Origin of the sequence: Luteibacter yeojuensis (genome assembly GCF_000964085.1) — a bacterium.
Lineage (GTDB): Bacteria > Pseudomonadota > Gammaproteobacteria > Xanthomonadales > Rhodanobacteraceae > Luteibacter > Luteibacter yeojuensis_A.
Map to the genome: position 1 here is coordinate 1 of NZ_JZRB01000003.1, position 111,636 is coordinate 111,636.

Annotated in this window: 112 protein-coding genes, 2 tRNA genes, 1 other RNA gene and 2 pseudogenes (1 of these 117 only partly in view); 28 read left to right on the top strand and 89 right to left on the bottom strand. The window is 65.8% G+C overall.

What is annotated here, in order from left to right:
• Nucleotides 1-193: 193 nt before the first annotated feature.
• On the bottom strand, nucleotides 194-1,114 hold the full coding sequence (locus VI08_RS01380; RefSeq protein WP_045827756.1) for a DnaJ C-terminal domain-containing protein: 921 nt from the start codon (nucleotides 1,112-1,114) through the stop codon (nucleotides 194-196).
• 95 nt (nucleotides 1,115-1,209) lie between these two features.
• Entirely contained in the window at nucleotides 1,210-1,638 is a 429-nt protein-coding gene (locus VI08_RS01385; RefSeq protein WP_084621163.1) for an Hsp20/alpha crystallin family protein, read from the bottom strand.
• A gap of 129 nt (nucleotides 1,639-1,767) precedes the next feature.
• Between VI08_RS01385 and VI08_RS01390 the strand changes: the two genes are divergently transcribed.
• A complete protein-coding gene (locus VI08_RS01390; RefSeq protein ID WP_045827758.1) occupies nucleotides 1,768-2,250 on the top strand; it encodes a peroxiredoxin in 483 nt (160 codons plus the stop codon).
• 18 nt (nucleotides 2,251-2,268) lie between these two features.
• Here the strand turns inward: VI08_RS01390 and VI08_RS01395 are convergent, their stop codons facing one another.
• On the bottom strand, nucleotides 2,269-3,123 hold the full coding sequence (locus VI08_RS01395; protein WP_045827759.1) for a LysR substrate-binding domain-containing protein: 855 nt from the start codon (nucleotides 3,121-3,123) through the stop codon (nucleotides 2,269-2,271).
• Nucleotides 3,124-3,189: 66 nt separating this feature from the next.
• Between VI08_RS01395 and VI08_RS20665 the strand changes: the two genes are divergently transcribed.
• Both VI08_RS20665 and VI08_RS01405 read left to right on the top strand, forming a co-directional pair.
• The gene (locus VI08_RS20665) at nucleotides 3,190-3,735 is read left to right on the top strand and encodes a DUF4865 family protein (RefSeq protein WP_052697615.1); all 546 of its coding nucleotides are present in this window, start codon (nucleotides 3,190-3,192) and stop codon (nucleotides 3,733-3,735) included.
• A complete protein-coding gene (locus tag VI08_RS01405; RefSeq protein WP_045827760.1) occupies nucleotides 3,732-4,172 on the top strand; it encodes a nuclear transport factor 2 family protein in 441 nt (146 codons plus the stop codon). Before VI08_RS20665 ends, VI08_RS01405 begins: the two co-directional genes overlap by 4 nt.
• 70 nt (nucleotides 4,173-4,242) lie before the next feature.
• Here VI08_RS01405 and gyrA read toward each other — a convergent pair whose 3' ends face one another.
• The 5 genes from gyrA to VI08_RS01430 form a co-directional block, all read right to left on the bottom strand.
• Nucleotides 4,243-6,885 carry a DNA gyrase subunit A gene (gene gyrA, locus VI08_RS01410; RefSeq protein ID WP_045827761.1) on the bottom strand — a complete coding sequence of 881 codons (2,643 nt, stop codon included), beginning with the start codon at nucleotides 6,883-6,885 and terminating at the stop codon, nucleotides 4,243-4,245.
• Between the two features lie 161 nt (nucleotides 6,886-7,046).
• A complete protein-coding gene (mtnA, locus tag VI08_RS01415; protein WP_045827762.1) occupies nucleotides 7,047-8,060 on the bottom strand; it encodes an S-methyl-5-thioribose-1-phosphate isomerase in 1,014 nt (337 codons plus the stop codon).
• Nucleotides 8,061-8,180: 120 nt separating this feature from the next.
• Nucleotides 8,181-9,251, bottom strand: a complete 1,071-nt coding sequence (locus tag VI08_RS01420) for a class III poly(R)-hydroxyalkanoic acid synthase subunit PhaC (protein ID WP_045827763.1) — start codon at nucleotides 9,249-9,251, stop codon at nucleotides 8,181-8,183.
• Nucleotides 9,248-10,165, bottom strand: coding sequence for a poly(R)-hydroxyalkanoic acid synthase subunit PhaE (locus VI08_RS01425; protein ID WP_045827764.1), 918 nt, complete (start codon nucleotides 10,163-10,165; stop codon nucleotides 9,248-9,250). The genes VI08_RS01420 and VI08_RS01425 overlap by 4 nt, the downstream gene beginning before the upstream one ends.
• A 17-nt stretch (nucleotides 10,166-10,182) precedes the next feature.
• Nucleotides 10,183-10,755, bottom strand: a complete 573-nt coding sequence (locus VI08_RS01430) for a TetR/AcrR family transcriptional regulator (RefSeq protein ID WP_045827765.1) — start codon at nucleotides 10,753-10,755, stop codon at nucleotides 10,183-10,185.
• A gap of 76 nt (nucleotides 10,756-10,831) precedes the next feature.
• Here VI08_RS01430 and VI08_RS01435 point away from each other — a divergent pair, with 76 nt between their 5' ends.
• Nucleotides 10,832-11,581: an SDR family NAD(P)-dependent oxidoreductase gene (locus VI08_RS01435; RefSeq protein ID WP_045827766.1), complete on the top strand. Its 750-nt coding sequence runs from the start codon at nucleotides 10,832-10,834 to the stop codon at nucleotides 11,579-11,581.
• Between the two features lie 152 nt (nucleotides 11,582-11,733).
• Here the strand turns inward: VI08_RS01435 and pnp are convergent, their stop codons facing one another.
• The 8 genes and pseudogenes from pnp to rimP form a co-directional block, all read right to left on the bottom strand.
• Nucleotides 11,734-13,839, bottom strand: a complete 2,106-nt coding sequence (gene pnp, locus VI08_RS01440) for a polyribonucleotide nucleotidyltransferase (protein WP_045827767.1) — start codon at nucleotides 13,837-13,839, stop codon at nucleotides 11,734-11,736.
• A 30-nt stretch (nucleotides 13,840-13,869) separates the two neighbouring features.
• Complete coding sequence (gene rpsO, locus VI08_RS01445; RefSeq protein ID WP_045827768.1) at nucleotides 13,870-14,139, bottom strand: 30S ribosomal protein S15; 270 nt, start codon at nucleotides 14,137-14,139, stop codon at nucleotides 13,870-13,872.
• Nucleotides 14,140-14,282: 143 nt separating this feature from the next.
• Complete coding sequence (gene truB / locus VI08_RS01450; RefSeq protein WP_045827769.1) at nucleotides 14,283-15,200, bottom strand: tRNA pseudouridine(55) synthase TruB; 918 nt, start codon at nucleotides 15,198-15,200, stop codon at nucleotides 14,283-14,285.
• 75 nt (nucleotides 15,201-15,275) lie between these two features.
• Nucleotides 15,276-15,653 (bottom strand): 30S ribosome-binding factor RbfA, encoded by a 378-nt coding sequence (gene rbfA, locus VI08_RS01455; RefSeq protein WP_045827770.1) that lies wholly within the window; start codon nucleotides 15,651-15,653, stop codon nucleotides 15,276-15,278.
• Between the two features lie 168 nt (nucleotides 15,654-15,821).
• Nucleotides 15,822-17,636 (bottom strand): annotated as a pseudogene (gene infB / locus VI08_RS22470) (translation initiation factor IF-2); the annotation flags it as partial.
• Between the two features lie 801 nt (nucleotides 17,637-18,437).
• Nucleotides 18,438-18,713 (bottom strand): annotated as a pseudogene (locus VI08_RS22475) (translation initiation factor IF-2 N-terminal domain-containing protein); the annotation flags it as partial.
• 130 nt (nucleotides 18,714-18,843) lie between these two features.
• Nucleotides 18,844-20,343, bottom strand: coding sequence for a transcription termination factor NusA (nusA, locus tag VI08_RS01465; RefSeq protein ID WP_045827772.1), 1,500 nt, complete (start codon nucleotides 20,341-20,343; stop codon nucleotides 18,844-18,846).
• Nucleotides 20,344-20,389: 46 nt separating this feature from the next.
• On the bottom strand, nucleotides 20,390-20,926 hold the full coding sequence (gene rimP, locus VI08_RS01470) for a ribosome maturation factor RimP (RefSeq protein WP_045827773.1): 537 nt from the start codon (nucleotides 20,924-20,926) through the stop codon (nucleotides 20,390-20,392).
• Between the two features lie 400 nt (nucleotides 20,927-21,326).
• On the opposite strand from rimP, the gene VI08_RS01475 reads away from it, so the two are divergent.
• Nucleotides 21,327-22,520: a GGDEF domain-containing protein gene (locus VI08_RS01475; protein ID WP_232309411.1), complete on the top strand. Its 1,194-nt coding sequence runs from the start codon at nucleotides 21,327-21,329 to the stop codon at nucleotides 22,518-22,520.
• Nucleotides 22,521-22,522: 2 nt separating this feature from the next.
• On the opposite strand, the gene VI08_RS01480 is transcribed toward VI08_RS01475, so the two are convergent.
• The 38 genes from VI08_RS01480 to VI08_RS01660 form a co-directional block, all read right to left on the bottom strand.
• Nucleotides 22,523-22,816, bottom strand: coding sequence for a HigA family addiction module antitoxin (locus tag VI08_RS01480; RefSeq protein ID WP_045827774.1), 294 nt, complete (start codon nucleotides 22,814-22,816; stop codon nucleotides 22,523-22,525).
• A gap of 9 nt (nucleotides 22,817-22,825) precedes the next feature.
• Nucleotides 22,826-23,104, bottom strand: a complete 279-nt coding sequence (locus VI08_RS01485; RefSeq protein WP_045827775.1) for a type II toxin-antitoxin system RelE/ParE family toxin — start codon at nucleotides 23,102-23,104, stop codon at nucleotides 22,826-22,828.
• A gap of 86 nt (nucleotides 23,105-23,190) precedes the next feature.
• The gene (locus tag VI08_RS01490; RefSeq protein WP_052697616.1) at nucleotides 23,191-23,700 is read right to left on the bottom strand and encodes a prolyl oligopeptidase family serine peptidase; all 510 of its coding nucleotides are present in this window, start codon (nucleotides 23,698-23,700) and stop codon (nucleotides 23,191-23,193) included.
• 27 nt (nucleotides 23,701-23,727) lie between these two features.
• The gene (locus VI08_RS20670; protein WP_157006229.1) at nucleotides 23,728-23,955 is read right to left on the bottom strand and encodes a hypothetical protein; all 228 of its coding nucleotides are present in this window, start codon (nucleotides 23,953-23,955) and stop codon (nucleotides 23,728-23,730) included.
• 5 nt (nucleotides 23,956-23,960) lie between these two features.
• Nucleotides 23,961-24,491: a 2'-5' RNA ligase family protein gene (locus VI08_RS01495; protein WP_045827776.1), complete on the bottom strand. Its 531-nt coding sequence runs from the start codon at nucleotides 24,489-24,491 to the stop codon at nucleotides 23,961-23,963.
• Complete coding sequence (locus VI08_RS01500) at nucleotides 24,488-24,973, bottom strand: GFA family protein (protein WP_232309447.1); 486 nt, start codon at nucleotides 24,971-24,973, stop codon at nucleotides 24,488-24,490. Before VI08_RS01500 ends, VI08_RS01495 begins: the two co-directional genes overlap by 4 nt.
• On the bottom strand, nucleotides 24,949-26,061 hold the full coding sequence (locus VI08_RS01505; protein WP_045827965.1) for an AAA family ATPase: 1,113 nt from the start codon (nucleotides 26,059-26,061) through the stop codon (nucleotides 24,949-24,951). Before VI08_RS01505 ends, VI08_RS01500 begins: the two co-directional genes overlap by 25 nt.
• A gap of 172 nt (nucleotides 26,062-26,233) precedes the next feature.
• Nucleotides 26,234-28,501: a protease pro-enzyme activation domain-containing protein gene (locus VI08_RS01510; RefSeq protein ID WP_045827778.1), complete on the bottom strand. Its 2,268-nt coding sequence runs from the start codon at nucleotides 28,499-28,501 to the stop codon at nucleotides 26,234-26,236.
• 284 nt (nucleotides 28,502-28,785) lie between these two features.
• The gene (locus tag VI08_RS01515) at nucleotides 28,786-29,661 is read right to left on the bottom strand and encodes an AraC family transcriptional regulator (protein ID WP_045827779.1); all 876 of its coding nucleotides are present in this window, start codon (nucleotides 29,659-29,661) and stop codon (nucleotides 28,786-28,788) included.
• Nucleotides 29,662-29,720: 59 nt separating this feature from the next.
• Nucleotides 29,721-31,277 (bottom strand): transglutaminase-like domain-containing protein, encoded by a 1,557-nt coding sequence (locus VI08_RS01520; RefSeq protein ID WP_045827780.1) that lies wholly within the window; start codon nucleotides 31,275-31,277, stop codon nucleotides 29,721-29,723.
• 118 nt (nucleotides 31,278-31,395) lie between these two features.
• A tRNA-Met gene (locus VI08_RS01525) sits at nucleotides 31,396-31,472 on the bottom strand.
• Between the two features lie 61 nt (nucleotides 31,473-31,533).
• Nucleotides 31,534-32,994, bottom strand: a complete 1,461-nt coding sequence (nuoN, locus tag VI08_RS01530) for an NADH-quinone oxidoreductase subunit NuoN (protein WP_045827781.1) — start codon at nucleotides 32,992-32,994, stop codon at nucleotides 31,534-31,536.
• 14 nt (nucleotides 32,995-33,008) lie between these two features.
• Nucleotides 33,009-34,520 carry an NADH-quinone oxidoreductase subunit M gene (locus tag VI08_RS01535; protein WP_045827782.1) on the bottom strand — a complete coding sequence of 504 codons (1,512 nt, stop codon included), beginning with the start codon at nucleotides 34,518-34,520 and terminating at the stop codon, nucleotides 33,009-33,011.
• A gap of 14 nt (nucleotides 34,521-34,534) precedes the next feature.
• Nucleotides 34,535-36,592 carry an NADH-quinone oxidoreductase subunit L gene (nuoL, locus tag VI08_RS01540; RefSeq protein WP_045827783.1) on the bottom strand — a complete coding sequence of 686 codons (2,058 nt, stop codon included), beginning with the start codon at nucleotides 36,590-36,592 and terminating at the stop codon, nucleotides 34,535-34,537.
• Between the two features lie 4 nt (nucleotides 36,593-36,596).
• Entirely contained in the window at nucleotides 36,597-36,902 is a 306-nt protein-coding gene (nuoK, locus tag VI08_RS01545; RefSeq protein WP_045827784.1) for an NADH-quinone oxidoreductase subunit NuoK, read from the bottom strand.
• Nucleotides 36,899-37,561: an NADH-quinone oxidoreductase subunit J gene (locus VI08_RS01550; RefSeq protein WP_045827785.1), complete on the bottom strand. Its 663-nt coding sequence runs from the start codon at nucleotides 37,559-37,561 to the stop codon at nucleotides 36,899-36,901. The genes nuoK and VI08_RS01550 overlap by 4 nt, the downstream gene beginning before the upstream one ends.
• A gap of 18 nt (nucleotides 37,562-37,579) precedes the next feature.
• Nucleotides 37,580-38,071 carry an NADH-quinone oxidoreductase subunit NuoI gene (gene nuoI, locus VI08_RS01555; RefSeq protein WP_045827786.1) on the bottom strand — a complete coding sequence of 164 codons (492 nt, stop codon included), beginning with the start codon at nucleotides 38,069-38,071 and terminating at the stop codon, nucleotides 37,580-37,582.
• A gap of 6 nt (nucleotides 38,072-38,077) precedes the next feature.
• Nucleotides 38,078-39,100: an NADH-quinone oxidoreductase subunit NuoH gene (nuoH, locus tag VI08_RS01560; RefSeq protein WP_045827787.1), complete on the bottom strand. Its 1,023-nt coding sequence runs from the start codon at nucleotides 39,098-39,100 to the stop codon at nucleotides 38,078-38,080.
• Between the two features lie 3 nt (nucleotides 39,101-39,103).
• Nucleotides 39,104-41,419, bottom strand: coding sequence for an NADH-quinone oxidoreductase subunit NuoG (gene nuoG, locus VI08_RS01565; RefSeq protein ID WP_045827788.1), 2,316 nt, complete (start codon nucleotides 41,417-41,419; stop codon nucleotides 39,104-39,106).
• Complete coding sequence (gene nuoF / locus VI08_RS01570; RefSeq protein WP_045827789.1) at nucleotides 41,416-42,759, bottom strand: NADH-quinone oxidoreductase subunit NuoF; 1,344 nt, start codon at nucleotides 42,757-42,759, stop codon at nucleotides 41,416-41,418. Before nuoF ends, nuoG begins: the two co-directional genes overlap by 4 nt.
• Before the next feature lie 10 nt (nucleotides 42,760-42,769).
• Nucleotides 42,770-43,297, bottom strand: coding sequence for an NADH-quinone oxidoreductase subunit NuoE (gene nuoE, locus VI08_RS01575; protein WP_045827790.1), 528 nt, complete (start codon nucleotides 43,295-43,297; stop codon nucleotides 42,770-42,772).
• Nucleotides 43,298-43,318: 21 nt separating this feature from the next.
• Nucleotides 43,319-44,548 carry an NADH-quinone oxidoreductase subunit D gene (locus VI08_RS01580; protein ID WP_232309441.1) on the bottom strand — a complete coding sequence of 410 codons (1,230 nt, stop codon included), beginning with the start codon at nucleotides 44,546-44,548 and terminating at the stop codon, nucleotides 43,319-43,321.
• Nucleotides 44,549-44,575: 27 nt separating this feature from the next.
• Nucleotides 44,576-45,304 carry an NADH-quinone oxidoreductase subunit C gene (locus VI08_RS01585; RefSeq protein WP_045827792.1) on the bottom strand — a complete coding sequence of 243 codons (729 nt, stop codon included), beginning with the start codon at nucleotides 45,302-45,304 and terminating at the stop codon, nucleotides 44,576-44,578.
• 12 nt (nucleotides 45,305-45,316) lie between these two features.
• Complete coding sequence (locus VI08_RS01590) at nucleotides 45,317-45,871, bottom strand: NuoB/complex I 20 kDa subunit family protein (RefSeq protein WP_045827793.1); 555 nt, start codon at nucleotides 45,869-45,871, stop codon at nucleotides 45,317-45,319.
• Nucleotides 45,862-46,218, bottom strand: a complete 357-nt coding sequence (locus VI08_RS01595) for an NADH-quinone oxidoreductase subunit A (protein WP_045827794.1) — start codon at nucleotides 46,216-46,218, stop codon at nucleotides 45,862-45,864. The genes VI08_RS01590 and VI08_RS01595 overlap by 10 nt, the downstream gene beginning before the upstream one ends.
• A 270-nt stretch (nucleotides 46,219-46,488) precedes the next feature.
• The gene (locus VI08_RS01600; RefSeq protein WP_045827795.1) at nucleotides 46,489-46,848 is read right to left on the bottom strand and encodes a PilZ domain-containing protein; all 360 of its coding nucleotides are present in this window, start codon (nucleotides 46,846-46,848) and stop codon (nucleotides 46,489-46,491) included.
• Between the two features lie 37 nt (nucleotides 46,849-46,885).
• A complete protein-coding gene (locus VI08_RS01605; RefSeq protein WP_052697618.1) occupies nucleotides 46,886-47,848 on the bottom strand; it encodes a PIG-L deacetylase family protein in 963 nt (320 codons plus the stop codon).
• A 35-nt stretch (nucleotides 47,849-47,883) separates the two neighbouring features.
• Nucleotides 47,884-48,819 carry a DNA polymerase III subunit delta' gene (gene holB / locus VI08_RS01610; protein ID WP_045827796.1) on the bottom strand — a complete coding sequence of 312 codons (936 nt, stop codon included), beginning with the start codon at nucleotides 48,817-48,819 and terminating at the stop codon, nucleotides 47,884-47,886.
• Nucleotides 48,816-49,466, bottom strand: coding sequence for a dTMP kinase (gene tmk, locus VI08_RS01615; protein ID WP_045827797.1), 651 nt, complete (start codon nucleotides 49,464-49,466; stop codon nucleotides 48,816-48,818). The genes holB and tmk overlap by 4 nt, the downstream gene beginning before the upstream one ends.
• Entirely contained in the window at nucleotides 49,457-50,488 is a 1,032-nt protein-coding gene (mltG, locus tag VI08_RS01620) for an endolytic transglycosylase MltG (protein WP_045827798.1), read from the bottom strand. The genes tmk and mltG overlap by 10 nt, the downstream gene beginning before the upstream one ends.
• Nucleotides 50,485-51,321 carry an aminodeoxychorismate lyase gene (gene pabC, locus VI08_RS01625; RefSeq protein ID WP_052697619.1) on the bottom strand — a complete coding sequence of 279 codons (837 nt, stop codon included), beginning with the start codon at nucleotides 51,319-51,321 and terminating at the stop codon, nucleotides 50,485-50,487. The genes mltG and pabC overlap by 4 nt, the downstream gene beginning before the upstream one ends.
• Nucleotides 51,318-52,664: an aminodeoxychorismate synthase component I gene (locus VI08_RS01630; protein ID WP_045827799.1), complete on the bottom strand. Its 1,347-nt coding sequence runs from the start codon at nucleotides 52,662-52,664 to the stop codon at nucleotides 51,318-51,320. Before VI08_RS01630 ends, pabC begins: the two co-directional genes overlap by 4 nt.
• 7 nt (nucleotides 52,665-52,671) lie before the next feature.
• Nucleotides 52,672-53,961, bottom strand: a complete 1,290-nt coding sequence (gene fabF / locus VI08_RS01635; RefSeq protein WP_045827800.1) for a beta-ketoacyl-ACP synthase II — start codon at nucleotides 53,959-53,961, stop codon at nucleotides 52,672-52,674.
• A gap of 147 nt (nucleotides 53,962-54,108) precedes the next feature.
• Nucleotides 54,109-54,348, bottom strand: a complete 240-nt coding sequence (acpP, locus tag VI08_RS01640) for an acyl carrier protein (protein ID WP_045827801.1) — start codon at nucleotides 54,346-54,348, stop codon at nucleotides 54,109-54,111.
• A 163-nt stretch (nucleotides 54,349-54,511) separates the two neighbouring features.
• Nucleotides 54,512-55,255, bottom strand: a complete 744-nt coding sequence (gene fabG / locus VI08_RS01645) for a 3-oxoacyl-ACP reductase FabG (protein ID WP_045827802.1) — start codon at nucleotides 55,253-55,255, stop codon at nucleotides 54,512-54,514.
• Between the two features lie 29 nt (nucleotides 55,256-55,284).
• Nucleotides 55,285-56,226: an ACP S-malonyltransferase gene (gene fabD, locus VI08_RS01650; protein ID WP_045827803.1), complete on the bottom strand. Its 942-nt coding sequence runs from the start codon at nucleotides 56,224-56,226 to the stop codon at nucleotides 55,285-55,287.
• Between the two features lie 131 nt (nucleotides 56,227-56,357).
• Complete coding sequence (rpmF, locus tag VI08_RS01655) at nucleotides 56,358-56,552, bottom strand: 50S ribosomal protein L32 (protein ID WP_045827804.1); 195 nt, start codon at nucleotides 56,550-56,552, stop codon at nucleotides 56,358-56,360.
• Between the two features lie 18 nt (nucleotides 56,553-56,570).
• A complete protein-coding gene (locus VI08_RS01660; protein WP_332308605.1) occupies nucleotides 56,571-57,068 on the bottom strand; it encodes a YceD family protein in 498 nt (165 codons plus the stop codon).
• A 180-nt stretch (nucleotides 57,069-57,248) separates the two neighbouring features.
• On the opposite strand from VI08_RS01660, the gene VI08_RS01665 reads away from it, so the two are divergent.
• The gene (locus VI08_RS01665) at nucleotides 57,249-57,695 is read left to right on the top strand and encodes a hypothetical protein (protein ID WP_045827806.1); all 447 of its coding nucleotides are present in this window, start codon (nucleotides 57,249-57,251) and stop codon (nucleotides 57,693-57,695) included.
• A gap of 3 nt (nucleotides 57,696-57,698) precedes the next feature.
• Nucleotides 57,699-58,280 carry a Maf family protein gene (locus VI08_RS01670; RefSeq protein WP_045827807.1) on the top strand — a complete coding sequence of 194 codons (582 nt, stop codon included), beginning with the start codon at nucleotides 57,699-57,701 and terminating at the stop codon, nucleotides 58,278-58,280.
• Here VI08_RS01670 and VI08_RS01675 read toward each other — a convergent pair.
• A complete protein-coding gene (locus VI08_RS01675) occupies nucleotides 58,248-59,783 on the bottom strand; it encodes an ArnT family glycosyltransferase (protein WP_198148813.1) in 1,536 nt (511 codons plus the stop codon). The genes VI08_RS01670 and VI08_RS01675 overlap by 33 nt on opposite strands.
• A gap of 101 nt (nucleotides 59,784-59,884) precedes the next feature.
• Between VI08_RS01675 and VI08_RS01680 the strand changes: the two genes are divergently transcribed.
• From VI08_RS01680 to VI08_RS01695, 4 genes are read left to right on the top strand one after another with little or no spacing between them, the layout of a single operon-like run.
• Nucleotides 59,885-60,826: an AAA family ATPase gene (locus VI08_RS01680; protein ID WP_045827808.1), complete on the top strand. Its 942-nt coding sequence runs from the start codon at nucleotides 59,885-59,887 to the stop codon at nucleotides 60,824-60,826.
• The gene (locus VI08_RS01685; RefSeq protein ID WP_045827809.1) at nucleotides 60,826-61,785 is read left to right on the top strand and encodes a DUF58 domain-containing protein; all 960 of its coding nucleotides are present in this window, start codon (nucleotides 60,826-60,828) and stop codon (nucleotides 61,783-61,785) included. The genes VI08_RS01680 and VI08_RS01685 overlap by 1 nt, the downstream gene beginning before the upstream one ends.
• A complete protein-coding gene (locus tag VI08_RS01690; protein WP_045827810.1) occupies nucleotides 61,782-63,779 on the top strand; it encodes a transglutaminase TgpA family protein in 1,998 nt (665 codons plus the stop codon). Before VI08_RS01685 ends, VI08_RS01690 begins: the two co-directional genes overlap by 4 nt.
• Before the next feature lie 41 nt (nucleotides 63,780-63,820).
• A complete protein-coding gene (locus VI08_RS01695) occupies nucleotides 63,821-64,417 on the top strand; it encodes a Slp family lipoprotein (RefSeq protein WP_045827811.1) in 597 nt (198 codons plus the stop codon).
• A 57-nt stretch (nucleotides 64,418-64,474) separates the two neighbouring features.
• On the opposite strand, the gene VI08_RS01700 is transcribed toward VI08_RS01695, so the two are convergent.
• The 8 genes from VI08_RS01700 to VI08_RS01730 form a co-directional block, all read right to left on the bottom strand.
• Nucleotides 64,475-64,819 carry a histidine triad nucleotide-binding protein gene (locus VI08_RS01700; RefSeq protein WP_045827812.1) on the bottom strand — a complete coding sequence of 115 codons (345 nt, stop codon included), beginning with the start codon at nucleotides 64,817-64,819 and terminating at the stop codon, nucleotides 64,475-64,477.
• A gap of 20 nt (nucleotides 64,820-64,839) precedes the next feature.
• Nucleotides 64,840-65,442, bottom strand: coding sequence for a recombination mediator RecR (gene recR / locus VI08_RS01705; protein WP_045827813.1), 603 nt, complete (start codon nucleotides 65,440-65,442; stop codon nucleotides 64,840-64,842).
• A 2-nt stretch (nucleotides 65,443-65,444) separates the two neighbouring features.
• Nucleotides 65,445-65,768: a YbaB/EbfC family nucleoid-associated protein gene (locus tag VI08_RS01710; RefSeq protein ID WP_045827814.1), complete on the bottom strand. Its 324-nt coding sequence runs from the start codon at nucleotides 65,766-65,768 to the stop codon at nucleotides 65,445-65,447.
• Nucleotides 65,765-67,471 (bottom strand): DNA polymerase III subunit gamma/tau, encoded by a 1,707-nt coding sequence (gene dnaX, locus VI08_RS01715; protein WP_045827815.1) that lies wholly within the window; start codon nucleotides 67,469-67,471, stop codon nucleotides 65,765-65,767. Before dnaX ends, VI08_RS01710 begins: the two co-directional genes overlap by 4 nt.
• Before the next feature lie 77 nt (nucleotides 67,472-67,548).
• An RNA gene (gene ffs / locus VI08_RS21110) (signal recognition particle sRNA small type) lies at nucleotides 67,549-67,645 on the bottom strand.
• Between the two features lie 29 nt (nucleotides 67,646-67,674).
• Nucleotides 67,675-67,765, bottom strand: a tRNA-Ser gene (locus VI08_RS01720).
• 82 nt (nucleotides 67,766-67,847) lie between these two features.
• Nucleotides 67,848-68,606: an MBL fold metallo-hydrolase gene (locus tag VI08_RS01725; RefSeq protein WP_045827816.1), complete on the bottom strand. Its 759-nt coding sequence runs from the start codon at nucleotides 68,604-68,606 to the stop codon at nucleotides 67,848-67,850.
• Complete coding sequence (locus VI08_RS01730) at nucleotides 68,603-69,328, bottom strand: 3-deoxy-D-manno-octulosonic acid kinase (protein ID WP_045827817.1); 726 nt, start codon at nucleotides 69,326-69,328, stop codon at nucleotides 68,603-68,605. The genes VI08_RS01725 and VI08_RS01730 overlap by 4 nt, the downstream gene beginning before the upstream one ends.
• Before the next feature lie 45 nt (nucleotides 69,329-69,373).
• Between VI08_RS01730 and VI08_RS01735 the strand changes: the two genes are divergently transcribed.
• Complete coding sequence (locus tag VI08_RS01735) at nucleotides 69,374-70,453, top strand: glycosyltransferase family 9 protein (RefSeq protein ID WP_232309417.1); 1,080 nt, start codon at nucleotides 69,374-69,376, stop codon at nucleotides 70,451-70,453.
• On the opposite strand, the gene VI08_RS01740 is transcribed toward VI08_RS01735, so the two are convergent.
• Nucleotides 70,454-70,861, bottom strand: coding sequence for a DUF6165 family protein (locus tag VI08_RS01740; protein ID WP_045827818.1), 408 nt, complete (start codon nucleotides 70,859-70,861; stop codon nucleotides 70,454-70,456).
• A gap of 79 nt (nucleotides 70,862-70,940) precedes the next feature.
• Here VI08_RS01740 and VI08_RS01745 point away from each other — a divergent pair, with 79 nt between their 5' ends.
• The gene (locus tag VI08_RS01745; protein ID WP_052697620.1) at nucleotides 70,941-72,089 is read left to right on the top strand and encodes an FAD-dependent oxidoreductase; all 1,149 of its coding nucleotides are present in this window, start codon (nucleotides 70,941-70,943) and stop codon (nucleotides 72,087-72,089) included.
• Nucleotides 72,090-72,093: 4 nt separating this feature from the next.
• On the opposite strand, the gene VI08_RS01750 is transcribed toward VI08_RS01745, so the two are convergent.
• On the bottom strand, nucleotides 72,094-73,377 hold the full coding sequence (locus VI08_RS01750) for an Nramp family divalent metal transporter (RefSeq protein ID WP_198148814.1): 1,284 nt from the start codon (nucleotides 73,375-73,377) through the stop codon (nucleotides 72,094-72,096).
• A 142-nt stretch (nucleotides 73,378-73,519) separates the two neighbouring features.
• Between VI08_RS01750 and VI08_RS01755 the strand changes: the two genes are divergently transcribed.
• Nucleotides 73,520-73,927: a hypothetical protein gene (locus tag VI08_RS01755; protein WP_045827820.1), complete on the top strand. Its 408-nt coding sequence runs from the start codon at nucleotides 73,520-73,522 to the stop codon at nucleotides 73,925-73,927.
• A gap of 122 nt (nucleotides 73,928-74,049) precedes the next feature.
• Nucleotides 74,050-74,292: a hypothetical protein gene (locus VI08_RS01760; RefSeq protein ID WP_045827821.1), complete on the top strand. Its 243-nt coding sequence runs from the start codon at nucleotides 74,050-74,052 to the stop codon at nucleotides 74,290-74,292.
• Nucleotides 74,293-74,305: 13 nt separating this feature from the next.
• Here the strand turns inward: VI08_RS01760 and VI08_RS01765 are convergent, their stop codons facing one another.
• Complete coding sequence (locus VI08_RS01765; protein ID WP_157006235.1) at nucleotides 74,306-74,887, bottom strand: hypothetical protein; 582 nt, start codon at nucleotides 74,885-74,887, stop codon at nucleotides 74,306-74,308.
• 74 nt (nucleotides 74,888-74,961) lie between these two features.
• The gene (locus tag VI08_RS01770; RefSeq protein ID WP_045827823.1) at nucleotides 74,962-75,456 is read right to left on the bottom strand and encodes a hypothetical protein; all 495 of its coding nucleotides are present in this window, start codon (nucleotides 75,454-75,456) and stop codon (nucleotides 74,962-74,964) included.
• A gap of 363 nt (nucleotides 75,457-75,819) precedes the next feature.
• On the opposite strand from VI08_RS01770, the gene VI08_RS01775 reads away from it, so the two are divergent.
• On the top strand, nucleotides 75,820-76,494 hold the full coding sequence (locus tag VI08_RS01775) for a DUF3800 domain-containing protein (protein ID WP_045827824.1): 675 nt from the start codon (nucleotides 75,820-75,822) through the stop codon (nucleotides 76,492-76,494).
• Nucleotides 76,495-76,720: 226 nt separating this feature from the next.
• Here VI08_RS01775 and VI08_RS01780 read toward each other — a convergent pair whose 3' ends face one another.
• From VI08_RS01780 to VI08_RS01810, 7 genes are all read right to left on the bottom strand, one after another.
• Nucleotides 76,721-77,317: a hypothetical protein gene (locus tag VI08_RS01780; protein ID WP_052697621.1), complete on the bottom strand. Its 597-nt coding sequence runs from the start codon at nucleotides 77,315-77,317 to the stop codon at nucleotides 76,721-76,723.
• 236 nt (nucleotides 77,318-77,553) lie between these two features.
• Complete coding sequence (locus tag VI08_RS21115; RefSeq protein WP_084621169.1) at nucleotides 77,554-77,853, bottom strand: hypothetical protein; 300 nt, start codon at nucleotides 77,851-77,853, stop codon at nucleotides 77,554-77,556.
• 21 nt (nucleotides 77,854-77,874) lie between these two features.
• A complete protein-coding gene (locus VI08_RS01785) occupies nucleotides 77,875-78,822 on the bottom strand; it encodes a restriction endonuclease (protein WP_232309420.1) in 948 nt (315 codons plus the stop codon).
• Between the two features lie 691 nt (nucleotides 78,823-79,513).
• Nucleotides 79,514-80,860 (bottom strand): XVIPCD domain-containing protein, encoded by a 1,347-nt coding sequence (locus VI08_RS20675; RefSeq protein ID WP_052697622.1) that lies wholly within the window; start codon nucleotides 80,858-80,860, stop codon nucleotides 79,514-79,516.
• A gap of 23 nt (nucleotides 80,861-80,883) precedes the next feature.
• A complete protein-coding gene (locus tag VI08_RS01800; RefSeq protein ID WP_045827827.1) occupies nucleotides 80,884-81,237 on the bottom strand; it encodes a hypothetical protein in 354 nt (117 codons plus the stop codon).
• A gap of 477 nt (nucleotides 81,238-81,714) precedes the next feature.
• Entirely contained in the window at nucleotides 81,715-82,317 is a 603-nt protein-coding gene (locus VI08_RS01805) for a hypothetical protein (RefSeq protein ID WP_045827828.1), read from the bottom strand.
• A 121-nt stretch (nucleotides 82,318-82,438) separates the two neighbouring features.
• Nucleotides 82,439-83,587 carry a helix-turn-helix transcriptional regulator gene (locus tag VI08_RS01810; protein WP_045827829.1) on the bottom strand — a complete coding sequence of 383 codons (1,149 nt, stop codon included), beginning with the start codon at nucleotides 83,585-83,587 and terminating at the stop codon, nucleotides 82,439-82,441.
• Between the two features lie 114 nt (nucleotides 83,588-83,701).
• Between VI08_RS01810 and VI08_RS01815 the strand changes: the two genes are divergently transcribed.
• Nucleotides 83,702-84,064, top strand: a complete 363-nt coding sequence (locus tag VI08_RS01815) for a hypothetical protein (protein WP_157006238.1) — start codon at nucleotides 83,702-83,704, stop codon at nucleotides 84,062-84,064.
• Between the two features lie 3 nt (nucleotides 84,065-84,067).
• On the opposite strand, the gene VI08_RS01820 is transcribed toward VI08_RS01815, so the two are convergent.
• Nucleotides 84,068-84,334, bottom strand: a complete 267-nt coding sequence (locus tag VI08_RS01820; protein ID WP_045827831.1) for a helix-turn-helix transcriptional regulator — start codon at nucleotides 84,332-84,334, stop codon at nucleotides 84,068-84,070.
• A gap of 147 nt (nucleotides 84,335-84,481) precedes the next feature.
• Between VI08_RS01820 and VI08_RS20680 the strand changes: the two genes are divergently transcribed.
• Together VI08_RS20680 and VI08_RS01830 are read left to right on the top strand one after the other, a co-directional pair.
• Entirely contained in the window at nucleotides 84,482-85,210 is a 729-nt protein-coding gene (locus VI08_RS20680; RefSeq protein ID WP_052697623.1) for a hypothetical protein, read from the top strand.
• Nucleotides 85,211-85,228: 18 nt separating this feature from the next.
• Nucleotides 85,229-85,732 carry a hypothetical protein gene (locus tag VI08_RS01830; protein WP_045827832.1) on the top strand — a complete coding sequence of 168 codons (504 nt, stop codon included), beginning with the start codon at nucleotides 85,229-85,231 and terminating at the stop codon, nucleotides 85,730-85,732.
• 56 nt (nucleotides 85,733-85,788) lie between these two features.
• Here the strand turns inward: VI08_RS01830 and VI08_RS01835 are convergent, their stop codons facing one another.
• Both VI08_RS01835 and VI08_RS01845 read right to left on the bottom strand, forming a co-directional pair.
• A complete protein-coding gene (locus tag VI08_RS01835; protein ID WP_198148815.1) occupies nucleotides 85,789-86,829 on the bottom strand; it encodes a M35 family metallo-endopeptidase in 1,041 nt (346 codons plus the stop codon).
• 1,287 nt (nucleotides 86,830-88,116) lie between these two features.
• Nucleotides 88,117-90,714: an AAA family ATPase gene (locus VI08_RS01845; RefSeq protein ID WP_045827835.1), complete on the bottom strand. Its 2,598-nt coding sequence runs from the start codon at nucleotides 90,712-90,714 to the stop codon at nucleotides 88,117-88,119.
• 158 nt (nucleotides 90,715-90,872) lie between these two features.
• Here VI08_RS01845 and VI08_RS01850 point away from each other — a divergent pair, with 158 nt between their 5' ends.
• The 5 genes from VI08_RS01850 (at nucleotide 90,873) to VI08_RS01870 (ending at nucleotide 95,478) form a co-directional block, all read left to right on the top strand.
• Nucleotides 90,873-91,244: a TIR domain-containing protein gene (locus VI08_RS01850; RefSeq protein WP_045827836.1), complete on the top strand. Its 372-nt coding sequence runs from the start codon at nucleotides 90,873-90,875 to the stop codon at nucleotides 91,242-91,244.
• Nucleotides 91,245-91,254: 10 nt separating this feature from the next.
• Nucleotides 91,255-92,238: a caspase family protein gene (locus VI08_RS01855; protein ID WP_045827837.1), complete on the top strand. Its 984-nt coding sequence runs from the start codon at nucleotides 91,255-91,257 to the stop codon at nucleotides 92,236-92,238.
• 7 nt (nucleotides 92,239-92,245) lie between these two features.
• Entirely contained in the window at nucleotides 92,246-92,515 is a 270-nt protein-coding gene (locus VI08_RS01860; protein ID WP_045827838.1) for a hypothetical protein, read from the top strand.
• 643 nt (nucleotides 92,516-93,158) lie between these two features.
• Nucleotides 93,159-94,709: an IS21 family transposase gene (gene istA / locus VI08_RS20685; RefSeq protein WP_052697624.1), complete on the top strand. Its 1,551-nt coding sequence runs from the start codon at nucleotides 93,159-93,161 to the stop codon at nucleotides 94,707-94,709.
• Between the two features lie 16 nt (nucleotides 94,710-94,725).
• Nucleotides 94,726-95,478, top strand: coding sequence for an ATP-binding protein (locus VI08_RS01870; protein WP_045827839.1), 753 nt, complete (start codon nucleotides 94,726-94,728; stop codon nucleotides 95,476-95,478).
• Nucleotides 95,479-95,892: 414 nt separating this feature from the next.
• Here the strand turns inward: VI08_RS01870 and VI08_RS01875 are convergent, their stop codons facing one another.
• Entirely contained in the window at nucleotides 95,893-97,038 is a 1,146-nt protein-coding gene (locus tag VI08_RS01875) for an HNH endonuclease (RefSeq protein WP_052697625.1), read from the bottom strand.
• Nucleotides 97,039-97,606: 568 nt separating this feature from the next.
• Here VI08_RS01875 and VI08_RS21595 point away from each other — a divergent pair.
• Nucleotides 97,607-97,804, top strand: a complete 198-nt coding sequence (locus VI08_RS21595) for a hypothetical protein (protein ID WP_157006241.1) — start codon at nucleotides 97,607-97,609, stop codon at nucleotides 97,802-97,804.
• On the opposite strand, the gene VI08_RS01885 is transcribed toward VI08_RS21595, so the two are convergent.
• From VI08_RS01885 to VI08_RS01900, 4 genes are all read right to left on the bottom strand, one after another.
• Nucleotides 97,801-98,823 carry a hypothetical protein gene (locus VI08_RS01885; RefSeq protein WP_045827841.1) on the bottom strand — a complete coding sequence of 341 codons (1,023 nt, stop codon included), beginning with the start codon at nucleotides 98,821-98,823 and terminating at the stop codon, nucleotides 97,801-97,803. The genes VI08_RS21595 and VI08_RS01885 overlap by 4 nt on opposite strands.
• A 74-nt stretch (nucleotides 98,824-98,897) precedes the next feature.
• A complete protein-coding gene (locus VI08_RS01890) occupies nucleotides 98,898-99,248 on the bottom strand; it encodes a hypothetical protein (protein WP_045827842.1) in 351 nt (116 codons plus the stop codon).
• Nucleotides 99,248-100,843 (bottom strand): MobA/MobL family protein, encoded by a 1,596-nt coding sequence (locus VI08_RS01895; protein ID WP_045827843.1) that lies wholly within the window; start codon nucleotides 100,841-100,843, stop codon nucleotides 99,248-99,250. Before VI08_RS01895 ends, VI08_RS01890 begins: the two co-directional genes overlap by 1 nt.
• A gap of 211 nt (nucleotides 100,844-101,054) precedes the next feature.
• Nucleotides 101,055-101,408: a hypothetical protein gene (locus VI08_RS01900; protein WP_157006244.1), complete on the bottom strand. Its 354-nt coding sequence runs from the start codon at nucleotides 101,406-101,408 to the stop codon at nucleotides 101,055-101,057.
• A gap of 270 nt (nucleotides 101,409-101,678) precedes the next feature.
• On the opposite strand from VI08_RS01900, the gene VI08_RS01905 reads away from it, so the two are divergent.
• Nucleotides 101,679-103,460 carry a hypothetical protein gene (locus VI08_RS01905; protein ID WP_045827845.1) on the top strand — a complete coding sequence of 594 codons (1,782 nt, stop codon included), beginning with the start codon at nucleotides 101,679-101,681 and terminating at the stop codon, nucleotides 103,458-103,460.
• A gap of 221 nt (nucleotides 103,461-103,681) precedes the next feature.
• Here the strand turns inward: VI08_RS01905 and VI08_RS01910 are convergent, their stop codons facing one another.
• The 5 genes from VI08_RS01910 to VI08_RS22480 all read right to left on the bottom strand — a co-directional run bounded on the left by VI08_RS01910 (nucleotide 103,682) and on the right by VI08_RS22480 (nucleotide 107,117).
• Nucleotides 103,682-103,936, bottom strand: a complete 255-nt coding sequence (locus VI08_RS01910; protein WP_157006247.1) for a hypothetical protein — start codon at nucleotides 103,934-103,936, stop codon at nucleotides 103,682-103,684.
• Between the two features lie 246 nt (nucleotides 103,937-104,182).
• Nucleotides 104,183-104,707 carry a GNAT family N-acetyltransferase gene (locus tag VI08_RS01915; protein WP_045827847.1) on the bottom strand — a complete coding sequence of 175 codons (525 nt, stop codon included), beginning with the start codon at nucleotides 104,705-104,707 and terminating at the stop codon, nucleotides 104,183-104,185.
• A 151-nt stretch (nucleotides 104,708-104,858) separates the two neighbouring features.
• Nucleotides 104,859-105,314: a copper chaperone PCu(A)C gene (locus tag VI08_RS01920; protein ID WP_045827848.1), complete on the bottom strand. Its 456-nt coding sequence runs from the start codon at nucleotides 105,312-105,314 to the stop codon at nucleotides 104,859-104,861.
• Nucleotides 105,311-106,717 (bottom strand): PepSY-associated TM helix domain-containing protein, encoded by a 1,407-nt coding sequence (locus VI08_RS01925; protein WP_045827849.1) that lies wholly within the window; start codon nucleotides 106,715-106,717, stop codon nucleotides 105,311-105,313. Before VI08_RS01925 ends, VI08_RS01920 begins: the two co-directional genes overlap by 4 nt.
• A gap of 82 nt (nucleotides 106,718-106,799) precedes the next feature.
• On the bottom strand, nucleotides 106,800-107,117 hold the full coding sequence (locus tag VI08_RS22480) for a DUF2946 family protein (protein WP_045827850.1): 318 nt from the start codon (nucleotides 107,115-107,117) through the stop codon (nucleotides 106,800-106,802).
• Nucleotides 107,118-107,297: 180 nt separating this feature from the next.
• Between VI08_RS22480 and VI08_RS21940 the strand changes: the two genes are divergently transcribed.
• Both VI08_RS21940 and VI08_RS01940 read left to right on the top strand, forming a co-directional pair.
• Nucleotides 107,298-107,672, top strand: a complete 375-nt coding sequence (locus VI08_RS21940) for a DUF2946 domain-containing protein (RefSeq protein ID WP_198148816.1) — start codon at nucleotides 107,298-107,300, stop codon at nucleotides 107,670-107,672.
• Nucleotides 107,673-107,728: 56 nt separating this feature from the next.
• Nucleotides 107,729-109,867: a TonB-dependent copper receptor gene (locus tag VI08_RS01940; protein ID WP_084621175.1), complete on the top strand. Its 2,139-nt coding sequence runs from the start codon at nucleotides 107,729-107,731 to the stop codon at nucleotides 109,865-109,867.
• A gap of 80 nt (nucleotides 109,868-109,947) precedes the next feature.
• Here VI08_RS01940 and VI08_RS01945 read toward each other — a convergent pair whose 3' ends face one another.
• Both VI08_RS01945 and VI08_RS01950 read right to left on the bottom strand, forming a co-directional pair.
• Entirely contained in the window at nucleotides 109,948-110,691 is a 744-nt protein-coding gene (locus tag VI08_RS01945; RefSeq protein ID WP_045827851.1) for a hypothetical protein, read from the bottom strand.
• Nucleotides 110,688-111,636, bottom strand: partial view of a site-specific integrase gene (locus VI08_RS01950; protein WP_157006250.1) — the 3' portion only. 515 nt of this gene lie beyond the right edge of the window; only the last 949 of its 1,464 coding nucleotides appear in the window; its start codon lies off the right edge, out of view; its stop codon occupies nucleotides 110,688-110,690. The genes VI08_RS01945 and VI08_RS01950 overlap by 4 nt, the downstream gene beginning before the upstream one ends.

The window sequence follows — 111,636 nt, forward strand, 5'->3', positions numbered from 1 at the left end:
GGTGTGGGGCCTGCGCCAGGGCGCGAAGGATTACGTCGTCAAGCCGATCAAGGAAGAAGAGCTGGTCAAGGCGCTCCAGGCCCACCTGCCGGGCTGATCGGCGCAAAAAAACATGTGGGAGCGCGCTTGCGCGCGATGGGCGTTTCCGCAACCCCATCGCGCGCAAGCGCGCTCCCACAGTCATTGTTAGCCTTTAGCGGCGCGGGTCGAAGCCCTTGAAGGCATCCTTGAACTCGGCGTAGGCCGCCTGTTCCTCATGCGTTTCCGGCACGGGCACGCGGATCTCCAGCACCACGATCTGGTCGCCAGGCTCGCTGCCTGGCAGGCCGCGGCCCTTCAGGCGCAGCTTGCGGCCCGACTGCGAGCCGGCGGGGATGCGCAGGTCCACCGCGCCGCCCAGCGTCGGCACGGCCACGGTGGCGCCCAGCGCGGCCTCCCACGGCGTGATGGCCAGCGTGTGCGTCACGGTGCGGCCGTCGAGCCGGAACCGCGCGTCGTCGCGGATGTGGATTTCCAGCAGCAGATCGCCCGAGGGGCCGCCACCCGAGCCAGGGTGGCCCTGGCCGCCGAGGCGGATGGTCTGGCCCGTGGTGATGCCGGCCGGGATCTTCACCTCCAGCACCCGCTCGCCACCGGCGGTGTCGTTCAGCACCACGCGGGTCTTGCCGCCGTTGTAGGCGGTCTGCAGGTCGGTATCGATCTTCGCGTTGATGTCGCGCCCACGGCGCGCCTGCGCCTGTTGCGACCGCCGGCCCGCACCCGCGCCGCCGCCGAACAGGCTTTCGAAGAAGTCGCTGAAATCACCCCGGCCGGCGCCACCCATGTCGCCGAAATCGTAGGCGCCACCGCCGCCCTGCCCCCAGCCCGGCGGCGGCCGGAATTGCTCGCCCTGGCGGTAGCCGCCCGCCTTGAACTGATCGTAGGCGCGACGTTTTTCCGGGTCCTTCAGGGCCTCGTTGGCCTCGTTGACGGCCTTGAACTTCTCTTCCGCGCCCGGTTCCTTGTTCTTGTCCGGGTGGTACTTGCGCGCCAGCTTGCGATACGCCGCCTTGATCTCGGCGTCGGTCGCATCGGGTTTCACCCCGAGAATCTCGTAGTAATCCTTGAACTCCACAGGCTCTCCCCGCCGGGCATGTGTCTCGATAAAAAGGGAAAGGCCCGCGGTGGTCCGATACCCACCGCGGGCCAAGGCTTGTAGCTTAGTCCGAATCAGCCCGCGGCGTTGATCACGATGCGTCGCGGCGCGGCCTCGGCTTTCTTCGGAATGGCAATCTCAAGCACGCCATCGCGGCCCGAGGCGGTGATGCCAGCCGCATCCGCGCTTTCCGGCAGCGTGAAGCTGCGCGTGAATGTGCCGGCGGTGCGCTCGACGCGGGTAAAGGTGCCTTCCGCCTCGCTGGCGTACGCCTTGCGCTCGCCCTTGATGGACAGGACGTTCTTGTCCATCTGGATCTCGATGCCGTCGAGCGCCACGCCCGGCACGTCGGCCAGGATCAGGAAACGGCCGGCCTCTTCACGCACGTCGACGCGCGGCGACCAGCCATGCTCGGTGGCCGTGGCGGACTCGACGGCAGCGCTCGAGAAGAAGGGGTGGAACACCGGCGCACGACGAAACGCCACATGACGAACATGGTTCATCTGCTTGACTCCGTTAAGGTTTTGCGGCCCCGTGGCCGCCTGGGATCAAACATATGAGCGCCCTTCGCCGATTCAAGGGCCATGCCTTTCGTGGGACACTCGGGGAATCCAACCCACGAGGCAGGCCCCATGACCATCGCAGTCGGCGACCGCATCCCCGAATCCACCGTCACCTGGTTCAACGACGGCATCCAGACCGGCTCCACGCTCGAGCTCATGGGCACCGGCAAGGTGGTGCTGTTCGCCGTGCCGGGCGCGTTCACGCCCACGTGCTCCAACCGCCACCTGCCGGGCTATATCCAGCACATGGATGACTTCGACCAGCGCGGCGTGAAGGTGTTCTGTGTCTCGGTGAACGATGCCTTCGTCATGGATGCCTGGGGCAAGGAGCGCGGCATCCCCGCCAACCTGCACCTGCTCGCCGACGGCAATGCCGCGTTCACCAAGGCACTGGGCCTGGAGCTGGACGGCACGAAGAATGGCATGGGCATCCGCGCCAAGCGCTTCGCCATGTACCTCGAAGACGGCGTGGTGAAGGTGCTGAACATCGAAGCGCCGGGTGAGTTCAAGGTCTCGGCCGCCGAGGCCATGCTCGAGGCGATCGACGGCTGAGCCACCGCGGCGGCGGGCTCAGCCCGCCATGCCGGCCACGCCATTGGCCAGCAGCCCCGCCAGCGCGTCGGCGGCGGGGTTCGCCCGCTCCGCACGCAACAGGTACACCGAGGCCTCGCCCAGCCCGGGCAGGCCCTCCCCCGCGGCCACGCGGCGCACGCCCGGCGGCACATGGATCGCCGGCCGCGCCACCCAGCCCAGCCCCGCCCGGGCGGCCGCCCACAGGGCCGCTACACTGCGTGCCGTGACCGCGATGCGCCACGGGATGTGGGCGCCATCCAGCGCGGCAAGCATCTTCCGGCGGAACAGGCATGGCGCCTCGAGGGTCAGCAACGGCAACGGCCCCTCTCCCGGCCCCGGCACGCCCTCGGCCGCGTACCAGTACACGGGGAAAGCGCCCAGCACGGTGCCATCGAGGCCACCCTCGGTGTCGAAGGCCAGCGCCAGGTCCATGCCACCGTCGCGGATGCCCTGGACGAAGGCCGCGCTCTGGTCGACGCTTAGCTCCAGCGTGGTGCCGGGGTGGGCAGCGGCGAACGCCGCGAGCATCTCGGGCAGCCAGGCCTCGGCGAAGTCATGCGGTACGCCGAGGTGCACCTTGCCCGCCAGCTCGGTGCCGCGCACGGCGCCGATCGCATCCTCGTTCAGCGCCAGCATGTGGCGTGCATAGCCCAGCAGGCGCTCGCCCGCGTCGGTAAGCCCTTGCTTGCGGCCCGCGCGCTGGAAAATGGCCGTGCCCAGCCGTTCTTCGAGCGCGCGCAATTGCAGGCTCACCGCCGAAGGCGACAGGTGCAGTTTCTCCGCGGCACGGCCAAAGCCATCGAGGTCGACAGCGGTGACGAAGGTGCGCAGCGTGGCAAGGTCGAGGATCATGCTTTGGCGTGGCTCAACGATGGGTTTGGAAATCGTCGCTTTTATAGCACCTGCGGCACCGCGACCATGGGCGGCATCCAAAGCGCACAGGCCCTGCCCCCCATGCTGGCGATGCAATACCGTTTCGAACTCCCCGCTACCGTCGACCCGGACTCCGTCCGCGCGCGGGCACGTGCCCTGGGCCCTTCGTTCGAAGGCATGCCCGGCCTGCGGATGAAGGCGTTCCTGGTGGCATCGGCACCCCCCATCTACGCGCCCATCTATGTTTGGAACGACGACGCATCGATGGCGGCATTCCTGCGCTCCGACGCATTCGAGCGCGTTGTGTCGGCCTATGGCAAACCGTTGTTCCGGGCGCTGTCGCCGATCTACATGGCCCACGCCGCCTCGGATGCGCCGTACCGCTTCGCCACGCAGGAAATATCGCCTCTACCCGTGCCGGCGACGTTCGAGGGCAATGGTGGCACGGTACGCGGCGACGCCGACCTGCTGGTGGGGGCGGACCTTGGCCGTTGGGAATCCGTCCGGACCATGTTCTGGCGCCACCCGCCACCGCCACGGGAGGGGCAGGTCGTGTTCGATATCCCGTACCTGATAGGAGCACTGCCATGAAGCCCCTGCTCTACGCCCTTCTCCTGTTCGCCGCGCCCTGCTGCGCCCGGGCGGACGACGCCAGCGATGTCCGCGCCGTGGTCGACGCATACCCACGCTATGTCACGGCAGGCAACCGCGCAGGCTTTGAGTCCTTGTTGCTCGATACCGACATCACGTTCCGCGGCGTGTACGACGACCGCATAGCGTCCAGCCGGGAACTGCAGGACTACGCCCATTTCCGCCAGGGCGTGTTCGAAAGCGGCCACCGGTACACGCAGGCATTTTCCAACGTGGCCGTCGAGGTGCATGGCGATATAGCCGAGGCGTCGCTCGACTTCGTGACGACGGACCTGGCGCAACCGAGCCGGCCTACCAAGGGATGGAAGATATTGCAGCTGGTGAAGACGAAGGCGGGGTGGCGGATCGCGGCGGAGTTGTGGGGTGTCGCCCGGTGAAGGGCATCGCGCGCAAGCGCGCTCCCACATGGGGCCAAGAAAAAACCCGCCGGGAGGCGGGTTTTTTTTGTTACTCGGTTTCGCCGTCCACCGGGCCGGATTCGGTCGGGGGCATGTCGGCGGCAGCTTCGCCGGTGGGGGTTTCGCCCGCGCCGGGCAGCTCGCCCTCGCCTTCCACCTCCAGCTCTTCTTCCGCTTCGAGGCGGACGACACCGATGAGGGTCTCGTCCTTCGGCAGCTTGATGAGCGTGACGCCCTGCGTGTTGCGGCCCACCTGTGCCACTTCAGCCACGCGGGTGCGCACCAGGGTGCCCTGGTCGGAGATCAGCATGAGCTGCTGCGTCTCGGTGACCTGCGTGGCGGCCACGAGGTTGCCGTTGCGCTCGGAGCACTGGATGCCGATGACGCCCTGCGTGCCACGGCCCTTCTTCGGGAAATCCTCGAGCACGGTGCGCTTGCCGAAGCCACGCGCCGTGGCGGTGAGGATATCGCCGTCGCCGTGCGCGACGATGAGCGACACCACCGTGGCGTCATCGGCCAGCAGCATGCCGCGCACGCCGGTGGCGGTGCGGCCCATGGAGCGCACCTTGTTTTCGTCGAAGCGCACCACCTTGCCGTTCGATGCGAACAGCAGCACATCGCTCTCGCCGTTGGTCATGGCCACGTCGACCAGGGCGTCGCCCTCGTCGAGGTTGATGGCGGCCTTGCCCTTCTGCAGCTGGAACGCGAACTCGGTGAGCGGGGTCTTCTTGACCGTGCCGTTGCGCGTGGCGAAGAAGACGTAGCAGTTCGGGTCGTAGTCGCGGATAGGCAACACGGCCTGGACTTTTTCGCCCTCGCCCAGCGGCAGCAGGTTCACGATGGGCTTGCCACGCGCACCCGGGCCGGCTTCCGGCATCTGGTAGACCTTGAGCCAGTACACGCGGCCGGTGCTGGTGAAGGTGAGCAGCGTATCGTGCGTGTTGACCACCCACAGCTGCTGCACCACGTCCTCGTCCTTCAGCGCCGACGCCGAACGACCCTTGCCGCCGCGCTTCTGCGCGCGGTAGAGGCTGGCGGCCTGGCGCTTGACGTAGCCGGTGTGCGACAGCGTGACGACCACATCTTCGGGCGCGATGAGGTCGAGGACGTTGAGGTCTTCCTGCGAATGCTGGATCTCGGTGCGGCGTGCATCGCCGTAATCGTTGCGGATCTGTTCCAGCTCGCCGCGGATGACTTCGAGCAGGCGCGCCGGGTTTTCGAGGATCTCGATGAGGCCGCGGATGGTCTCGAGGATCTCGCGGTACTCGTCGCTGAGCTTGTCCTGCTCCAGCCCAGTGAGGCGGTGCAGGCGCATCTGCAGGATTTCGTTGGCCTGGGCGTCGGACAGCTGGTAGCCGTCGTCGCGCAGGCCGTCGCGCGGATCCATGTCTTCCGGGCGCGACGCCTCGGCGCCGGCGGCGGAGAGCAGCGCCTTGACCAGGCCCGGCTCCCACTTGCGCGCGACCATGCGCTCGCGGGCTTCCTGCGACGAGGCGGAGGTGCGGATGAGCTCGATCATCTCGTCGATGTTGGCGAGCGCGACGGTGAGGCCTTCGAGGATGTGCGCGCGCTGGCGTGCCTTGCGCAGTTCGAAGATGGTGCGGCGGGTGACGACCTCGCGGCGGTGGCGGATGAACGCCTCGAGGATGTCCTTGAGGTTCAGCAGCTTCGGCTGGCCGTCGAGCAGCGCCACCATGTTGATGCCGAAGGTGACCTGCAGCTGGGTCTGCTGGAACAGGTTGTTCAGCACCACGTCGGCCATGGCGTCGCGGCGGATCTCGATGACCACGCGCATGCCATCCTTGTCGGATTCGTCGCGCAGTTCGGAGATGCCTTCGAGCTTCTTCTCCTTCACCAGCTCGGCGATCTTCTCGATCAGGCGCGCCTTGTTGACCTGGTAGGGCAGCTCGTGGACCAGGATGGTCTCGCGGCCGTTGGCCTCGGTTTCGATCTCGGTGCGCGCGCGCACCAGGATGCGGCCGCGGCCGGTGCGGTAGGCCTCGATGATGCCCGACGAGCCGTTGATGATGCCGGCCGTGGGGAAATCGGGGCCCGGGATATGCGTCATCAGTTCATCGACGCCCAGCGAGGGCTCCTCGATGAGCGCCAGCGTGGCGTTGATGACTTCGGTCATGTTGTGCGGCGGGATGTTGGTGGCCATGCCCACCGCGATACCCGCGGAACCGTTGACGAGCAGGTTGGGCACCCGGGTGGGCAGCACCAGCGGCTCGCTTTCGCTTTCGTCGTAGTTGGGGCCGAAATCGACGGTTTCCTTGTCGATATCCGCCAGCAGCTCGTGGGTGAGCTTCGCCATGCGGACTTCGGTGTAACGCATGGCCGCGGCGTTGTCGCCGTCGACCGAACCGAAGTTACCCTGGCCGTCGACCAGCATGTAGCGCAGCGAGAACGGCTGGGCCATGCGGACGATGGTGTCGTACACCGAGGCATCGCCGTGCGGGTGGTACTTACCGATGACGTCACCCACGACGCGGGCGGACTTCTTGTAAGCCTTGTTCCACGAGTTGCCGAGCTCGTTCATGGCGAACAGCACGCGCCGGTGCACCGGCTTCAGGCCGTCGCGTACATCGGGCAGTGCGCGCCCGACGATGACGCTCATCGCGTAGTCGAGATAGCTCTGGCGCATCTCGTCTTCGATGTTGACGCGGATGACTTCTTTGGCGAGTTCTGCCATCAATCGGCTTCCTGGGTAACCATGGTTTTGCCCCCGCCGGCAACGCGCTCCCGCCCCATGGGCGGCACGGCCGGCTCAACCCGTCGATGATAACACAACGGGTGTTGAAATGACAGCTAAAAAAGCCGTGTATTCAATAACTTACAGGGGAGTTTTGCTGCTCACGGAAACATGCTCCGCATCTGCACTTCATCCGGCTTCAGGATCACGCCGCGCTCGGTCACGATGGCGTCGATAAGCTCCGCCGGCGTGACGTCGAAAACGGGGTTCCAGGCCTCGGCGCCCTCGATGACCGTGCGGGTGCCGCTGACAGAAAGCAGCTCGGTGGCGTCGCGCAATTCGATCTCGATGTCGTCGCCGCTGGCGGTGGCCATGTCCACCGTGGTGGATGGCGCCACCACCATGAACTTCACGCCGTGGTGGCGCGCGGCGATGGCCAGCTGGTAGGTGCCGATCTTGTTGGCGGTATCGCCATTCGCGGCGATACGGTCGGCGCCGACGATGACCCAGGTCACCTTGCCGTCTTTCATGAGGTGCGATGCGGCGGAATCGGCGATGAGGCGCGCCGGGATGCCGTCGCGCACCAGCTCCCACATGGTGAGGCGCGCGCCCTGCTGCCACGGGCGCGTTTCGCCCGCGAACACCTGCTCGATGCGGCCGGCCTCGACGCCCGCGCGGATGACGCCGAGCGCGGTGCCGTAGCCCGCCGTGGCGAGCGAACCGGTGTTGCAGTGGGTCATGACGTGCGAGCCGGGCGCGATGAGCGCGGCGCCCAGCTCACCCATGTGCCGGTTGGCGGCGAGGTCTTCGTCCTGGATGGCCTGGGCCTCGGCTTCGAGCGCCGCGGCATCGGCACCCGAATCCACGCGCGCCTTCATGCGGTCGAGCGCCCACATGAGGTTCACCGCCGTGGGCCGTGCCGCACGCAGCGTGGCCATGGCCGCGGGCAGGTCCTCTCCCGTCTTCGCAGCCAGCACCACGCCCCAGGCCGCGGCGATGCCAATGGCCGGCGCACCGCGCACGGCCAGGTCGCGGATGGCCTGCGTGACGTCACCCGACGTGGTGCTGTCGAACCAGATTTCTTCCGCCGGCAGGCGGCGCTGGTCGAGCAGGCGGAGGCGATCGCCGTGCCACTGCACGGCGCGGATGGTGTCGTGGGAAGCGGTCGTGTTCATGCCCGGATTATCGCACCCCCGCCCCCACTGTAGGAGCCCACGCCGTGGGCGACATCTTTTCGTAACAACGCAACAGGGCCCTGTGGTGGTCGCGAAAGGCGTCGCCCACGGAGTGGGCTCCTACGCGCGGTTCGCGAGCCACTCGTGGATGGCAGGGGGCACGAGCTTCTGGGCGCGGCCGGAGACGTAGATGCCGATGTGGCCGCCGCTGAACGGCAGCGCGGTGTAATCCTTGCTGCCCACCGCGTCCTTCAGCGGAATGGACGCCGCGGGCGGCACCAGGTGGTCCTGCTCGGCGTAGATGTTCAGCACCGGCTGGGTGATGGTGCCGAGGTCGATGACCTTGCCGCCGATGGTGGCCTTGCCCTGGATCAGCAGGTTCTTCTGGAAGAAATCGCGCGTGAACTGGCGAAAAGTTTCGCCGGCCTGGTCGGGTGAATCGAAGATCCACTTTTCCATGCGCAGGAAATTCTCCACTTCCTTGGGATTATCGAGGATGTCGACGAGGCCCACGTATTTCTGCTGGTTCAGCCGCAGGGGCTTCAGCGTGAGGTAGGCGAAGTTCATCAGGTCGGCGGGCACGTTGCCAATGGTGTCGACGAAAAGGTCGATATCCACGTTGCGCGCCCAGTGCGAGAGCATGTTGTCGGGCGTGTGGAAATCCACCGGCGTGACCATGGTGACAAGGTTCTTCACCTTGTCGCCGTGCAGCGCCGTGTAGCACAGCGAGAACACGCCGCCCTGGCAGATGCCCAGCAGGTTGATGGCATCGAGCCCGTGGCGGCGGCGGATGACGTCGACGCAGCGATCGAGGTAACCGTCGATGTAATCCTCGAGGGTAAGCCAGCGATCGGCGCCATCGGGGTAACCCCAGTCGATGAGGTAAACATCCTCGCCCTGCGCGAGCAGGTTGCGCACCATGGAGCGGTCTTCCTGCAGGTCGACCATCCACGGCGTATTGACCAGCGCGTAGCAGATCAGCAGCGGTACCTTGCCGGTGGGCTTTTCGCTGCCCTTGAAGTGCCACAGCGTGAGCTTGTCTTCGGTGTACACGGCCTCGCGCGGCGTGGTGCCGAACTCCACCGGGCCGATGTGCTTCAGCGTTTCCATGCCGGCTTCCACCTTGCGGCGGAACGCCTCCACTTCCTCGCGCGCACGCTCCGGGTCGATATGGAACGGATTCGCGCTCATCGCGCCGCACCCTTCTTACCCGTGGCTTTTTTTACAGCGGCCTTCTTCGCCGCGGGCTTCTTCGCCGGCGCCGTGCTCTTCGTGGGAGCGGCCTTGGCCGCGATGCCCCTCTTCAACGAGGCAACCTCGCCCTTCAGCGCCTCGACCTCGGCAGCAAGCCCCTGCATCTGCCGCAACTCCCGCCGCACCGCCTGCAACCGCTCGCCCAGGCTATCCACCTCGCGCCGCGTCGGCAGGCCCGCCTGCAGCGCGAAGCGCTCGACCTGCCGCTGCTGCAGCACCTTCAACCGCATCTGCGCGTTCACCAGCGAGGCGTACACCTCGCGGAACTCCGCCGACATGGCGGCGGCCGCGTAGCTGTCCTCCGAGAGGTTCACCCACCGGTCGTACACCGCGCGCAGGCTGTCGGCATCCGCGGGCATGCCCTGCGAGCGCAGCGTTTCGTTGGCGCGATCCTGCACGCCCTGCAGCAGCGACTGGTATCGCGCGTATTGCTCGGCGTAGTCGATCCATGCACGAAGCAACGCCTGTTGCTCTTCCTGCTGCTCGCGCGTGAGCCCGAATGCGGGCATCGACAGGGTTTCACGGGCGAGCTTCGCCCAGTCGTCAAAGCCTTCGGACCCTGGCTGGGCGCCCGGCGGTGGCCCATACCCGAACGGCCCCGCGGCGGCGGGCCCGGGCTGGCCAAACGGTGGCGTGCCGTGGGCGAACGGCGAAGCCGGTGGCTCGCCCGTGGTAAACGCGCGCATCCAATCGCCGTAGCCACCAAGGCCGGTGAACAGGCGCCCCATGATGTCGGGGGACGGGGCTTCGGCCGGCGCGGCCTTCGGGTCGAACTGCCGGGCCCAGGCCTCGACGCCCTCGCGGACGAACGCCTGGTACTGGTCGATGAAATCGTTGGGTTTGTCAGCCATGCGCGTATGTTACGGCACTACCCCGCACCGATGCCGTCGAGAAACAGCCCGACGCGATGATCCACGCGCGCCGCCGCGGCCGGGTCCTGTTCGATGGCAAGGGAAATGGCCGTCACCATGCACACGATGTCGTCGATATCGACGTCCTTGCGCACGATGCCTGCATCCTGTGCCCGCGCAAGCAGGCGCTGCCCCTCGCCACGGCTGGCATGGCAACCAGGGGTGCCGCTGTGGAGCACGGCGCCGAGCGACGCGGCCAGGCCGCGGTAGTGGGTGGCGTGCGTGACAAGGGCCGCGACATAGGCGCGGATGGCTTCATCCGGTGTTCGCGTCGCATCTGCGGCGCGGCTGGCGTCGACAAGCGCGATCAGCCGGTCGTCGCTGGTGGCGGCGAGGAGCGCTTCGCGGTTGGGGAACCGGCGATAGAGCGTGCCGATGCCCACCTTCGCTCGTTTCGCGATGTCTTCCAGCGACGCATCGGCCCCGCGTTCGATGAACACGGCTTCGGCGGCCGCGAGTATCCGCTCCCTGTTCCGGGCGGCATCCGCGCGCAGCGGGGCCTCGTCGGTGGTGGGGTTTGGCGTGGCCATGGGCGACCTCGGTTGAAAAGTGGATGGTGCCTCCATATAGTAAATGGAGCAATCCTCCACTTATTCAAGGAAACCCATGGCACAGCGCTTCGACAACAAGATCGTGGCTATCACCGGCGGCAGCGAAGGTATCGGCCTCGCCACGGCCAAGGCGTTCGCCGCCGAAGGCGCCCGCGTGTACATCACGGGTCGGCGGCAGGAGAAGCTGGACGAGGCGGTCGCCGCCATTGGCCATTGCGCCGTGGGTGTGCAGGGCGATGCTGCCAGCCTGGCCGATCTGGACCGGCTATACGCCCGCATCCAGGCCGACCACGGCCGGCTCGATGTGGTCTTTGCCAACGCCGGCGTGACAGAGGCCGAATCGCGGCCCCTGGGTGAGATCGACGAGGCCGGCTTTGACCACGTTTTCGGGGTGAACGTGCGCGGCCTGCTCTTCACCGCGCAAAAAGCCCTGCCCCTGCTCTCGGCCGGTGGCTCGGTGATCCTCAACGGTTCGGTGGCCGCCAGCAAGGGCTTCGCCGGGCAGTCGCTTTACAACGCGAGCAAGGCGGCGGTGCGCTCGTTCGCGCGTAGCTGGACCAATGACCTGAAGGATCGCGGCATCCGCGTGAACGTGGTGGCGCCCAGCGGTACCGAGACGAAGCTGATGCGCACGTGGCTGGATGAGCGCCCGGGCGTGGAAGACGCGCTGACGCAGATGGTGCCGCTGGGCCGCCTGGCGTTGCCGGAGGAAATCGCCGACGCGGTGCTGTTCCTGGCCTCGGACCAGGGGCGCTACATCGCCGGCGTGGAGCTGGTGCTGGACGGCGGTTTCACTGCGGTCTGAATGTAGGAGCGCGCTTGCGCGCGACATCTTTCGCCTCACCGCAACAGGGCCTGTGGCGGTATCGCGAAAGATGTCGCGCATAAAGTGCGCTCCTACAAAGAAAAAAGCCCGGCACGTGAGTGCCGGGCTTTTCTTTCAACCGTGGGCGATGATCAGCCCGCGGCGTTTTCTTCTTCGGTGACGGCTTTCATCGACAGGCGGATGCGGCCCTGCTTGTCGACTTCGAGGACCTTGACCTTGACGATGTCGCCTTCCTTCAGCTTGTCGGAGACCTTCTCGACGCGCTCGCTGGAGATCTGCGAGACGTGCACGAGGCCGTCCTTGCCCGGCATGATGGTGACGAACGCGCCGAAGTCCATCAGCTTGGCGACCTTGCCCTCGTAGATGCGGCCCGGCTCGACGTCGGACACGATCTGCTCGATGCGCTTGCGCGCGGCTTCGGCGGCTTCGCGGTTGACCGAGGCGATGACGACATTGCCATCGTCGGTGATGTCGATGGTGGTGCCGGTCTCTTCGGTGATCGAGCGGATGGTGGCGCCGCCCTTGCCGATGACTTCGCGGATCTTGTCGGGGTGGATCTTGATGGTGAGCAGGCGCGGGGCGAACTCGCTCATTTCCGAACGGGCTTCGGTGATGACCTTGGCCATCTCGCCGAGGATGTGCAGGCGGCCACGCTTGGCCTGGGCCAGCGCCGTGCGCATGATCTCTTCGGTGATGCCGTCGACCTTGATATCCATCTGCAGCGCGGAGACGCCATCGGCGGTACCGGCCACCTTGAAGTCCATGTCGCCGAGGTGGTCTTCGTCACCCAGGATGTCGGAGAGCACGACGAAATCGTTGCCTTCCTTCACCAGGCCCATGGCGATACCCGCCACCGGCGCCTTGAGCGGCACGCCGGCGTCCATCATGGCGAGCGAGGAACCGCACACCGAGGCCATGGACGAGGAGCCGTTCGACTCGGTGATTTCCGACACGACGCGGACGACGTACGGAAACTCTTCGATGGTGGGCTTGACGGCCTGCACGCCGCGCTTGGCGAGGCGGCCATGGCCGACTTCGCGACGCTTCGGGCTGCCGACGCGGCCGGTTTCGCCCACCGAGAACGGAGGGAAGTTGTAGTGGAACAGGAACGTGTCCTTCCACTCGCCTTCCGGCGCGTCGATGATCTGCGAATCACGCGTGGTGCCCAGCGTGGCCACGACCAGGGCCTGGGTTTCGCCGCGGGTGAACAGCGCCGAGCCGTGCGTGCGCGGCAGGACGCCGACGCGGACGGTGATCGGGCGCACGTCGTCGAGCTGGCGGCCGTCGATGCGGACCTTGGTGCTGAGCACGCCGTCGCGCAGGGTGCGGTACTCGACTTCGCCGAACGCGGCGCCGATGTCGCCATCGGTCCAGCCGTTGGCTTCGGCGTCGGCGGCGATGGCCGTCTTCACATCGCCCTTGAGGGCGCTGATGACGTCGCGGCGGGCCAGCTTGTCGCGGATCTGGAAGGCTTCGGCGAAGCGGTTGCCGACGGCGGCCTTGACCGCGTCGTACAGGGCCGTCTTGGCGGCCGGGGCTTCCCACTTGAACGACTTGGCGCCGGCTTCGGCGACGAAGGCGTTGATCGTATCGATGGCGACCTGCATCTGCTGGTGGCCGAAGACCACGGAGCCGAGCATGACGTCTTCGCTGAGCAGTTTGGCCTCGGACTCGACCATCATCACCGCGCTGGAGGTACCGGCCACGACGAGGTCGAGGTCGGAGGTCTTCAGCTGCGTGGCGGTCGGGTTGAGGATGTACTGGCCGTTGGCGTAGCCGACGCGCGCCGCACCGATCGGGCCCTTGAAGGGCACGCCGGCGAGCGACATGGCGGCCGAGGCGCCGATGAGCGCCGGGATGTCACCGTCGACTTCCGGGTTCAGCGACACGACCTGTGCGATGACCTGGATCTCGTTGCGGAACTCCTCCGGGAACAGCGGACGGAGCGGACGATCGATGAGGCGCGAGGTAAGCGTCTCCTTCTCGGTCGGGCGGCCTTCGCGCTTGAAGAAGCCACCCGGGATGCGACCCGCGGAGTAGAACTTCTCCATGTAGTCGACCGTGAGGGGGAAGAAGTCCTGGCCTTCGCGAGCCTTGGGGGCGGCCACCACGGTAACGAGGACGACGGTGCCGCCCATGCTGACCATGACCGCGCCGGACGCCTGGCGGGCGATTTCGCCCGTCTCCAGCGTGACTTCGTGACTACCGTACTGGAATGACTTGGTTACTTTCGCCACTTCGATCTCTCCTCGTCCTGTTCCGGTGGTTTAGCGGCGCAGGCCGAGGCGTTCGATCAGGGACTGGTAGCGAGCGAGGTCGCTCTTCTTCAGGTAGGCCAGCAGCGTCTTGCGCTTGTTGACCATCTTGAGCAGGCCGCGACGCGAGTGGTGGTCCTGCTTGTGCGCCTGGAAGTGTTCCTGCAGCGCGGTGATGTTCGCGGACAGCAGCGCGACCTGGACTTCGGTCGAGCCGGTGTCGTTTTCCTTGCGACCGTAGTCCTTGATGATCTGGCTGGTCTGTTCGACGGTGAGCGACATGTGTATCGATTCCTTAAAAAAGCGGATGCGAGACTTGCGCAACCTCAACGGGCACCGATGAAGTTGCGCAAGCCTCGCTTTGATGAAAGCTATTAAACGAGCACGTAATTGTAACGTCCTGCGCGTAGCGGCAACAAGCCCGGTCAGGGCGGGGGCAGGTTGAACCCCCGCAGGACGCGCAGCACCCCGTCCGTTCCCACCTCGCCAAGGGCCATCAGGCGCTGGTCGTCACCCCATACGCCGCAGCGGCCGGGGGTGGCGGTGGCGCCAAGCGGCACTGGCTGGCCGAACCCGAGCACCCGCGTCTGCGCGGCATCGAGTTCCACCCGGGGAATATGGGCCAGCCCGGCTTCCGTGGGCAGGAGGCAAGCGTCGAGCGGATCGGGCCCGGCCTCGGCGGCCGCGTGCAGCTCATCGAGCGTCACCATGGCCGGCGCCATGAAGGGCTCGACCCACAACCGGCGCAAACCGGTGAGATGGGCCCCGCAGCCGAGGGCCGCGCCAAGGTCCACGGCCAGGCTGCGGACATACGTGCCGGAGCCGCACTCCACGTGGAGGCGGAGCGTATCCCCTGCCCGCTCGAGGACGTCGAGCCGATAGACCTCGACCTGGCGGGACGGCACGTCGACGGCTTCGCCGCGGCGCGCGCGGATGTAGAGCGGCACCCCGTCCTGCTTGATCGCCGAATAGGCCGGCGGCACCTGCGTGATAAGCCCGCGCAGCGGCGCGAGGGCCGCCTCCACCGTCGCATCGTCGAGCCCGGGCACCGGGCGCGTCTCGACCACCTCGCCCTCGAGGTCGGCGGTGGTCGTGGTCACGCCAAGCTTCACCTCGGCCTCGTAAGCCTTGCGCGAGCCGAGCAGCCAGCCGGCGATCTTGGTGGCCTCGCCGAAGCACAGCGGCAGCAGGCCGGTGGCCAGCGGGTCGAGGCTGCCCGTGTGGCCGCCCTTTGCGGCGCCCACGAGCCGGCGCGCCGCCTGCAGCGCCTGGTTCGAACTCAGGCCCAGCGGCTTGTCGAGCAGCAGGATGCCGTGGATGTCACGGAAGGAACGACGGTTCATAGATAGGGAATGTGGGAGCGCGCTTGCGCGCGATCGCGCGCAAGCGCGCTCCCACCGGGTCAGGGTCCGCCTGGGTTATTCGTCTTCGCTCGAGGCCGGCGCCGGCGGCACCGGGTTTTCGCGCAGCAGCGTCTCGATGCGCTCGCCGCGGTCCACCGATTCGTCGTACTTGAAGCGCAGCTCCGGCACCCGGCGCAGGCGCATCGAGCGCGAGAGCTCGCGGCGGAATTCCTTGGCCAGCTCTTTCAGGGCCTTCACCGCCTCGGCCGATTTCTCCGGCATCAACGCGGTGACCCACACGGTGGCGACGTCGAGATCCTTCGTGGTCTCCACGTCGGAAACGCTGACCGACGGCAGCGCGTGGTCGCGCACGGCGGCATGCACGAGGAGGCCGATCTCGCGGCGCAGCTCGGCGGAGACGCGGTCGGTGCGTTTGAAGTCGCGAGAAGGCATGGGGTGGTACTCCGGTTGCGTTTAGCGGGGGCAAAAAGGAGATGGGAGGCGAGAAGTGGGGGCGCTGGTACGTGCGCCTGAGGGGCCGTGCAACGCCTTGCAGCGCAACCGGAACCCCTCACGACGCATCCATGCGCCCCCGCTTCCCACCTCCCACCCCCGCTTTTTTTACAGCGTGCGGGCGACTTCGATGCGCTCGAAGCACTCGATCTGGTCGCCGACCTTGACGTCGTTGTACTGCTTCACCGCGATGCCGCATTCGGTGCCGTTGCGGACTTCGTCCACCAGCTCCTTGAAGCGGCGCAGCGATTCCAGTTCGCCCTGGAACACCACGACGTTGTCGCGCAGGACGCGGATGGGCTTGGAACGCTTGACGATGCCCTCGATGACCATGCAACCGGCCACCGCGCCGAACTTCGACGAACGGAACACGTCGCGGACCTGGGCCACGCCGATGATCTCTTCGCGCACTTCCATGCCGAGGAGGCCCGACGCCGCCTGCTTCACCTGGTCGATGACGTCGTAGATGATCGAGAAGTAACGGACGTCGAGGCCCGCCGTGTCGATCACCTTGCGCGCCGACGCATCGGCGCGGACGTTGAAGCCGATGACCAGCGCCTTGGAGGCGGCGGCCAGCTGGGCCTCGGATTCGGTGATACCACCGACGCCCGACGAGATGACGTTGACCTTGACGCGTTCGTTGCCGATCTGGGTGAGCGAATCGCGCAGCGCTTCCACCGAGCCCTGCACATCGGCCTTGACCAGGATGTTGAGGGTTTGCTGGCCTTCACCCTGGCCCATCTGGGCCATGATGTCTTCCAGGCGGTTCGACTTGGTGACAAGGCGGGTCTCGCGACGCTTCTGCTGGCGCTCGGCAGCCACCTGGCGGGCCAGGCGCTCGTCCTCGACGGCCACGAAATCGTCGCCCGACTCCGGCACGCCGGAAAGGCCCAACACCTGCACGGGGATGGACGGGCCGGCTTCATTGACCTGCTTGCCGGTCTCGTCGATCAGCGCGCGCATGCGGCCGTATTCCACGCCGCAGACGACGAAGTCGCCCTTCTTCAGCGTGCCCTGCTGCACCAGCACCGTGGCGACCGGGCCGCGGCCGCGGTCGAGGCTGGATTCGATGACGACGCCCGAGGCACGGCCATCGGCCACGGCCTTGAGCTCCATCACTTCGGCCTGGATCGAGATCGCGTCGAGCAGGTCGTCGATGCCCATGCCCGTCTTGGCGGACACCGGCACGAACGGCGTATCGCCGCCCCACTCTTCCGGGATGACCTCGAGGTTGCCGAGGCCCTGCTTGACGTGGTCGACGTTGGTATCCGACTTGTCCATCTTGGTGAGCGCGACGATGAGCGGCACCTTGGCGGCGCGCGCATGCTTCACGGCTTCGATGGTCTGCGGCATGACGCCGTCGTCGCCCGCGACCACCAGCACCACGATATCGGTGGACTGGGCGCCGCGCGCACGCATGGCGGTGAACGCCGCGTGGCCCGGGGTGTCGAGGAACGTGATGACACCGCGGCTGGTTTCGACGTGGTAGGCGCCGATGTGCTGCGTGATGCCACCGGCCTCGCCCGACGCCACCTTGGTGCGGCGGATGTAATCGAGCAGCGAGGTCTTGCCGTGGTCGACGTGGCCCATGATGGTGACCACCGGCGGGCGCACGACCTTGTCGCCCTCGAGCTCCGCATTGGTGTGCGTGGCGAGCGCGGCTTCCGCATCGTTCTCGGTGGCGCGGACCGGGTTGTGGCCCAGTTCCTCGATGACGAGCGCGGCGGTGTCGTGGTCGATCGTCTGGTTGATCGTGGCCATGACGCCCATCTTGAACAGGGCCTTGACCACTTCGGCGCCCTTCACGGCCATCTTCTGGGCGAGGTCGGCGACGAGGTTGTTATCACCGATGACCACGTCGCGGACGACGGCGGCTGTCGGGCGGGTGAAGCCATGCGGGCCGCTGGACGCGCCAGCGCCGCGCGACGGCTCGGAGCGGCCGCCACGAGCCGGCTTGCCACGGCCACCCTTGCCGCTGGAACGGCGGGCGCGATCGGCATCGGAAAGATGCATTTCGCCCGAGGCGAAACGCTTGCCTTCACGCTCGCCACCGCGACCACCCGCACCGGGGCCGCTCTTCGGACGCGCGTTGCCACGCGTGTCGTTGGCGGCGGCGACGGCACCCGGCGACGGGCGCGCCGCGGGGGCGGCCGGCGTTGCCGGGCGTGCGGCCGGGGCAGCCGGGCGCGCCGCGGCGGGCGCGGGGGCCGGTGCCGGCGGCGGCGTGGGCTTGGAAACAATGCGCTCGCGCTTACGCGGCTCGTGGATGCGCGGCAGGATCATGCCGAGCGAACGCGTATCGAGCTTGGCGGTCTGGTGCGCGGCGTCGTCGGCCCCCGCGGCGGCCGCGGGGGCCTCCGGCGTGGCGGCGGCAGGCGCCGGTGCCTCGGTGGCGGCGGGCTGCTCGGCGGCGGCGCGCGAGGCTTCCTCGGCGCGTGCGCGGTCGGCCGCGGCCTGGGCCTCGGCTTCGCGGCGCGCCTCGGCGGCGGCTTCTTCCTGGCGGCGCGCTTCGGCCTCGGCCTCGACGCGTGCGGCCTCGGCCTGCTCGCGGCGCTCGGCTTCCTCGCGGCGCTGGCTTTCCTCGTGCTCGCGCTGGGCCTGCGACTCGGCCAGCTTGCGGGCGGCCTCTTCGCGCTCGTTATCCACCGGTGCGTCGTCGCCGATGGCGCCGCGCTTGACGTAGGTGCGCTTGGCGCGCACTTCCACGTTCACCGTCTTGGCCGGGCCGGCGCCACGGCCGGAGCCGCTGCTGACCTTCAGCTCGCCGACGGTGCGGCGCTTCAGGGTGATCTGGCGCGGCGCCGCGTCGTCCGCTTCGGGAGCGGCCTCGTTCTTGCCGTGCGTACGGCGCAGGAAGCCAAGCAGCTTCACTTTTTCGGTGCTGCTGATGACCTGCTCCGAGTTGGAGAAATTCATTCCGGCTTCGCCAAGCTGCGAGAGCAGCTTGTCGACCGGCATACCCAGTACCTGGGCGAGTTGTTTGATCGTGACGTCCGACATCGTTCTTTATTCTCCGCCGTTCCCGCGCGTTACCCGTGCCGTCGATGCGATCGCCGGCTGCCTCCGTCCCTGGCGGGAGGCCTGGTGGCCTCCCTCGGGGCGCCCCTCCGGGGCGCTTCCGGTGGCGCGCTTAGCCGCCCTTCTCCAGTCGGGCGATCATCGGAGCGCGCGCAGCCATGATCAGCTGCGAGGCGCGCTCCTCGGTCATGCCTTCGATATCGATGAGCTCGTCGACGGCCAGGTCGCCCAGGTCGTCGAGCGTACGGATGCTGCGCTCGAGGAGCGCGTAAGCCGTGTTCTCATCCATGCCGTCGAGCTCCAGCAGCTCCTGCGACGGGCCTTCGACGTTTTCTTCGACAGCCAGCGCCTCGGTGAGCAGCGCGTCGCGGGCGCGGGCGCGGAGCTCCTCGACGATGTCTTCGTCGAAGCCGTCGATGGCCAGCAGCTCGGCGCTGGGCACATAGGCGATTTCTTCCACCGACGAGAAGCCCTCCTGCACGAGGATGCCGGCGATTTCCTGGTCGACTTCGAGGCGATCCATGAACAGCGCCAGCGCGGCCTGCTGCTCGGCCTCGCTCTTGGCCGTGACCTGGTCCTGCGTCATGACGTTGAGCTGCCAGCCGGTGAGCTTGCTGGCGAGGCGCACGTTCTGGCCGCCGCGGCCGATGGCCTGCGAGAGCTTGTCCTCGGCCACCGCGATATCCATCGAGTGCTTTTCCTCGTCCATGATGATGGACTGCACTTCGGCGGGCGCCATGGCGTTGATGACGTACTGGGCCTGGTTCTCGTGCCACAGGATGATGTCGACGCGCTCGCCGTTGAGCTCGTTGGACACCGCCTGCACGCGCGAGCCGCGCATGCCGATGCACGCGCCGATGGGGTCGGTGCGGCTATCGTGCGCCACCACGGCGATCTTGGCGCGGTCGCCCGGGTCGCGGGCGCAGCCCTTGATCTCGACCAGACCCTGGCCCACTTCCGGCACTTCGAGCTTGAACAGCTCCATCATGAATTCCGGCGCGCTGCGCGACACGAACAGCTGCGGGCCACGGATTTCCGACTTCACCTCGTACAGGTAGCCGCGGACGCGGTCGCCCACGCGGTGCGATTCGCGGGGGATCGTCTTGTCGCGGGGGATGAACGCCTCGGCGTTGCTGCCCAGGTCGAGGTAGACGTTGCCGCGCTCGACGCGCTTGACGATGCCGGTGACGAGTTCGCCCACGCGGTCGATGAAGGCATCGACCACCTGCTGGCGCTCGGCCTCGCGGACGCGCTGCACGATGACCTGCTTGGCGGCCTGCGCGGCGATGCGACCGAACTCGGCGTTCTCGATCTGTTCCTCGAGGTAATCGCCCACCTGCGCGTTCTCGTCGTCGTCCAGCGCATCCATGAGGCGCATCTGGAAGAACGGCGACTCCATCTCGCCGTCGTCGGCGATGACTTCGTAGCGACGGAAGGTTTCGTAATCGCCGCTGTTACGGTCGATCTCGACGCGGATATCCGGATCCTCGTCGGGGTAGCGCTTCTTGGCGGCAGAGGCCAGCGCCGCTTCCATGGCTTCGAAAATAACTTCGCGCGGCACGCCCTTTTCGTTGGCGACCGCGTCGACTACCAGCAAAAGTTCTTTGCTCATTGCCGCTACTCCCAATGAGGATGCCCCGCGGCATCCCGTCGTTTCGTTATTTGGATTTCTTCTCGCCCGGCTTGGGCTTCGGCTGCGGGGCATAACCCAGCGCCACCCAATCAGGCACCACGCGGGCGCTTTCGACGTCCGCGTGCTCGAATTCGAACCGGCCCGCCTCGCCTTCCACCACAAGGTGCTCGCCATTGACGTCGACGACGTTGCCCTTGAGGCGGCGGCGACCCTCGATGGGGGCCTTCAGCAGCACCTTCACTTCCTGGCCCATGACGCGCGCGAACTGCGCGGCGGTGAACAGGGGCCGGTCGATGCCGGGGGAGGAGACCTCCAGTACATAGTTGCCCGGGATCGGGTCTTCAACATCGAGCCATGCCGAGAACTCGCGGCTGGCGGCCTCGCAGTCGTCGACCGTGACTTCGGGCGACTCGCGGCCTTCCTGCGCGCCTTCGGGCACGTCGAGGTAAACGCGCAGCGTGCTCTGCCCGCCGCCGGCCGGGGAAAATTCGATGCCCAGGACCTCGAGGCCGAGGTCGGCGACGATATCCGAGAAGCGCTGTGATAGTGCGTTGGTATCCAAGGTTACCTGCGGTTTCCTGGTGGCCAGAAACAAAAAAAGGGCGCGACGGCCCATTCCTTTCGTCGCCGATGTATCCGACACTTTCCTTCCGGCCAAGCCCATAAAGCGTTGATTTCGCTCATAAGCGTGGCGCGACGCACTCCTTGCGCCCAACAAAAAAGCCTCACGAGGAGGCTTTCTTGTAAAAAGAAAGGTCCTTGAAGCGGGCGCTGGTCATCAATGTGTCATCGATGCACAACGGCGCTTAAGATTCAGCAATTCTATCGCAAAAGCGCGCGTTCGCGCAAGGTCGCGGGCGTGGGACGAAACGTGTAACCCAGCGCCCCGCCGTGCGTTAATGGCCCTAGAATGGCCCATCGGGCCATGGGGGGATACCGGGCGGATGGATGGGGTCACGGGCTTGGACACCCACACGCTGGGCATCATTGGCCTGGCCGTGGGCATCGCTATCGCGTTGAGCTTTTCGCTGACGAGCGTCGTGCTCCGTGGCATGGCGGCGCTTTACGTCTGGGCGGCCGCCTTCTGGCTCCTTACCGGCGCAGGCCTCGCCCAGGGCTACGACGAGAACGGCAGCTTCCTCTCCGTCATCGTCGGCAGCGCCCTCATCGCGCTCGCCAATGCCGCGATGCTGGTCGGCATCGCCATGCACCTGGGCCAGCCCCTTCGCCTGCGCTGGCCCGTCATCGTCATCGGCGTGTTCCTCGCCATCCAGGTGGCCTTCCTGCTGTGGCCGCCCAGCCAGGTCGTGGAGACCATGGTCTTCGGCCTGAAAAGCATCCTGTGGGACAGCTGGATGGTGTACCTCCTGCTGGTCCGCGCGCCACGCGAACTGCGGATGGGCAGCTTGTTCACGGCCACCGTGTTCATCATCGACATCTTCTTCTACCTATCGCGGGGTTTCATCTCGCTGCACCCTGAGATCGAATCCCCTGAACTGGCGTCGCTGCTCACCACGTCGAACTACCTGTTCGGCATCCTCTGCACCTTCCTGCTGAGCACGGGGTTCACCCTGCTGCTGTCGCAGCGGCTGGTGCACGACTTGCGCCAGGCGGCCGAGGTCGACGGGCTCACTGGCTTGCTCAACCGTACGGCGCTCATCAACGCCGCGCTGCCCATCCTGCACGCAAACCGCGGGCACACGCATGCCGTGCTGCTGTTCGACCTCGACCATTTCAAGGCGATCAACGACCGCTGGGGCCACGCGGGTGGCGATGCCGTCCTGAAGCACTTCACCCGCACCCTGCGCGAGGGCCGCCTGCCCGCCCGCGCCCTCGTCTCGCGCTATGGCGGCGAGGAGTTCATGATCCTCGTGCCCTGCACCAGCGCCAACGTAGCGGCCGCCCTGGCGGAGTCGCTGCGCGCCCTGGTCGAGCGCTCGCCCGCCGCCTACGGCGGCGACGAGATCCGCTTCACCACCAGCGTGGGCGTGGCCACGGGCGAGAACGCGCACCTGCAGCGCCTGATCGACACGGCGGACGACGCCCTCTACCAGGCCAAGCGCGCGGGCCGCGACCGCGTAGCCGTGATGGTATCGGGCGAGGAAGCCGCCCCGGCGGAAGGCGATGCGCCCGAGGCGGCTGGGTTGGCGATGTAGCGTTAGGCTGCGCGTGGGCGGATGCGTTCGAGCGCATCGCCAATGCGCCGCTCAGCCATTTCAAGTTCGTAGTTCAACTGCAGGTTCATCCAGCTTCGCGGGTCGGTGCCGAAGTAACGGGCAAGCCTCAATGCGGTGTCGGCCGTGATGCCACGCTTGCCGGTGACGAGCTCGTTGACGCGCGCCGCGGTGACGCCGATCGCGATGGCGAGGGAGTTTGCGGACAGCGCATAGGGCCGCATGAAGTCCTCTCGAAGCACTTCGCCGGGATGCACAGGTGGGAGCCGCTCGGTCATGGCAAGCCTCTAGTGGTAGTCGACGATTTCGACAGCATGGACATCGCCATCGACCCAACGAAAACAGATGCGGAACTGATCGTTGATCCGGATGCTGAACTGCCCCGCCCTGTCCCCCTTCAAGAGTTCCAGCCGGTTTCCGGGTGGACTGCACAAAAAGGCAAGCGAGGCGGCTGCGTTGATCTGGGCGAGTTTTCGACGTGCAACCGTAGCTACCGCCGACCACCTCGGCACCCGATAACCGCGAGTCAGCGTTTCCGTGTCCTTGTCCGCGAACGAGAGGATCATCCCACATCACTTATCGATTGTCGATAAGTGATCATGTCACCAGGGCTGCGCCGCGCATGTAGGCGGCCGCTTAGATCGCCGTAGGCTTATCGCTTGCCGTAGAACGGCCAAATACCCGGCGTCGCGTAGGCTTTTTCCCACGAGCCATGCCCGACGCCAGGAAACTCCGTGTACTGCACCGGCGAGCCGATGCGCTTCAGCGCGGCTGCCATCTGGCGGGACTGCTCGGGCGGCACGGTGCCGTCGTCGGCGCCGTGGAAGAGTTGTACCGGCGTGCCGCGCACCTTGCTCGCGACCCAGGCGAAGACCGCCTCGCGCCCCTCTTCCACCGGCGCGCCCCAGATGCCGCTCGCTAGCGTGCCGTCCCGCGTGCTGAACACGCCGCCACACACGATGAGCAAGCCCGTGAATTCGCCAGGGTGTTCAGCGGCAAGCTTCCACGTGCCGAAGCCACCATCGGACAAGCCGGTGACGAACACCTGCTTTGGGTCAGCATGGAACTCCGCCATCGAGATGCGCAGCATCGTGCGCGCCGCTTCCGCCACCGAGTGATCGCGCCAGCTCTGCCCCATGTGCGCCTGCGGAATGACGACCACTGCGGGGAAGTCGGTGTGTGCCTTCAGTTAGGGCGGCAGGCCCTGGCTCATCTGGGCCTGGTTGTCGCCACCCTTCTCGCCGCTACCGTGCAGGAACAGCACGATAGGCGGGTTTCGCGATGCCTTGAGGTCGCCGGGGATGTAGAGCTGGTAGCGATAGTCGACACCTTCGATTTTCGCCGCGCGTTGCTCGAAATGGCCGGGCGTTGACGCAGCGACAGGAAACGCCAGTAGGAGAAGAAGCAGCAAAGCCATGCGGATCATCCCGTTGCACCCTTCAATGGAAACCGGCCTATCGAATGCCAGCCCGACTCGAGCCGCGCCATGATGTCGATCGCCTCGCAGTGGCACACGGCGTGGCGATGCGACAGGCGTTCTTCCAGGGTATGGGAAATCGCATCGCGATCATCCGCATGCCGAACATTCCGCGCCACCGACAGATGCGGCGTGAAGTGATCAAACTGCCGGCCCGTGCGTGGACGATCGGGAAACGCGGCCTCCAGCGCATGCGCCAGCGCGATGATGCCTGCATCGTTCGACGGGGCCACCCACACCGTGGACGGAAACGTACCCACCCTGTCGAGCCTGAACGTCATCGCCGCGTGTCGGGATGCCACCTCGCCCAGCGCATCGCGATGCGCCTGCGTGATGGCCTGGGAATCATGGAACGGGTAAACGAGCGTGAAATGCGGCCCCAGCCCCAGCTTCGCGGATGGATCGAGCCGCGCCCGCAAGTCGCCCACGAGCGGTTCCGCATCCGGCACCTGCAGCGCCAGCAGCGTGCGGCTCATTCGTCGTGCACCGCCACGCGGCTAATCCAGTTTCGCGCACGGCGGGCGAGGCGGTCACCCTCCTCTTCGCCGTCGAAATCGACCGCGGCAGGTTCGGCAAGCGCCACGTCACCTTCGAACAGCCGCACGTTGACAACGGCGTATGTCTTCCCATCGACGAGGCTGGTGCATACAGGCACCGCGCCGCATTGCGCGCAGACATGAAAATCGGCCGTGCGCGTGCCAAAGCGATAGCGCGACACGCTGGCGTCGTCGCCCACGCGTACATCGACGGCCGCATCGGGATGCCCTGTCCACGCGGCCCCGTGTTTGCGACAGAAGGCACACGCGCACTCGCGCGGCGTGACGGCGACGCCGCCCGGCCAGGCCAGGTCGAACGCGATGTTCCCGCAATGGCAGGCACCATGGATGCGCATGATCACTCCTTCGTCCGCGAGCCCCCGATGGTAGCGCGCCTTCAGCGTTCTTCCAGCCAGTGCCACGGCGGCTCGTCCAGCATGCCCTGCCCGGCGATGGCCGTCTGGCTCATGGCCTTCTCCAGTCGCACGGAATGGCAGGCCTCTGCCGCCTCCAGCGTGGCGATGAGCCGCGAGGCGTGCGACACCACCCACACCTGGCTGCGCTCGGATGCCGCCAGGATGAGGCGCCCCAGGGCCGGGAGCAGGTCGGGGTGCAGGCTGGTCTCCGGCTCGTTCAGCACCATCAGGGGCGGCGGCCGCGGGGTATGCAACGCCGCGATCCACAGCAGGTAGCGCAAGGTACCGTCCGAGAGTTCGGCGGCGGACAACGGCCGCAGCAGCCCCGGCTGGTGGAACCACAGCGTGAGGCGGCCACCTTCAGGGGCGATGCTGACGCTGGCACCGGGGAAGGCATCGTCCACGGCGGCCTCCAGTGAGGGAACGTTGCCGATTTCGCGGATCGTTTGCCAGGCCGCGGCAAGGTCGCGGCCATCGTGGCTGAGCACGGGCGTGCGCGTGGCCAGTTGGGGCAGGCGCGCCGGCGCGTCGAAGTCCGAGCGGAAATGGTCGTAGAACCGCCACGCGCGGATCGTCTCGCGCAGCAGCATGACCTCGGGCGCGCGTTCCGGGTCGGCCACCTGCGTGAAGATGGATTCGAAGGGTGCGATCCCTTGTGCGATGGCCCGCCAGCTGCGCCCCTCGCGCGAGCGCACGGCCCCGCCCTTCCTCTCGACCAGCGCATTGGCACCACGCAGGAAAGGCCCCTTGAAGATCACCTCGGACTTGATGACCGGATCGAAGTCGAACATGGACAGCGACGGAATGGGGTAACCAAGGTCGACGGCATAGCCAAACGCATCGCTGGCGAACCCAAGCCGCAGTGCTACGGCGTTCACGCGCACCGTCCCCTGCACAGGCTCAGTACCCGCCCGCATGCCCTTCGAGAGTTTCTCTGGCCCCGCCCACAACGTGGACCCGAGCCCACCCTCGCGCGAGAGCGCGCCGACGATGCCGCCCTGCGCCGCCTCGGCGAGCAACCGAAGCGCGCGGTAGAGGTTCGACTTGCCACTGCCATTGGGACCGGTGACGAGGTTCACGGCGGCCATGGGCATGACAAGGGAACGAAGCGAACGATAGTTGTGGACGGCGAGCGTGGTGAGCGTGGTGATCCTTCGACCGTGGCTCACTCCACGATACCGAGCCGCCGTCTCGCCGGCCGAGACCGGCGGGGGAAACAAAAAGGGCGCCCGTCCGCGAGGACGGGCGCCCCACCCTGCCAGCCGCTTAGTTGGTCCAGGTCGCCTTCAGCGAGACGCCCGAGAACGCGGCGTAGCCGTTGAGCATCACGTAGTACGTGCCCGCCTGCGGCGAGGTGAACGAGCACGACTCGGCATTGCCGGTGAGGTACGGACGGCAGCTGTAGCTGGACGTCGTCGGCGCGGAGCCGAACTTCACGTACAGATCGGCATCGCCGCTACCGCCGGAAATGGCGATCTTCAGGTTCTTCGCGCCGGCGGGCACGGCCACGGTGTACTGCACCTGGCCGTTCTTCGCCGCGGAGAGACCCGTGGCCGCCACGCCGTTCGACAGCTGGTTACCCGAGGTACCGCCACCGCCGGTGCCCGTGCCACCGCCACCGGTGCCACCCGTCACCCAGTTCGCCTGGGCGTAGGTGTTGAGCTTGCCGATGTCGAAGCTGCCGAAACCCGTGGCTTCGTCGAACCCGGAGCCCGCGGTGTAACCATGGTTCTGGTAGCCGTTGTTGCCCGAGGTCACGTCATGCAGCAGCGAGGCCTGGGTGGGGAACGCGGCATAGAACTTCGACGCCGGGAAGCCGATGCCGTTGTTGGCGGCCGATTCGATGCGGGCGAATGCGCCGACGAACAGCGGTGATGCCAGCGAGGTACCGCCCACCTGTTCGGTGGACCCGTTGACGACGATCAGCGCGCCGGACGAGGACGCCGCATCGAACGCCACGTCGGGGCCGACGCGCTTGGTGCTGCTCGACACCGACGACTGCCACGAGGGCGCGGCCTCGTAGAGACTGGTGCCGCCGCCCGTCGCCCACAGGCGCTGGTTGTTGTCACCCTGGCTCGGCGCGATGGCGGCGAGGCCCTCGTTCCATACCGTTTCGCCCGACCACGCGGTGCCACTGGTGGACAGCTGCGTGCCGCCTACCTGGATGACGTAGGGCGAGCTCGCCGGCTCGCTCACCGAGTAATGGGTGAGGTCGATCTTCACCGTGCCCGCCGAGTTGGCCACGTAGCCCGGCGAACCCGAGAGCGGATCCTGCGACCACTGGTAAACACCGGCGTCGCCCGAGGCGATGGAGAAGATCTGGCCTTGCGCGACGGCCTGCTGGAAGATGGCATCGTCCGCGGCCTGCGTACCCGACTCTTCGGCGGCGGTCTCGTCTTCACCCAGCGACACATTGATGAGCTTGGCGATGTTGTCGGTCACTGCCTTGTTGTAGGTCGCCGTGATGCCCGCGTCGGTGATGCCGCTCGAGGTCGAGCTGCCGTTCGGCGAGGTGTAGAAGATGAGCTGCTTCACGCCGCCGGCGATACCCACGATGTCCTGGCTGTCGAGCGACCATTCGCCGTTCGAATCCGGGTCGTTGGCGAACGTGCCACTGCCCACCTTCGTAATGGTGCTGTTGACCGTCGCAAGGCCGGCGCTCGAGGTGAAGCTGTTGAGGTCGCTCACGGTCTGCGTGATGGAACCCCAGGTGATGATGCCCACCGCGGTATTCGTCGCGGCCGGCACGCTGCTGCCGCCGTAGATCGCGGCGAAGTCCTGCGGGTGGTGCGCGCTTACCGCCGCGGCGGCCAGCGTGCTCGACGCGGGGCCCGGCTGCGTCACGCGCTCGGGGTGGAACACGTGGTGGAGCGTGTGCTTCACGCTGACGTTCTGCAGGCCAAGCACGCTGTTGACCGAGTCACCCAGGGCAGCGGGCACGAGCGCCGGCGTGTCGTTAGCGAAGAACTCGCGGCCGCCCGCATCGAAGCGCTTGATGCTGGTGTGGAAGCCGTTGGTGGCGGCACCGGCATTACCGTCCGCCGAGATGAGCAGGTTGTTCGGCGCCACCTCGATGTTCGTGAAGCCCGACTGGCGCAGGTGTGCCACCACGGCGTCCACCTGGGCCTGCGTGGGCCCGTATTGCGCCTTGAACTGGTCGGGCGACAGGAATTGCCCATAGGCCGGGTTGCCGGGCGTGGTGACGTTATGCAGGAACGCCTGCAGCTGGTCGGCGTTGCGCAGCTTCATGCCGACGACGACATGCAGCGGGTGGTCCGCCGCCATCGCTGTCACGGCCGCACCCTGGATAGCGGGCTGGCCGGTCATGTTGATCTTGTACCCGGCCGATACGGCCGTAGCCCCCGTCGTGCTATTGGCGGCCAGGGTCTGCGCCGTGGCGGCCGGCAGCAGCGCCGCCTTCGTATTCGTGGACACCCATGCATCTTCCGCATGCGCCCCCAGGGTGGTCATCGCGAGGGTGATCGCGACCGTCAATGCCGTCTTCCGAGTGACGCGAAAAGCATCGATCTTCATTGCGTTGTGTTCCTTCGTTTGCCCGTAGGAAGCCGCACACATTGCGTGGCGGCGTAGTCACTGCAGGCGCCCCGGCGCAGGAAATTTCGAACCCCCGGCCGTTACGCCTTCTCTCCCCCTGACCATCGAGAAGGCGCTGTAGGAACTTTCGCCAACCTTTCATTTGAATCGATCTGGTTGACGGTCGAACAGAGTGTGTGACGTACGTCGTGTGTCCGAGTGCGTTGTTCAGCGACCAGCGGGAGGGGGCTTGGATCCGTTCGCCGTGACGCATGCGCACGTTCTTACGATGGCTGCCGTGTAGCCAGCGGCAGGTAGATATCGGTGACGGCTTCGTGTTCGGGCACATCGGGGAAGAACGCCACGCGCTGGAAGAACAACGGCGCATCACGCGGCACTTCGCCTGTCGCGCTGAGCCACTCGCCATAGAGGTAGCGGACGCTGTCGGCAAGCAAGGCATCGGAACCCTCGTGGCGCAAGACGGCGCAGCGCCCTGCTTCGATCACGGCCGCGACGACACCCGCCTCGTTCGGCTCGACGTACGCGCAACTGCAGGCGATATCCATGCGGAACGCATCGGCTGGCGTCTCGTCAGGATCGGCATACACGAGGTTCCATGTCGCCGCCCTCGACGGCGGCAAGCCATGCGCACGGCGCCACGCGATGAAGCGGCGAATGGTATCGCCGATGTGCCCCGGCGGCCCGATGTGCGCCAGGCTGGCGATGGGCATGCCGGGAAATGCGATGATGCGGACGTCCGTGTGCACGTGGGAAACGGCCATATGGAATCTCCTTACGTTATCGAGGTCGTGCCATGCCCCTGCCCAGCGCGCCCAGTCGGGTTGCCCACGGAACGCCCCGGGCGATTGCCCAAGGCGTTGGCTGAATGCGCGGGAGAACGCCTCGGCACTCTCGTACCCGGCGTCGAGCGCCATGGCGAGCACCGTGACATCGGGCCGGAACGCCGCTTGCCATGCGGCCCGTTTGAACCGTGACAACTGGACGTACCGATGCACGCCCATGCCGGTCAGCGCGGCAAAGCGCCGATGGAAATGGAACGAGGAATAAGCCGCCTCGGCTGCCAGCACCTCAAGGGGCAAGGGCTGGTCAAGGTGGTGGTCGATATAGCCGAGTACGCGGCGGAAGCGGTCGTGGTCCATGCGGCAAGCGTAGCGTCGCTGCCACCGCCACGCATGACGGATCTTGCGGCGTGCGGGTATTAGCGTTTGCCTCCGCCGCCACCGCCCGCCGGGGGTGCCGACGGTGCCCGGTCCTGCGCCGGGATGCCCTGCGGCATGTTCTGCGGCATGCTCGGTTGCCAGTTCGGCGACGGTGGCGGCATGTCCATCAGGGCCGACGTCGGCGTCACGCGATCGAAGCGCAGCGAGCCAAGCGTGGCCGTGGCGGCGAAGAAGCGCCATGGGTCACCGCTGCCGGCGCCCATCGCGATGTGCGTGGTGTCGTACCGGGTCAAGGCGGAATCGAAGTTCTGCCATCGCTCATCCACCCATGCCTGCACCCACGCATGGGGAATGAAGACCCGGTTGGCCCCCGCGTAGCGATCGGCGTAGACGATACCCGTGACCACGCGCGCCGGGATGCCCAGTGAGCGGGCGAACGCCGCCAGCAGGACAGCGTGCTCGGTGCAATCGCCGTTAAGGTCGCGCAGCGTATCCAGCGCCGTCGCATAACCGACGTCGAGGCCCTTGTCGCGCAGGTGATCGGAGGTCCAGGAGCGCAGCCGGCGCATCTGGTTCAACGGCGTGGTTGCGCTCCCTACGATCTTCCGCGCTGCGTCACGGATCTCCGGGGCGTCGGATTGCACCCACGGGTTGGGCAGCGTGTCGTCCCTGGTCGGCCCCGGCTCGTCGCCGTGGTGGCGGTTGCCGCCCACGTCCACTTCGTACAGCCCGTCAGCCACCTTGCGAACGTCCTGGTCATCGGTATCGAGGAACGGGTTCAGGTGGTTTCCCTTCACCCCGACGACGTAGCGTATCGGGGCATAGCGGACATTGCCGGGAATAAGCCGCGGCGATACGGCCATGGTCTTGCGCAGTACGTCGACATCCTGGTCGGGCGCCTTGGCACACGCCTCGTCGCACGCGGCCATCTCGAGGCGGAAGGCGTACAGCGGCGAGATGGAGCGACGGATATTGCCCTGGTCATCCACCCACGTTTCCGTCCACTGCGATCCCTTGGAACCCGCGAGCACCTGGCGCAGGTGGTGCAGCCGCTCCACGCCGCCGGGGAGGTCGACCAGTTCGTCGCCCACCACGGTGACCTCGACGTCAGCGACCTGCTGGCGGCCGGGCTGGAAGACGCGCTGGCTGTACGTCGTGCCGGGGACGAAGCCGTGGCGGCGGATATCGAGCCGCTGGCCTTCCGGCATGAAAGCGCCCTCAGGCCACTGCAACAAGGCAACCTTGGTCTGGCCGCCTACGTTGGTCGCCACCTGGAATACCCCTGGGCCATGCAGCTCGGCGTCGATATCGACCAGCTGCGTACCCTGCCCCGTCTTCGTCGAGAAGCTGATCGGCGCGCCCGTGGCCGATTCGACCAGCGTGGCGTCGGCATGCGTCACGAGGGGCGTGTTGAACCGGTTCACCCGCATGTCCATCGACTGCACGGTGGTGACCCTGTCCGCATCGACATCGCGCTGGATATGCACCTTGCCGACCTTCTGGCCGTCGAGCATGACGCTCATCCAGGTATCGGTGGCGTGCGCCGCGGGCACGGCGGCGAGGCAGGCGGCAAGGACCGTACAACGGACGCGCATGGGATTCCTTTCGTTGATCGCGTGCTGACTGTGTAGAGGTGCCAGCAAACGGCGTCAAGTGAAAGGAAGTTGAGAAAAGAAAAAGGCGCTGACCAAAGTCAGCGCCTTTTAGAAAAACTGGTAGCGGGGGTAGGATTCGAACCTACGACCTTCGGGTTATGAGCCCGACGAGCTGCCAGACTGCTCCACCCCGCATCAGAGTCAAAAAAGTATAGCTACGTGGCGAGGTTCTTGCAAGCCCTTTCTTACGACTTTATTACCCACCAAACGCGCGCTGGCACCACGCGAACAGCGGCGACCAGGTGAAGCCGAGCACGAGCAGCGCGATCGCGTTGAGCGACAACACGATGCGCGACGTGGCATCCGGCGTGGCGCGCACGTCGGTACCCTCGTTCGGCTGGTCGAAGTACATGACCTTCACCACGCGCAGGTAGTAGTACAGGCCGATGATGGCGAACACCGCGCCGGCGATGGCCAGCCACAGGAAGCCCGCATCCATCGCCGCCTTCAGCACCAGCAGCTTGCCGAAGAAACCGAACAGCGGCGGCACGCCGGCCAGCGAGAACATCACCAGCAGCATCATGAAGGCGAACCACGGCGAACGCTGGTTCAGGCCCTTCAGGTCGTCGATCTCCTCGCACTCGAAGCCGGCGCGCGACAGCACCAGGATCATGCCGAACGCGGCGGCGCTGGTGAGCGCGTAGCTGACGGCATAGAACATGGAAGCCGAGTAACCTTCCGGCCCGGCGTTGACCATGCCCACGAGCAGGTAGCCCATGTGCGAGATGGTCGAGTACGCCAGCAGGCGCTTCAGGTTCGTCTGCACGAGGGCGACGAGGTTGCCGATGGCCAGCGAAAGCACGGCCAGCACCGCCAGCATCAACTGCCACTGCGGGGCCAGGCCGGTGGTGCCGCCGGCGATATCGCCCATGCCGGTGGAAAGCAGGCGGTAGGCCATGGCGAACGCGGCAAGCTTCTGCGCCGAACCGATGAACACGGTGACGGCGGTCGGCGAGCCCTGGTACACGTCCGGGATCCACATGTGGAACGGCGCGGCGCCGAGCTTGAAGCCGATGCCCACGATCATGAACACCAGGCCGAACAGCAGCAGCGTGTGCCATTCCGCACCAACGATGGCGGCGTGGATGGCATGAAGGTCGAGGCTGTGGGTGGCGCCGTACACCATCGACATGCCGTATAGCAGCATGCCCGAGGCCAGCGCGCCCAGCACGAAGTACTTGATGGCCGCTTCGGACGAGAGGCGCGAGTCACGGTTCAGCGCAACCAGTGCATACGACGACAGCGTCAGCAGCTCGAGGCCGAGGTAGACGGTGACGAGGCTGCCCGCCGAGACGAGGAACATGATGCCGATCGTGGCGAAGATCGACAGCGTGTAGAACTCGCCGAACGGTATGGCACGATCCTTCAGGTACGGGCGGGCATAGATGAAGATGACCGCCATGAGCAGCAGCGAGAACACCTTCAGCACCTCGGCCACGCCGTCGCGCACGAACATGCCGCTGAACGCGGTGATGCTGCCATCGGGCTGGCCGCTCACGACCAGGTACGCGCCAACGAGGAGGACGAGCACCGAAAGCCAGTGCACCGCGCCCTTCTGGCCGGCCTTGAGGCAGGCGTCGAGCACCAGCAGCACGCAGGCGGCGACCGTCAGGTACGCCTCGGGGAGCAGGATAAGGATGTCATTGATACCAGGCATGGACTATTTCCCGCTCAGACTTTCGAAATGGCCAGCTGCTCGACGATCCGAGCAACCGACGCATCCATGAGGTGGACCAGGGGCTCCGGCCAGATACCGAAGACCAGCACACCGGCGGCGAACGCCGAGAGCATGAAGATCTCGCGCCCGTTGACGTCCGTCAGTTCCTTCACGTGCGGGTTGGTGATGTCACCCCACAGCACGCGCTTCACCATCCACAGCGTGTAGGCCGCGCCGATGATCAGCGTGAAGGCGGCGAACAGCGCGATCCACGGGTTGGCACTGAACGAGGCCAGGATGACCATGAACTCGCCCACGAAACCGCTGGTGCCCGGCAGGCCGCTGTTGGCCATGGCGAACAGCACGTAGAACGGCGCGAACACCGGCATCACGTTGATGACACCGCCGTAGTCCTTGATCTGGCGCGAGTGCAGGCGGTCGTACAGCACGCCGATGCAGCTGAACATGGCGCCGGAGATGAAGCCGTGCGAGATCATCTGAACCATCGCACCCTGCATGCCCAGGCGGGCGGCATCGGGGTTGTTGGCTTCGCGCACCAGCATGAAGGCGATGAAGATGCCCAGGGTGACGAAACCCATGTGCGCGATGGACGAGTACGCCACCAGCTTCTTCATGTCGCCCTGCACCAGCGCCACGTAGCCGATGTAGCACACGGCGATGAGCGAGAGCAGGATGATCAGCCACGCGAAGTGCTCGGAGGCATCCGGCACGATGGGCAGCGAGAAGCGCAGGAAACCGTAGCCACCGATCTTCAGCATCACCGCGGCCAGCACCACCGAACCGCCGGTGGGCGCTTCCACGTGGGCATCCGGCAGCCAGGTATGCACCGGCACCATGGGCACCTTGATGGCGAAGCCCAGCAGGAACGCGAAGAACAGCCAGCTCTGCTCGGTGAGCGTGAGCGGCACCTTGGCCATGTCGGCCAGGGCGAAGCTGCCGCCGGTCTTGTGGTACAGGTAGATCAGGCCGATCAGCATGAAGATCGAGCCGAAGAACGTGTAGATGAAGAACTTCAGCGTGGCGTAGACGCGGCGCGGGCCACCCCAGATACCGATGATGACGAACATCGGGATCAGCATGGCCTCGAAGAACACGTAGAACAGCAGCGCGTCCGTGGCACAGAACACACCCACCATGCAGCCCTCGAGGACGAGCATGGCGGCCATGTACTGGTGCGGCTTGTTCTGGATCACTTCCCATGCACCCACGATCACGAGGATCTGGGTGAACGTGGTGAGGATGATCAGTGCGACGGAGATACCGTCGACCGCCAGCGAGTAGTTGATGCCGAGCGACGGGATCCAGCTGAAGGATTCCGCCAGCTGCATGGTGCCGGTGGTGGCGTCATAGCCAGGCAGGAGCGCAAGGCTGGCGGCGAAGGTGGCCACCGCCACCAGCAGCGCAAGCCAGCGGGCGAGGCCCGGGCGGCCGGCGCCGGCCAGCAGCACCGGGATGGCGCCGATGATCGGAAGCCAGATCAGCAGGCTGAGCAAGTGATTCGACATAAAGCTCGTTTCCCTTATTGCCCGATCAGCCAGTACCCGCCGAGAAGCAGGATAAGGCCGAGGATCATGGCGAACGCGTAATGGAAGAGGAATCCGGACTGCAGGCGGCGTGCACCACCCGCGATGCGCTGCACGAGGCCAGCCGAGCCGTTGACGAGTGCGCCGTCGATGATGGCCTGGTCGCCCACCTTCGACAGGCCTTCGCCCAGCTTCACGCCGCCCTTCGCGAACACCGCGAAGTACAGTTCGTCGATCCAGTACTTATGGTTGAGCAGCTCGTACACCGGCTTGAGCGCGTTCTTCGCCTTGTCGGCGACGGACGGGTTGAACAGGTACACGTAGGTGGCGACCGCGAAGCCGGCAAAGGCGATCCAGAACGGTGCCTGCGTGAAGCCGTGGAGGCCCGCGGCGACCGCGCCGTGGAACTCGTGGGCCAGCTCGCCCAGCACGTTGTTCTCTTCCTTCACCTGGATGGCCTTGCCGAACCAGCCGTCGAACAGCATCGGCTTGACGGTGAACAAGCCCACCAGGATCGAGGGGATCGACAGCAGCACCAGCGGCACCGTCACCACCCAGGGCGACTCGTGCGGCGCGTGCTCGAGCACGCCCGGCGTGCCGTGGCCGTGGTCGTCGTGCGCATCGTCATGGTGGTCGGCGTGGGCGTCGTGGCCGTGGTGGCCATGCGCCTTGTGCTCCACCGTGAAGCGCTCCTTGCCATGGAAGGTCATGTACAGGAGGCGGAAGCTGTAGAGCGAGGTGACGAACACACCGCCGAGCACGCACCAGTGCGCGTAGGTGGCACCCCAGCGGTGCGATTCACCCACGGCTTCAATGATCGCGTCTTTCGAGTAGAAGCCCGAGAAGAACGGCGTGCCGGCCAGGGCCAGCGAACCGATCCACATCGTGATCCAGGTGACCGGCATGTACTTGCGCAGGCCGCCCATGTAGCGCATGTCCTGCTCGTGGTGCATGCCCATGATGACCGAGCCGGCGCCGAGGAACAGCAGCGCCTTGAAGAAGGCGTGGGTCATGAGGTGGAACACGGCGCCGCTGTACGCGGAGACGCCCAGCGCGACAGTCATGTAGCCCAGCTGCGAGAGCGTGGAGTACGCGATGACGCGCTTGATGTCGTTCTGCACGATGCCGATGAGGCCGGTGAAGAACGCGGTGGTGGAACCGATGACGAGGATGAACGACAGCGCCGTTTCGCTGAGCTCGAAGATCGGCGACATGCGGGCGACCATGAAGATGCCCGCGGTGACCATGGTGGCCGCGTGGATCAGCGCCGAGATGGGGGTCGGGCCTTCCATCGAATCGGGCAGCCACACGTGCAGCGGCACCTGGGCCGACTTGCCCATGGCGCCGATGAACAGGCAGATGCCGATCACCGTGGCGGCATCCCACGCATGGTTCTGCGTGATCTGCAGGGTCTTGCCGACCAGCGTGGGGGCGTGGTCGAAGGCGGTCTGGTAATCGAGCGTGCCGAGGAAGTACAGCACGGCCGAGATGCCCAGCAGGAAGCCGAAGTCACCCACGCGGTTGACCAGGAACGCCTTGAGGTTGGCGAAGATGGCCGTCGGGCGCTTGTACCAGAAGCCGATCAACAGGTACGACACCAGGCCCACCGCTTCCCAGCCGAAGAACAGCTGCATGAAGTTGTTGCTCATGACGAGCATCAGCATCGAGAAGGTGAAGAGCGAGATGTAGCTGAAGAAGCGCTGGTAGCCCGGGTCGTCCGCCATGTAGCCGATGGTGTACAGGTGCACCAGCAGCGACACGAAGGTGACCACCACCATCATCATGGCGGTGAGGCGGTCGACCATGAAGCCGACCGAGGCGTGGAAGCGGCCGATCTCAAACCAGGTGTAGACATCCTGGTTGAAGTTGGCCGCCCCGCCCCACACCAGCTGGTAGAGCACGTAGAACGAGAGGCCGCAGGCGATGGCCACGCCCAGGATGGTGGCGCTGTGCGCCCCCGCCCGGCCGATGACCTTGCCGAAGAAGCCGGCCAGGATCGCGCCGGCCAGCGGGGCCAGTGCGATCGTAAGCAGGATTGAAAGCGAGAGACTCATCGGATCAACCCTTCATGCTGTCGATTTCGGCGACGTTGATGGTGCTGCGGTTGCGGAACAGCAGCACCAAAATCGCCAGGCCGATGGCGGATTCCGCCGCGGCCACGGTGAGGATGAAGAACACGAACACCTGGCCCTGCACGTCGCCGAAGAAGCGCGAGAAAGCCACGAAGTTGGTGTTCACCGCGAGGAGCATGAGCTCGATCGCCATGAGCAGCACGATCACGTTCTTGCGGTTGATGAACACGCCGGCGACGGCGATGCAGAACAGGATCGCGCCGAGCACGATGTAATGGGAAAGCGTGATCACTTGGCGTTCTCCTGCGTCGGTTCGGCGGCCGGGGGCGCCGGCGGCGGCACCACCGAGGCGACCTGGCTGGGGGCCATCTTCACCACGCGCACGCGCTCGGTGGCCTTGACGGACACCTGCTGGGCGGCCGACTGGTGGCGCACGCCAAGGCGCTGGCGCAGCGTGAGGGCCACGGCGGCCACCACGCCCACGGTGAGGATCAGCGCGGCGATTTCGAAGGGCAGCAGGAAGTCGGTGTACAGGGCCTGGCCCAGCCACGCGACGTTCGAGTTGCCGGCAGGGTTCGGGCCGAGCGTGTGGGCGTGCATCGACTTGACGCCGATCATGGCCAGCATCTCGACCAGCATGACCACGGCGACGATGATGCCCACCGGCAGGTAGCGGATAAAGCCCTCGCGGACCACCTCCTGCTTGATGTCGAGCATCATGACCACGAACAGGAACAGCACCATCACCGCGCCGACGTAGACGACGACGAGGGCGATGGCGAGGAACTCCGCCTCGGCCAGCAGCCAGACGCAGGCCATGCTGAAGAAGGTGAGCACCAGCGACAGCACGGCATGCACCGAGTTGCGCACGCTGATGACCATGAGGCCGGCAATGACGGCCACGCCACCGAAGAGGTAGAAACAGATGAGTTGAAGCAGGTCGTTATTCATCGTTGGTTCCCGGGGCCCTTAGCGGTAAGCCGCGTCCTGGGCGCGGGCGGCAGCGATGTCCTGCTCGAAGCGGTCGCCAATGGCCAGCAGCTGGGCCTTGGTCACCACGTTCTCGCCGCGATGTTCCATGTGGTACTCGTGCACGTGCGTCTCGACGATGGAATCGACCGGGCAGCTCTCTTCGCAGAAGCCGCAGAAGATGCACTTGAACAGGTCGATGTCGTAGCGCGTGGTGCGGCGCTGGCCGTCTTCCGGGCGCGGGGCCGAGTCGATGGTGATGGCGAGCGCCGGGCACACCGCCTCGCACAGCTTGCACGCGATGCACCGCTCTTCGCCGTTGGCGTAACGGCGCAGGGCGTGCAGGCCGCGGAAGCGGTTCGACTTGGGGATGTGCTCGAACGGGTAGCGCATCGTGTACTTCGGCTTGAACATGTAGCGCATGGTCAGGCCCATGCCCTTGAACAGTTCGAGCAGCAGCAGGCTCTTGAAATAATGGGTTACGCGGGACATGGCTCTTTAGGCTCCCGTGCCGATGTGGACCCAGCCGAAATACTTCATGCAGCCGGCGACGAGGACCCACACGATGGTGATGGGGATGAAGACCTTCCAGCCGAGGCGCATGATCTGGTCATAGCGGTAGCGCGGGAAGCTGGCGCGGAACCACAGGAACAGGAAGGCAAAGACGAACACCTTGGCGAACAGCCACAGGATGCTGGCGTGGCCCAGGAAGCCGAAGCTCTCCGGGAACGGCGACAGCCAGCCACCCATGAACAGGATGGAGGTGAGGAAGCTCACCAGGATCATGTTGGCGTATTCGGCCAGGAAGAACAGCGCGAACGGCGAGCCGGAGTACTCCACGTGGAAACCGGCGACGATTTCCGATTCACCTTCGGCCACGTCGAACGGTGCGCGGTTGGTTTCCGCCACGCCGGAGACGAAGTAGATGATGAAGACCGGCAGCAGCGGGAGCCAGTACCAGCTGAGGATGCTGCCGTGCTGCGCCTCGACGATGGCCGTGAGGTTGAGGCTGCCCGTGAGCACCAGCACGCAGACGATGGACATGCCCATCGACAGCTCGTACGAAATGACCTGCGCCGCGGCGCGCATGGCGCCGAGCATCGCGTAGCGCGAGTTGGACGACCAGCCGGCCAGGATGATGCCGTAGACGCCCATCGAGGTCATGGCCAGCAGGTACAGCACGCCGGCGTTGACGTTGGCGAGCACCACGCCCGGCGCGAACGGCACCACCGCCCATGCCGCCAGCGCCGGCACCAGGGCCAGCATCGGGGCGAGGAAGTAGAGCAGCTTGTTCGCGTTGGTCGGCAGCACCACTTCCTTGATGAGCAGCTTCACCACGTCGGCGAAGGCCTGCAGCAGGCCGGCGGGGCCGACCTTGTTGGGCCCCATGCGGACGTGCATCCAGCCCAGCACCTTGCGTTCCCACCACACATAGAGCGCGACGGTGACGACGAGCGGCAGGACCACCGCCAGGATGAAGAGCACCGGCAGCAAGAGGTGGTCGAAGAGTTGATCGGCCATGGGTTACGCCTTGCTCAGGGTGATGGCGGCGCCGTACGGCGGCAGCATCGCGGTTTCGGGAAGCGCGGCGTCGATCCACGCGGCACCGGCCGGCACCGCGTCGTCGACGATCACCGGCAGCACGCTGTCGCCGACGCGGGCGTTGCCGCCATCGGCCAGGCCAAGCTTGCTGGCGTCGTCGGCCGCGATGCGGACGGCGGCGGGACGGTTCAGCGGGTGTGCGTTCAGCGCACCGGCGCGGCGCAGCACGGCGTCGGCACGGTAGATGGGCACCGTGGCGATGCGCGACAGCGACGTGGCCGGGGCACGCTGGCCGAGCACCGCGCGGATGTCGGCGGCGCGCTCGACCATGCCATCGCGCAGGCCGGCCAGGTCGTCGAACTCAAAGCCGGCGACGCCGAGCGAACCGCCCAGCGCACGCAGCACCTTCCAGCCCTCGCGGGCCTCGCCCGGGGCCTTGCCGCCCGCGGTGACGGCCTGGGCGGTGCCCTCGGCGTTCACCAGCGTGCCGTCAAGTTCCGGCGTGAGCGCGATCGGCAGGATCACGTCGGCCGAATCCTTGAGGGCGTCGGAAGCGTAGGCGGCGAAAGCCACGACGGTCTGCGCCGAGTGCATGGCCTGCTGGGCCAGCGCGCCGTCGGCGAAGTCGTACGGCGGCTCGACGTTGTACAGCACGTAGCCCTTGCGGGGCTGCGCCAGCATGGCGCGCGCATCGAGGCCGCCAGCGGTCGGCAGCACGCCGACGGTCGACAGGCCGATGGCGTTGGCGCCGGCCGGGATTTCATTGAACGCCGCACCCGAGGCCTGGGCCAGGAAGCGCGCGATGGCGCGCAGCCAGGAGGCTTCCGGGTGGTTGGCGGCGGCGTGGCCGAAGATGACCACGGCGCCCTCCCCTGCGAACGCCTTGTAGGCATCGCGGTGGGCATCGGTGGTGTCGGCACCGTTGACGACGGCCGCGATGGCCTCCGGCACGGTGGCACCGGCCTCGGCGGCGGCCTTGGCGAGCTTCAGCAGCTCGTCGACCAGCGCGTGCGGCGCGGCCACGGCTTCACCGGCGAGCGGGAAGTTGAAGTGGAAGTGCGCCGGGTTGACGGCGAACACCTTGGCGCCCTTCTTCACCGCCTGGCGGATGCGGTGGTTGAGGAGCGGCACTTCGTAGCGCAGGTCGGAACCGACCAGCAGCGCGGTCTTCACCTTGTCGAGCGACGCGACCGGCGCCGCGAAGGGCCTGGCGAACGCGTTGTCGGCGAAGTCGAGCTGGCGCAGGCGGTGGTCGACATGGGCGCTGCCCAGGCCACGGGCGAGGCGGACGATAAGCTCGCCCTCCTCGTTCGTGGTGGCCGGGTTCACCAGGATACCGAGGTCGGCACCGGCGACGCTCTTGAGCGCTTCGCGGGCCACCGACAGCGCGTCGTCCCACGTGGTGGTGGCCCACTGGCCGTTACGCTTCACCATCGGCGCCTTGACGCGGTCGGCCGCGTACAGGCCCTGGTGGCTGTAGCGGTCGCGGTCCGAGAGCCAGCACTCGTTGATCGATTCGTTATCGCGCGGCACGGTGCGCAGCACTTCGCCACGGCGGGTGTGCAGCCACAGGTTCGAACCCAGCGCGTCGTGGTAGGCCACCGACGGGCGTGCGATCAGCTCCCAGGCGCGGGCCTGGAACTGGAACGGCTTGTTGGTCAGCGCGCCGACCGGGCAGACGTCGATGATGTTGCCCGACAGTTCGCTCTCGATCGTCTTGCCGATGTAGGTGCCGATCTCGAGGTTTTCGCCGCGGCTCATGCCACCCAGCTCGTACGTGCCGGCGATCTCGCTGGTGAAGCGGACGCAGCGCGTGCACTGGATGCAGCGGGTCATTTCGGTGGCGATCAGGGGGCCGAGGTTCTCGTCGGCCACCGTGCGCTTGCGCTCGACATAGCGCGATACCGAACGGCCGTAGCCGAGCGAGACGTCCTGCAGCTCGCACTCACCGCCCTGGTCGCAGATGGGGCAATCCAGCGGGTGGTTGATGAGCAGGAATTCCATGACGTTGCGCTGCGACTTCAGCGCCTTGTCGGAACGCGTGAACACCTTCATGCCCTCGCCCACCGGCGTGGCGCATGCCGGTGCCGGCTTGGGCATCTTCTCGATTTCCACCAGGCACATGCGGCAGTTGGCGGCGATCGGGAGCTTGCGGTGGTAGCAGAAGCGCGGGATGGCGATGCCGACGGCATCGGCCGCCTGGATGATCATCGACCCCTTGGCTACCTGCACCGGCACGCCGTCGATTTCGACGTTGACGAGATCCGGCGCGGCGTTGGCTACGGGCTGCGCACTCATGCAGCGACTCCAGTGGTGGCCGTGTCAGCCGGGCCGTCCACGATGGAACGGCCATGCTGCACGTAGTATTCGAATTCGTGCCAGAAGTGGTGCAGGAAGCCCTGCACCGGCCACGCGGCGGCCTCGCCGAACGCGCAGATGGTGTGGCCTTCGATCTGGCCGGCGACGGCCTTCAGGCGGTGCAGGTCGTCCTGCGTGCCCTTGCCCTCGACGATGCGCGACAGCACGCGGTGCATCCAGCCGGTGCCTTCGCGGCACGGGGTGCACTGGCCGCACGACTCGGCCATGTAGAAACGCGAGATGCGATGGCAGGCGCGCACCATGCAGGTCTTCTCGTCCATCACGATGACCGCGCCGGAGCCCAGGCCCGAACCCGCCTTCTGCAGCGAGTCGTAATCCATGGTGCATTCCATCATCTTGTCGGCCGGCAGCACCTTCATGGAGGAGCCGCCCGGGATCACCGCCTTCAGCTTGTGGCCGTTGCGGACGCCGCCCGCCATCTCCAGCAGCTCGGAGAACGGGGTGCCAAGCTTGATCTCGAAGTTACCCGGGTTGTTGATGTGCCCGGACACCGAGAAGATCTTGGGGCCGCCGTTGTTCGGCTTGCCGATGTTGAGGAACCACTCCGCGCCGTTGCGCAGGATGGCCGGCACCGAGGCGTAGGTTTCGGTGTTGTTGATGGTGGTCGGGCGGCCATAGAGACCGAAGCCGGCCGGGAACGGCGGCTTGAAGCGCGGCTGGCCCTTCTTGCCCTCGAGCGACTCCATCAGCGCGGTTTCTTCACCGCAGATGTAGGCGCCCGCGCCCAGCGCGTTGTAGATATCCACGTCGATGCCGGAGCCGTCGATGTCCTTGCCCAGCAGGCCAGCGGCGTACGCTTCCTTCAGGGCTTCCTCGATGTGCTCGAACGGCTCGTGGTGGAACTCACCGCGCAGGTAGTTGTAGGCCACGGTGGAACCGGTGCAGTAGCACGCGATGGCCAGGCCCTCGAGCACCGCATGCGGGTTGAAGCGCAGGATGTCGCGGTCCTTGCAGGTGCCCGGCTCGGATTCGTCCGAGTTGCACAGGATGTACTTCTGGCCCGGCGCCGTGCGCGGCATGAACGACCACTTCAGGCCGGTGGGGAAGCCGGCGCCGCCGCGGCCGCGCAGCGAGCTCTTCTTGATCTCTTCGATCAGCGCGGCCGGATCGGGCTTTTCAGCCAGGATCTTGCGCCACGCCTTCCAGCCGTCGACCTTCTCGTAGCTCTCGAGCGACCAGGGCTTTTCGAAATGCAGGGTCGTGTAGACGACCTGGTGTTCCTTGGGTGCGGGTCCGACCGGACCAGTGGTGCTAGCCATTGCCCTTACCTCACTTCAGACCGTCGAGGATCGCGTCGACCGATTCGGCCGTCAGCTTCTCGTGGTAATGACCGTTGACCACCATCATCGGCGCGCCAGCACACGCGGCCAGGCATTCCTCTTCCTGCTTGAGGTAGATGCGGCCGTCGGCGGTGCTTTCGCCCGTCTTGATGCCCAGCTTCTTCTCGCAGTGGCGCACGAGGCCCTCGGCGCCGTTGAGCCAGCACGAGATGTTGGTGCAGATGGCGACGTTGTTGCGGCCCACGGGCGTGGTCTCGAACATCGAGTAGAAGCTCGCGACTTCGTATGCCCAGATCGGCGGCAGGTCGAGGTACTTGGCGACGGCGGTGATCAGCGCGTCGGTGAGGTAACCCTGGTTCTGCTCCTGCGCCGCCATGAGCGACTGGATGAGCGCCGAGCGCTTGCGATCCGGCGGGAACTTGCCGACCCAGTGGTCGATGTGCTGCCGGGTGTGATCGTTGAGCACGGCGATCGGATCGACGTCCTTCACCTGCTCGAAATGACCGGTGGCTTTCATGATTCTGTGTACTCCGTCGACTTAGCGGTCGACTTCGCCGAAGACGAGATCGTAGGTGCCGATCATCGCGACGACGTCGGCGAGCATGTGGCCACGCACGAACGCGTCCATCGAAGAAAGATGCGCGAAGCCCGGCGCGCGCAGGTGCACGCGGAACGGCTTGTTGGCACCGTCGGACATGAGGTAGCAGCCAAACTCACCCTTCGGTGCCTCCACCGCGGCGTAGGTCTCGCCGGCGGGGACGCCATAGCCCTCGGTGAAGAGCTTGAAGTGGTGGATCAGCGCTTCCATGTCGTTCTTCATCTCGACACGGCTGGGCGGGGCGACCTTGTAGTTCTGCACCATGACCGGGCCCGGGTTGGCCTTCAGCCATTCCACGCACTGGCGGATGATGCGGTTCGACTGGCGCATTTCTTCCACGCGCACCAGGTAGCGGTCGTAGCAATCGCCGTTGACGCCCACCGGGATGTCGAAATCCATGTGCTCGTAGGCGGCGTACGGCTGCTTCTTGCGCAGATCCCACGCGATGCCAGAGCCGCGCAGCATGGCGCCCGTCATGCCCCAGGCCTGCGCCTTGTCAGGGTCGACCACGCCGATGCCGACCGTACGCTGCTTCCAGATACGGTTGTTGGTGAGCAGCAGTTCGTACTCATCCACGCGCGCCGGGAAATCGTTGGTGAACTCCGTGAGGTAGTCCAGCATCGAGCCTTCGCGCCACGTGTTGAGGCGCTTCAGGTCGCCGCCCTTGTGCCACGGCGATTCGCGGTACTGCGGCATCTGCTCGGGCAGGTCGCGGTACACGCCACCCGGGCGGTAGTACGTGGCGTGCATGCGGGCGCCGGAGACGGCCTCGTACACGTCCATGAGTTCCTCGCGCTCGCGGAACGCGTAGAGGAACACGGCCATGGCGCCAAGATCGAGCGCGTTCGAACCCACCCACATGAGGTGGTTCAGGATGCGGGTGATCTCGTCGAACATGGTGCGGATGTACTGCGCGCGCACCGGGGCCTCGATGCCCATGAGGTTCTCGATGGCGCGCACGTAGGCGTGCTCGTTGCACATCATCGAGACGTAATCGAGGCGATCCATGTAACCGATGGACTGGTTGAACGGCTTGGACTCGGCCAGCTTTTCGGTGCCACGGTGCAGCAGGCCGATGTGTGGGTCGGCACGGACGATGGTCTCGCCGTCCATTTCCAGCACCAGGCGCAGCACGCCGTGCGCAGCAGGGTGCTGCGGGCCGAAGTTCATCGTGTAATTGCGGATTTCTTCCACGGCTTAATTCTCCCGCCAGCGGTCGGCGGCTTCCGCCCTGGCCTGATCGAGGTCGGCATCGTTGCGGATCGTGCGCGGCACCAGCACGCGCGGCTCGATCGAGACCGGTTCGTAGACAACACGCTTCTGCTCGGCGTCGTAGCGGACCTCGACGTTGCCGATGAGCGGGAAATCCTTGCGGAACGGATGGCCGACGAAACCGTAGTCGGTAAGGATGCGGCGAAGGTCGGGGTGGCCGTCGTAAATGATGCCGTAGAGGTCGAACGCCTCGCGCTCGAACCAGTCGGCGCCCGGCCAGATGCCCGTGACCGACGGCACCACCGGGAAATTGTCGTCCTCAGCGAACGCGCGCAGGCGGATGCGCTGGTTATGCTCGATCGACAGTAGCTGGTACACCGAGGCGAAGCGGCGCGGCAGGTCGGCCGGGCGCGGGCGTTCGGCCCAGGTGAAGCGGCCGACGGCCTGGCCCTCGACGCCACGCGAGAAGCTTTCGCCCTGCGCGGTGTCGGTGTCCCATTCGGTCTTGCCGTAGCTGAGGTAATCGACGCCGCAGACGTCGATGAAGACGGTGAAGCGGAAGCCCGCCTCGTCGCGCAGCGCGGTGGCCACGGCGATGAGGTCGCGCGGGGCGACCTCGGCGGTGACTTCGTTGCGTTCGACCTTCACCGCCAGCATGTCGCCGAAGCGCGCGGCGAGGCGTTCGACCAGCGAGGTCTCGTTGTTAACGCTCATGTGCAGGCCCTGTTAGCGCGCGATCGTGTGGGTGCGGCGGATCTTCTTCTGCAGCTGCAGGATGCCGTGGATCAGCGCTTCGGCCGTCGGCGGGCAACCCGGCACGTAGATGTCGACCGGCACGATGCGATCGCAGCCACGCACGACCGAATACGAATAGTGGTAGTAGCCGCCGCCATTGGCGCACGAGCCCATGGAGATGACCCACTTCGGCTCGGGCATCTGGTCGTAGACCTTGCGCAGCGCGGGGGCCATCTTGTTGACCAGGGTGCCGGCGACGATCATCACGTCGGACTGGCGGGGGCTGGGACGGAACACGACGCCGAAGCGGTCGAGGTCGAGGCGCGCGGCGCCCGCGTGCATCATCTCAACCGCGCAGCATGCCAGGCCGAACGTCATCGGCCACATGGAGCCGGTGCGTGCCCAGTTCATCAGGGCGTCCACGCTGGTGACGCCGAAGCCGCGCTGCGGCACCGGGGCATCGCCATTGGGGCGGATGATGTCGTCGACGAGGTTGAGGGGCTGCGGGTTGTGCATCACCCGGTCGATGGTGGTCATCACTCCCATTCGAGCGCTCCCTTCTTCCAGACATAACCGAAACCGACCACGAGCAGCGCCAGGAACAGTGCCATTTCAACCAGTGCGATGAGCCCGATCTTGTCGAACACCACGGCCCACGGGAAAAGGAAGGCGATTTCGAGGTCGAAAATAATGAAGAGGATGGCGATGAGGTAATAACGCACGTCGAACTTCATGCGGGCATCTTCGAAGGCTTCGAAGCCGCACTCGTAGGGCGAGAGTTTTTCCGCATCGGGGCGCTTGGGGCCGGCGAGCATGCCGAGGACCATGAGCACCACGCCTAGGCCGACGGCCACGGCTATGAACAACAGGACGGGCCAATATTGGGCGAGCACGATGCTGCGTACCTCCGCGCCTCACTGGGCGCATCAGTGACCGTCGACGGGGACGAGCGGTCCGGCTAGGGGCGCCGGAGCTTTTATCGAATCGATCCAAACGGACCGATCCGGTCGGACGCGCCAGGCGCGCCAACGACTCCGGAGATCCACAATCTCACGTTGGGGAACCGATCTATTGTACCAGTGCGTGCAGGTATGCCGACAAGTCTTAATGGAAGAAAAACAGGTCCATGATGGTGCAAACCCCGAATTTCCCCTGCCTGGCGGTTACATCGTCTGGGTTGGGCGCTCGGAATTGAGGGAGCCGGCCAGGAGGGCCTCGATGCGCTGCCGGGCGGCTTCGCTCTCTGGCGATTCGTTGAACTGGATGCCCACGCCCGCGGTACGGTTACCTTGCGCCCCCACCGGGGTGATCCACACCACCTTTCCGGCAACGGAGAGGCGCTCGTTGTCGTCGATGAGGGTGACCAGCAGGGCGACTTCATCGCCCAGGTTATAGCGCTGGGCCGTGGGGGCGAACAGGCCGCCGGTTTTCAGGAACGGCATGTACGAGATGTACAGGGAATTCACGTCCTTGATCTTCAGCGACAGGATGCCCTGGCGCGGCGACGGGCTGGTGGCATTCATAAATTCGGCAGATTCCCTGGTCTGGCGGCCATCCTAGCTAGGCGGGCGGCCGGGCCACAAGCCCGGGCGGCGCCGGATCCTGGCAGACCCAGCCATAGCGGTCGTAAATCCAGGGCGTGGAAAGGTCGGCGGTGAGCTTGACGAAGGCAGGCCCGGGCACGGGGCGCAGCGCCAGCAGCCAGTCGTCGCCGTCGCGCTCCAGTGGCGCGCCGCGCCAGGTCCAGTGCCGGCTCCCCTGCCCGTCGGCCAGCAGCACGCGCAGGCGGGCCCGTGCGAAACGGCCTGGCCGCCATGGCAGGCGCAGGGTATCGCCCGCCACGGGCGGCGGCGGCCGGTCGAAACGCTCCGGGCGCGATGCCAGCGCGAGCATGCGTTCGCGGCTAAGCACCATCTGGGTGGCATGGGCCTGCACGGCAGCGGTCTTGATGCCCTGCCGCCCAGGGTCGGCATCCGGCACGATCAGGTCTTCAGGGGCGCAGGCCTCGGTGCCGTGGACCATGTAGGTGAGCACCTCGGCCGTGGAGCCGGCGTCGTGGAGCGCCAGGCGGGCCAGCACATGGGCGGCACCGTGGTCGGGGTGCCGATCACCGAGGTCGGGGATGACGACGAGCGTGGGCCCCATGGCGGCGACCACGGCCCGCAACGCGCCCACGGCGTCCGCGTGGCGGTGGCGCAGCTCGGTGGTCACCTGCATGTCGTGCCAGCCCATGGGATGGAACCGCGCGGGCTCGACGCCCAGCAGGGAAAGGGCCGAAGCGACCTCCTGGCGGCGGCGCGCGCCCCAGCGCCGGCGGCCCGCCGCGCCGATGATGAGACGTTTCTCATCCCAGCGCTGTGGCCAAGGGTTGTCGTCCCCATCGGTGAGCAAGGCCACGTCGACCGTGCCACCGAGGGCAAGGCAGCGCTGGATCAGCATCCCCGCGGCCAGCGACTCGTCGTCCGGGTGCGGGGCGATGACGAGCAGGCGCGTCGTGGCGTCGATGGTGGGGGCGGTGGGCACGGCGCGATTAAGGCGAACGGCGTGGATAAGGGGCGTCAACGCCAGGCGGCGATGAGTTCGAGCAACACCAGGTCGGTACGCAGCGGCCCCCGGAGGGCCTCGCGGGCGCGGTTGGCCTTGCCGTACCAGGCATCGAGCGATTCGTCGTCGAGCTGGCTTTCGAGCGGCGCGGGGCGCCCGGCGGCCCGCGCACGCAACTCGTCGGTGGCGGCCTGCGCGGCGAACCACGCGTAGCGCGCGGGGTCGGTGGCCTGCCAGCGCTTCACCACTTCCATGGCGTCGCCGCGGCCGGCCGCGAGGGCCTTCAGGTCGTGGCGCACCTCCCCACGCTGCTTGAGGGCGCCATCGCTGGCCCACTGGCGCGCCAGCCCCGGGTTGCCGGCGGCCGCTTCGAGCGCGGCGGCCGCATCCGGAACGCCCTGCCCCCGCAACCACTCGAGCGACACCTCGTGCGACGGCACGAGGAAATCGATGCGCTGGGTTCGGCTGCGGATGGTTGCCGGCAGGCGGGCCGGTTCGTCGGCGACGAGGAGGATGATGGTCGAGGGGGTGGGTTCTTCCAGGGTCTTGAGTAGCGCGTTGGCGGCTGCCGCGTTCATCGCATCGGCCGGGTCGACGGTCGCGACCTGCCACCCGCCGAACTGGCTGGCCATGGAAAGGCGTTGCGAGAGGTCGCGCACCTGGTCGACGACGATCTCGGTGCGCGTGCCGCCGTCCTTGCGCAGGCCGAGCCCGAGCGCGATGACATCGGGGTGCGTGCCTGCCGCCACGAGGTGGCAGCTACGGCACGTGCCACAGGCCTGGCCGCCGGCGGGATGCTGGCAGAGCAGGCCCTTGACGAAATCCGCAAGGAACTCGCGCTTGCCCAGCCCCGCCGGCCCGGCGAGAAGCAACGCATGCGGCAGCGCATCGCGCTCGCGACGCGCCTGCAGGCGCGCCCAGGCCTCCGCATGCCACGGCCGCGCGGTCACGACGGCGCCCGTTCGAAGAGGCCAGCGACACCCGCGATGGCCTGGGCCAGCACGGCATCGGGCGCCGCGCTGGCATCCAGCACGCGGAAGCGGCCCGGGTCGGCCGCGGCCCGGGAACGGTAGGCATCCCGGATGCGCTCGAAGAAGGCATCGCCCTCCACTTCGATGCGGTCGGCGTCGCCACGGCCGGCGGCGCGCGCGCGGCCCTGGGCCACCGGCAGGTCGAGCAGCAACGTGATGTCGGGCCTGAGGCCAAGCGCCGCCCAGCGCTCGAGCGCGGCGATGCGTTCGAGCGGCTGGCCACGGCCACCGCCCTGGTAGGCGTAGCTGGCATCGGTGAAGCGATCGCACAGCACCCAGCGGCCGGCGGCCAGGGCGGGCTCGATCACCTGGCGCACCAGCTGCGCGCGCGAGGCGAACATGAGCAGAAGCTCGCCCTCGGCGCAGAGCTCGTTGTTGGCGGCATCGAGCACCACGCCACGCACGGCTTCGCCGACATCGGTGCCGCCGGGCTCGCGCGTCACCACCAGGTCGGCGCCCTGCGCCCGCAGGTGCGCCTCGAGGCCGCGCAGCAAGGTGCTCTTGCCGGCGCCTTCGCCCCCTTCGAGGGTGATGAGCTTTCCGCGCGGGTGTGGATTCACTGGCATCGCTTCAACTGGTAGCAGGCCACGGCCTTGTTGTGTTCGTCGAGGGTAGCCGAGAAGACGTGGCTGCCATCGCCGCGCGCGACGAAGTACAGCTCGTTGCCCCCGGCCGGGTGCAGCGCCGCCTCGATGGCCGCACGCCCGGGCAGGGCGATGGGCGTGGGCGGCAGGCCCGCACGCGTGTACGTATTGTAGGGCGTGTCGGTGGTGAGGTCGCTCTTGTGGATGTTGCCCGCGTAAGCGGCACCCATGCCGTAGATCACGGTCGGGTCGGTCTGCAGCATGATGTGCTGCTGCAGGCGGCGCACGAACACGCCCGCGATGCGCGGCCGCTCATCCGCCCTGCCCGTTTCCTTTTCCACGATGGAGGCGAGGATAAGGGCCTCGTACGGCGAGGCCAGGGGGAGGTCCTGCGCCCGGCCGGCCCAGGCGGCATCCAGGGTTTTCGCCATGGCGCCGTAGGCCCGCTTGAGGATGCTGCTATCGGCATCGCCCTTCACGTAGGCATAGGTCTCGGGGAGGAAACGCCCCTCGGGGGTATCGCCCTCGGGTGCGCCCACGCGCTTCATGATGCCCGCGTCGTCGAGGCCGGCCGTATCGTGGGTGAGTGTGTCCACCGCGCCCAGCGCACGGCGCAGGTCGGCGAAGGACCAGCCATCGACGATGGTGAAGTTACGCTGCATGACCTTGCCCGTGGCCATGTCAGTGACCAGGTCGCGCGGGGTCATGCCCTGGCGCAGCGCGAACTCACCCGCATGCAGGCGGCCGCTGGCGTGCATCTCCATGGCCAGCACGCGCCAGTAGAGGGGCGAGGCCTGGGTGGCACCGCGATCGCGCAGCGCGCGGACGATATCCTTGAACGACGAGCCCCGGGCCACGTCGATGCTTTCACCGCTACTGGCCACCGTGAGCGGCGTGCGGGCGAAACGGGCCCAGTCGAACCACATCCACGCGCCACCCGCGATCACCGCGAGCAGCACCAGCAACAAGACAGCGCGCCACAGGGCGGCGCCACGCACTTTCATCGATCACGATCCTTGGCACGGTTCGGTAACGGCAGGCCCAGGCGGGCCCAGTGCGCCTGCAGCGCACGGGCCACGGGGCCGGGCGGCCACGCATGGGCGCCAAGCGCCCGGACGGGAAGGATGCCGCGAACCGCCGACGTGAGGAAGACCTCGCTCGCCCGGGTGAGGTCCGCGGGGAAGAACGACGCGACGCGGGCACCGTGCGCGGCAAGGATTTCCGCGCGCGCCACGCCCGCCACTCCGCACTGGTCCACCGGCGGGGTCAGCAGTTCGCCATCGACCACCGCGAAAAGGTTGGCCGCGGTGGCGCATACCACCCGGCCCTCGGTATCGCACAGCAGGCCCTCGGCCACGGCCGGGTCAGCCCACTCCGCGCGCGCCAGCACCTGCTCGAGGCGATTGAGGTGCTTCATGCCGGCCAGGCGTGGTTGCCGCGCGAGGCGCAACTCGCACGCGTGCACCGCAATGCCCTGCTCCGCGGCGACGGTGTCCGTGGCCAGCGGCGCCGCGGCCACCACCACCGTCGGGCGCGGGTCGCGAGGCAAGGCATAGCCTCGCTCGCCTACGCCGCGGCTCAGGGTGACGCGGACGACGGCGTCGTCGAGGCCCGCGCTCAGGCGCAGCACCTCGCCATGCAGGCGGTCGGTATCCGGCAACGGCATGAGCAGGCGCCCCGCGCTTTCGGACAGGCGCGCCGCGTGGCGGTGCCACAGCGGCGCCACGCCGGCGACGACGCGCAACGTTTCGAACAAGCCATCGCCATACGTGAATCCGCGATCGGTCGCGGCCACCGCGCCCGTGTCGTGGAAATCCACCGACAGGCGCATGCTCATGCGGCGCCGAAGATCCGCAACAAGCCACGCGCCTTGGCCCGTGTCTCGTCAAGCTCCTTCTCCGGCACGGAATCGGTGACGATGCCGGCACCCGCGCGCAGCGACACATCGCACCCCTCGGCCGTGAGCGTGCGGATGAGGATGTTGAGGTCCATGTCGCCGCTGTCGTCGATGTAGCCCAGCGCACCCGTGTAGGCACCGCGCGGCTCCTGTTCGATGTCGCCGATGATCTGCATGCAGCGCACCTTCGGGCAGCCCGTGATGGTGCCGCCCGGGAACGTCGCCGCCACCACCTGGCCGGGGGTGATGCCGTCGCGTGCGCGGCCACGCACGTTCGACACGATGTGGTGCACGTGCGCGTAGCTCTCCACCACCATGAGTTCATCCACCTTGACGCTGCCGGGCACGCACACGCGGCCCAGGTCGTTGCGCTCGAGGTCGATGAGCATGACGTGCTCGGCGCGCTCCTTCGGGTGCGTCGTGAGCTCGCGGATGCGCGCCGCATCGTCGTCGCCCGGCACGCGCGGCCGGGTGCCCGCGATGGGCCGCGTCTGCAGCACGCCAGCGCGTGATTCAACGAGGCGCTCGGGCGACGAGCTGACGATGGCCCAGCCATCGCGTTGCAGCAGCCCGGCGAACGGCGCCGGGTTCGCGCGGCGAAGCGCGTGCATGAGTGCGGCGGGCGCGGGGGCTTCGGCGAAACGCGCGCACCAGCGACGCGAGAGGTTCACCTGGAACGTATCCCCCGCATGCAGGTGTTCATGGATGCGCCGCACGCCATCGAGGAAACGTCGAGGCTCGTCCTCGTCGACGCGCAACGGCGTGGCGAGCTCGAGCGCCGGCATGGGTGCGTCGAGGTCGCCGGCCATCGTGTCGAGCCAGTGCTCGGCGCCCTCTTCCGCCACGAGGATGGTACGGCCCTCGACATGGTCGACGATGGCCGCGGCGGGTGCACGCAGTGCGCACGCGACGGGCACGCTCCCACGCGAGGCAGGCAAACGCAGCGAGGGCTCCACCTGCCCCGCGAGCTCGTAGGCGAGGTACACCACCCAGCCGCCGTGGAACGGCAGGCCATCGTCGACGCGTGGGCGGCGGCGCGCGGTCCAGGCGCGATCCAACGCGTCGAGGAAGGTGCCCGGCACCACGAGGCCCTGCGCATCACGCAGCACGCCGTGCGCGTCCAGCGACAGCGCGGCATCGCCGCCGGCAAAAAGGATGTCGTAGCGCGATTGCGCGGTGCCCGTGACCGCCGACGCCAGCAGCGCGGGGTAGCGGCCCGGAAACAGCGCGGCCGGCGCGAGGAGATCGCGCCGGCCGGCCAGGGTTCGCGTGGTGAAGGCCACGCGGGTATCAGGCGCGTCGGAAGACGAGCGTACCGTTGGTGCCGCCAAAACCGAACGAATTGGACATGGCCACCGTGAGGTCGGCCTTCTCGGCCTTGTTCGGCACGAGATCCATGCCCAGCGCGGCCACCTCGGGGTCGAGGTTCTCCAGGTTCATGGTCGGCGGGATGATGCCATCGCGCAGCGCCATGATGCTGAAGATGGCTTCGACGCCGCCCGCGGCGCCCAGCAGGTGGCCCGTCACCGATTTGGTGGAGCTGACGGCGAACTTGCCCTTGTGGGTGGCGTGCTCGCCGAACACGTTGCGGATGGCCTTGGCTTCGCCAAGATCACCCACGGGCGTGGAGGTGCCGTGCGCATTGACGTACTGCACTTCCTCAGCCTTGAGGCCGGCATCGTGCAGCGCGTTGCGCATGGCCAGCTCGGCGCCATCGCCGCTGGGTGCGGTGATGTGGTACGCGTCGCCGCTCATGCCGAAACCGATGAGCTCGGCCAGGATGGTGGCGCCACGCGCCTTGGCGAACTCGTACTCCTCGAGCATGAGCATGCCCGCGCCGTTCGACAGCAGGAAGCCGTCGCGGCCGGTATCCCACGGGCGGCTGGCATGCGCCGGGTCGTCATTGCGCGTGGACATGGCCTTGGCCGAGCAGAAGCCCGCCATGGCCGTGGGCGTGGTGGCGAACTCGGCACCGCCTGCCAGCATCGCGTCGGCATCGCCGTACTGGATGAGGCGCATGGCCATGCCGATGTTGTGCGCGGCCGTGGTGCATGCCGACACGAGGGCGATGTTGGGGCCCTTCATGCCGTGGTAGATCGACAGGTTGCCCGCCACCATGTTGATGATGGAGCTCGGCACGAAGAACGGCGAGACCTTGCGGGGGCCCTTCTCGGCGAGTTCGAGCGCGGTGTTCTCGATGGTGTGCAGGCCACCGATGCCGGCACCGGCGGCGACACCGATGCGGCCGGCGTTCTCGTCGGTGACGACGAGGCCCGATTGGCGGAATGCATGCGTGCCCGCGACGATGCCGTAGTGGATGAACGGATCCATCCGCTTGAAGTCCTTCTTGATCGAAAGACGTTCTTCCTCTGTCGCTTCCGCGCCATCGAAATAGGCTTCCGCCGCATCGAAATCACGAACCTCGCCAGCGATTTTCGTGGCGAACTTCTCGGCGTCGAAATCGGTGACGGGGCCGATGCCGGTGTTGCCTTCGACGACGTTCTTCCAGGCGGTGGCGATATCGTTGCCGACCGGCGAGATGATGCCCATGCCGGTCACTACCACGCGTCGCTTAGTCATGCATTTTTTCCTTCACTGTGCCCACGCTAACCATACGCGGGCGCAGGTTACGGTATTCGGAAACGAAAACTGCGCCATGACGGCGCAGCTTCCGTGTCTCTCGGAGATCGATGAGGGGCATGGCCCCGCTCGACGACCAGTCAACGATCAGGCCTTGACGTGGGCCTTGATGTAGTCGACAGCCTGCTGAACCGTCGTGATCTTCTCGGCTTCTTCGTCCGGGATCTCGCACTCGAATTCTTCTTCGAGGGCCATCACGAGTTCGACGGTATCCAGCGAATCGGCGCCCAGATCGTCCACGAACGAGGCGTTCGCAGTGACTTCATCTTCCTTGACGCCCAGCTGTTCGACGACGATCTTCTTGACGCGTTCTTCGATGGTGCTCATGTCGCTATAACCTCCCGAGGGGAAAAATCCGGCGCATTGTAGTGGCTAAGGTCCATACCCGCCAGCACGTCGCCGTGACGTGGATGGCGCCCCGGACACCCGGGGCGCGAAAGGGTGATTGTCTCTCAAAAACGGCCCGGTGGCGACTGCCGGGGCCGCGGCGTCACGGCATGTACATGCCGCCGTTAACGTGCAGGGTCTCGCCCGTGATGTACTTGGCCGCCGGCGAGGCCAGGAAGGCCACGGCTTCGGCGATGTCACGGCTTTCACCAAGTTGGCCCAAAGCGATGCCCGAAAGCAGCGCCTGGCGCTGTTCTTCGGGCAGGGCGCGGGTCATGTCGGTATCGATGAAGCCCGGTGCCACCACGTTCACGGTGATGCCACGCGAGCCGATCTCACGGGCCAGCGACTTCGAGAAGGCGATGATGCCGGCCTTGGCGGCCGCGTAGTTGGCCTGCCCGGGGTTGCCGGTGACGCCCACGACCGAGGCGATGCTGATGATGCGGCCCTTGCGCGCCTTCATCATGCCGCGCATGACGGCTTTGGAGGTACGGAACACCGACGTCAGGTTGGTATCCATGATGGCGCTCCAGTCGTCTTCCTTCATGCGCATGAGGAGCTGGTCGCGCGTGATGCCGGCGTTGTTCACCAGGACGCTGATGCTGCCCGAAGCCTTGGCGATCTCGTCGACGAGGGCATCGATGGCTTCCGGGTTGGTGACATCCAGGACGCGGCCGTGGCCGCCGTGCGCCGCGAGGCGCTCGCCGATGGCCTTGGCCCCGTTCTCGCTGGTCGCCGTGCCGTAGACGGTGGCGCCCTGCTCGGCCAGGAGGTCGGCGATGGCGGCGCCGATGCCGCGGCTGGCGCCGGTGACCAGCGCGATCTCGCCCTTGAGGGATTGGGTCATGGTGGTGGTCCTGCTAAAGGGGATGGGGATCAGGCCTGCACGGCCGCGTCGAGCTCGGCCGGCGTGCCGATGGCCTTGCCGTCGATGCTCTTGTCGATGCGTTTGATGAGGCCGGCGAGCACCTTGCCCGGGCCGCATTCCAGCGCCTGCGTGATGCCATGGGCGGCCAGTGCCTGGACGCACTCGGTCCAGCGCACCGGCAGGTAGAGCTGGCGCTGGAGGGCGCCGCGGATGTCGTCGAGCGTGGCATGCACCTTCGCGTCGGCGTTTTGCACCACGGGGATGGAGGGCAGCTGCCAATCGATGGCGGCCATCCTTTCACCGAGGCGGTCGGCCGCGTCGCGCATCAGCATGCAATGCGAGGGCACCGACACCGCAAGCTTCACGGCCTTCTTCACGCCCAGCTCGGCAAGGCGCGCCAGGGCACGGTCCACGGCCTCGGCATGGCCGGCGATGACCAGCTGGCCAGGCGAATTGAAGTTGGCGGGGGCGACGACCTGGCCCTGGGCCACTTCTTCGCACACCTGGGCGATCTGGGCATCGTCGCCACCAAGGATGGCGGCCATGGCGCCCACGCCAGGCGGCACGGCAGCCTGCATGAGGCGGCCGCGCTCGGCCACGAGGCCGGCGGCGTCCTTCAGCGAGATGGCACCCGCGGCCACGAGCGCACTGTATTCACCCAGGCTGTGGCCCGAGAAATACGCCGGCAGCGGGCCGCCCTGCTTCAGGTAGACGCGCCACACGGCGACACTGGCGGCGAGCAAGGCCGGCTGGGTGTTTTCGGTGCTGTTGAGCTGTTCTTCCGGGCCCTGCTGGCTGATGGCCCACAGATCGACGCCCGCGCCGGCGGACGCCTCGTCGAAGGTGGCCTTCACCTCCGGGTGGGCGGCGGCCAGCTCGGCGAGCATGCCGATGGACTGGGAGCCCTGGCCGGGGAAGACGATGGCGAGCGAAGCGCTGGTCGAGGTCATGCGGGGCGATCCTGGACGTTCAAACCGCGCATGGTGCCAGCAACCCATGGGCGAATGCACCATTCGCGAGGGTTTGGAAAAGAAAACGGCGCACTGTGTGCGCCGTTTCTCATCCGAACTACCTGCGTGGATCAGTCTTCGACTTCGACCGCACCGCGGGTGTCGATGACCTTCTTGCCGCGGTAGTAGCCGTCCTTAGTGACGTGGTGGCGCAGGTGCACCTCACCCGAGGTCGGGTCGGTGGACAGCTGCACGCCCTTGAGGGCGTCGTGCGAACGGCGCATGCCGCGGGTGGACGGGGTCTTGCGGCTCTTGGCAACGGCCATGGCGAATCTCCAGCGAAATTACTTCTTCATGAGTTCGCGGAGCGCCGCGAACGGGTTATCGGATGCTTCCGGCGCAGAAGGCACTTCTTCTTCACCGGACCGGGTTACGTCTTCGGGCAGCTCATAGTCCGGGTTGACCGGAACCAGGGGCAGCGCCAACAACAATTCGTCCTCGATCGCCGCGAGCGGATCCAGCTTCCCATCCTGCTCGAGCAGGAGCGGCTCGTAGCCGGGCGGAAGCGAGGCTTCCTCACGCTCTTCGACGATCAGCCCGAGACGGGTATCGACCTCCACCGGGAGCTGGAACGGCTCCAGGGAACGCTGGCAGACCAGCGTGGGCGACGCCGTTGCGCGAACAGCCACATAGGCGACACCGAGATCGTCACGACCGAAGTCCAGTTCGTAGGTTACGTCGCCGTCAGGCGACGCCACCACCTCGCCGAGGCGCTTGAACGCCGAGAGCGGGAGCTGGCCCTGGAACGAACGCCGCGCACGAACTTCGCGCCAAGCGTCCACGGACGATGGCAGAGTCACGGACATAATCGGGAAATGGTAGGCATCAACATCCCTGAAGTCAACCGGTTAGGCGTGCCGGCGGGCGTGAAGGGACGATTTTGCGAACCTGCGCGGGTTTCGGGCAGACTCGCGGCAGGCGGCAAGTGTGCCGCAGCACGCCCACGAGGGGGAAGAGGCCGCGTGTTTTCCGTTGCATATTATGCACTTGCCGTACTGGTCGTGTTCGTCATCGGCCTGTGCGCGTGGACCCTGGCCCACCACCGGCGCCGGCGGCGCCACGGCGCCCTGCAAGACCTCATGGACCAGGCCGACCGCCTCGAGGTCGACCTGAAGGATTGCCGCGACCGCCTGCAAAAGGCGCACGCCGTCATGCAGTTCAGCCCCGACCAGCCCGCCGTGGGCGAGGTGGAGGCCCAGCAGGCGGTCGACTCGGGCCTGCGCGCCCTGCTCCAGCAGCGCCTCTGGATCCGCGACCGCGCCCCCAGCGCCAGCCAGCGCGAGCTGGATGAAGCTGTGGAGGCCCTTGTCCGCGCCCGCCACCAGCTGGAACCTCGCCTGCAGGCGCTGGACGATGCCCAGGCCGCCCTCGACACCGCCGTGCGCGAGCACTTCCAGCCGGATCGCTAAACCTTGCCCCAGCCCCACGTCATCCTTGCCTCCACGTCGGCCTACCGCGCCACCCTGCTCCACCGCCTGCTCGCCGAATTCACCCAGGCGGCGCCGGGCACGGATGAAGCCACGCTCGCCGGCGAGGCCCCGGCCGACCGCGCCAGGCGGCTGGCCGAGGCCAAGGCACGGGCCGTCGCCAGCCGCCACCCGGGCGCCGTCGTGATCGGATCGGACCAGGTCGCCGACCTTGCAGGCACGGTGCTCGACAGGCCGGGCACCGTGGCGGCGGCACACCGCCAGCTGGAAGCCAGCTCGGGACAAGAGGTGGTGTTCCATACGGCGGTCTGCGTCGTCGATGCCCACGGCGGCGCCCATGCCCACGTGGACGAAACGCGCGTCGTCTTCCGCTCGCTGTCGCGGGACGACATCGTGCGCTACGTGGAACGGGAGCGCCCGCTCGATTGCGCAGGCAGCTTCAAATGCGAAGGCCTCGGCATCACGCTGTTCGAGCGCATCCGCAACGACGACCCCACGGCACTCATCGGGCTACCGCTGATCGCCACGGCGCGCCTACTGCGCGCGGCCGGCATCGCCTTGCCCTAGCGCACGCCAGGCATCCATCCATACGACACAGGTATCCGGGTTCGCCGCCGGGCCGGGTACCGCCCGTGCACGTGCCTCGTAGAATGCGAAGCGGCGCCGCCCGCCGAACGCGTCGACGCGCCCCAGGGGCCGGATGATATCCACTCGTTGGCACAACGACCCCAGCCAAGCGCGTGTATCGCGCTCGCGCAGCGCCGTCTCGTCGACGGCGAGCACCACCGGCGTGCCGGCTCGCATCGCCAGCGCCTGCTCGTCGAGCGACCACGCACGAAGTTGCGGTGCCCTGCCGTGCTTGGCGTTGAGCGGGTTATCAAGCGAATACACCGGCACGTGCGCGCCCAGCGAGAAGCGCAGCTCGGCGGCTAGCATGAAGTTATCCGCCACGATGAGCGCGCCCGTGCCGCGGGGTGGCAAGGCCGCCGCCGCGTCGCGCCAGCCGGTGAAATTCGACGGGAATGCCTTCGTGCCGGCCAACGCCACGGCGCCGCGCGGCGATGCGGCAAGCCCGAGATAGGCGAGCCCCACGAGCAGGCCGGCACCGCCCACCACCAGCGAAACGCGCGCGAACACACGCATGCGGTGCGACGCGTGCGCGAGCCATGGCGGCAGCGCCGCGCACAGCAGGAGGTAGCCAGGCAACGGCCAGTGGGCACGAAAGCGCAGGTCGTCGGCGAAAAGGCCGAGGAGGAAATACGCGATGACGAAGGTACCCGCGAGCACCGCCAGCACGTCGAGCGGTGCACTGGCACGTCGGCGCCACGACCACCACAGGACGCACAACAACACCACGTAGAGGCATGGCGTGCACGCCACCGCCTGCTCGAGGGGCTGCACCAGGGCATCGGCGTGGAACCGCCACGGGTTTCGTTCCACCAGCTGGAACGACACGCCCGCGCCCCGTGCGGCGACGTTGTAGACGACGAGGGGCACGAGGCCCATGGCTGCCACCGCCATCGCGACCCAGAACCATGCGCGACGAAGGGCGTGGCGGCCGCGCGGCATGCAGGTGACGAACACCAGCCCGGCGAGCACGGCCATGCCTGCCCGGTAGTGCGTGGCCCAGGCGAGCGCGAGCCCCACGCCGAGGAGCAGGCCATCCCGTTTGCGATTTGTCTCAAGCGCACGTACCAGACCCTGCGTGGCCAGCACGATGGCGAACGTGAGCGGCACATCCGGCAGCGCGAGCACGCCCAGGCTGCCGACCAGGGGCAGGCACGTCGCAAACACCGCGGCCTGCCACGGCGCGGCAGGGCCGCCCCCTGCGCGTGCCGCGAGTGCGGCCACCTGCCAGGGCACGGCGGCACCCAGCAGCAGGAATGGCAGGCGCATGGCCAGCAGGCCGTGGCCGAAAACGGCCTCGGAAGCGGCGATGAGCCACGCCGTGGCGGGCGGCAGGTCGCTGTAACCCCAGGCCGGGTACAGGCTCTCCTGCCAGTAGAACGCTTCGTCACCAAAGGGCGACAGCGTGGCCGCTATGACCACCTTGCATGCCAGCGCGAGCACGAACAGAACGAGAAACGCGCCTCGCCACCGCCGCGCGTGCACCGCTACACTCGATGACTCAACCATCGACATGGCCAGGCCGGGGGGCACACGCAACGATCATGTCAGCCACTACTCCACTCAACGATGAAATGCTGCGCCACCGGCTGGACGCCGCGCTTGCGCAGGTCAATGGCGTGCTGCTCGGCAAGCCCCGGCAGGTGAATCTGGCGTTCGCGTGCCTCGTCGCCGGCGGCCACCTGCTGCTCGAAGACGTGCCCGGCGTGGGCAAGACCACGCTGGCCCACGCGCTGGCGGCCACCTTCGCGCTCGATTTCCAGCGGATCCAGTTCACCAGCGACCTGCTGCCGTCCGACATTATCGGCGTCAGCGTCTACGAGCGCGAGACGGGCGAATTCCGCTTCCATCCGGGGCCCATCTTCACGAGCCTGCTGCTCGCCGACGAGATCAACCGCGCCACGCCGAAATCGCAGAGCGCCCTGCTCGAGGCCATGGCCGAGGGCCAGACGACCGTCGACGGCACGACGCACGAGTTGCCGAAACCGTTTTTCGTGGTCGCCACGCAAAACCCGCTCGACCTCGCGGGCACGTTTCCCCTGCCCGATTCGCAACTCGACCGCTTCATGCTGCGGCTGTCGCTGGACTACCCCGACCCAGCTGCCGAGCGCGCCCTGCTCACGGGCGAGGATCGCCGCGACATGGTCGCCACGTTGCGGCCACGCCTCGACGTCGAAGCCATCGGGCAACTGCGCGCCGCGGCCCACGCGGTGAAGGCCACGGGCGCGCTGCTCGATTACCTGCAGGCGCTGCTGGCCGCCAGCCGCAAGCACAACGACGTGCGCGTGGGCCTGTCGCCGCGCGCCGGCCTGGCCATGCTCGCGGCGGCGCGTGCCTGGGCCCTGCTAAGCGGCCGCGACCACGTCATCCCCGAGGACGTGCAGACCGTGTTCGTCCCTGTCGCGGCGCACCGGCTGGTGCCGGGCCGCGGCAGCCACCGCGAGGCCATCGCACGCGCCATCCTGGCCGAGACGCCGGTGCCTTGATGGCAACGCGCGCGGCGCCGCGGATCCTGGCGTGGGCCGAGCGCCGGCTGCCCGCGCTGACCCGGTTGCGCCCGCTCGAGCCCCTGCCCGCCACGCTGCACCGTCGACGCATCTACATCGTGCCCACGGGTTTCGGGCTTGGCTTCGCCACGCTTCTCGCGGTGATGCTTGTCGGCGCCCTGAACTACGCGAACAACGCGGCACTGATGCTCACGTGCCTGTTCGGTGCCGCGACCGCGGGCAGCATGCTGGTGGCGTTCCGCGTGCTCAACGGCCTGGCGCTGGGTGGGCTGCGCTCCGGGACGGCACGCGTGGGCGAACGCGTACGCGTCTCGCTCGAGCTCTGGGCAAGCCAGCGCGAACGTACCGCCGTACGTCTCGATATCGGCGGCGCGGAGCACGTCGTCACGGTCCCCCCGGGTGGCAGCGCCACCGTCGAATTCGAGCTGGAAGGCGAGCACCGTGGCTGGCTGCCGCTGCCGCGCACCCGTGTCCATACACGCTGGCCGCTCGGCCTGTTCCGCGCATGGAGCTGGGTGCATCCCGACGCGGCCGTGCTCATCTACCCCCTGCCCGAGGCGAGCGGCCCGGCGCCGTTTGCACCGGAAGGCGATGCGGACCGCGGGCGGCCCCGTGCAGGCGACGAGCTTGCGGCGCTACGCGATTACCGGCCCGGCGACCCGCGCCGGCAAATCGCCTGGAAGCTGAGCGCGCGGCACCACGGCCTGCTCGTCAAGGACATGGAGCAGCCGGCGCCGAAGGAGGACTGGCGCCTCGACTGGGATAGCGTCCACGGGCTCGATAGCGAATCACGCATCGCGCGCCTTGCGCGCTGGATCGACGAGGCGCGCGACGACGGGCGCCGCTGGAGCCTGCGCCTTCCCGATGCGTTCTTCGATGTTGCGCAGGGCGATGAGCACTACCACCGGTGCATGACCGCGCTGGCACTGCGGCCATGACGCGCTTCCGCCTCTCCCTGGCACCTGCCATAGGTACGGAGCCAAGACTCGACGACCGCCCGTTCGACCTCCTCTGCCTCAGCATGGCATTCGTCGTCGGCGTCCATGCGGCGCACCTGCCCTGGTGGCTCTCCGCCAGCCTTGCCGGGCTGCTGGGGTGGCGGTGGTGGCATCGCCGTCGCGGCGGCGGCCACGTGTCGCGCTGGGTCAAGCTACCGGTGGTTGGCCTGCTCCTCGCCGTCGTGGTCGCGACGTATGGCACGCTCTTCGGGCGTGAGCCGGGTAGCGCGTTCGCGGTGGGGCTGCTGGTCCTCAAGACGTTGGAAACCGAGCACCGGCGCGATGCGCGCGTGGGCATCGCCTTCGGCGGGTTCGCCCTCATGGCCGCCCTGCTGTTCGACCAATCCATCGTTGCCACCCTCATCGTGGCGCTCGGCCTGGTGCCGTCGCTTGCCACGCTAAGGGCCATCGAACAGACCACGCCTGTATACGGTACGTGGCGGACGACGTTCGTGCCCGCGCTCGCCATGCTCGCCGCGTCCGTGCCCCTTGCGGCCTTCGCGTTCCTGTTCATACCCAGGCTGGAATCGCCCCTGTGGGGTGCCCCCAACCCGGGCCAGGCCGTGACAGGCCTGTCCAGCAGCATGTCGCCCGGCGAGATGGCCGAGCTCCTGGTCGATGACACCCCCGCGCTGCGCGTGACATTCGATGGCACGCCCCCCTTGCCCGAAGCTCGTTACTTCCGCGCCTACACCATGATGGCGTTCGACGGGCGCCAGTGGACGCAGGGCGGCAACCTGTACGCGACCACGCCCACGCCGCTGGAAGGCACGCCGCGCTTCCGCTACCAGGTGGCCATGGAGCCCACCCAGCAACGCGTGCTGCCCATGCTCGACATGCCCATGGCGGCTCCCGCCGACGCCACGCTCCGATTCGATCGCACGGTGGTGGCGAACGAGCGCGTCCGTGCCATGAAGGTCTACGACGCGGTGGCCGCGGTGGACTACCGGCTGGATGCCACCCTCGCGCCACTGGTGCGACGCGCCGCCCTGCAGCTTCCCGCTGGCATCGGCCCCAGGGCACGGGGCCTGGCGCAGGCCTGGGCCGATAAATACAACCACGACGCCTACGGCATCGCGCGTGCCGCCCTGTCCATGTTCCGCGATGGGGGCTACAGCTACACGCTGGCACCGGCCCCGCTTGGCGCGGACCGGATCGACGACTTCCTGTTCGCCACCCGCGAGGGCTATTGCGAGTACTACGCCTCGAGCTTCACGTTCCTGATGCGCGCGGCGGGTGTTCCCGCCCGCGTCGTCACCGGGTACCAGGGGGGCTATTGGAACCGGCTTGGCTCGTACCTGCTGGTGAAGCGGGCCGATGCGCATGCGTGGTCGGAGGTGTGGATCGACGGCCGCGGCTGGGTGCGGTTCGACCCGACGGGGGCCGTGCGCCCCGAACGCGTCAGCCTTGGCGCCTCGGCGGCCGCGAACGCCGGCGGTGGCAGCACGTCGTTCTTCTCGGGCGAATGGCTCCGCCAGGCTCGCGACCGCTGGGACGTGGTCAACCAATGGTGGAACGAGGCCGTTAACGGGTTCGACGCATTGCGCCAGAGCGGCATGCTGCAACCGTTTGGCATCCGGCGCACCGACGTGGGTGACCTGGCGCTGATACTCGCCGTGGGCTGCTCGCTATTGGTGGCCATGGCGCTCGGATGGGCGCTGTTCCAGCGACGTGAAGGCGATGCGTTGGATGCGTGGATGCGCCGGCTACAACGCAAGCTTGCGAAAGCCGGTGTCATTCGCCGTACGGGCGAAGGCCCGAGGCATTTCATGGCCCGGGCCGCGCGCTCGCTGCCCGGGCAGCGAAATGCCTTGGAAAGGTTGAGCGAGCTTTACTTGGCATCGCGTTACGCGCACGACGAACCGCCACCTGAACTGGTCAAGCAGTTCCGGCAACGGGTAAGGGAATTTCGGGCGCGCGGCGTGGTCAAATAGGTCATGGCGGCGGTTGTGCCCGTCGCCTCCAGGAGAGTGACATGTCCATGTACAAACCGTTGGCCGTCGCCGCTGCCACCCTCGCGTTGGGCGCCTGCGCCACGGTGCCGCAACCGCTGCAGGGCCAGTTCAACGACGTGACCACCAGCGGCGCCCAGCAGGGTGGCGCACCGGGCGCGAAAGTGCGTTGGGGCGGTGAAATCATCAAGACCGAGCCGGGCCCGCAGCAGACGTGCTTCTACGTTCTGTCACAGCCGCTCGACGACGAAGCCCGCCCCACCGCCAGCAAGTCGGAAAGCCAGGGCCGCTTCGTGGCCTGCCGCGATGGCTTCTACGATCCAGAGGTGTTCACCCGCGGCCGCGAGATCACGGTCACCGGCACGTTGCACGGCGCCGTATCGCAGAAGGTGGGTGATTTCGATTACGCCTACCCGCGCGTCGAGGCCGACGTGGTGTACCTCTGGCCGAAACGCGTGCCGGTCAACCGCTACCCGCCAGGCTTCTACGACCCGTTCTGGGGTCCCGGCTTCGGCCCGGGCTGGGGTCCGTACGGTTACGGCCCGTGGGGCGATCCGTTCTGGTACCGCCCGCGCACCATCATCGTGCGCCCGGCGCCGCCACCGCGCCCGCACAAGTGACGAGCAAAAAAGCCGGCGAAAGCCGGCTTTTTTGTGGCGCCCCATGCGTGGCATGGCTCAGCCCGGCGGCCAATGCATCTGCCGGCCCGCCAGCAGGTGCACGTGGATGTGGAAGACGGTCTGCCCGCCATGCCCGTTGGTGTTGATGACGGTGCGGTAGCCATCCTTCTCGAAGCCCTGCGCACGCGCGTAGGCCGCGGCGGCGAGCAACAGCTTGCCCAGTAGCGCGGCGTCGCCCGGCACGGCATCGTCGAGCGTCGCGATGGCGCGCTTGGGGATGAAGAGCACATGCACCGGCGCCTGCGGGTTGAGGTCGCGGAACGCCAGCACCTCGTCGTCTTCGTAGACGATATCGGCGGGGATCTCGCGGCGGACAATCTTGGCGAAGATGGTATCGGTCACTGCGTACTCCTTGGGTGGGGCTAGCCGAGCGACTGGCGGCTGCCGAACGCGTGGGCAAGCGTCCCGCGGTCGACGAATTCGAGTTCGCCGCCCAGGGGCACGCCGTGGGCCAGGCGGGTGGCGCGGATGCCGGCGGCTTTCGCCAGCTGGCCGATGTAATGCGCGGTGGCCTCGCCTTCCACGGTGGGGTTGGTGGCGATGATCATCTCCTCGACCTCGCCCTCACCCAGCCGCTCGGCGAGCAGCGGCAAGCCAAGTTCTTCCGGCCCCAGCCCGTCGAGCGGCGACAGGCGGCCCAGCAGCACGAAGTAGTGGCCGCGGAACCCCGTGGCCTGCTCGATCGCAGCGAGGTCGGAGGGCGATTCCACGATGCACAGCACATGGCGGTCGCGGGTGGCGCTGCCGCAGAGCGAGCACACGGGCGTCTCGCTGAAGTTGCGGCATCGCGTGCAGTTGCCCACGTCGCGCATGGCCGATTCGAGCGCCGACGCAAGGCGCATGCCGCCCTGTCGCTCGCGCTCGAGCAGGTGGAAAGCCATGCGCTGCGCGCTCTTGGCCCCCACGCCGGGCAGGCAGCGCAGCGCGTCGATGAGTTCGCCCAGCAGGCGGGAGCCGTTGCTCACGATTAGAACGGCATCTTGAAGCCGGGCGGCAGGTTCAGGCCCTGCGTGACGCCACCGAGGCGCGAGCGGCTCAGCTCGGCGATCTTGTTCACCGCATCGTTGACGGCGGCGGCGACGAGGTCCTCGGCCATCTCCGGGTCGTCCGCGAACGCCTGGCGGTCGATGTGCACGGCGCGCACTTCGTGGCCGCCTGTCATCGTCACCGTGACAAGGCCGCCGCCGGCGCTGCCGGTGATTTCCGTTTTCGCCAGTTCTTCCTGCGCGCGCTTCATTTCGTCCTGCATGCGCTGGGCCTGCTGCATCAGCTGACCGATTTGACCTTTCATGTTCCTCGCTCCACGGGTTTGATCGATTGGGGAATGACGCGCGCGCCGAAGTCGCGCTTGAGCGCCTGCACGAGTGGATCGGTTTCCATCGACGCCTCGGCGTTGGCCTGGGCATCGCTGGCGGCCTGTGCGCGGCGGTCGGCCGGCGTGTTGAGCGCACCGCCCTCCGCGACGAAGCGGAAGCGCACGCGACGGCCCAGCGCGTTGGAAACCTTTTCTTCCATCTGGCTGGTGAGGGGTTCCACGGCCAGGTGCATGTGTTGCGGCTGCAGCGCCATGACCATGGCCTCACCGTCCACGCCCCGCAGCGTGCAGTTCTGCGCCAGCTGGCCGATCGGGCCGCGCAGGTGGGCGCGCTCGACGATCTCGTGCCAGTCGGGCAGGCCATTGGCGCCCGTGGCGATGGGACGCGGGGTTGACGGAATGCTGGGGGCCGGTGCCGGCGGCGATGCCGGTGCAGGCGCTGGCGAAGGTGCAGGCGGCGCGACACGCGTTGGCGCGGCCTGTGCCGGCGACCCGCCGCGCTGCGGCCCTGCCTGCGCCTGCGGGGGCGCCTGGCGCGGTGCCGCGGGTGCGGGTGCGGGCGCCTGCGACGACCGCGGCCCGGGCGGCGCGTGGCTGCCTTCGGCCGGGCGGAACGCGTGCATGCGCAGCAGCACCATCTCGAAACCAATGCGCGCATCGGGTGCCATCGGCAGCTCGCGGCGACCGTTGGTGGCGATCTGGTAGTAGAGCTGGACGTCTTCCGGCGCCAGCCGCTCGGCCAGGCCCGCCAGCGCGGCATCGCTGTCGTCGGCGCGGTACCCCGGCACCAGCTGCAGCAACTGCACGCGGTGCAGCACCGTGGCGAGGTCGTCGAGCACGCCGCCGAAATCGGGCGAGAACGACGCGATGCGATCGGCCTCGGCCATCAGGGCCTCGCCGTCGCCGTTGGCCAGGGCTTCGAGCACGCCCAGCACCTGGCCACGCTCCACGCTGCCAAGCATGGCGCGGACATCGCCTGCGCGCAGCACGCCCCCGCCGTAGGCGATGGCCTGGTCGAGCAGCGACAAGCCGTCGCGCAGCGAGCCATCGGCGCCATGTGCGAGCTCCGCGATGGCTTCGTCGTCGTAGTCGATGGCCTCGGCGCCAAGGATGTGTTTCATCTGGCCCGAGATCTGTTCGGGCAGCAGGCGCTTCAGGTTGAACTTCAGGCAGCGCGACAGCACCGTGACCGGCAGCTTTTGCGGGTCGGTGGTGGCGAGCAGGAACTTGACGTGGGGCGGCGGCTCTTCAAGGGTCTTCAGCAGCGCGTTGAACGCCGGCTTGGACAGCATGTGCACCTCGTCGACGAGGTAAACCTTGAAGCGGCCACGCGAAGGCGCGTATTGCGCGTTTTCGATGACCTCGCGGACGTCGTCGACACCCGTGTTGCTGGCCGCGTCGATTTCGAGCAGGTCGACGAAGCGGCCGGCATCCACCGCCGTGCAGACGGCGCACTCGCCGCAGGGATCGGCCGATTCGCCGCGCTCGCAATTGAGCGACTTGGCGAAGATGCGCGCGATGGTCGTCTTGCCGACGCCGCGGGTGCCGGTGAAGAGGTAGGCGTGGTGCATGCGCCCGCTGTCGAGCGCGTTGGTCAGCGCACGGACCACGTGCTCCTGCCCCACGAGCTCGGCGAACTTGCGCGGGCGCCACTTGCGTGCGAGGACCTGATAGGACATGCGATCTACCTTGGGGCGACAGTGGATTGTGCCAAGGAGACGGGGCTGGCGAAAGCGCCGCCCTGGAAAGGCGATGACCCTGCCAGCCACACCCCGGCACCCGAATCATCCGCTACCGTTGCTTCCTTCCGGACCTGGCGGGGTTTACGGACTATCGTCGCGGGGGGACCGACAGGGCCACCATAAAGACGTAGACATTGAAGTGGCGGAGAGAGCGGGATTCGAACCCGCGATACGCGATTAACGTATACACACTTTCCAGGCGTGCTCCTTAAACCACTCGGACACCTCTCCGCACTGGTACTTCCCTTCCCCGGGATCCATCCCGGCAAAGAAGCGGAAGGATAACGGCAGGGCCGCGCGGAGACAAGCGGTATCAGCCCGCCGTGGGCCGGGTGGGTTCGGGCACGGGCAGGGCCAGGGCCTCGCCGGGGCGGGCGATGCGGTAGCCACGCGCCTGCAGCGCCTCGCCGTCGGCGGCGCTGCCGTAGTGGTATAGCGCCATGCGGGCGCGGGCCTCGGCGGGGTACTCCCGCTCCAGGTCGTCCACGCCCGTGTGCGAAGGGTTGCCCAGCACGCCGCAATCGTGGGCGATCAGCTCACCGGCGGCGCCATGCATGGCCAGGGCTTCGGGCACGGGGCGGGTATCGCCCGTGAAGACGAAGCAGCCGCGCAACGCCAGCCCGTACGAGGTGCCCTGCACGTGGTGGCGCGTGGGGAACACATCGAACCACAGGCCCGCGTGCCAGAAGCCACGCGTGCACGGCACCAGGTGGAAGGCCTCCCAGTAGTTCACGCCGCCCTCGGCCAGCGCGCCCGGGTAATCGGCCACCCTGCCCTGCAACCACGGCAGCAGGCCGGCGTGCAGGAACACCTTGGTGCGGCCGCGCAGCGCCTCGTCGAACCACAGGCGAAAGAACAGGCGCTCCATGCCGGCCACGTGGTCCATGTGGGTATGGGTGATGTAGAGGGCCGCGGGTGGCTCGCCGTAGGTGGCGACGTAGCGGTCGAGCGTGTCGGGGCCGCAGTCGACCAGCAGCAGGGGCGTGCCGTCCCGTTCCAGCACCACCGCCGAGGAACCCAGTTCCACCGCGTGCGCGGCGCCCGTGCCGAGGAAGCGAAGGTCGTAGCTCATGCGCGGAACGCCTCGTCGTAAGCCTGTTGCAGGGCGGGCCACAGCACCTCTTCAAACATGCTGCCGCCCTCCGCCGCCCCAACCTTCACCAGCGAGCGCTTCAGCCGCGCCAGGTTGCCCCTGCGCCAGCCGAAACGCGGCGTGCGCAGGCGGCCGCGGTCGAAATCGATGAGGAACAGGCCGTCGGCGTTCACGAGGATATTGTGCGCGTTGAGATCGGCATGGCGGACCCCTTCGCGGTGGAAGCGTGCCACCAGCTGGCCGGTGCGGCGCGCCAGCGCCTCGTTGAACGCGCCTTGCGCCACGCATTCGGCAAGGGTGCGGGCGCCGGGGATGCGCAACGTGATGAGGTCGGCCGAATAGCGCAGGCCGTGGCGCACGTGCCGTGCCGCCACCGGCGGCGGCACGGGTAGCCCACGGTGCGCCAGCTCGGCCAGCAGGCGGAACTCGCGTGAGCTGCGCGTGCGCCCGGCACCGGTGAACAGGTAGCGATCGCCCAGCAGGCGCGCCACCATGCCGCCACGGCGATAATGGCGCAGCACGGCTTCGCCGGCGGGCGTATCGATGATGGAGACGCCCCCGCGGCCACCGGGTTGCGAGCGCAGGGCACCACGCCCCGCCCATGCCTCGGGCGAGAACCAGTCGGCGTCGACTTGAGCTGCGCGGCCTGCGTCGAACAGAATCGTGCCGCCCGCGGCCTCCGTTACTCTTTGGTCTGTCATTTGCTGGGCCGCCCGCCTGGCAGCCTCCTATCCGGTAACCCGATCGTGAACAGTCTAGCAAGCCGCCCGCTCCCGCCGGGAGATTCCAGTCTCTGCATCCTGCGTACGTCGGCCATTGGCGACGTGACCCATGTGGTGCCACTGGTCCGCACCCTGCAGGCGGCGTCCCCGTCCACGCGCCTCACCTGGGTCGTCGGCAAGCTCGAACAGAAGCTCGTCGGCGACCTCCCCGGCGTCGAGTTCATTCCGTTCGACAAGGGCAAGGGCCGCGAAGGGATGCGTGCCGTCCGCGAGGCCCTCGCCGGCCGCCGTTTCGACGCCCTGCTGCACATGCAGGTGGCCCTTCGCTCCAACCTGCTCAGCCTGGCCGTAAAGGCCGACCGGCGCATTGGCTACGACCGCGCGCGGTCGAAGGACCTGCACGGGCTCTTCGTCAACGAGCGTATCGAAGCGCGCACGGGCGAACACGTGCTCGATGCCATGGCCAGCTTCATCGAGCCACTGGGCCTGGCGCAAACCGAGGTGCGCTGGGATATCCCGGTGCCCGCGGATGCCCACGCGTGGGCCGCCGAACAGCTGCCGGGCGAGACGCCCACCCTGCTGGTCAGCCCCATGTCGAGCCACACCGTCCGCAACTGGCGCGTGGAACGCTACGCCGCGGTTATCGACCACGCCATGGCCCGGGGCATGCGCGTGGCGCTGGTGGGGGGCCCCTCGCCCGCCGAGCGCGCGCTGGCCGACCAGATCCTCGCCGCGGTGAAGCATGCCCCCCTCGATCTCACGGGCAAGGACACCTTGAAGCGCTTCATGGCCCTGCTGGGCCGGAGCCAGATGATCCTGACCCCGGACTCGGGGCCGATGCACATGGCCAACGCCGCGGGCGTGAAGGTGCTGGGCCTGCATGCGGCAAGCAACCCGAACCGCTCGGGCCCCTACTCCGACCGCCGCTGGTGCGTCGACCGCTACGACGCCGCCGCCCGCAAGTTCCTGGGCAAGCCGGCGTCGGAGATCGCCTGGGGCACCAAGATCGAGAAACCCGGCGTCATGGACCTGGTCGAGGTCCCCGACATGGTCGAGCGGCTGGAAGCCTGCGCCGGGTTCCTGGCCCTGCCGCTGGGGCGTTGATCAGAACGCCGGCTTCGCGCCGTAATCCTGGTACGACTTCTCCTCCACGAGGGTGGAGCCGAGCTTCATGTTGATCTCGCGCTTCACCGCGGCACGCTCGTCGTTCTCGAAGTACACCGAGCGGGCGAGCTGGATGAAGTCGTTATCGAATTCCTGCGCCTTTTCCTTCACGCGGATGCGGTCCTCGATATCCCACAGGCGCTTGTTGACGGCGAGCAGGCGCCCGGTTTCGTCGGCGATATCGGTCTTCGACGCGGCGTGGTTGGCCCAGGTGGTTTCCAGCAGCTCGAGCTCGTTGCGCACGTTGGCGAGCTTGGCCTCGTCGCGGATCTCCTGCAGCTTGATCTGGAGGATGGTCATCTTGTCGATCAGCTCGCCGAAAGATACCGGGGTCTCGATCACGCTCATGGGGAATCTCCTTCAGGTCAGGCGCGGGAGCGTAGCAGTTTTGCCCGCCACGCTGCGCGCCTATACGCCCTGATAACCCGTGCCCGGCGATGCTCTGCCCACCACCGCGACCGGCCGCCGCACCATGAACCAGCCGTCCGTCCTGATCGCTGGCGCAGGGCCCACGGGCCTGGCCGCCGCCCTGCTGCTAGCGCGGCGGGGCATCCACGCCCGCATCGTCGACGCCGCCGGCGCGCCCGCGCCGCACTCGCGCGCGCTGGTGGTGAACCCCCGCACGCTCGACCTGCTCGCCGGTACGGGGGTCACCGAGCGCATGGTCGACGAGGGGCGCGACGTGCGCGGTGTCCGCTTCCATGAAAACGGCAAGGAACTGACGCACCTGGAGGCGGGCCACTTGCACCCTCGCTACGGCCTCACCGTGTTGTCGCAGGAACGCAGCGAAGCGTTGCTCACGGCGGCGCTCGCTGACCTGGGTATCCAGGTCGAGCGCGGCGTCCAGGCGGCGCTGGTGTCGCAGGATGCCGGTGGCGCCGATGTGCAGCTGGGCGGCGGCGAAGCGGCCCGATTCGATGCGGTATACGCGGCCGACGGTGCGCACAGCGCGTTCCGCAAGGCATTGGGCATCGATTTCCCTGGCTCGGCCTTCCCCGAAGAATGGCCGCTCTTCGACGTGCCCATGGACACGCCGCTCGACCTCGACCACGCGCATATCCTTTTCTTCCCCGACGGCATGGCCTTCGCCCTCGCCCTCGACCGGCTCGTGTGGCGCATCATCGCCAGCGTGCCGGATCCGTTGTCACGCCTGCCCGAAGGCACGACGCATGGCGAGCCCGTGTGGTCCTCCCGGTTCCGCATCGCGCACCGCGTGGCGCCGCGTTGCGCGCTCGGCCGTGTCGCACTGGGCGGCGATGCGGCGCATATCCATTCGCCCATCGGCGCGCGTGGCATGAACCTGGGCATCGAGGATGCAGCGACCTTTGCCATGCGCCTGGCGGGCAGCCAGGGCGCAACCGCGGTGGCGCTCGATGCCTACCATCGCGAGCGGCACCCCGTGCATCGCTCGGTGGTGCGACGCATCCGCGCGATCACGACGATGGCGCGCGGCCATAACGCCGCGCTGCGCATGGCGCGCCATGCCCTGCTGCCTGCGGTGGCCCACGTGGATGGCATGCGGACGATGATGTTGCGAACGGTGGCGGGGCTGGACCACCCGCCGCCGGCGGAGTGATGCCTTAGAGCGATACGGCGCCGAACGTATCCAGCAGCAACACGATGTTGAGCGAGAGCACCGTGAGCGCGGCAACGACGGCCAGCACCGTCGTTCCGCGCGCGATGCGGAACCGGCCCATGATGCGTTCGCGCGCCGAGAACCATACCAGGGCCACCATCGGGAACGGCAGCGCGATGCTGAGCGCCACCTGGCTCGCCACCAGCGCGCGCGTGGCGTCGACGCCCGCCAGCACCACGGCGAAGCTCGGCACCATGGTCACCGCGCGGCGCAGCCACAGCGGGATACGGAAATCGACGAAGCCCTGCATGATCATCTGCCCTGCCATCGTGCCCACCACCGAGCTCGAAAAACCCGAAGCGATCAGCGAGAGGAGGAAGATCGTCGCCGCCGCACCACCAAGCAGCGGCACCAGGGTCTGGTAGGCCGTCTCGATCTTCGCCACGTCGGGGTGGCTGCCATGGAACGCGCCCGCGGCCATCACCACCATGGCCAGGTTGATAAGCCCCGCCACTGCCAGCGCCAGCACCACCTCCAGGTTCGACAGCCGGATGATGCGTTCACGTTCCGGATCGGTGCGCGGTTTCACCCGCCGCTCGGTAAGCCCGGAATGCAGGAATAGCGCATGCGGCATCACCGTCGCGCCAATGATGCCCACCGCAAGCGCCACCGCCATGCCGTCGGGCAGGTCGGGCTTGAAGATATGCAGGCCCACCGCCGCCCAGTCCACCGGCGCGATGAAGATTTCGACGAGATAGCAAAGCCCGACCACGCCCACCAGCGCGCCAATGCTCGTCTCTAGGCGCCGCGCGCCCCTGCCCTCCAGCAGCAGGAGGCCGTACGTGACGATGCCGGTGATGGCCATGCCCACGAGCAGCGGCATATGGAACAGCAGCGCCAGCCCAATGGCGCCGCCCAGGAACTCGGCGAGGTCGGTGGCCATGGCCGCCAGTTCGCTGACCACCCACATGACCCATACCAGCGGCCGGGGCAGGTGCAGGCGGCACAACTGGGCCAGGTTGCAGCCAGTGACGATGCCAAGGCGCGCGGACAGGGCCTGGAACAGCATGGCCACGAGGTTGGCGAGCACCACCACCCAAAGCAGCGCGTACCCGTAGCGGGCACCGGCCTGGATGTTCGTGGCGAAATTACCCGGGTCGATGTAGGCCACCGAGACCACCACGGCCGGCCCGGCGAACGGTGCCAACGCGGCCAGACCCCGGCGCCGGCCCTGCAGCACTTCCTGCATGGCCTGGTCGTCGCGTGCCTGCCTGACTTCCTCTCTCACCCAGCCGCCTGCGTGTACGCACATCGCGTTCACGTCGATTACAGCCCCCGCCGCGTGCATGGGGCGTGGATGGCAGGCCCTGCCGCGGCTTCGCAATGCATCCACGCGCAGCATCTTATACGTCGACGACCCAGGAGCCGCCATGACCACCATCACGCGCCACATTCCCCGTATCACCGGCTTCACCGCCGCCCACCAGGACGACATCGGCTATTGCGTCCTGGCGGAACTGGATACCACGCCCGACGAACGGTGGCTGGGGCTGTTCGCCGTGCGCTGCGAAGAGGGGTTCGCCCGGCATACCTCGCCGGATATCCGCTGGGCGGACGGCCGCATCTGGTTCCGGGTGCCCTCCGAGGACCTGGTGGCCGAGTACGCCCGCCTCACCGTCCAGGCCGTGAATGCCGCCGGCCAGGACGAAGCGGAAGAACAGCAACGCGAACTGGAACGGGCACAGGCACTGGCCCGCAAGGCCCACGACCTCGACGCCCTGCTCAATGGCGTGAACGCCTCGCTGCCCGGCTGGATGGCGGACCAGCGCACAGCCTGAACACTCCGTCTCACGGATTGCCGAAAATGTGCTTCACGTCCGTTTCCGGCACGGCCGGGGCGGGCACGCTAAAGACCGCGCGACGTCCGCCGATGTTTCCCGCATAGCCAAGGAAACCCACGATGCCGGTCCAGAACGCCCGCCACCAGAACCTGAAAAAGGTGCTTGCCCAGCTTAAGCGGGAAGGCATCGTGGGGTTCGCCGACCAGGCCGAGCACCTGGGCAATGTCACGCCCGGCAAACTCTCGGCCATGGCCCATGGCGCCCCGATCGACGTGCTCTTCTCCGAGCACGTGGAATGGGTGCTCCACCGCCGGCGCGGGTGGATGGACGAGCTCCACGAGGACGACCCGCTCGAGGCGTGACGGCAAGGTGCTCTCACAGGTGGAGGTCCACCTCGAAGAGGCTACTCCGGTTGAGGTTGCGCTCTAGTTCCACCGCGCCGCCCTTCGCGCGGTAGATGTAGGTGTCTTCCATCACCTGCCGTTCCAGGACGAGGGCTGCGTGCGCGTAGCGCCTGGTCCAACCGCATCCCTCTTCCATCTCCATGGTTCTCTTCAATGCGGAGAGAAACCGGACGCTGCGATCGATGGTCGCATCAACGCCCTTGTAGGTATTTCGACCCGACGTATCGTCGTGGCGGTTGATATCAAGCGCATGTGCCGCCTCATCGTTCACGGCACGAGCAAGGCGGACAAGCTCTCGATCACCGTTGAACGACTCCTCAAGCCAGATGCGGGATCGCTCGTCCAGCGAATCATCGAGAATCACGAGCCGGCTTCCATCCAACTGAAGGTCATAGTCAGCGTCAACGAGGTCAGGCCGGAGCACGCGCATCTTTTCAGTCACCCCACCGAGGCGAAGAGCGAACTCTTGCATGGACCATGCGATGGCCCGCTCATCGTCAAGGATGCCCTGGTACCGACGCTCCATTCGCTGGGATTGGGGCGAGGCCTTCATCCGATCCACCTCCTCGAAGTAGCCCCCAGACCTGGGTGGCGGGGCAAGCAAACGGGAAGCAGCCGTCGACCCGATCACGGACGATTTCCTCGATAGGTTTCTTTGCAGATGTGGACGAACGAGGGCTGGTGTTCGTTGCCGCCGTCAGTTTTGAGGAGCGCGCGTACGTAGGTGACGTCCCAGTATTCGGGTTTGCTGGACGTGCGATGGACTCGTACGGGCCCCATCACCTTGGGCGTCCGACACGCACTCAAGGCGAGGCGCCCGGTGAACTGGCCGTTCGCATCCGTAACGCCGGAAATGGAACCGACAGGGTAACGCTGTTCGCCGTCGCCAAACTCGACGGCAGTAACTTCCACAAAGGTGCCGGGCTGGATGACGACATTCCCGTCCTGGTCGAACAGCCCAACCGTGAGGTCAAGCTCGCGTGCGGCGTTGGCGCCTTCGGGGATCAGGTGGGTAATTCGCTCACGGCTCTGAAAGCTCGTGACTTGCGGGTAGATGGTGGTGCCATGCGCGTGGGCACCGAGCGAGCAGATGCCAAGAAGGGCAGCAGCAAGTCGTTTCATGTTCACTCTCCGTCGCAGTTGGATCGGAAGTGAAGGCTAGGTTGACCAGAGGTGGAGTACACCGCCGATTTGGCTCGTTGTTGCGTAGGAATCTTGCGCGGCGACGCTGCGGGCGATGCCGACACGGTGTAGGCGCCGCGCTATGCCGTACAGGAAAGCCGAGATGCTCGCGCAGACAACCTTTGACACTGCGACGCGCCCCGACGCATACTCGTCGGCGACAGGTAAAGCCTGGGTACACCGCGACACCCACGAAGGCCTCGTAAGCGCGATCTAAGCGCGTCGGCCCCAGGGTCTGTCATTTTTCCCGAAAGGCCTCCGACAGGGGGCCTTTCGCGTCTCTGCTGTCAGGAAGATCTAGCAGTGCACATCTACACGGACGAGAGCGGCGACCTTGGCTGGAACTTCGAACCGCCTTTTGGCAAGCGCGGCGCGTCGCGCTACCTCACGATCTTCGCTGCATGCGTGCCGGATGAGAAATGTCGGCAGCTGGATCGTCTGGTGCGCGACATGTACACGGCCAGTCGCTGGAACACGAAGCATGAAAGGAAGTGGACCGATGCGAGCGAGCCCTCACGCCGCCACTTCGCGAGGGAGGCGGCACGTCTCTTGAGCAGGCATGCAGATATTTCGTATCGCGCGATCGTGGTCTACAAGCCGAATGTGGAGGAATACATCCGCACGGACTCGGACATGCTCTACAACTACATGATGAAATCGATGTTGCTGGAAGAGATGGCAAGGCACGACACGGTGCATCTGATCCCTGACAACCGATCGGTGAAAGTGGCTAGTGGCAACTCGCTGCACGAATACTTGCAGACCGAGCTTTGGCTTACGCTTGGCGTACGAACGAGCTTGCATACGCGTAGCACCGACAGTGGGCAGTGTCGCGGCTTGCAGTTCGCGGACTTCATGGCGGGTGCCGTGAACGCGAAGTTCGAGTACGGCCGAAGCGACTACCTCGATACCCCTGGCCTGAAGGTCGATATCCAGCGTCTCTACTTCCCTGGCCTGCCCCATCAGGCCGCCGCATGACCATCTCGATACAAAAACAAAGGCCCCGCATTTCTGCGAGGCCTCGGTTCTAAAACTGGCGGAGAGGGTGGGATTCTCACCCTAACCCACTTTCACCCGCTAAACGCCGTCGTTTTCCGCCTGGGTCACCGGGAGGGTTTGACCTCTCGGGTTGACCTATCGAGCCCGAACGATATCACGTCGAATAACGTGGGACGGACCCGGTTGGACGCGAGACAGCCATCGGTCAGGCGGACGGATTCCCTATTCGCGCGAGGAGGTGTCGAAGCAGCTTCTCTTTGGCGAAAAGCTTGAGGCACCACGGGCTATCCCGCTCCGGACGCCACCGCATCAGCCGGCCGACTCGTCCGTCTCCCAGGTCGAGGTAGGTCGGCTTTGTCGTCTCTAACCAAACAGTGCGGGGACGCTTCCAATCGACCAAGTGGTGACCTGAATACGTTTCGTCGAAGCTTTCGCCGATTCGATCCTTGTGAGAGGCCAGCAGCAGCATTGTTGACCCCGGCGTTTGCTGTGAACGCCTTGCGACCAAAAGGTTCTCATAGCTCATCCGCTCGCGCGGTCTAGTCCAATCCGTTCGCCAAGCAGGATGAGGTGACCAGACAATCAGATCGGCTGTGAACGGCAGCTTGGGGTCTGGCAACGCATCAAATATCGCAATGTTGGACACGAAGGGTGAGGCATCCACGATCCAGATCATGCGCTGGTAGAAAGCTTCCCTGCTACGCATCTCTTCGATCTCCATCTTGGAGTGCTGAAGCTCGATGACCAGGCCGTCGGGCAGTCGGAGGTCCGCGATATGCTTTTCGCCGTCCGGCGCGAACATCACCTGCTCGTGGGTCTCCAGAGGGAAAGCGGCTTTCCAGGAACGATGCCATGGGCCCTCATTTTCCCACCATGGATCACACACTCGCCGTCCAGCGTGAGCCCAGTGCCACATGACGATTTCCCCGCACTTCGCCACAGCTGGACGTCCGCAAGCCTGGCACTCGCCTTTGAGACCAGGCGCGGGAAGTGAACGAACCCCATCAACGACCGCGATTTCCATTGAAGATTTGGCCCTCAATGCTCGGTCGAGTAGCGAGGATCTCGCTCATCTAGGCACATGAAAGTAATCTCCGCCTCCCCGCACCCCCCGTGAAGCATACATTCACGGGATGTTTCGCTAACCAGCTTGAGCTTCTTTCCTTGCCTGGCGCAATAAGCGTTTCCTGCCTTGAACGCATCGCCCTTGGCTCCAACGGGTCCGGAGAAACCCACTCGTTCCGACACCATATATGTGTCCTTGCCAGTTTGCTGGACACCGGAGCTCGCACATCCGGCCAATGCCAGCAAAGCGATTGCCAATGGGATCAGTTTCATCGTTTTTCCCTGACTTTTTATTTATGCCGGCCAATACATCCGCTTCAGCGGAACCAGCCTCTTGGTCTCGCTGTCCGTTGCCTCGTAGTGTTCCACCAGGGTCCGCACCAATGTGTCCAGATTCCAGAGAGTCAGTGGGACGGTGGCCCGCTCGGCTTCGTAGAGAGCGTCTTTGGTGAAGCCACCTGTGCTGACATACAGACCCCGGTCGTCCTTGTGGCGTCCGCCCAGGAAGCTCCGGATCTGCGGGCTGCCCATCTGGCCGCCACGGTGCTTCACCTCCACCACGATGCGCGGGTTTTCGAACCCGAAGCCGTCCGGCGAAGCAATGATGTCCTTACCCCGGTCCGCACCCACGGGTGACACCTGGGTCTTGTAGCCCATGGCCCGGAGAATGCCGGCAACCAGCTGCTCCATGTCCCGGGGGCCAATGGCACTGACGAGGTCCTTGATGCGCTCCAGGGCCGCGGTCTGGATGTCGGCGTAGGGGTCGGCCAGCTCCTCGTCCTGAAGGTCGGCGACCACTTCTTCCAGAGGTGCCACCGCGGGTTTGGGCGTGCCATTGAGCCAACTGGTCAGCTCGCCTTGGGCATGGGGCGGCAAAAGAAAAACGGTCAGGGTGCTGCCCAAGCTGTTCTTGGTCGGCAAGGACAGCTCGTCACGGTCCAGCTCCCGAGACTGCCACTCCACCGTCCGCGCCAGGGACATGCCCTCCTCGGACCATTCAGGATGGTGGACGCATTCCCCCGTGACCCGACCCACAAGGTAGGTTCGGTTGGAAGGGGAATAGGTAATGACCCCGTCCCCAACCCGGATCTCGTTGACGAACCGCCAGACCTGGGAGGCACCGGAAATGGCCGTCCCTGACTTAGCATTCGGGCGAGCTATCCTGTAAAGCTCGGTTAGGCGCTTCCGATCCACCCCAGGCTTGGCCTGGTCGGCGATCTCACGCCAACCAATCGCGGCCACCCCCCCGGTCCCGAAACAGGTCATAGAGGGCACCGCCCTCGCCGCGCACCATCCAAAGCCGTTCCATGTCGCTCTCCGAGTGACCCATTTCCGGGTGTGTCGAAGATTATGAAACGTTTCTTCGACCGATTCACTTGGCCCACACCGCTCGACGTGCGATAGATCGACTACGCCCAACATTCACAACCGCAAGATGGACTCGGGTGGACCATCAAACCGCCTTGATCCCCAGCGATTCGTCGAATGGCCCTCCTCTCCTTCTGTATCCAGCCCGGTGTGTTGCCCGACGAGCGGCTATGGGTCGAGCTCGCCCTCTTCGACGTCGTTGCGGTGGACCTAGGCACCCGATTCGAAGCGGAGCGCCGGATTGCGACCGCGCTAGCCCGGTTGCCGCACCGGAACCTCGCACATGCCCATTGGGTGTTCGGCCCCGAAGGCCAGCGCCTCCGTCCAGATGCGGAATCGGGCCACCACGCGTTTCGATGCCACGCGTTTGACGTGTTCTTTCCCAGAAGGCTTGGCCATGACGCCGGCTTGGCTGACGGCTTGACCGAACTGGTCACGCGGTGGCGATTGCGTGGCCAGCCTGGCTACCTTGTCGGCGGACGCGCCCTAACCTGGGCGAGTGAGGCGTCACGCGGGTAGTGACGCGGCCTCTCACGTCGAGCGCATCGCCACTTTGGAAGGTCGGTTAGCGCAGCATCTGCGGAGCGGGCTGTTGAGCTTGCTGGACTTGCTCGACCGACTGCGCCTGGGTGACCTGTTGGGCCTGTTGCTGCGCCTGCTGCTGGGCCTGAAACTGCTCCATGGCCTGTGGCCATTGCGCGCTGCTCTGGGCCAGCGGGGTGTGGACCGCCTCGGTAGGAACGCTGCTGCGTAGGTCGAACAGGTGGTCGTTCCTCCCCTGCGGGGTCTGGACCGCCCAGAGGCGTTGACCGTCCGTGCTAAGGGCCACTTGGTCAATGCGTTCCAGGCCGTCGCGCCGTGCTTGGACGGCGGCCACCCCCGCCAGGTTGTCGCTCAACCCGTCCGGGGTTCGGCCTAGGGACGCGTCCAGCTGATGGACATGCGAACGAGCCTGGCAATAGAGAGCATTATCAGGGTGGGCCGGATCGCTAAGGAGCACGGGCGCGGCCAGCGGCGGCGCGCCCGGCTGGGTCACCCCGGGGTGCTGGCTGGCCTGGAGCGCCTGCTGGGTCGCCACGCCCGCCACGGCATCCGCTTGGAGGCCGTGATCGTGCTGGAAGGCGCGGAGCGCGGCGGCCGTCTGCGGCCCGAAGTGGCCGTCGGGGGCGGGGACCAGGCCGTGCGCGTCCTTGAGGTAGCCCAGCTCACCCAGCTGTGCCTGGAGGGCGCTGACCGCGGCGCCCTCGCTGCCCTGGCGAAGCGCCCCGCCGGCCGGGGTGTGATGGCCATGGGCTCGCTCGGCCGCGATGGGCAGCGTCACCTCGCCGCGGGCCAGCCCTGCCATCACCTCCGGCGTCAGCTTGGCTTCCCAAGCGGCCGCGTGCCCCTTGCGCTCGGCGAGCCCCTCGTTGCCCTTGTTGATCACATGGGTGGCCTTGGCGACGTCCTCTTTCGCTGCGTCCGGGATGTTCGTCTCCCAGAACTTCACCGCGATGCGTGCGGCGATCTCCGGCTCGGCCGCCAGCTCGGGGTGGTGAACCAGGTCCAGTCCCAGGGCGTTGCCCATGACCTCGTAGTTGCGGTGGCCCGTCAACTGGATGTAGCCGCGGCCTCGGTAGAGGTAACCCTCCCCCGGGGCATTGTGTTCCTTGCCCCCATACATGAGCTCGGCCAGTGGCTTAGGGTCGCCATTCATCGCGGCCTTATGCGCGGCGGGGCCGTCGGGACTTTCGCGGGCGGACCGGACGGGGACGGTGTCCAGACCCCGGGGGTAGCGAAACCCTTCCTCCAGCTTAGTGAGCCCACCTGATTCGTGGGTCACCTGCGCCATGAAGTTGGCCAGTTCCTTGGGCGAGGTCATCCCGGCAGCGTAGGCGGCGGCAAGCAGGTCGGCTTCGCGTTGAGTCGTCATGATTCAGTCCTTTGAAGAAGAAGTTACAGGGCGTCGGGCACCAGTTTGGCCAGGCACTGGTGCTTGGCGCGCTTACCCGGCGGGATCGCCACGGCGGCGGTGACGTCGTAGGGGTCCCCGTTACGCTGGTCCAGCGGGTCGAGGAACGCGCCGGCGTGGTAGTCCACATCGCAGTTTTCGTATTTGTCGCAGATCTTGAGCTTCGTGCAGATGACCTTTCCGTCGCGTTCGTAAACGTAGTAGGTCGCCTCCGAATACGGCGGCCGGGGATAGGACTCGGTGCGGATGGTCACCGCGGCCGCCGCCGCACAGGCTGATCCAGATAGGGCCATGGCCAGCAATAGCAGCCAGGCGTTCCCACGTGAACGGAGGGTCATTCCAATATCCTTGTCGGGGAGATCCAAGGTTCCGATGGTGCCCGATGCTCGGGCCATCGCCAAGCCCGTTGCCTGCGCCGAATCGGATACAAAGTATCCGAACCGTCGCTGAGATGACGCCAGCTTTGTCGGCGCTCACGCCAGGCTCCTCTGCGTCCTCCAGATCGCTGGGACGCGACGGCGGCACGCTGGCGTGGCGGAGGGATCCTCGCGCCAGCGAACCGTTGAACGCGCAACCTTGGCTACCGTCGGACCACGACGACTCGGATTGACAACGCGCCCGCTTCCCCTAACGTAGGCTATGCCACATGATCGACCGCCATCGCCCTTATCCTCTGTCAGCGACCGCGTGATCGCCTCGCGCGGGCTCGCCCGCGCCAAACCGCCTGCGCCGATCGATCGTTGGTTCGATCGCACCTTCGCGGCCATCCTTGGTTTCTTTGTGCTTTCGCTAACGGGGCATGTCGTCGGATGGTATTAGGCGCGGACCTGGTGAACCACGTAGATCAGCATGCCTAGCCCGTTACAAGCGAGGGCGGCTTGAATGAGCCGATTCGCGGCAGGACTGGCGGATGATCGCCACACGCGCCGACGGATCAGCGGAATGAGCGCGCTGGCGAGGACGCCCACCATGGCCACCCCGACCACCGCCTTGCTGGCGTTGTGAACGAGATACGCAGCGTAGCCGAACAGCAACAGCAGCACCGAGAAGAAAAAGTTACGGAACTCCGCGGTCCGCATGGGGCGCTCGGGGACGACCAGCTGTGCGACGAGTGTGCGCCCGGCAAGCAACGCCGCCAAGCAAGGTGCCGCAAAGGTAGCGTAGTTACAGGCATCATCGAACGATTGCGCGAGCCAGAATGCCACGAACGTCCACGTTAGTTGACAGGCTACCGCAACCAAAAAGCCGAGGATCAGACTTCGCCTGCCGAACTCCGTCCGTTGCTGTGCTTTCCAGATGAGCCAACGTCGCCGCGGCTGCCGCTTCATCTCCCAGGCGGTGACACCATAGGCGGCCGAGAACAGGGCGGCTCCAGCGATCTGAAGCACCACGACAAACTGTTGAACCTTGTCCAGCATGGGGAGTCTCTTCTGCCGCGATCCGGGATGGGTTATTTCGGCTGCGCGGCTGGTTCCTTGAGCGAGGCTGCTCGGAGCATCATCGGACGCGGACTGGACCGAAGTTCGGACGGTGGCCGTTTCAGGGACGGCCCAGCGCCACGACCAAATGCCGGAGCGTCTTGGCCCCGGATTTCTCCAATACCCCCCGCACGTGCGTTCGCGCTGTGCTTTCCCGAACTCCGTCCAGCGCGGCGTGCTCCGCCACGCTCCTGCCGGCCATGATGGATTGGAGCAGCCGTGTTTCTGCCGGCGTCAGTCCCCATTCCCGGGCGCGCTGGGCCACCGTCGGTGGCGACACGGGCGGCGCAGGATCCAGCGTCACCACGACATCGGCGCCCAGAGGCAAGCCGCGGGTAGACGTGCCCGAGGCCAAGCGACCCAACCACGCTGTGGAGCCCTCGCCGGCCAGTCGGACCAGCGGGAGCACGCTGACCGTCAACTCCATCCGACGCACCCCGAGCATGCGGAAGCGCAGCGCCTGCCGGCTCAAGGTGACCGAGCGGATCAGCGGTTCCAGACTGGACGCAAAAGGTGAGGCCCCCTCTTGCCCCAGGTGCGGCCGGCGCAGCCGATCACCCAGCAGGCCCACTGCTTGTCGGTTGGCATGGAGCAGCCGGCCGCGCGGGTCGAAGAAGACCAAGCCCTGATCTAGTGTTTCGACGACCTGCTCGCCCAAGCCGGCCGCGCGGCGCAAGCCCTCTGCCCGCACCAGTTGATTTGCCCAGCGTGCCAGGTGCGGAAACCACCGCCCCAACTCGGCGCGCTTGGCGCCTTCGAACCGCGGGCGACCGACGACGTGATTGAACACCAGGTGGACCAAGTGGTCGTCCTGGCGCAGCACATTGCCGCCATAGATGTAACGGGGCCCGAGCGGAATGAGGAAATCTTGGTAGAACTCATCCTGGGCAACGAACTTGTTGTCAAAGAAATCGTGGCACGCCCCACCCTCGCCCAGCGGTCGGCGTGTGCCCATGTCCTTGCGCGGATCGATGTTTGCGTAGTGCTCCAGATACGCTTGCTCCGCTACCGCGATATGGGGACTGGTCACCAATGACACGATCGGCTGCCCCGTGGATTCTTGCCAGCCAACCAGATGGATGCCATCGCAGTCGAAGTGCTGATTGATCGCACGAAGCGTATCGGGGACACGTTCGGGCGAGAGCACGCTTTCGTAGAGGTCACCCAGCAAGGTGAGGTCGCGGTCGGGATGGGTTTGCCATGTGGTCATGCGCTATCCGTAGCAGACGGCGCCCAAATGCGCCTCCTCAAACCTGTGGAGGCGGACAGTATTCGCCGTCCCTACGCTGGTCAAGTGTTCTCACTTGGCCCACAGGGGGGCTCCATGCGCATCCATCCGTTTGCCTTTGCCACACTGTTGCTGACCGTGCTTTCCCCTGCCCACGCGGCGACCCATTACCTCACGATCGTCAACGATGATGCGGTGTCGGCGCTGGCCATCGAAGCCACACCCCACGGCTCGGAGGTGCCTTCGGTGTTGGACACCGCCGGCGCGCTTCAGGGCGGTCGTGCCGGGCAAGCGACGGTGAGCTTTCCGAGCGGAGTGTGCGTGGTGACGCTCCGGGTGACGTATGCGGACCGCGGGCCGCTGACGATCACGGACTGGAACGTATGCCGCCAGAGCGTGATTTACCTGGGCCAAGCGCGCCGCGCTGGGCTGCGCCAGTTGGCCGATGCCAGCCCTTGAGGCTCACTTCAATGCTTTCTCGATCGCCTTAGCCCAGGCGATGAGGTCGGAACCGCAGGCGTGGCACCAGTCGCGCAGTTGAAGCGCGTCCAGTTTGGACCCGCGTTCGGCCGCACTCACGAAACTTTGGGTGCGGCCTAGGCGATCGGCCAGTTCCACCTGTGTCAGACCGGCTTGCTCCCGCAGGCTACGAAGCACCCCGACGACGGCTTGGTGCTCGGCACGGTAGACCGATCGAACCGGAGCTTTCGAGGGGGAGCGGGTCGCCATGGCCGATGTCCAAAAAGAAAGGCGACTCAAAATCTATATCCAACAAGCGCTTATCGTAGTATCGATTACGCGTTTATCGACTATTATGCTAAGGAGCGGCTATCGACGTTACGCTGCGCCCGCCAGCCACCACACAGGGGTTCATCCATGAAATATCCGCACGTCGCCGCGTTCGCAGTCCTTGGGCTGATGGCGGCTGCCCTAACGTCTCAAGCCCAAGAATCAGGCTTCAAAGGTTTCCTGAAGCGCACGGCCGGCGCCGTCATGGGCCAGCCGACCGGGGCCCAGGGCGGGCCCACCAATGGGACAGTCAGCCCAGGAACAACGTCCACCGAGGGGCCGGTCTACCGCCCGGTCGCGCCCACCTCCGGCGCCACCTTCGAGGGCATCTTCCACGGTTACGCCGGGGCAGCCAACGTGGAACATTTTCCCCGCGTGGCGCTCACCTTCGTCACTTACGGGGCTGCGGAAGCCTGCTGGCGGACCAAGGCCACCATCTGGACCAGCGCCACCGCGCACACCGAGGAGACCTTCGACCTGTGTAACGGGGCGCTGATGATGAAGGACGACCTGGGCCGGACCACGGAACAGGCCGACCCCACGCTGTCGTTGATGCGGGTGATCGACGCGCGCCAATACATGGCCACCAACCGCTTTGTCACGGTGGTGGACGAGCGCACGACCGGCCCGAACCCCGCCCGCGTGCCGTTCCGACTCAACATCGCCACCAACGACGGCGGGGCGTTCATGCGCCAATACCGCTCGATCATCGCCCGGGCGATGGTGGTGTCCGGCTACAACGCTGGCGATCAGGGCCAGCTGATGTGGGTGGGCGGGTTCGACCCCGCCGGCAACCGCGATCGGCACGTGGACTGACGGCAAGGGAGCTTAGCCATGAGAATGAATACGTTTTTTATCACTTGGGCGGTCGTGACCGTGGTGCTGCTCTTCAGCGGTGCCCCGATGCTGATTGCGGCCGCGGTCGGTGCTTTGGCGGGGCTCCTCCTGGCCTCGCTCTTCGGAGGACGAAAAGCAGAGAAGGCCCCCACTGGCCTCTTTTACGCGCACGGGGAAGCCCCGCTCACGGCGACCTACGCCAGTAACAACATCGCGCTGGACCTTCCGAACCGCCGGCTTTGGTTGCGTGACACGTCGGGGCAGGCCCTGATTGTCCACCTCGATCACGTGGCGGCGTGGGAGCACACCTGGACGAACACGACCAACACGTATGGGACGGTCGGCCGTATCAAGAACGAGATGACGTTCCGCTTGCGCCAGCTCGATCGCCCGACCGTGCGAATCCGCTTCAGCCGACACAGCGATATGTTCAACGGGAATGCGAATCACGCGGAGGCCGAGGCGTGGCAGGCGAGGTTGACCACGTTGATCAACGGATGAGCTAAGGGGCGGGCACGCGGGCGCCCGCCCCTCGATCGATCAGAGCCCGTCAAATGTCAGGGGTTGTTGAACCAAAACTCGTGATTGTTGGCCGCATTGGCTGCCGCGTAAGGGTTGCTCTTGGCCAGCGCAAGCGCTTCGGCGGTGGTCTCCCCATCGTCGCCGGTTCCCTGGAGAACCCCCAAGGCCGTCATGATCGGAAAGTGGCTCATCTCGTGAAGCAAAATCGAGGCTTGCGAGACAGGCTTGCCCACCGGTTTGAGCGCAAAGAACGACGGGCAAAGCACCACCGAAACCTTCGAATAGTCCCCAAGGGCGATCGAGAGAATCCCGGGATGCTCGATGTGGGCGCGTGTGTCCGGCCCATATCCGTCACACTCATCGCAACGAATGATGGGAGGCTTGCCCAGGCCCAACTGGGTCGAAAGCCCGTAATGAATACTCATAACCCGGGCAGTTGCTCGCGCGTTGCCACTGGAGAGCGTCGCCTCGGGCGGCACCTCTGTGCGCGATCCGAACCATTTCCCCCAGCGTTCATCGGGGTGGTAGGTGATGCGCCCTTGGCCGTCGATCGTCGTGTTGTTGCGAACCGTGACCCATGCCGCTTCTTCCAAGGCTTTACCGGCATCGATCAGGCCTTGCGGTGAGAACGTTATCGGACACTCGACGGCGGCACTTGGGTGGACGCCTGGCCCGGTCAGGAGGGCCGTAAACGTCTCGTAGGGAGGCGTTGCGTGCGTAAACCAGACCTCTAAGGTGGGCGAGGGATCTGATTTGGCCCAACTTGTAGTCCCATTCCCGTCCAAGGGCTGGGATTCGAACTTAATGGGCTTGAGGGAAATGCGAGACACGCCTGGGCGGGTCTCGTAGTTGATGGGAATGTTGACGGTAAGAGTCAGGGCTTTTCCCGCCGGGATGCGAGTGTAGTCCGCTTTGTTGCGAGCCACGTCGACAATCTGACCGAGATAGCCGGCCTCTTCGCCGTCGGCGTTGACGACCTCAAAGAGGTCGTTCATCAACCTGCCCTTCCCGACCGTGGTGGGCATGTGCGTGACGAACACATAAGCATCGGCGTCGCCGTCGTTCAGCAGCTTCACGCGAACCAGTCCGTCCTCATTTCTTGCCGGATTTGCGGTTGTGATACTCGTGGTTAAATGGGGGCCGTGAGCAGCGAGGGCCGACATCATGGGCGCCAAGGCCAACACCAAGCCTAAGAGAACCTTTCTCATGGATAACTCCGTGTGGATCCCCTGCCATTAAGGCATACCACAAAAAGTTGAACTAGAAGGCTCCTCCACCCGGATTCTGGAACCGGCAGCACGCTGGCGTCGCGGAGCGCCAACGCCGTCGGGCTCTGGAGCTAGCTTCTTTGGCTGTGGTCGCCGCGCAACTGCGTAATCGTCGTATCGGCGTTGAGGGTTACCGAGGCTCGTGTGTCAACCAACGAGCAGCGAGCCATGTCAGTGCCTGTCCTGTCCTTTGGCTCACACAGCGGTCACTCGGAGCCGCCTCGCCGTCCAAACGGCCGAAAGACGGGCTTTTTCCTAGGTCAGGAAGACCACGCGGCGGGCGGCCTCCCTTGCTGCCCGCCGTTTCTTGTCATTTCAGTCAAGTGTCGCCCCGCTAAGAGAAGTGAACAACGCTCGCTGCCCCGATGGCGAAGGTCGCCGTCAGGCCAGCCCACGTCCACACGCGACGCTGAAGCGTGCGCATCGTCCCAGATATGGCAGGCATCAGCAGCGCGGAGATCCCTGATGTCATGGGACCGGGGCGACGCCCAAACCGACTCCGCACGGCCTCGTGTTCGCGCATGAGCAATAAGTAAGTCCGGCTTAATACGAACCACGACACGACCGCGCTTAGGGCAAGCAGCCAGAAGAGTGCGGTGAGGGGCGCGGCGGTCATTTGAAACGCAACAGCTTCGTGCGCGGTCCTACGGGCACGGCCACCAACCAGGTGGTCGCAGACAGCGCGCCGGCGACGATGCCCCACATCGTCGGCCGAACCAGACCCGATACATTCATCGGAATCGAGCCACGACCGAACAGTTCGGCCGTTTCAGTGCGAGTTGGCCTCATCGGTATGCGTTGATGGTGGGGGACGAGTGTGCCACCTGCCCCCTTGTCACGCTACAGAACATCCACGAATCCTCTACTGACGAGATCCGGCATTCCCGGCCGGTCGGCCCTGACAGAACGAGTATCCTCGGAAAACCCGACGGTCTTCCGACCCCGTCCCATGAGATGCGGGCCCGAGTGCGCTCACACCCGGACCCGCGGACGCAGTCACTGACAAGCCGCTGCTGATGCCCAACGTAGCGAAAGACGAAGACCTGTCAACCCGACCGGCCCGCGTCAGGCGCATCGGAGTTCCCCTTGACGTCATCAAGAAACCGTCCGCCCATCAAACTCCTTGATCCAGGCCACCATCGTGGCGATATCGGCCAGAAGGTCGTTGGGGTCGATGTCGGACGAGGGAGTCTCGTAGGACTGTGAGTGTTCGAACGCCGAGTATTTCGTCATCATCCCTTCGATGAGCTCGCAGTCCGCCCTGGTCACCGCAGAGAGACGGGTGAGCATGCCACCGGTCTTGATCTCGCGTCGGTATCGGACCACGACCTTGGCGCAAAGGTGATCTTCGACGGCCCGCTCCATGAGGATGCGGAAGTTGCTACAGGCGGCCTTTAGGCTGTTCTGTTGTTCGTCGTGATCCAGCTTGGCTGCGGACCGCACCTTGCTATCGAGCTCATTGAATCCCTTCTTGGGCGACTGGGCGAATACCTTGATCGTGGCCGGGACTCCGGCCTCGTGCCCGCGTCGATCGATCGCCACCACATCGACGACGACCCTCCCGCCCTTGGCCTCCGCTTGGGTCGCTGAATGTTCGATCAGCACGCCCATGGAAAGCCGGTGCGTGAACACGATGACCTGTCGGCTTTCGGCCAACTCAACCAGGCGCAGCGCCACCGCCTCCTCGAACCGCTGGTCCAAGGAGGAAATCGGGTCGTCAAAGATGACGGGCAACGATCGGTGGGTGCCCGTGACGTCCGCCAAAAAGGCCGCCAGCGCCACGACGCGCTGCTCACCCTCACTCAACACCTCCCGGCTCTTCACCTTAGCGTTCGTTTCCGCGAGACCGATGGTGAACGTGACCACGCCCTTCCCTTCCTGCTTGTGCGAGAGGCGCACCGGAATGTGGGTGCCACCGAGACGTGCCAGTTCGTGGTTGAAACGGTCGACGAAGCCGCCCGCCAGTTCGGCTTTGGCGATGGCGTTGCTGAAGGTGGTCAGGGCATTTGTCTGCGCGAGGCGTTCGGCATCTTCGAAGATCCCCAGCTGGCGTTTGCGCTCGACTTCTGCGAGGACCGCGTCCTGAATGGTCGATAGCCACTCTTGGCCCTGGAGATCGAGCAGCCGCGCTTCCTGGCACTTACGGCCCTCGGGGTCCAGCAACTGCGCCAGAGCGTCCCGCCGGGCAATGAGCGCGGCCTGGGTTTGAGCCACGGCAGCTTGGAACGGCGCCCAATCCACCGCGGTCACCACGGCATCGCCTGCCCGCAGGTTCGCCAGGCGCTGTTCAACTTGCTTTCCCAGCAGGTCCGCGGCCTCCGGTGTCATGCCGGTCGTGACGCCTATGCCGGGCCAGTAATCCGGGGCCAACGGGCCCGGGATGGCGGCGATGAGAGCATCCCGTTCCCGTTCGGCGGTGGTGGCGTCAGCCTGAAGCCGATTGGCGACATAGTCGGCAAAGTCCGCCATCCGCCGCTTGCCATCGTCCGCCAGCGGTTGCTGACAGAGGACACACCGGGAGCCCTCGTCCGTATTCGGGTGGACATGATCGGGGTAGGCCGTCTGGGCATAGGCCGCCGCTGCTGCCCAAAGCCGCAGCCAGGTTCCACCGCCGACGCCGGGCAAGGGAATCCCGGCAAAGAAGTCGCGACCGTAGTCCACGGCGGCCTGCCGGGCACCGGCCGCATGGGCCCGTGCCGCTGCTAGTCCTTGCGCCGCCGCGTCGTCGAACGTAAGGGCCCAGGCTCCCATCTGACCGCTCAAGTTCGCAAGATGGTTGATCGCTCCCACCACCTGACCGTGGGCCGTAGCCGGGTCCGCCTGGAGGAGCGCGGCCTCCAGGCCGATGCGCTCAGCCGCCTCTTCCGGGGTGAACTGGCATCCCTCGTTGACCGCCCGGAGGGTCGTTGCCGCGGACAGACTCTGATGAAAGCCCGCGGCACGGGTTCCGGCCAGCAGGGGCGGCACTGGCGGCAGCATGGACACCAACCGCTCACCTCGCTGTCGAAGTCGCTCGGCCACGTAGCCGGACACCTTGATCAGCGTGTTGACGAAGCGCATGGACCGCGGCAGATGAGTGGCGGTCGAGGCCCCTTGTCCCAGGTGGGCGGCGGTCGCGCTGTCGAAGACCGGAACAGAAGCCAACGGGCCAAATGTGCCTTGAGCCCCTTGCCAAGCGTGGTCGGCCACATTGACGTAGGGTGTGCCAGCGTGATCGCCGCTCTCCCTCAAACGCACCATGGCCGACACCGGCTCGGCCATACCGGCCGGGCCAAAAACGTTGCCATGAATGGGTTCTGCCGCCTTCGCACCGCACATCTGCTTGAGCAATCGGGCGTAGCCCGATTTGCCAGCCCCGTTGGGCCCGTAAACCACGGTGAGGTCGCCGCCTAGGTCGAGTTCGGCACGCTGGCCAAACGCATTCACGCCTCGGATGTGCCAAAGCCGCTGGATGCGGAGCTCTGGGCCGAGCGGAACGGCCTGGATGACGCCGGCGGCGAGCGAGGGATGAGACCCGGCGAGGGTGCCCGCCGCTTCGGCATGGCAATGGTCCGCCAATGCGTCCAGGGCAGCGTCGTCGGGCGGCCTCCCGGTGGTCACCAGGCCATGGGCCGCAGCCCGAAGCCAGCTCGGCCGGTTGTCCAGCCATGCCTCTACCGTGGCCGGCGGTGCGGCCTGTCCCTGTGCTGCCATGGGTGGTCTCCCTGTCGTTGCGCAAAGGATAAAGCGGCGAGGCACGACTGCCCAGACGCCTTCCAGTTGCCGATTTCGCTCAATGATTTTTCGCGCGCCGGAACATGTAATGGCTACTGTTCCGGAACCTCAATCGCAGGCCAATCGAAGGAATCGCCATGGCAGAAAAGAAAGTGGTATTCGTCGCATTCGCAATCGAAGACGAACGTCAAAGGGATTTTCTGAAGGGGCAGTCGTTGAGCCCGCGCGCGCCCTACGAGTTCATCGATATGTCGGTCAAGGAAGCCTACGATAGCGACTGGAAAGACAAAGTGCGCACCCGAATCCGTCGTTCTCACGGGGTCATTGTTCTGGTCAGTAAGAACTCACTTAACTCGACAGGACAGAAGTGGGAGATTGCCTGTGCCAAGGAAGAGAAGAAGCCCATCCGCGGCATATGGGCCTACTCCGACGACCGGACAGATCTAGCTGGCGTCCCTACCTATACCTGGACAGACAAGAACATCTCCGACTTCATCGACAGTCTCTAAGGAATGTGCCGTGAGGAAAGCACTGATTGTCGGGATCGACTACTACGACCACATCAGCGGGTTGAGTGGCTGTGTCAACGACGCGCACAGCATAAAGAATGCGCTCGAAAGGCATGCGGACGGCACTGTGAACTTCGCGACACCAATGCTCATGGTGTCGTCTGGATCCAGCGAGAAGATCACGCAGCAGGACCTCATGGAAGCCGCCAAAGCGCTTTTTGAAGACAACGCCGAAGTTGCGCTGTTCTACTTCGCTGGGCATGGGCATATCGAGGATGTTGGGGGATTTCTTTGCGGAACCGACTGTAAGACCGGAAACGACGGGTTCAGGCTTTCCGATCTCATTATGTTTGCTCGGAAATCACCGGCTACCAACAGGATCATTATCCTAGACAGTTGCCACAGCGGTATCGCCGGCAACGGCGAAGCTGACTCCAAGATTGCTGAAATCAGCGAAGGGATGACTGTCTTAACAGCATCAGCCGCCAATCAATATGCGATGGAAGTAGACGGTGGTGGCGCCGGGGTGTTCACCACGTTACTCGTAGACGCGCTCGGCGGAGCAGCCGCCAACCTTGTTGGTGATGTAACGCCCGGTAGTGTTTACGCACATATTGATCAGTCACTTGGCCCTTGGCAGCAGCGCCCAGTATTCAAAACCAATGTGAAATCGTTTGTATCGCTGAAAAAAGCCGCCGCTCCGATCCCGCTGGAAGATTTACAGGCACTGGCCAAACATTTCCCAACCGCGTCGCATCAGTTTCAACTCGACCCCACCTTCGAGCCAGAACGGGCGCCCAATGACACACACTCACCCCCGCCAAATCCGGCCAACACCGCAATCTTTGCGGTGCTCCAGCGTTACGCCAAAGTCAACCTAGTTCGGCCGGTCGAAGCTCCCCACATGTGGCACGCGGCCATGGCGAGCAAATCATGTGAGCTCACTGTCCTCGGACAACACTACCGTAAACTGGTCGAAGACAAACTCATTTAGGACGGTCATGACCGCCGAGCAGACTCTTGAGCAGATCCGTGAAGAACTGGCCGCGATCGAGCATGAGCGGTGGTCACATTGGCAGAAATATCTTCACGGGAAAGGCGTTTCACAGCCTGACGGGAGCATTTTGCTCCCGTCCGAACTCGTCTCAAAGTGGGAGCGTTTGATCGCCACGTCTTACGGTGAGCTGACCGAGAAGGAAAAGCAGAGCGATCGCGATCAGGTTGACCGCTATATTCCCATCATCGCTAAAGCACTATCCATAACGGACTAAACCGAGCGAATGCGTGGCGCTAGCGGTGAATGATCACGGTGGCGGGTTGTCAATGATCCAACTGCGCATGACTTCCTGAAGATAGTTCAAGCCGCGACCTCGTCAGCGCGAGCCACGCCGAACCGATCCCAGTGGCCCAGGGAAACCTGCTAGAGCCCGCGCGTTCCTGATCGACGGTCGCTGCTAAATGTGGATCGGAAAGCGCCATAAGGTTGCGTCACTTTGCCGCACCGTCGCTTGACCAGTCTCACGCAATTCGAGACAGTTCCAGCCGGGTAAAAACTTGAGGATCGTCCTCGAGTTAGCCCTGCCCCGGAAATAGGGCGCCGTCGATCTCTCGGGTTTCCGGGGGTGGTTGACGACCTCTCGGTTTCCGCTAGTTCTGGAGGGCTTTCCGCGCCTTCCCTCAACTACCGGACTCTTCGCCCATGACCTGATCTGACCTTCAGGCGGACAAAAAAAGAGCCGGGTGTCATCAGCACCCGGCTCCCGATCGCAGTGATTTGACAACCCGCTGCTACCCGAAAACCTAGGGCCGCCTCCCCCACCTGTCAAGCCCCTCACCCGGAGGGGCACGGGCATCTTTTGCCCGATCTTTGACCCGTCGCACGGAGTGCGATGGACCTCACACGGAGTGTTCCCTATGGCCCGACCGATGCTTAAGCAAATGGAGGCGCTGCGCCTCATCCTCACCACGACCCTCGGCGACCGCGACATCGCCGGTGCGGTCCGGCTGTCCCGCACGACGGTCACCCGCTATCGCCACATGCTGGCCGAGAAACAGCTGACCTGGAATGACGTCCGGGATCTTTCTCCAAAACGCATGGATGCGACGTTCAACAAACCCCACCGCGGCAACAAGGTCAAAGCGGAAGTGGATTATCCCGCGCTTCAGGACTTCCTGGCCGCGCATCGCATGTCACTCCAAGTCTGGTGGGAAACCATCTACCGCCCCGCGCACACTCCCTCTCATCGTTCGTATTCGAACATCTCTGCAGGGCTTCGGCGCTACCGCGCCACGATGCCCTCGGTGATGTATCAGAAGCATGTGCCAGGGCAAAAGGTCTTTGTCGACTTCATCGGCAAACGGCCCCACTTCATCGATCGCAAAACCCAGCAACGGGTTTACGTGGAGGTGTTCGTGGGCACCTTGGGCGCAAGCAACTACACGTATGCCACCGCCCTGCCGTCTCAGGCCGTGCCTGACTTCATCCGGGCCCATGCGCAGATGTTCGCGTTCTTCGGCGGCGTGCCCGACATGGTGGTGCCGGACAACCTGAAGTCCGCCATGACCAAAGCCGGGCCGGACGGCGAGATTCAGCGCAGCTACGAGGACCTGACCCGCCACTATGGCGTCGTGGCGCTCGCGGCGCGCCCCTACAAGCCCAAGGACAAGGGCAAGGTGGAACGGCAGGTCGGCATCCTGACCGATCGCATCATGTCCCGTCTGAACACGATGACGTTCTACTCGATCGAGGAACTCAACGCCCAGTTGGCGATCTTCCTCGACGAAGAAAACAACCGACCCATGGCCAACAAAATGCCCAGTCGGCGAGAACGGTTCGACGGCATCGAACGGGCGGCACTCCGGCCATTGCCACCCACACCCTACGAATACGCCGCCATCAAACCGAACGTGCGCGTGGATGCCGGCTACCACATCCTTGTGGACTATCACCGCTACTCTGTGCCCCACACCCTGGTCGGTCAACGCGTGGATGCGCGGATCACCGATACTAACATCGAGCTGTTCCACGACGGGCGGGTCGTCGCCCGACACACGCGCAGCCACGAGGTAGGCGGCCTCACGACGACCCCGAGCCACCAGCCGGACCACCACCGCGCGCAAGCCGAACGCACACCGGAAGCCCTGCGGGCCTGGGCAAAGCTGGCGGGTCCGGCCATCCATCGATTTGTCGAAAAGCAGTTCAACCAGGACCGCCCCTATCTCGGTTTGCGCCCAGCGGACAAGCTCAAAACCCTTGCGGGCAAATACGGTTCGGCCACCATCGACCAAGCGCTGGCGTCCTACTCCGATCTCTCCCACGTGACCGTTTCGGACCTGTCACGAAAGCTCTCCATCCAGGCCAAGGAAGGTGCCTCGACCGCTCGGCGTGCTCGCAATGCCGGCGGATCCCGATCCTTTACCGATGTGAGGTTTCCCCATGCGTCATCTTCCCCAACAACTTCGTGAACTTCGACTACCTGGCATGGCCGAGGCATTGGAGGCGTGGCATGCCACGCCCGCCAACGCCGACCGTGGCCAGGACGAACTCCTGGCCTATCTGCTCGACGCACACCGCCAGGCGTTGACCCAGGGTCGGTCCGAGGGCTTCTTCCGTCGAGCTGGCTTGGCCACCCATTTCAGCATAGCCACGTTTACACCCGGACAAGCAACCGGCCTGCTGCCCCAGCGCATGGACCACTTGAAGGGTCTGTCGTGGATCCCACGCGGCCAGTGTGTGGTGATCACGGGCCCGGCTCGCTCGGGTAAGACCCACTTGTCCGCAGGGCTGGGCCAAGAGGCGATGGTCCAGGGTGTGCGCACGCTGTTTGTCCAGACCCCGCGCATGCTGGAACGCTGTCTGGATATCGAGGAGCCATCCGCCTCCCGGAAGCGCTACCTCAAGCAACTGGGCACCATCCCCCTGCTGGTGATGGACGACTTTGCGACGGAGCACGCGAGCACCGAACGCACATATCTGCTGCGCCGGCTGCTGGACGACCGAAACCGCAAAGGGCTGCCGACGGTGGTGGCGTCAATCAATGACGTCGGCGACTGGGACGACTACTTCGAGGACGCCGCTGCCCGGGAGGGCATCTACGCCCGCCTGCTGGACCAATGCCACCGGATCGAGTTGAAGCGGCGACCACCAGCGGCGGCGCACCCGAAGGCAGGCCGCGGTTCCACACACAGGACCCGCGCAAAGGTCACAGCAGCAAAGCAGGCGGCCTCTTCCTGACCCAGTCCCAGGGTCCGCCCTATAGCCCCGGCATGCCGGGGCTTTTTTGCGCCCGACAGATCCGATTCTTCACCAACTGGCCGGGCTGGTCGCAGCTGTGAACCCACCTAGTCGCCTCGCAATCCGCTGCTGGTGGCCGCGAAACGCGGACAGCCTGTTGTGGCACGCCCGTCAGCGCGGGTGAGCACGAACACCATTATGTGAGTGGCGCCGGTGGATGAGCATGGGAAGACGCCGCGATAAAATCAATCACTTAGCAAGATTGGACAGGCTGATTAAGAATGGGCGGACAGATCGTGTAGCACATACATCTGTATGCGCTCCCCACTCTTGGCCACCATGCTCAAACAGAGTTACTCGGTTATCCAACAGCGTGTGCGGAGCCACCGAAGAGGTCGCCCGCGCCAGCCTCGGTCACATCGATCTCAATCGCTCCAGGGCAACGGTCATCTCGACGACCTTCTCGGCGATCAGCCGACTGGCGAGCCTGGCGAAGGGCTCCTGCTTTTCCTCTGGGATAAGGTCTCCCGGCTTCAGCCCGAATGCCGCCGCGGCTTCGGTCACCCCTTCCTCGATCAACCGTTCTCGGTGCCGACCTTCGGCGCGTTTCAGGACCATCGGCATCACCCGCGCATACACCGAAGGCCAATCCGTCAGGGCACCACTGGAGCCATCGAGGATCGAAGCAACCTCCATCTCATCGAGGTCTAGTTCCACTTCGAGCGCAACCTCTTCCCCCAGCGTCGGATCAATCGCATAGGTCTTCGATACGGCCGGGCCCGTGTAATCCCGGCTCAAGATCACGATGGAGCGCCACAGCCCAAAGTAGTCAACGTAGGCCAATGCCTGGCCACTCGCGGAATCTGCCCGAACACTCACACAGTGGAGGATTCGGTCATCTGGACGTGCCTTCACTAGGTCTCGGGCGAAGAAGAAGTCCACCGGAAGGGGGCCGTCAAAGGTCCTCAAGTAGGTCATGGCGACGTCGCATGCGTCGAGCGTCAACCCGAAGTTCACGGCGGCGGCCAGAGCCGTTTTAATCAGCGACGCACTGGCTTCGGGACCACCAAACACCAGACTGGTTTGACATGGGTTGTCGATGTAGTGGCGCGTCTTCGTGATCGTGGCCATCGCTGCTTCGATGTCTACCTCGGGATGCCGACGCTTGAAGCCTGCCAGATGCTGCCGAACCTCTGCCACCGACCGACCCGTAATGGAGATGTTGAACGTATTGCCGTCTGCGGTTTCGGCGATCGTAGGCCGCCGGAAAACATAGGCACCGTCCGACCGAAGCATCAGTTGCTCACCTTCCACCGTTGTAACGGCGACATCTGGTGCCTCCCCACGTTCACGCACCACGCCGACAATGGTGGATAACCAAGCCAGCTGCTTGGTGAGAACCGCGTCCCAGGAACCCCCTGCCCGACTGTTACACGACCGGCAAATGAACCCCGTCACAACCCAGCGCCCTCCGATCGCCTGCGGGATGACGTGTTCCGCCGAGTCATTGCCCGCATCCATGTCCCTGGCGCAGATGACACATTCGGCGTTGTTGTTCATTCCGCATTCCTGGGGAAGTGGTGGAGGTTTTACAGGTGGCGGGGCTGCGGCTGAACAGTTGTCGTCCTATGTTATTCGATCAATGGCAGCCTCCGGCCGGATTCGCGACATCAGTAGACCCAGCGTTGGGACTAGCTTGACACCAGGCCAGACGCCGCCAGGGTGCGGACAACCCACGTTGAGATAGCCATGAACGCCCATTCTGCTAACGAGCCCAAAACCGTGCGCCAAAAGGTGTGGGCCAGGGCCTTTCTCACCGCACTGCGTCGCCTACCTCCGCATCGAGCCGAGCAGGAGGCCAATGAGGCCGTCCGCATCTATACCTCGTATATGTTCGGGAGAACCAGACTCACCGAGGAGCTGGTCGCAGACTACCTTTAACGTGGAGGCTGCCTAACCCGGGGTTCCTATCTTTGCCCACCTTGGCACGACTCACCGACCAGTGAAGGCGCTGGAACGCCTGACGGATATGTCTCCGTCCCACGATATTCGCTCACCGATCCCTGGATGTCCGCTTGACAGATGGCAGATCATCGCTAGGTTGCGACGACCCGCCCGTGGATGTGCCATGACCGTCGCCCCCTCTCTTCAAAAAAAAACAGCCTTGGAAAAGATTTGGCTGACTGCTTACCTACGCGCTCTGAAGCGGCTACCACCTCTTCTAGCGGAACGTGAAGCCGATTTGGCAGCCAATATCTTTCACAAACGATTCTCGCCGCTGCCGTCTATCAAAGATGCGATGGCGTCGGGATTCCTCGATGTCTAGCTGCCACCGTAAGTTCTACGACTCCTTGTTGGAATGTTCGATTCAAGATTCGCTGCCCTACGTTCTTCCTCTTGGAGCCGGTTACGCCATTCGTCTTTGTCGTCCCGGCTCATTGCGACCACCTCCGCTTGGACGCGGCGCGTGGCATTTGGCGCGGATTTGGGACTCGGCGTAACCATGTCCTTCAACTCGGCAGTCGTCGTGACAACCCTGAAGAATCGCCCTGACGAAGACATGATGACGGCATGAAGTGGCTCGGGCTGACTGCCAAATCGTGCGCACAACTGTTGAATGTAGTTGCTCATCTCGGCAAGCTCCAATCCCCAACGCGATTCGGCGTAGATCGTCTCGCCCGGTGCATCTCGGTCAATGAAAAACGTCCGACCGGCCCCTTCGTATAGCAAGGAAAGGGGCACGTGAAGGCGAACGTAGCGTTTTTCAGGCGCCGCCTGGAAGAAGCCTGGTCGGATGGCGTTGCGGTAACGCTCCGTGATGTGCTCACCGCCTTCCTCGGTCCATAGGTCCAGGCATCCCAAGATGTAGGGAGTCACGACCACTTGGTTTCGAGCCTTGATCAGGTCGCGCCAGGACGCCTTATGCGGAGGCATCCACGCCTCGGCAACGTCGTCCTCATTCAGCTGATCGTCATCGTATTCTTCAGCCCAATAGGCCAAGAAGTGCCCTCGAAGCGAACGGTCGACCAGAGCGTTCCAACCGGAAGGCCGTTTGGGCCCGTAAACGCATGCGTGTAGCGCCAGAAATGCTTTCTTCTTATGGCCGTCTTCCGCGTTCTTCGTGTTCCACTCGTCCTCGATGTCTTCCCGCTCTGCTTTTACTTCGAAAAGAAAAAATCGATCATCTGTCACATCAACAAGATCACCAAGCTTTTGCTCGGCGTTACCACTCATGTTGAGCTGGGGCATCGGGTAACCTGTTATTGGAGCGCCACGTCGCAGCGCATGAAGCCACTTCTCATCTCGGATGACGGTAACGATCGTATCTTCCCAGAGCTTTGCCATCGCTTTTCCCTCGTGAGTGGTCGCTTGGCGAGTTTAGACGCTTGGGAACATAAAACCGCTGCGCAGCCAAGACCTCATGGCCCAGAGCGCCTTACTCTGTAGAGATGCGCCGTCATTGACGCGGCCTGCGGGGCCACCCGCAACGCCGCGCCATCGCCATGAAGGCGCAGCGCCAGATGCGCGATCAACTGACTGACCGTTTCCCTTGCCCTCAAACGAACGGCCCCTGTCCGGTCGAGCTCCCGTCCCAGCAGATCGGACACTTGAATCCCGATTGGCATCGCCGCCGGCACGCCGACCAGGTCTACCCGCAGATTAACCGCCCTGCCCGCCCGTTCGCTGCCTTCGATCCGGATGGCGGTCCCAGCGGGACACCACCCGCGGAGCAACCGCGCGGCCAGTTCTGGATCCGGGCACAGCGTCATCAGCCACCCGGCCGTGGACGCAAACGGGGCCGACCCTCTTGGTGATAGGCGACCGCCGGTTCGGGCGGCGCAGGCTGCTCGTCATCCGGCGCCGGTGGCATCGCTTGCTCGACCCACGGACGCTGATCCGTCGACGCCGTGGTCAGGAGGACGGACGCCGCTCCGGGATCCAGTGCGCTCAGGTGAACGAGGCCCTGTTCGAGACGCACCTGGGCCTTTGCCTGGAGCCGTTCGAAATGCTGGAGCCGGCGCAGACTCGCTTCATCTTGGGCAGCAGTGCGGCGCAACTGGAGCTGGGCTTCCTTCAGCCAGCTCCGCTCTTGCGTTTCTCGGCGCTCCAGCTCGTCCAGGCGCGGGGGCCGAGCGGCGCCCATGAGCCCCCGGAAGCGCAACCGCCACCGATGATCACGCAACCAGCCCTCCAAGGCGGCCACAGCGGCGGCGTGGCGCAGGCCGAGGTCATCCATGTCCCGTTGGGCTTGCCAGTGCGCCAGGCTGGTTCGGCGGCGGGAGTCGCGCATTGTTTCAAGCCGAGGCACCACACCGACCAGAATGGCCAGAACCCGCTGGATTCGGCGCATGACCGCCAGCAGCTTCACGAAGCTGGCTCGGGTCGTCACCGTGGGCGCGGGCAGCGCCGCCGCAAATCGGTCCACCAGAGCGGCGTGCGCTCCCTGATCGGTGCCGCGCGCCTGGGCATCGCGGATTTCGTCGGGCGCGTCCGCATACGCCTTCATGACCTCCCGCATTCGGTCAGCCTGCGCCTGCCGGTGCTGGATGGAGGCCAACTCCCCGTCGGTCAGTTCGGCTAGCGGAGCAGGCATCCGGATCTGCCGAATGAGGTCCCCTTCGTCAGTGAAAAGACCACGCCGTTCCTTTGCCGCAGCCGCTTGGCTGACCTTGGGTTCTCGCTTCTTATCGATGCCTAGGCGAACATAGGACCGATGATCTCGGTCCGGCGTCAGGCCGGCTTCGGCGAGGTGACTGTTGGCGATCTCGGCCCAACGCGCGTTGAGCATTTCCACCACCGGTCCGGAAGTCTTCTTGTAGGCCAACTCCGTGAACTTTTCACCCAAGCCCAGCGCGGTCGGTGGGTCACCTTCGCCAGTCCAACACTGAATCTTTCGGGTCGGAAAATACAAATGGGCATGAAACCCCACGGCGCCATCGCGCTTGAGTTCACCAACAACATCGCGGTCGTTGTCCCGATGAAGACCCATTGAGACCGGTGTCTGAAGGACCGTGGAGATGTAGCGTGCCATGTCCTCTGCCAGGTCACCCGCCTGTTGGTCGGAGAGCCCAATCGGGATGGGTATCCGAAAATCCCTGGCTAGCTGGGAGTCCTTGCGCTTTTCGTTCGATTCCACGGCGTTCCACAGCACGTCGGGATCAGTCGCCCAACCCGGCGCACCCGGAGGCGCCACGGTGAGCGTGCGGACGATCTCATCGCCGCGCTCTCGCCGGCTGTAGTCGTGAATCAGGCCGGTCCGCCGGTCGACCAGACGGATGCCGAGGCGGTAAGCCGCGCCAGCGACTGACGATTGGCCGTGACCGCGCGTGTGGGTAGAAAGGTGGGGGCGAGCGTGGAGCGGCATGGCTTCTTCCTTGAAGCGCCGGCACGTGATGAGCGCACCGGGGAGTCCGTGGGATGGTCAGCGGGTTGTCAGGTGCGGACCGACCTTCTGCCGATCCGCTCGCCCCCACGGGCCCTAATCAAGCGGAACGAAAATGAATGTCAATGGGTAGAGGCCATGATTCTTCAGCCTGGCCTCCCGATGGGAATCTGATCTCGATCAGCCTTCGAGTTCACTTGAACAGACGCTCCGCCAGCACCGCCTGGCATCGGCTGGCAAACGTCCAACCGATCCACATGGGAATGGAGAAGAACGCCAGTAGCCCAAACACCAGAAATCCCTTCCAGCCCCACTTCTCAAGCGGAAGGCTGTTGCCGATGGAGACCGCCTCGGGGGCAACGTTGTAAACAATCGACGCCAGCCAGGCGAACCCCAGGAATGACAACGCCCCCCAAACCATCAACGTCATCGTCGAACGTGCCGGCAGGCGGCTTGCCCGCGTCGGGACCACGGAGGGGTTGATCCCGGGAGCTCGGTTGGCCTCGCGGACGCGGTTGCGTTTCTTGGAACGGGGACGGGACGACATGGAACCTCCGATGGGCGGAATGTGCTTGGGCCATGCCATCGGTTGGGTCGGCGAAAAGTTGAGCCAACTTTTGTGAGCCGTCCGGCCTCTAGCCGAAGGCTGTCGTTGATCGACGCGGCGTGTTGTCACGACAACACATAAGACGCGCACCTTGCCTCGCTCTTGCTCATGCTGTCGCTTCAGTGGTTCCATCAGGCCGCCAGATGCGGCCGGTCTGTATGCGCACCCAGCCGGCGGCTCTACCACTCACCGTTTGCGCGAGGGAATGCCATGTCCGTCACCGATCGACTTGTCGGATTCATCACCGAAGAGGCCCCCAGCGCCATCGCCGTGGTCGGCAAATGGGGTCAGGGGAAGACCTACTTCTGGCATCAGACTGCGGGGCAACACGCCATCGCAGCCCAGAAAACTCGGCCCAACTATGCCTATGTTTCCCTGTTCGGGATCAACTCTCTGGCCGACCTGCGCATCGAACTGGCGCAAAAGATTCGACCCGTCGAGCACATGAAAGACGACACCTTTGCTGCCCTACTCGGCACCTCCGATCAGACATTGACCGAACGGGTGAAAGATCAGGGTTGGCGAAAGCGGCTCCGCCAGTCAGCCACTGTCCGTGGCAAGGCCCTTGCCGACATGGCCACAGGCGCTGGCGTGGGGGTGCCGCATATCGGAAACCTCGGCCCCCTCTACCGGGGCTGGGCCTACAGTCGCGTCAAGGATGCCTTGATTTGCCTCGATGATCTCGAACGTCGCGGTGCCGGCCTGGCCCTCAAGGATGTCCTGGGACTTGTCTCGCAGCTCGTCATCGAGCGCAAATGTTCGGTGGTCGTGATCTTCAACGATGGCGCCTTCGATGAGGGCGACAAAACCATTTGGGAAGCCAACCGCGAGAAGGTCTTTCTGGGAGAGGTGATCTACACCGCGACTCCCGAGGTATGCGCGGGCTATATCTTCAAACCGGATCCTGCCGAAGGAACCCTCCATGGCTTCGCGAAGGATGCGGCCCTGGACCTGCGGTTGACCAACGTGCGCATCATCGAAAGGGTCAAGCTGGCCTGCGACCAAATCTTACCCGCGCTGAATCCAGACCTGCTGGACGCCACGAGGCGCAACATCGCGCGCTGCCTCGCCTTATATATCTACATGGTCGCCGGCCAGGGCGAAGGCGCACCACCGCCGTATCAAGGCACGAAGTCATCCCTCATGCGCACCGTCGAACGGATGTATCCCCGACCCGAAGCGGCGCCACCCGATCCCCGACAAAAGGGCTGGGATGACCTCCTCGGGCGCTACAACTTCCATTTCCATGGCGAGCTCGATGAAGCGTTGATTGATGCCGTGAATCAAGGCTTCCCCGATCTAAAAACGATCACTGCCGCTGCCGATGCCTATGATCAGAGCATGCGGACCCAGGATCTGGATGAGGAGTTCAACCGCACGTGGCGCCTATTCCACGACACGTTTGCGGACAACGGTGAAGAAATCATTGCCCGAATGTCGGATTCTTTCTTTCGACTCATCACCACAACGTCACCAACTAATGCGGATAGCACCATCCGTCTCATGCGAACGCTGGGAGACGATGAGCTGGCGTCCCGCATGATTGACGAATGGATTGCTACTCGGTCCACGGAGGAACGCTGGAAGGAGCTTTCCAAGCGTCAGGTCGAAATGTTCAACCCGATCAAGGACCACGCCTTCGCCGACGCCATTGCGGACGCTTACGCAGCTTGGGTAAAACAAACACGTCCATCGTTCGAAGAACTGTTGGATGCCCTGCGGCAAAACCAGTATCTCCAGACCGAAGACATGACCATCTTGGCCGAGACACCGGTGGAGGATTACGTCTCCTATATCCTCCAGCATCCCGGTGAACATCTCCATCAAACCATCACCTCGGTGCTTGAACTCTACGAAGACGACCAGGATCCTAATCGCGCCGTTGCGCGAGGTCGAATGCGCACTGCGCTCGAACAGATCGCAGCGGCCAGTCCCCTCAACAAAGTCCGGGTCAAGTGGAAGTTCGAAATCAGTCCACCTGACGCCAACTGACATTCATGATTCGACGGCTACGGGATCCTCTTCGCAATGGCGGGGGAATCTTCCACGGCCAGCTATTCGGGTCGCCCGGCCATCGACTTGACTCCTTTCGAGATTGAGCTACGTCTACAGAAATGTCAGAGAGAGCCCTCATGGTTCGTTACGTCGAAATCACCTTCTGGGTCGTTTGCGGCCTTTACATCGCCTATTCGACGTGGGCGATCGCGTTCCGATCAGACAACGCCCGCAAGAAGAAAAACCACCCAGAAGAACACGACCGCGGCGACCACGATGGCCGCCTCGACGGTGATCAGTTTCATCAACCTTGACAATGCGGTATTCGAGCTCACCTGCCATCGGTTGTATGCCTGATCGCCCAACCATGCGGCGCCAACGCCAAATGCCAGCCAGAGCACCATGGCCAGCCAAAATGGAACGGCATGACTCTCAAGATTGGGGTGAATGAAGATTAGTTCGCCGGCGAACATGCTAAGGACGCCGGTCGTGACAAGAGGCTTTGGAGCCACCGATCTCTCCTTGAGGACGGCGGTCACTGACGCAAAGCGCAGCAGCGGCCATTCGAAAAGAATAGTGACTATCTCTGCCCGCTCTGTCAGTCGGGGAACCCCTACGAGGATTCGGCAAACGGCCAGCGTTCGTTACGCCATAGCGACTCTTCCTAATACCACTTCAGGACCGCGGATTGCCGCCCGTGATCCCGTAAGTTTGCGTAGCTACGGCGGCCGTCCCACCCGATACACCAGGCTTGCCGGCACCGCATCATCGAGCGTGCCCACCTGGGTCATGCCGACCTTCTCCAGCACCCGAATGGACGCCGTGTGCGCTGGCCGCACGAGGCCGTAGACCTCGGCCAGTCCTAGCTCGTCAAAGGCCCATCGCAGGGCGGCAATCGCCAACTCCGTCGCCAGTCCCCTGCCCCATGCCTCCACCGCAAACCGGTAACCCAGGTTTGGCAAGAGCCGGTCGCCGTAGGCCAACCGAGACAGTCCGCCAAACCCGATGAGGGTCTCCGGGTCCGAGCGCTCGCTGACCGCCCAGGGCCCGAATCCCACGTCGCTCCAGTCCGATAGCCAGCGCTGCAGGAGTTGATTGGCCGCCTCGTGATCGGGCAGCGGGCCCGAGGGGTTAAACCGCTGCGTGGCGGGATCGCCATAGATGGCGAACAGCCGTGCGGCGTCCTCACGCCGCACCGGCCGCAGACGCAACCGAACCGTGTTGAATGATCCGACCTCGGTCATGCGCCTAATCCAGCAAGGTCAAGGGACGTCGGCCGCGGTGGTCCCTCGTTCGATCATGGAAACGGAGAATCAAGATGGTGATCCCCACGGTGTAGACCAGCGTCCACACCTGGGCCATGAGTTGAAGCAGCGACGGGGCCATGACTGCTCCTCAATCCGTCGCGCTATTGGCGTTGGCCGGGCGCACCACGAAGGAGGCATCCAGATGGCTGCCATCTTCGAAGGTCAGGCGGATCGGCACCCGCTCGCCCACCGCGATGGGCTTGGGCGCGTCGGACAACATGACGTGGTAACCGCCCGGCGAAAGGGCGACGGACCCGGCCGGTGGGATCGGCAGACGGTCCACCATGGCCATCCGTCCCATGCCGCCGCTGGTATCGCTCTCATGAAGCATCACATCGCCATACCTCGGGCTGCTTAGCTCCGTGAGCGTGGCCACCTCGGACCCATCGTTGCGCAGCGTCGCATACCCACCCGCCGGCAGGGATCCCGGCAGCAACCGAATCCACCCTTGGCTCACCTGGACATGGTCCGCTTGCGTGGCGCTTGCGGCCCCCGCGGCCAAGCCCAGACCGACCGTCACCACACCCATCCATCGAATCTTCATCGTGCGCTCCTCACGTTAGCATTCTCAATCGAAGGGGCCGTCAGGCCCAACACGTGCCGTGCCGCCGGGAACCGTCGGAGCACGATGCGCTCGACGACCACGACCAGCACCAACGTTGCCCCCAACAAGGGCAACAGCACGCCCAACACGCATACCAGCGCCACGACGACCACCGGCGAGCGGGCCTTGGCGTGCGCGGCGGGGGCGCCCAACGTGCCTGCCGGCCGGCGGCGCCACCACAACACCACCGAGCTCACCGCCATGGTCAGCAGGCCCAGGGCCGACACGACCCCCAGCACCTGATTGAGCGGCGCAAACAGTTGCCCCTCGTGGACCGCGACGCCGTAGCCGATGAGGCGATCCAGCAGCGGCCGATCGGCGAAGCGCACCTGGGAAACGATGGCCCCACTGGCGGGGTCCAGTCGGGCCTCGACCCGCTGCGGGCGATTTTGGGTGTCCGTGCGCGCAGACCAGGCTGGGGTGAGTTTGGACGGCGGGCTGATCAACACGGGTGCCGGCCAGCCCAACTTCGCGACCGCCGGCACCAGGTGGTCCAGCGGGCTGTAGGCATCGGGGTCCACCCTTCCCGTCTCGGCCATCGCCCCCATGCCCGCCATGTGGGCATGCTCATCGGCCACCGGGGTATTGGCCGCTCGGTTCGTCTGCCGCTCGGCGGCACTGCCGATCGTCCAGTCCTGGGCCACGACCGACTGCGCGTAGGTCTGCCGCACCGTCTTCAGCATCCCGCCCCACGACTTAGACCAGGGCAACCCCGACACCAGCAGGAACAGCGCCATCAACGAAATCCAAAACCCGGTGACCGCATGGAGGTCCCGCCAGAACACCCGACCCCCTGCCCCGAGCCGAGGCACCAGGACGCCCCGAAGCCGGCCACCCCGGGGCCACCAGAGGTAAAGCCCCGTCAGCAGCATCACGATGGTCCACGAGGCGGCCAGTTCCACCAGCATGGACCCCGGCGTGCCGGAGAGCAGTTCGCCGTGGAGGTAGAAAATCACCCGCATGAAGCGGTCGTTTTCGTCCACCACATGAAGGACCTGGGCCGTCGACGGGTCCACGAACACGCGGATCACCCGGGGCCCCTTGCCGATCAGGATGCGCGTGGCCTGGTCGGACGTCTGGGGCAGTTCGTAAGCGTTGAGCACCCCGCCCGGCACCGCGGCCAGGGCCGCGGCCACCTGGACAAACGGCGGCTGGGCCGGCCCGTGCGCTACGTGGGCATACGACCGCTCCAGGAACGGTTCGATCTGGGGCTTGAACAGGTAAATCATCCCGGTCAGGGACAGCCACACGATAAACGGCAGGCAAAAGAGGCCCGAATAAAAATGCCACCGCCAGATCATGCGGTAGGTCGCGCCGCGCGGCGGCGGCGTGGAAACGCTCATAAGTCACCCATGCGATCGAGGGCCAGCGGCCCGTGCCCCGCGTCGACGGGGTTCCGTGGGGCAGCCAAGCCGCCCCGCTCGATCACACGGCGGGCGGCCCGCGCCCCTGCCGAATCCGCCACGGCGATCGCCCGATGCTTGGAACCCGCGCCGCGCGGCGGATGACGACCGGCAACGCAGCCGCCAACCAGACCAGCACCGCGGAGGCCCCCAGCCACGGGCTCTGGGCGAGCCAGACGCAGTAGGCGCAGGCATCCAACGAGGCATCGGGCGGCGGCGGCCCCCCGTGGCCCACGCACCAGGCGCCCAAGCTTGGCACCGCGTCCCACGCTTGATGGAGGCGCGAGGCCACGGGCACGACCAAGGCCAGCCCCAAGGCCAGCCAGGCCAGGACCGCCATCGGCCTGCGTGTGCGCACCCGCCTCACCCTCGCTCACCCCAAAGTCTGGACCCGGGTCCAGATCATGGCATAGTGGGCAGGTCTCCACGCATCCCGGCGCGGCAACGTGCCACAGCGCCGGTCGCCGGGCGAGGGGGCACCATGCGCACGCGGCTCGACCGCCAGCGGCTTCAGGGACCCATGTTTCGACGACTTCGACCATCGCACCGCGCGTTCGCCTGGCTCGCCTTCGTGGCGATGGGCCTGACGGCGTTCATGCCGGTCGTTTCCCAGGTCCTCCGGCCACCCGCCGCGCTGGTCAGTGACTGGTGCGAGGGCCACATGGGGATGGTCCATGACGGCCAGCCCATTCCCCCAGACCATGGCACCGCGCCCATGGACGCCTGCGGCTATTGCGCATTCATGGCCCACCACCCCGGGTTGCCGACGGTCCCGGGCGTGGTCATGCGGCCGCCGGCCCTTGGGCCGGAGGTCTCGCCGGCGGCGGTGCCCCGGCGCCTCGCGATGGCGGTCCCCCTGCTCGATGCCGCGCCACGAGGGCCGCCGCTCGCCTGATTCGACCAGCGCCGGCCGCCGAAGCGGTCGTTTTCCATCGAATCAGGACCTTTCCCATGTTCTCGCACTCCCGCGCGGCCCGTCCGTGCGCGCCCGCTCGCCTCCACCGGTGGGCCCGCCGCCCCTTGCCCGTCTTCATCGCACTCGCCTGCCCGGCCTTGGCGCACGCCGGCGACCCACCGCCGACCGATAACCTCACCCCCATCGTGGTCACCGCGCCGATGGAGACCAGCCCGCTCACCGTGGTCACCGACCCGAAGGCTCCCCGTCAGCCGGTGCCGGCCAGCGATGGCGCCGACTTCCTCAAGTCCATCCCGGGCTTTTCCACCATCCGCAAGGGTGGCACCAACGGCGACCCGGTGCTGCGCGGCATGGTCGGCTCGCGGCTCAACATTCTGGTGGACGGCGGCCAAATCGGGGGCGGCTGCCCCTCGCGCATGGATCCGCCGACCTCTTACATCTCGCCCCAGCTCTACGACAAGGTCACCGTGATCAAGGGGCCGGAGACGGTGCTCTACGGGCCGGGCAACTCCGCCGGCACGGTGCTGTTTGATCGGGAGTTCACCCGTTACACCGAGCCGACGGTGGGGCTCAACGCCAGCGTGCTGGGCGGCTCCTGGGGCCGGAACGACCAGATGGTGGACCTGCGCGGCGGCACTTCGCAGGGCTACCTCGGCATCAGCGCCAACCACACCCATTCCCAGGACTACGACGACGGCAACGGCGATCGGGTGCGCTCTTATTACGACCGCTGGAATGCCGATGCCACGGTGGGCTGGACCCCGACCGACGACACCCGTGTGGAACTCACCGCCGGCCGCGGTGATGGCAAAGCCGCCTATGCGTTCAGCAGCATGGACGGGGCGCAGTTCTTGCGCGAAAGCGCGGGGCTGAAGGTGGAGACCAAGAACCTCTCCGAGCACGTCACCAAACTCGAAGCGCAGGTCTACACCAACTACGCCGACCACGTGATGGACAACTACACCCTGCGCGATCCGGACCCCGCTTCCATGATGCCCACGGCGATGGCGAGCGATGTGGCCCGGCGCACCAACGGCGGGCGGGCGGCGGTCACCCTGGACTGGTCGGACGTGGTCAAGATCGTGGCCGGCGTGGATGGCTCGACCAACACGCACACGGTGCGCAACGGTGGGCCGCCCGGCAGCATGATGGGCTACTACCGCGACCTGCCGCGGGACCGCGATGCCCGGATGAGCACCGTCGGCGCGTTTGCCGAAGCCACGTGGGCCCTCGACACTAAGTCACGGTTGATCACCGGTGCCCGCGCGGACCGCGCGCATGCGCGCGGCTACACCCTGGCCACGGACGACGGGGGTGGCATGGACATGGATGGCATGAACATGGGCGGCATGGACATGGGGATGGGTGCGTCGGCGACCACCGCCGCCAGCCGCTCCAACTGGTTGCCCTCGGGCTTCGCGCGTTACGAACACGACCTGGCCACCGTGCCTGGCACCGTCTACGCCGGTGTGGGCCATGTCGAGCGCTTCCCCGACTACTGGGAGTTGTTCGGAGGCCACGTGGCCGGGGACGTGGACGGGTTCCGACGCACCCAGCCGGAGAAGACCACCCAGCTCGATGTCGGGTTTCAATACCGGACCGACCGCATGAAGGCGTGGGTGTCGGCTTACACCGGGGTCGTCCACGATTTCATCCTCATCCACTATGGCCTGGACGCGATGGCCATGGGCGCGGCGCGCAACGTCAATGCCCGCACCGCAGGCGGCGAGGCAGGCGCGGTGATTGCGTTGACCGATCGCTGGAAGCTGGACGGCACCTTGGCGTATGCCTGGGGCGAAAACCGGACCGATCACCGCCCGTTGCCGCAGATGCCGCCCTTGGAAGCCCGGTTTGGGCTGACCTACGACACCGGCGTGTGGTCGGCCGGCGCGCTATGGCGCCTGGTCCACGCCCAGCACCGCGTAGCCGTGGGCGACGGCAACATCGTGGGCCAAGACCTGGGGCCCACAGGTGGCTTCGGCGTCTTCTCGCTCAATGGCGGCTACCGCTTCTCCAGGGCCGTGACGCTAAGTGCGGGCGTGGACAACCTGCTCAACAAGACCTACGCGGAACACATCAACGCAGCCACCGCCGGACTGGTCGGCTACGTGAACACTACGCGGGTCAATGAGCCAGGCCGAACGGTGTGGGCCAAGCTGGAGGTGACGTTGTAAATAGGGAGGCCGGCGCGACCGCGTCGACCGGCCTCAACGTCCTGCTGCTGGCGTCTGCGCAGTCCAAACCCTATCCCCGTTTAGTGTCCGGCTTGGATCCGCTTGGTGGAGCTAATCGCCAAAGAACTCATAGCCTCCAGCAGCTTCGGGGGAGCGCCTGAATACAGCACCTGAAAGGGTCGCAAGCTTGCCTTGAGGGCGGGCACCCACAGCTGACATTCGTAAGTCAGCCTCCCCAAGAGCCAAATCAACCGAACGCGCAGGCGCTGCTGACGGGTCAACTCGCCCAGGCCATTGGGGAAGTGCTTGGCGTCGTCCAACATGGCCTCAATGGGCGACTGTCGATTCTCGACCAGATCAACCAGCTTGGCTTCGAACTCCGACGTCCGCCATTTGTGCGAGATGTCATTCCGAAGTTTCCTGAGCAGGTCGAGCTCACCCAGCACGTCCTCACTGCCCCATCCGAACGCGAAGGCAAGCTTTACCCTAGAAGAGAAGTTCGCCAACGGACCGTATCCGGTGACCAGATCTTTGGGGCCGCCAGGAACATGCCGTGGCAGCTCGCGCAGGAACATGTCCTTTAAGAGGTCGTCCGCATAGGCACAGGCGATCACAGGCAGAGACCGCTCTTCCTCTTCGACCATGAGCGTAGCGAACTGCTCGAATGAGGGAATCACTTCTGGATCCCAAGAGGCCCCGGAGACGAACGTTTCGACACGCCTCTTAGCAATGGCCTTCTCAAAGTTGCGAAAAAACTGAAGACCGTTCTTTTCAGCGTCGGACATCTCCATGCTCGCGATATCTTTATCAATCCAATCGCTCATGGAGCAACCTTCGGTTTTTGCGGCTTCTTTGCGGCGCTTTTCGGCCGTCCTCGTCCTTTGGGAGCATTAGCCAGAATCGCTTTCAGCGCAGGCTTGTCCATGAACGGCCAGGCCAGTTCCGGGAAGAAAGTCGCCAACTCTTCCGCGGTCCATGGACGCATGTAAAAAGCCTCATGAACGCCGTCCCCGGGCTCGTGCCCGACCAGGGCCTTTCGCCGCTCTCCCGGAAGATTCGTTTGGAGCCGCTGGATGACCGACTTTCGAAGGCTATGAAACGCAATCTTTCCCTTCGCACGGCGAGGCTTCATTTCCAGCACTTCGTGGACGAGATACCGAAAACCCTTGCTGATGGCGTTGCCAGCCCCCGATTTGGAATCAATCCTCATGCCTGGGAAAAGACGCTCCTCACCCAAGGCGCGCAGGTGCTCCACATGAGCCCAAAGTCCCATGTCCAAAAGATCCGGATGGAGCGGCACCAGGCGCTTGCTGGCCTCGTTTTTGACGCTCTGGCCATCGGATTCGTTGGTGATGCGGACGCATTTCGTGCCCTCAACCACTTCGAAATCCCGCAAGAACAACTGGGCCACTTCACTGACACGGGCACCGCTGTAGAGGCCAATGAGCGAACCCCAACGGGCATGCGTGGTCGTCATCCGGGCAAAGTTTTTCGGATCAAAGATTCGGGCAAGTTGCGCGTCGTCGAACGCTTCCCAACCATGCCCGCGATTTTTGGCAGCGAGCTTTTCTGCCTTGGTGAAGACTACGACGCCCTTGACGGGGTTGTCTCCCTTGACGTTGCCAATGCGGCGTTGGGCCTCAAAGAGCTGGGCGACATGGGAAACCCACTGCGCCACCGTCCGCTTCGATCGCCCCTCGCTCTGAAGTTCGGCGGCCCAAAGATCCGTTTCCTGCGGGGTGACTTCATCCACCCGCTTCGAAGGACCC

Excerpts from the sequence above, each read along its gene's own strand:
- VI08_RS01685 (WP_045827809.1), top strand. The coding sequence starts at position 60,826 with ATGGCAACGCGCGCGGCGCCGCGGATCCTGGCGTGGGCCGAGCGCCGG.
- VI08_RS01940 (WP_084621175.1), top strand. The coding sequence starts at position 107,729 with ATGTTCTCGCACTCCCGCGCGGCCCGTCCGTGCGCGCCCGCTCGCCTC.
- VI08_RS01945 (WP_045827851.1), bottom strand. The coding sequence starts at position 110,691 with ATGAGCGATTGGATTGATAAAGATATCGCGAGCATGGAGATGTCCGAC.
- VI08_RS20680 (WP_052697623.1), top strand. The coding sequence starts at position 84,482 with ATGAAATATCCGCACGTCGCCGCGTTCGCAGTCCTTGGGCTGATGGCG.
- VI08_RS01820 (WP_045827831.1), bottom strand. The coding sequence starts at position 84,334 with ATGGCGACCCGCTCCCCCTCGAAAGCTCCGGTTCGATCGGTCTACCGT.
- fabG (WP_045827802.1), bottom strand. The coding sequence starts at position 55,255 with ATGACCCAATCCCTCAAGGGCGAGATCGCGCTGGTCACCGGCGCCAGC.
- VI08_RS01405 (WP_045827760.1), top strand. The coding sequence starts at position 3,732 with ATGAAGCCCCTGCTCTACGCCCTTCTCCTGTTCGCCGCGCCCTGCTGC.
- VI08_RS01905 (WP_045827845.1), top strand. The coding sequence starts at position 101,679 with ATGTCCGTCACCGATCGACTTGTCGGATTCATCACCGAAGAGGCCCCC.
- VI08_RS01815 (WP_157006238.1), top strand. The coding sequence starts at position 83,702 with ATGCGCATCCATCCGTTTGCCTTTGCCACACTGTTGCTGACCGTGCTT.
- VI08_RS01420 (WP_045827763.1), bottom strand. The coding sequence starts at position 9,251 with ATGAGCGCGAATCCGTTCCATATCGACCCGGAGCGTGCGCGCGAGGAA.
- VI08_RS01885 (WP_045827841.1), bottom strand. The coding sequence starts at position 98,823 with ATGGCAAAGCTCTGGGAAGATACGATCGTTACCGTCATCCGAGATGAG.
- nuoI (WP_045827786.1), bottom strand. The coding sequence starts at position 38,071 with ATGTCCCGCGTAACCCATTATTTCAAGAGCCTGCTGCTGCTCGAACTG.
- VI08_RS01505 (WP_045827965.1), bottom strand. The coding sequence starts at position 26,061 with ATGCCCATGGCCGCCGTGAACCTCGTCACCGGTCCCAATGGCAGTGGC.
- rpmF (WP_045827804.1), bottom strand. The coding sequence starts at position 56,552 with ATGGCCGTTGCCAAGAGCCGCAAGACCCCGTCCACCCGCGGCATGCGC.
- VI08_RS01590 (WP_045827793.1), bottom strand. The coding sequence starts at position 45,871 with ATGGGAGTGATGACCACCATCGACCGGGTGATGCACAACCCGCAGCCC.
- pabC (WP_052697619.1), bottom strand. The coding sequence starts at position 51,321 with ATGAGCATGCGCCTGTCGGTGGATTTCCACGACACGGGCGCGGTGGCC.
- VI08_RS01680 (WP_045827808.1), top strand. The coding sequence starts at position 59,885 with ATGTCAGCCACTACTCCACTCAACGATGAAATGCTGCGCCACCGGCTG.
- VI08_RS01725 (WP_045827816.1), bottom strand. The coding sequence starts at position 68,606 with ATGAGCTACGACCTTCGCTTCCTCGGCACGGGCGCCGCGCACGCGGTG.
- VI08_RS01535 (WP_045827782.1), bottom strand. The coding sequence starts at position 34,520 with ATGTCGAATCACTTGCTCAGCCTGCTGATCTGGCTTCCGATCATCGGC.
- VI08_RS01600 (WP_045827795.1), bottom strand. The coding sequence starts at position 46,848 with ATGAATGCCACCAGCCCGTCGCCGCGCCAGGGCATCCTGTCGCTGAAG.
- VI08_RS01425 (WP_045827764.1), bottom strand. The coding sequence starts at position 10,165 with ATGGCTGACAAACCCAACGATTTCATCGACCAGTACCAGGCGTTCGTC.
- VI08_RS01910 (WP_157006247.1), bottom strand. The coding sequence starts at position 103,936 with ATGTTCGCCGGCGAACTAATCTTCATTCACCCCAATCTTGAGAGTCAT.
- VI08_RS01395 (WP_045827759.1), bottom strand. The coding sequence starts at position 3,123 with ATGATCCTCGACCTTGCCACGCTGCGCACCTTCGTCACCGCTGTCGAC.
- gyrA (WP_045827761.1), bottom strand. The coding sequence starts at position 6,885 with ATGGCAGAACTCGCCAAAGAAGTCATCCGCGTCAACATCGAAGACGAG.
- VI08_RS01920 (WP_045827848.1), bottom strand. The coding sequence starts at position 105,314 with ATGAAGATTCGATGGATGGGTGTGGTGACGGTCGGTCTGGGCTTGGCC.
- VI08_RS01760 (WP_045827821.1), top strand. The coding sequence starts at position 74,050 with ATGCCGGTCCAGAACGCCCGCCACCAGAACCTGAAAAAGGTGCTTGCC.
- nuoL (WP_045827783.1), bottom strand. The coding sequence starts at position 36,592 with ATGAGTCTCTCGCTTTCAATCCTGCTTACGATCGCACTGGCCCCGCTG.
- VI08_RS01810 (WP_045827829.1), bottom strand. The coding sequence starts at position 83,587 with ATGACCACATGGCAAACCCATCCCGACCGCGACCTCACCTTGCTGGGT.
- VI08_RS20665 (WP_052697615.1), top strand. The coding sequence starts at position 3,190 with ATGGGCGGCATCCAAAGCGCACAGGCCCTGCCCCCCATGCTGGCGATG.
- VI08_RS01915 (WP_045827847.1), bottom strand. The coding sequence starts at position 104,707 with ATGACCGAGGTCGGATCATTCAACACGGTTCGGTTGCGTCTGCGGCCG.
- nuoE (WP_045827790.1), bottom strand. The coding sequence starts at position 43,297 with ATGAAAGCCACCGGTCATTTCGAGCAGGTGAAGGACGTCGATCCGATC.
- VI08_RS01435 (WP_045827766.1), top strand. The coding sequence starts at position 10,832 with ATGGCACAGCGCTTCGACAACAAGATCGTGGCTATCACCGGCGGCAGC.
- VI08_RS01520 (WP_045827780.1), bottom strand. The coding sequence starts at position 31,277 with ATGCGCGTCCGTTGTACGGTCCTTGCCGCCTGCCTCGCCGCCGTGCCC.
- VI08_RS01515 (WP_045827779.1), bottom strand. The coding sequence starts at position 29,661 with ATGGACCACGACCGCTTCCGCCGCGTACTCGGCTATATCGACCACCAC.
- VI08_RS01495 (WP_045827776.1), bottom strand. The coding sequence starts at position 24,491 with ATGAGCCGCACGCTGCTGGCGCTGCAGGTGCCGGATGCGGAACCGCTC.
- dnaX (WP_045827815.1), bottom strand. The coding sequence starts at position 67,471 with ATGTCCTATCAGGTCCTCGCACGCAAGTGGCGCCCGCGCAAGTTCGCC.
- fabF (WP_045827800.1), bottom strand. The coding sequence starts at position 53,961 with ATGACTAAGCGACGCGTGGTAGTGACCGGCATGGGCATCATCTCGCCG.
- VI08_RS01875 (WP_052697625.1), bottom strand. The coding sequence starts at position 97,038 with ATGAACAACAACGCCGAATGTGTCATCTGCGCCAGGGACATGGATGCG.
- VI08_RS22480 (WP_045827850.1), bottom strand. The coding sequence starts at position 107,117 with ATGGCGGTCCTGGCCTGGCTGGCCTTGGGGCTGGCCTTGGTCGTGCCC.
- rbfA (WP_045827770.1), bottom strand. The coding sequence starts at position 15,653 with ATGCCTTCTCGCGACTTCAAACGCACCGACCGCGTCTCCGCCGAGCTG.
- VI08_RS01850 (WP_045827836.1), top strand. The coding sequence starts at position 90,873 with ATGGCAGAAAAGAAAGTGGTATTCGTCGCATTCGCAATCGAAGACGAA.
- VI08_RS01830 (WP_045827832.1), top strand. The coding sequence starts at position 85,229 with ATGAGAATGAATACGTTTTTTATCACTTGGGCGGTCGTGACCGTGGTG.
- VI08_RS01870 (WP_045827839.1), top strand. The coding sequence starts at position 94,726 with ATGGCCGAGGCATTGGAGGCGTGGCATGCCACGCCCGCCAACGCCGAC.
- VI08_RS01550 (WP_045827785.1), bottom strand. The coding sequence starts at position 37,561 with ATGAATAACGACCTGCTTCAACTCATCTGTTTCTACCTCTTCGGTGGC.
- VI08_RS01800 (WP_045827827.1), bottom strand. The coding sequence starts at position 81,237 with ATGACCCTCCGTTCACGTGGGAACGCCTGGCTGCTATTGCTGGCCATG.
- VI08_RS01510 (WP_045827778.1), bottom strand. The coding sequence starts at position 28,501 with ATGAAGATCGATGCTTTTCGCGTCACTCGGAAGACGGCATTGACGGTC.
- mltG (WP_045827798.1), bottom strand. The coding sequence starts at position 50,488 with ATGAAAGTGCGTGGCGCCGCCCTGTGGCGCGCTGTCTTGTTGCTGGTG.
- VI08_RS01430 (WP_045827765.1), bottom strand. The coding sequence starts at position 10,755 with ATGGCCACGCCAAACCCCACCACCGACGAGGCCCCGCTGCGCGCGGAT.
- truB (WP_045827769.1), bottom strand. The coding sequence starts at position 15,200 with ATGAACCGTCGTTCCTTCCGTGACATCCACGGCATCCTGCTGCTCGAC.
- nuoG (WP_045827788.1), bottom strand. The coding sequence starts at position 41,419 with ATGAGTGCGCAGCCCGTAGCCAACGCCGCGCCGGATCTCGTCAACGTC.
- VI08_RS01740 (WP_045827818.1), bottom strand. The coding sequence starts at position 70,861 with ATGAGCGTGATCGAGACCCCGGTATCTTTCGGCGAGCTGATCGACAAG.
- mtnA (WP_045827762.1), bottom strand. The coding sequence starts at position 8,060 with ATGAACACGACCGCTTCCCACGACACCATCCGCGCCGTGCAGTGGCAC.
- VI08_RS01895 (WP_045827843.1), bottom strand. The coding sequence starts at position 100,843 with ATGCCGCTCCACGCTCGCCCCCACCTTTCTACCCACACGCGCGGTCAC.
- VI08_RS01390 (WP_045827758.1), top strand. The coding sequence starts at position 1,768 with ATGACCATCGCAGTCGGCGACCGCATCCCCGAATCCACCGTCACCTGG.
- nuoN (WP_045827781.1), bottom strand. The coding sequence starts at position 32,994 with ATGCCTGGTATCAATGACATCCTTATCCTGCTCCCCGAGGCGTACCTG.
- VI08_RS21595 (WP_157006241.1), top strand. The coding sequence starts at position 97,607 with ATGACCGTCGCCCCCTCTCTTCAAAAAAAAACAGCCTTGGAAAAGATT.
- fabD (WP_045827803.1), bottom strand. The coding sequence starts at position 56,226 with ATGACCTCGACCAGCGCTTCGCTCGCCATCGTCTTCCCCGGCCAGGGC.
- VI08_RS01695 (WP_045827811.1), top strand. The coding sequence starts at position 63,821 with ATGTCCATGTACAAACCGTTGGCCGTCGCCGCTGCCACCCTCGCGTTG.
- VI08_RS01860 (WP_045827838.1), top strand. The coding sequence starts at position 92,246 with ATGACCGCCGAGCAGACTCTTGAGCAGATCCGTGAAGAACTGGCCGCG.
- VI08_RS21940 (WP_198148816.1), top strand. The coding sequence starts at position 107,298 with ATGTTTCGACGACTTCGACCATCGCACCGCGCGTTCGCCTGGCTCGCC.
- VI08_RS01890 (WP_045827842.1), bottom strand. The coding sequence starts at position 99,248 with ATGACGCTGTGCCCGGATCCAGAACTGGCCGCGCGGTTGCTCCGCGGG.
- nusA (WP_045827772.1), bottom strand. The coding sequence starts at position 20,343 with ATGAGCAAAGAACTTTTGCTGGTAGTCGACGCGGTCGCCAACGAAAAG.
- VI08_RS01755 (WP_045827820.1), top strand. The coding sequence starts at position 73,520 with ATGACCACCATCACGCGCCACATTCCCCGTATCACCGGCTTCACCGCC.
- VI08_RS20670 (WP_157006229.1), bottom strand. The coding sequence starts at position 23,955 with ATGGCTTTGCTGCTTCTTCTCCTACTGGCGTTTCCTGTCGCTGCGTCA.
- VI08_RS01385 (WP_084621163.1), bottom strand. The coding sequence starts at position 1,638 with ATGAACCATGTTCGTCATGTGGCGTTTCGTCGTGCGCCGGTGTTCCAC.
- istA (WP_052697624.1), top strand. The coding sequence starts at position 93,159 with ATGGCCCGACCGATGCTTAAGCAAATGGAGGCGCTGCGCCTCATCCTC.
- VI08_RS01580 (WP_232309441.1), bottom strand. The coding sequence starts at position 44,548 with ATGAACTTCGGCCCGCAGCACCCTGCTGCGCACGGCGTGCTGCGCCTG.
- VI08_RS01765 (WP_157006235.1), bottom strand. The coding sequence starts at position 74,887 with ATGAAGGCCTCGCCCCAATCCCAGCGAATGGAGCGTCGGTACCAGGGC.
- VI08_RS01485 (WP_045827775.1), bottom strand. The coding sequence starts at position 23,104 with ATGATCCTCTCGTTCGCGGACAAGGACACGGAAACGCTGACTCGCGGT.
- VI08_RS21115 (WP_084621169.1), bottom strand. The coding sequence starts at position 77,853 with ATGAAACTGATCCCATTGGCAATCGCTTTGCTGGCATTGGCCGGATGT.
- VI08_RS01805 (WP_045827828.1), bottom strand. The coding sequence starts at position 82,317 with ATGCTGGACAAGGTTCAACAGTTTGTCGTGGTGCTTCAGATCGCTGGA.
- rpsO (WP_045827768.1), bottom strand. The coding sequence starts at position 14,139 with ATGTCGCTCACCGTCGAACAGACCAGCCAGATCATCAAGGACTACGGT.
- VI08_RS01480 (WP_045827774.1), bottom strand. The coding sequence starts at position 22,816 with ATGACCGAGCGGCTCCCACCTGTGCATCCCGGCGAAGTGCTTCGAGAG.
- nuoH (WP_045827787.1), bottom strand. The coding sequence starts at position 39,100 with ATGGCCGATCAACTCTTCGACCACCTCTTGCTGCCGGTGCTCTTCATC.
- VI08_RS01690 (WP_045827810.1), top strand. The coding sequence starts at position 61,782 with ATGACGCGCTTCCGCCTCTCCCTGGCACCTGCCATAGGTACGGAGCCA.
- VI08_RS01925 (WP_045827849.1), bottom strand. The coding sequence starts at position 106,717 with ATGAGCGTTTCCACGCCGCCGCCGCGCGGCGCGACCTACCGCATGATC.
- VI08_RS01585 (WP_045827792.1), bottom strand. The coding sequence starts at position 45,304 with ATGAGCGTTAACAACGAGACCTCGCTGGTCGAACGCCTCGCCGCGCGC.
- tmk (WP_045827797.1), bottom strand. The coding sequence starts at position 49,466 with ATGCCAGTGAATCCACACCCGCGCGGAAAGCTCATCACCCTCGAAGGG.
- VI08_RS01845 (WP_045827835.1), bottom strand. The coding sequence starts at position 90,714 with ATGGCAGCACAGGGACAGGCCGCACCGCCGGCCACGGTAGAGGCATGG.
- VI08_RS01900 (WP_157006244.1), bottom strand. The coding sequence starts at position 101,408 with ATGTCGTCCCGTCCCCGTTCCAAGAAACGCAACCGCGTCCGCGAGGCC.
- VI08_RS01730 (WP_045827817.1), bottom strand. The coding sequence starts at position 69,328 with ATGACAGACCAAAGAGTAACGGAGGCCGCGGGCGGCACGATTCTGTTC.
- acpP (WP_045827801.1), bottom strand. The coding sequence starts at position 54,348 with ATGAGCACCATCGAAGAACGCGTCAAGAAGATCGTCGTCGAACAGCTG.
- VI08_RS01770 (WP_045827823.1), bottom strand. The coding sequence starts at position 75,456 with ATGAAACGACTTGCTGCTGCCCTTCTTGGCATCTGCTCGCTCGGTGCC.
- VI08_RS20675 (WP_052697622.1), bottom strand. The coding sequence starts at position 80,860 with ATGACGACTCAACGCGAAGCCGACCTGCTTGCCGCCGCCTACGCTGCC.
- VI08_RS01710 (WP_045827814.1), bottom strand. The coding sequence starts at position 65,768 with ATGAAAGGTCAAATCGGTCAGCTGATGCAGCAGGCCCAGCGCATGCAG.
- nuoF (WP_045827789.1), bottom strand. The coding sequence starts at position 42,759 with ATGGCTAGCACCACTGGTCCGGTCGGACCCGCACCCAAGGAACACCAG.
- VI08_RS01780 (WP_052697621.1), bottom strand. The coding sequence starts at position 77,317 with ATGTTCGCGCCGGACGGCGAAAAGCATATCGCGGACCTCCGACTGCCC.